Genomic DNA, 115,343 nt, shown 5'->3' with positions numbered 1-115,343 from the left:
AAGCGTCATTGCAGCAGGGGGCTCTTCTCCAGTGTATATCCATGTGTAATCGCCCATTGCAGGGAGTATCTGCTGAAGTGAAATACCGTTTCTGCCTGCTTTTGAGGGAGCTGTTTCGAATGTACCCTGCATATCGGCAAGATAATCAGGGGTTTCCCCCTCAGCATACTGTTCGAAATCTTCAGAATAGGGGAAAGGGAAATCTTCATATTCAGGTATTGGATTTGACGGAGAGCCTTTAGTTTGTCCTGATGTAGTGGAAATCGTATAAATTGAATCAGGCTCGCAGGCAATCGAGAAGTTCCCTGAAGATACAGCAATATCATTCATACGAACAAATGAATTTCGTTTTTGCGTTCTCCAAACGCTGAGCTTATCGGCGCTGAATCCGGATATATCAAAATCAAGCTGCTCTGAGTTTTCTGAATAAACTACAACTGTAAAATCTTCCGCATCCGGCGATTTCAAAGCCGCATAATTGCCTTCACCGGAGAGCTTGCCGCACGCATCATTCATATATTCCCAGCCCAGTTCTGTAAACTGGGTGTAATGTGCTATTGCCCATATTGATGGTGAAATCTCATAATAGCCGCACCACGGGGTTTGGGTTTTTATCAAACCTGTATTAGTGCAGTGAACTCCCTCGTAAGCCCCATCCAGAGGCGGCCATATTAGCATCTGAGTAATCCGCCCATCGATGTAAATCTGATTCATTCTGCTCACTATGCCTCTGGCGCCGTGCCATGTGCCGTTGCCGGCGGAATCCTCGCTGTCCCAGAGGGTTTTGCCGGAATTTATTATAGATTCGCTCGGCATTCTGTCCTTCTGTATCGGCCGGTGAACGCCCACATAATCTATAACTTCATCGTAAGCTGGGTCGTCATCCAAATGGTTAAAAACATCCAGAGCGTGGTAACCTCCGTCAGGAGCGATAATCGGTAAGTCGTAACCGGCCTCAACCAAAGTTGGCTTAAGGGTGTTGGCAATCCAGTCCAGGTCTTTGGGGTATTCCATATTTTTTTCATTCTGAGGCGCACCTACAAAATCAAAGCTCAGTCCCCATTCATCTGCGGCAAGGTCTAAAAACGAGACATAATAGTCAGCGGTGTCCTGAGTTGGGCAGCAAAAGCAGCTTATACATTCCTCGCCATCGAGCCAGTATGGATATGCCCACGGCAGACAGCCGAGCATTATCTCAGGATTTCTGTTTCTAGCCTGCCTCATAAGCCACAGCTCATAGCCTCTGGATACTGGTGAATCAAGCTCATCTCGGGTAATTGCATGAGAAGGCTCTGCGCCTGATGTTGAGCTTGTGCTCCCGCCGATTTCGGCTTTGAATACCTGCAGAGATGCGCCGAATTTTGGCTTAAAGAGCAGATCAAGGACATCACTCTTATACGGCTCTTGGTAATCGTCAAAAAGCCTTGCGTTTCCGCCTGCTGATACAACCCCGATTCCGTCGTATCTCCTGCCGGCATCTGAAGAATCAAGAGTAATCTGAGTAGAAGCTGAGACAGAACCGATTAGAGCTGTAAGCAAAAGAGCGCAAATGAAGAAACTTGCAACAGAAGATTTAGTGAACACAAAATATTTCATTTATATAAAGCCTTAATTTATTTTAACCGATGAATACGTTTTCTTTACCTGGGCGGCCGTCGTCGTAATTCTCATTTTTGAGCGGCCTTTTTGCATCTACTTCAATAATCCACCTCTCGATCCGCAGCTCGAAATCTAACACCTTTTCCGGATATAGTCCAGCGCAGTTGTTAGTTTCAGAAAGATCAGCGTCAAGATTATAAAGCTCGCTGGGCTTGTGGGAATCATACCACCTGATCATCTTCCACTTTCCGCTGCGGATAACAGCAAACGGAGCAATTTCGCCTGTGTAGTCAGAGATGTAATGCGGGAAATACCAGAACAAATCTCTTTGCGGCAGTTGCTGCTGCTGTTTGAGCAGCGGGGTGATGTTTACCCCGTCAATATCAACTCCCGAAGGCAGATCAGCGCCCGCTAAATCGCATAATGTAGGCAGCACATCTATGCTGCATATTGGATATTCGCAAACCGAGCCGCGCTGTATAACGCCGTCCCATTTGAATATCCAAGGCTCCCGTATCCCTCCCTCATAGGGCCATCTTTTGCCTTCTCTCAATGGGGTATTGTCTGATACGGGCTGGTGGCCGCCGTTGTCTGATGTAAACACCACAAAAGTATTCTCTGAAATCCCCAGTTCATCAATTTTAGAGATAATATCACCAACCGAATCATCAACGCTTTTAATCATAGCAGCATATACATGGTCAAGGTGTTCCCAGCCTGAGGGCTTGGGCTTTGCCTTGAAATAATCTATATAGTCCTGTCTTGCCCGTATGGGGGTATGAACAGCGTGATGAGCTAAATGGAGAAAGAATGGTTTGCCTTTATCTCTGGAAGTACGCATCAGGGCTTCGGCTTCGTCTGTGAGCCTGTCTGTCAGGTACTCCCCTTCCTTCCTGTCAGGCAGAGAGTCGCAATCGTATGGATCAAAATAATCCCTGTGGCATTCGCCCATCATTTGAACTTCAAAGCCCTGCTTATCAGGAGTGTAAGGCTCTGAAGTACCTAAATGCCATTTGCCGAGGTGGTAAGTATCATAACCAGCCGGTGCGAGAATTTCAGCAATAGTTACCTCTTCCAGCTCAAGAAACTGGTATCTTTTAGGCGTTTTATACTCCATCGAAGCAGAGCTGATGTAGCCCTCGGGGTTTTCGGTAACATTCGGCCTGCTGATGAAATTTGTTACTCCCGTCCTCGCCGGATACCTGCCTGTCATAAGAGCCGCTCTTGTAGGAGAGCATAAAGCAGCTGCGGCATAGCCGTTATTGAATTCCATCCCAGATTGTTTTAACGCATCTATGTTGGGAGTTTCATAATAATCATGGGGGGCTTTATAGTCTACATCCGCCCAGCCAAGGTCGTCAATATGCATTAATACGATATTGGGCTTTGAAAGACCTTCCGCAGCGATTTCACTCAATGAAAGCTGGGGAGAAAGACATACTGCACCGAAAGCACCGATACACTTAAAGAACTCTCTTCGTTTCATTAATTTTCCTTTATTTCAAAAAGCGTTTGTTGAAGGCGAAAACAGAATAATCTAAAATATCAACCCTATTATCCCAGTTATAATCACTTGCATAGCAGCAAAGATCTGAATATAAATTCAAATCTCCAGAAGGAATGGCTTGGTCGTGAGAAAGCTCACTGAGCCACTCGGAGGCGAAAATACTTAATATGTTTCTGTCCGGAGTAAAATTTGAGCTGATCTCGGTATTCCCTGCAAGAATTTCCAACTCCTGCTCGATTTTAGAATCCGTTATTGCACCTGCGAAAATTTTGAATTCATCAACAGCCCCTTGAAACTGTGTAAACTGAGAATAATATGGCAGAAAATCATAATCCTCATTTTTCAGGTTTTCATAAGGCTCATCAGATTCTAATCTGCCGTTGATATACAGCTTTATTTTTTCTCCGTCTTTAATCAAAGTGAGCATATACCATCTCTCAGGCACCAATCTTGAACTGGTCTTTACGATATAATCCATATCATATATAAAACCCAGTTTGTAATCTTCAAGGATGTAAAGTCCGTGCTGGGTCTGTGTGCCGAGGCCAACCATCCTTGTCCATGAATCATTTTCAGAATCGATTTTCAGGAACATATTTAATGACCAGTTTTCGCCTTTGGCAAAAGATTTCTGGCCAAGGCTGCAAGAAAGCTCGTTTCTGTTGTCCTTTGTAAAGCTAAAGGCCTTCCCGCTTACTCCATCCTCAAGCTGTGGGGCTTGGGGAATATAAACTTCATTATTCAAAACCGAACTGTCCTGAGTGCTGTACAGTTCGCCGGACTGAGAGAAGCTGTTTAATCCTAAATTGAGCAGTTCAAGACTGCTGCTGAATGTTACGAAACTTCTCAAACTGCCCTGATGGACGCTGTCATTATCATCAATAATATCAATCCGCCAGTAATAACGATTCCCGGCGGAGAGAGGGTAATCCAAAGACTTGCTTTCATAACTGCCTCGAATCTTCTCAAGAGACTGTGCAGTCTGCCCGAAGTAAATATCGAATTTCGGTTCAAACAGATAACAGCCGGCAGTGTCCCATGTGAGATTTGCACCAGAAGGAAAGCCAACCTCTCCATCTTCGGGGCGGATGTTATATACAGCAGGCTCAGGCGAAACTACTTCTCCGGGATTTGCATAGATGTAATGTATTTCGCTGTTGCTGAGTTTCCTGTCATACACCTGCACATCATCAATATAACCATTGAAAAATCTGCTGCCGTTCCTGTTTACACCTATAGCTATTTGGTTGAAAATATTATCGCTCAGGGTCTTTGAACCGGCAAAAGTTCCGTTATAGTAAACTTTTGTTTCGCTCTCAGTTCCTGATACGGCAAGGTGTACCCATTGCTTTTGAGCTGAGCCCATTATTATTTCGCCGCTGCCGCTGATATAGCGGTAGTTCCCCGGGCTGCTTCCATCTACATCTATCTGAAAACCGTTAGAGGAAGCCCCGTAAGTGTTAAGCGGAGCACAGTATTGCTTTTGGGATAAGCTTGCGGCTTTCACCCAGAAACAAATTGTATATTCCTCAAACTCGGATGAAGAAAAATGATAAGAAGCAGACTCTGAACTCCCATCGAAAAGAAGGGAAGAACCCACGATACCTTCCGAAGAATTATCCTTGAAGGTTTGTCCGTAGAGATTTGCTTCTCGGCGGTTTCCGCTGGAATCAAAAGCTGCTTTCCCTGAATTCTGGTCGAGTTTCCAGTGGAGCCAAGGGGTTGAAGCCTGCGAAACGGCAAAAAATGAAACTGCAAATATGCCAATAAAAAGAAGAAGTTTTTTCAACATAGTCAATTCTTTCAGTGAAGATGTGCATAAATCTATATAAACATTGCGTGCAGAATTTCGGGGAAAATGGCCCCGCATAAAGCGGGGCCTTAAATAAACTGAAAACTAATCTACCTGAGGATATGTGTTATCCTCAAGCCAGTTTATGAGGAGTACATATAAATCGTTTTGGTCAACTAAGCAGTCCGGCTCACCTTCGGGCCCGGTAACATCGTACTGCTGAGCATAATCTAAAATGCAGAGCGTCTTTGGCGAAGCTGCATACTCATTGTAGAGATCGAGGGCGCCTTCAGCACCTATATCATAGTTATAAACCTTGATCTCATCAAGATATCCGCCCAGTTCGTTTTCTTTACCGCTTTCATTACGCTGGCCAATCATCACATTTGTGATGTTATCTGTAACTTCCAAATCACCAGTATTTTCGAGGTCGAGCTCTCCGTCAACATAGAGCCTCACGGTGTCCTCGCCGTCAAATGTACCTACGACGTGGTGCCACTGACCGTCCGCAATATCTATTTCAGAGTTAAGCGCGCCCGTTGCCCTGAACCCGAATAGAGGAGCGTGGTAATCTTTATGGGTTGCAAATTCCCAGCCGTTTGAATTTCCAGTGCTCTTTGAAATAACCGTTTCCCAATCAGTGTTTGGGCTGTCATATTTTTGCCAGAAACTGACAGTTAGCCCTAAATTATAGTTATTGAAAGCATCGCTGCTTCCCGGGATTTCGATAGATTCATTAAGGTCGTTGGTAAACTGGCAGCAGTCTCCGTCAATGCCTCCGCCTGAAACGAAATTAGTAGTTGCGGCGGTGCCGTCCCATCCGTTTGGACTTGAATCCTCAAGATTGCTGTCGAGCTTCCAGTTAGCCATAAGCCTTGGAACTTCAAGCATAGCCGTATCAGAGGTGATTGAAAAATCGCTGCCGCTCACTACGCAGTAGTAGTATTCTCCGGCATCTGAGATCTGAACATTTGATAAGGTAAGCTCTGAGCTTCCAGACTCTATGAATACGTCATTATCGCCCACAGTTTTATCAGGGGATGAGTACCATTCATAAGTAACCGGGCTTACAGGCTCGTTGAGCGAAACTGAAAATACAGCATCTCCGCCCTCTTCTGCCAGCACATCCTGAGGCTGCTGAGCAATCCATACTGCTTCGCCTTCAAAGAGCTTAACGTAATCTACCATCTGCCAGTTATTACCGCCATGGTTTCTTACAGCAGGAGCCAATTTATGCCCTGCGGTATGCATATAATCTACATCTGCAGCATCAAAAGACAGCTCATATATAACCCAGTCAGTTCCAGTGTTGAAGAAGTCTTGCTCAACAATTACAGAGTTTTCATCCTGATCCCTAAGCTGCAGTCCAACTCCGGCATCGGAAGAATCCTCATCCATCTTTACTCTGGCTATCATAGTGTAAACTTTGTCCGGCTGAATTGTAGGAAGAGTTACGCCTGAAACAGTTTCATTCTGGGTTATGCCGCATCCATCATTCCAGCCGTACATCAAATTGCTTACAACTGTTTCATACCCCGGCTTCCATGTATTTCCGTTCGGACAATAATGAACCCTATTAACTGAGTTAAAGCCTGTCCAACCGTCAGGAAAAATCAGCTCTCCGCGTATTTCTTCCCCTTGGTCAAAATTATTATTAACTAAATCCAATTCCACTGCAGGAACAGGAGCTGTTAAAACTGTTATAGCTATGATTATTGTTATAAGAGATTTCATAATCTTACACCTCAATATTATTTTTATATTCTAACTTCACAAACTCAGTCAACCGGATACAGTCCTGAAGACATCCAATCTGCGCTTAATGCTGCAAAATCAAGTATATCAACCTTGCAGTCCGGCTGGCCGTCTGGACCGGTTGTATCGAGAGCAGGTATATCATCTTCAATGCAGAATATCCTGTCTGGCTCGGTAACATCATTATAGATATCAACCACTTCATACGGTCCTTTGGCATAGTTGTATATTCTTACATCGTCCATTAACCCATAAAACGGAAGCCTCGGGCCATCGGAATACATATTCTCTGCACCAATAACTACAGGCACTTCGCCCTGAGGATTTTTAGCTGGAGCATCTTCAAGAACCACTGTTTCAGCGTCTTGAAGTCCGTCAACGTAAAGTTTCTGTTCCATCGTTTCAGGGTTGTATGCCGCTGTTACCATATGCCACTGCCCATCTGCTAAATCCGTGCTTCCTGTTGAAGCACTATTTCCTCTGAAGGAGAAAGTTGCCTGCTGAGAATCATTGATGCCCAGATACCAGCCGCTCCAGTCAATGTCTCTATCATCCTTCGCTGCTATTATCTGCCAATCGTCAGTATAGGAAGTATTTACCCATGCGCTTACTGTTAGGCCGCCCTGATAGTTGTTGAAATCGTCTTCGCTTCCCTCAATCACTACTCTGTTGGGCTCGGTCTGGGTGAATTCAATTGCGCTGCCGTCTAATCCGTTAGATGTAAATGCAGGAGAGTAAGGGGCGTATAAAGTTCCGTCGTATCCGTTGGGTGTATCATCATTAAGATTGTCTTCAAATTTCCAGTGGGCCATCTTTGTTTTCACGCCCAGAAGGGCCATCTCGGAAGTATCAGAAGCCGCAGTTTCTTCATTAGTTACTGTACAGTAAACTTTTTTCCCCGCATCACTCGAGGGAACATCAGTTAGAACAAGCGTTTCTGAGTCTGTACCTACGGGAGTATCATCTCCGACGATATCATCATCAGAAATATACCATTGATAATGGACTTGTGAATAGCTCGCTACACCAACACTGAATTCAGCGTCCGGCGCAGCTATATCATCAAGCGGCTGAACCATAACCTTCGGCTTATCGGGAACAACGCTCACATAATCCAGAGCGAGCCAGCACCACTGCCCCCACGGGTCTTCATAATCGCTCAAGGTAATAACTGTGAGCATAGAATTGCCTACGATCTCAGGATGATTTGAAGTATCAAGCTCTGTGCCAAAATCTTCCCAAGGATATACAGCATTAGGGTCCGGCCATTTGTTATCACCGCCATACTCAAACCACTTTTCGTCATCAACCACCATTATGCCGGTTGTCTGGTCTTTGAACCCAAGCTTCAATGCCTCGCATTTGCCGTCCCAGTTCTTGGCTCTTACCCTCATGCGGTAGATCGTGTCTTCCTCAAAAGTTCCCATATTCTGCCAGATTTTGAGGCCATTTGTCCAGCCAAATCGAAAATAATTCAGATCGCCTTCTGTTTCAAGATGATGATGCCATCTGTTATTGGAAGTATGCTCCCAGTCTTCGAGGCCATCATCAAATTGCCAGTTCTCCAGCAAATCTGCCCCTTTAGCCGCATAGATGCAGCCAAAACACATTAACACAATTAACATTTTTTTCATTGTAACACCTCTTTTAAAAGAATAAAAAACACTTAATTGAACACCAATTAAACAAAGCTCCTGCTTTTAAACACCAAAGCAAATATACATCAAAAGCACAAAAAGCCTAAGAGCCTTTAAATCAGCTTCCGTCTTACTATATATATACTATAAGTTACACAAAAACCAACGCAGATTCGTATAAAAATTCCGCAAATTTGCGCAATTTGTAGAATCATCCCTTTGATCCTGTCTAATATATTACATCTTCTCAGTTTTGGATTAGAAATTAAAAATTCAACTTCTCTGCCAGCAGGGATACTTACTAAATATCTGTTTAAGCCTTTCCTTTTTTGCATAATTGCTTTGCACCGCCCTTTTTGTTTATCCAGTAATCTCCCTTTCAATCTGCTCAAGGGTCTTCCCTTTAGTCTCAGGTACACACAGCTTTATAAAAACTGCTCCCAGAAAACAAATTGATGCATAAAGCCAGAAGGTTTTGTCAAAATCAAGGCTTGAAATCAAGCTTGGGAATGTCAGAGCAAGCAGGAAATTAGCTATCCACATAGCAAAAACTGCAATTGAAGTTGCAAGCCCTCGAATTTTGTTTGGAAATATTTCTGAAAGAAGAACCCAAGTTACTGGGCCGATACTTGAGGCGAAAAATGCTATTGAAAGCAGCACTAGACCAAGCACATGGATCCCTTGGCTGCCGATATTAAAACAAACCCCAAGGAGTGTATAGGATACTCCGAGAGTTACTGCACCTGCAAGTATAAGCTTCTTTCTTCCAAGCTTGTCTATCGAAACCATCGCTACAATTGTAAACAGGAAATTCGTTATACCTACAATAAGCAGATTAAAGAGCACGCCGCTGACATTATAGCCGGCTGCTTTGAAAATATCATGGGCATAGTTGAAAATTACATTAATCCCGCACCACTGTGAAAAAATCGCAATAAAAATCCCCACAACAACAATCTTTGCTACTTTAGGTTTAAGGATTTCGGCAAACTCATTTATATGATGCCCGCCTTTAAGTGAATCTTTGATATCAGCGAGATACATTTTGGAATAATCCTCACCCCCGATTCGCCTGAGAACATTTCCTGCTTCCTCTTCTCTCTCAACCTTACAAAGCCACCTTGGACTGTGGGGCACAAAGAGCATGCAAAAGAAAAACAGGAGCGCCCAGAACCCTTCAGCAAGAAACATCAAACGCCAGCCGGTTTGCCCGTTCCATGTGTCAAGCAAAGCCGCCCCGCTTACGTCTTCCGGGATTGGATGTGATTTCAGAATGAGATAATTTACCAGCTGGGCAAGAAGAATGCCAATAACGATGTTGAGCTGCTGCAGGGAAACAAACCTACCTCGTATAGATTCAGGCGAGAGCTCAGAGATATACATTGGAGAGATTGTGGAAGCCATCCCCATGCCAATACCTCCGATTATTCGGTATATTATAAATTGTAAGAATGAAGGTGCATATCCAGAACCAACTGCTGAAATCAAGAAAAGGATTGCAGCGATGGAAAGCATCATCTTTCTGCCGAACAAATCAGCAGGCTTGCCGACAAAAAACGCACCAACTATGCAGCCTACTATGCAGCTGCTAACTGCCCAGCCCTTAATAACCGGACTGCTGAGACCGAAGGTTAATTCGTAAAATTCCTTAGCTCCCCCGATTACAACAAGATCGTAACCGAAAAGCAGCCCGCCCAGAGCCGCTGCAAGCGATATGCCCAGAAGATAACTCTTACTGAGATTAGAATTTTTCTCTTCGCCCATTTTTTCTCCTTATTTCATTTTTTAGTAATGCAAGGCCCGGGAAGCACCCTGAATACATTTTTCTGTACCAGCCAGCAGCATTTTATTTAATAAATTTGAACCATAATTATATGGACGTGTTATCAATCGCTTTTGAACAGCCCATCGATCTGCTGCTTACCGACCTTGGTCTGCGGGTCGAATTCACTGCTTTTCATGTAATTCAGCAAACTATACCTGAACTGCCTTGCGACAATCCTGTTCTCAAGGTCATTTTCAATATCCATCGAACAGATAACAAGCTTGCCGTTACCGATTTTACACTCAGAAAGCACAGATAACTTCTTGTTCGTATTCCAGTCATTAACCAACTGAACTAGAGGACGATAATCTTTAGGCCAGTTATTTTCCATGCCCCACTGGTCAAGGATCATGGGCCTTGCGTCAATCAGCAGCTCATACCACTGCCAATTTGAATGAGAGTCTGTAGGAAAACTCTCGAAGAGCTTATGCTCTGGATTACACAATATTCCCATAGTCTGGGATTCACCCCCGCCTGTCCAAGGGCAGTTCCAGTAAATACTTGAGAAACACTGAGGCATCCCGCCGGCTACTTTGTTCCGTTCAGGAAGCAGAAGCACTTTTTTCCCTGCTTCAAGATGGTTAATTGTATTTTCATCAAAGTCTTTTGTTATCATTATATCACCAGCTGATGGCATATTCACATCATCAGGATAAACCCAGAAATCCCATGTATTTTTGTAATCGGTATTAGCCAGCTGCACTTCAAGGACATATTTGCCCGGGGTATAATCCGCCAAGCTCACTTCAAAATCACCTGCATTAAAGCCGTTTCCAATCGGTATATCCATCTTTGCAAGCCTTTCAGCTTGCAATTCTTTTCCTTCATCTGATTTGACCTTGCAAATAATGCTCATATTTTCATATTTTTCTCTTGCGAAGTTAGCTATCTCAATTCCGGCTTTGAAAGTTTCGCTCCTTTCCCATACCCTTTTTTCCATGCGTGCAAGCGGAACAGTAACATCACAGAACTGACGGAAGTCTTTTTCACTTACATATCCCTTGTTGTCCCAGAAGGCATCAATAACGCCAACTAATGCCGCTCCCTGCCCGGGAAAATCCTGAATGCCTAAAAGCTGAAATCCTGCAACCCCTTTTGTCCTCAGTGCCGCTTCAATTTCTTCCTTGAACTGCTTTACCTGCCACTTACCTGAAGCAGCGACAAAATCATCTGCCTGCTTAAGCATCCCCCTTTCTTTGAGCTGATCTCTGGCGATATCCAGATAAGCAGCATCAAACGAACCAGTGTATTTGTCAGCATCATCCAAGTCTGGATAACTGCACCGCTGGACAACTTCGTAGGTGATCAAAGGTTTGCTTCCAAAAGCCTGTACTGCCTTCTCATAGTCAACAACGGTCTGAGGAGGCATTGATGTGAAATATGTGCCGTCTGGTGTTGGGGGCCAACCGGCCTGATAACGAGTCCTATGGCCGTCATAATGTCGGGCAGCATAGTATTGATATTCTTCTTTTATCCGAGGCTTTATCAGCCAATTAGAATTCCCCGGCCCGCTGTAAAGCCTTCTGTCATCTCTTTTCCAATCTCTGAACATCTCCAGCATATCCTTGCCCGCCATCCAGCATTCCTGGCCGGGCGATAGAAGTATGAAGGAGGGATGATTGCCATACTGACTCATAGCACGGCGGGCTTCCCTTCGAAGGAAACGGTAAACCGATTCATCTTCGAATCTTGTCCAGAAAAACGAAACCTCAACATAAACCCCTTCAAGATCAGCTGCCTGAAATGCCGCATCAGGCGGGCACCACGAATGAAAACGGAGATGATTCATGCCCCATTTTTTGCTGATTTTCATAATCCTTCGCCAGGATTCAACATCTGTCGGCGGATAACCTGTTTTTGGGAAAATGCAACATTCTTCAATTCCCCGCAAAAATATTTTCCGGCCGTTGATCTCGATTCTTGTGCCCTCTGTTCCTACTTGACGCATCCCGAATGAAACTTCTTTTCTGCAGCTTCTTATCCTGTCATCGGAAGGAACAGCTTCAATGCTTAGTTTGTAAAGAGCGGGGTTAAATTCATTCCACAATTGAACTTCACCAGACATCGGATAAACCATATTAACGATAGTCTCACCTTCTCTTGCATTTATATTTGTTGTAACAGGTTCAGGTTTGTGCATTTTATCAGAATTGAAGCTTCGTGCATTTATCGTAACAGCCATTTCAACATCGTTGTAAGTCTCATTGTTCATTTTGAATTGCACTCTGGCAGTCTTATTTTTGACATTGGGATACACCTGCACATCTTCCAGCCATACCAGCGGCTCTGCTTTGAGAAAAATATTTCCGATAATACCGTTCCATGCGCTTTGTGTATGATCAGAAACGATGTGAGAATTATATCCAACTTTGTAAATCATTGAATTATCGATTCTGATGGTGAGCTTATGTTTTCCGGGGGAGACAAAATCTTTCAGATCATAAACATGAGAGCTTACCAAAGAATCATTTGTTCCTACTTTTACACCATCAATCCAGACATCACTTTTCCAGTGGCATCTTTCCAATGTCAATGTAACTCTCCTGCCTTGCCACTGCTCTGGAATGTTAATCTCTTTCTGATACCAAGCCGGCCCTACATAATGTTTTTCAGGCTGAAGCCAGTAAGGATACCTCAGGTTATCAGTCTGACGATATTCAGCATACATAGGGTGAGTAAACCAGCTTGGATATTTTGATTTAGCTTCCACTTGATCATAGCCCATCTCAGCATCAGTCATCGGCCCAACGCCGCTTGAATCAGCGATCCATCCAGTCTTCGCAGTTACATTATTGCCGTAGCCCTGCTCCTGCATACTGCCCGGCAAATTGATTTCATCAGGCAAATCATTTTTGAACCATTTTTCACTAACACCCACGTTTTCGCGGTCTATTTTAAAAGACCATTCGCCGCTGAGGTCAATTTGTTTTTTTTCTGCCCCAAAACTCACCTGAAGCAAAATTAAGAAAGTAAACGTAAAAAAAAGGCACGACTTGAAATTATTTGGCGACTTATTGAGTATCATAGAACAAATCCTTAATAGAGAAATTATTTTATACCTTTTACCCCTCTGCACTGATAAGCCATTTTAACAGGCAGAGTAATTACACCATAGACATCTAACTGTATCCCTTACCGTTGAAATATGTAGGGATTCAGCTTTACCATTTTTCCAGCTTTTTGATAATTGATTTCTGAACTTCCGGCTCACTTTCTCCAATACACAAGAAGATGCCTTTCGGAGACATTTTTTCAATAAATTCATCCAGTTCGTGAAGTTTGAGATCTACCATAACACCCTTGCCTGCGGCCTGAATTTTTTTGATAAAATCTAACCATTGCATTATGGGTTCATCTTCTCCGACTCCCTGTACCCATTGAATCCCGTTAATTTCAGGCATATCCAGTATCTTATCAATATGCCTTGCCACTCCGCTTCCATCAACATGAAATACATTATGGTCCATGTGTTTTATCTGCTCCAGAAGATAAGGCATCACAAATTTATCAAACTGTGCCGGCGACATCATAGTTGCAAAATCACAGCTGGGTACATGGAATTTGCCATAACTCGGGAGGCCAAGCCAAGTAACAGAAATATGTCCTTGGGATTTAAGCATTTTATCAAAATGATCGAAGATGTCGTAGAAGTCTCTAGATGCAATCTCCAAAAGCTCACTTACTTTATCTGGAGTATCAATCATATCGTAACACAACTGCTCCATGCCCCTCCATGCCAACACACAATCCATAGAAGGATGAAGATCAGTGTATCCCACAAGATACCTCCCGTGGCACTTTTCGACAGCACACTGAGTCATTTCTTCAATTTTCTTAAAATACTTATTGCTCTTGTCCAGTTTGAGCCCTATTATCTCGCTCCAATCCTCAACTATGGGATGGGACCAGGAAGTAACTTCGCCGTATGTCAGCTCGCCGCCATAAAATGCCGCATAGATATCTGGCCCGAGGTTAGGCCAGTAAATCGGAAATGTTTCACCGAGAAATTGGCTGCCCTCTATAGAATCAATAAAAGAATCAACCACTCTTTCGGTGTCAAACCAAATCTCTTTCCACTCCTGCGGAGTGTGGTTATCTTTTGATTCAACATTGTACTGAGCATTTGCTGCTGAAAACTGAACAGGCACTCGGTCTATAATTTCATTGTTATACCAAGCGTAAACCCTTTCCATCGCCTTTTCAAAATCATTTTTTGTGGTCAAAGTGATTTTATTACTATAATTTTCCATTGCAGTTCTTTTCTTGCTAACCTATGTTATTATTAGTCTAAACCTAAATTCGGCTAAAAGAGCCTTACTCATTTTCCAAAATGTAGAGCTTTGTCTCAGCCTGATCCAGTACTACCCTCAGCTTATTATCGCCTATCACGTACTTTGAATCCTGCCAAAACTCCTGAGCAGTAAATACATCCGGTAATTCAAAACTTTCGGGGATATTGAGAGTATTGTGCACCCATTTGTCAGATTTATGGTTTATCCCCTCTTCAAGATTGCCGGCTAAGATGCGATAGTGCCCGTCTTTGGTCTTCCAGCAGGACAGCTGCATTGGTCTGTATGGTTTTATCTGATCAACATAACACAGATCTGCTTCTTTGCTCATTTTATTTATTGCCCTTGCAGTGAGGCAATATGGTATAGGGCTTCCAAGGTCCTGGTCCAGTGAGCCGGCGTTACCGTATGGAATATTTGTTGCAAACTCCGGAGGATCCCAGAAAAGCAGGCTCTTTCCCTTTAAATTGTTGAGCACCAGTGCTGGGTTTTCCTGCTTAACCCAGTACAGAGTCTGAATCGGTTTGGTAAGTTTGTTCTTTGTAAAATAATGATACAGCGGAAAAGTATTGGGAAGGCCTTCAAAGATTCCTTTTACCTGCCCGTTTAAAGTAGCGATAAATTCAAGCTTGCCGGTAGTATTATAGTTGGTTTTGATACCTATAATTTCTGCGACATCTTTATCAAGACCGCCTGCAGGGCTTCCAAAAATCGCTGTGGGCTTGCCAGATTTGATAAGCTCAATTAGGTTTTCCTTCTCGGTGTCTTCCATGTGAACAGGGGTTTGGACGATAAACATATCACTTTCGACATCCTTGAGATATTCGAGCCTAGTGATTGACATAATTGGCACCGACCATTTCATAACAGCGCCGGCCTGTTCGTCGATCCATTCTTTTATCTTTATATTCGGTGAATTTTCATTCTGCCATTCCATGGCGCTTCTGTTGTAAACCAGAGTAGGCCCGTAAACTTCTTTCGTATTTCGAGCATCAATCAAAGCTGCATTTGTATGTTTTACAATGAAATCAACATCTTCCTCCGAGAGAAGCCTTTTCCCCTGATTGCACCAAGAGATATAACTTCCAGCGGGCATTTTCAAACCGCTTGGTGTTTTTACTGCAGCGTGAGAATACGCCCAGATGCCCCATCGAAGCCTGTCAGCGGCGGTGTGTATAATATCCCAAGACTCCCATGCATCAAACGTTTCTGTGAGGAAATAATGACGAACATCACTTTCAGCTAAAACGGCTGCGTGGCCGAGAATGTATCCAAGCTGATAAGTCCAGCCAAGGCGCTGCGCGTTCCACAAACTTGCCCACTCCGGAGGTCTTTGCCCTACCTCATTCCATGCACCTGCCCAGCTCTGGTCTATCCATGCATCAAGGTAACCTTCTTTCGCTATAGTTTCCAAGTCAAAACAGTTTACCCGCCAGTCTCCTACAGCGCTTGCGGCAGAAGAGTATCCGATGACAAGGGCCTCAGGGTTAGACTGTTTTGTGTGTCTTACCAGATCAGCTGTTGCCTGGCTCCACTGAGACACTTTTTTTGGCTCTTCTGGCGGGGTTCGGCCATAAGGGCCGTTTCTTACATAAATGCCGACACCCATGATGCTGTCACGAAGCACAATTGCATCGAGTCCTACTGTTTTTGAGAGGTCTCCCCACTGTTTGCCGAAAAATTCAACTAAAGGAGTACCCTCGGGAATTCCGTCAGGATAAGCTCCATATTCCCTCGGATCTTCTTTTAGTTTCGCTATAAGATTGGGGACTCCCCACTTAATACCGCGTTTCAGATAAGCATTTTCATGTGTCTTAGAGAAAGCAGATAACTCCCCATGATAAATGCTGCGCCAGCCAAGGGCAAGCATTCCAATCCTTATATCTTCAAGACCATATTTGTCTCGGCCAACCTTTTTCAGTATAGTTACAAGTTTTTTCAAGTCGCCGTAGGTCCAAGGAGCATAATTTACAACATTATAACCGTCCAGTGTCTCAAAACGATGTTTCCAAAGTTCCTTGCGCTGCTCAGTATTGCCGGTGAGCTGTCCTTCATCCTTAATAAACGGCCAGTGCTCCATATCTTTGGGCAAGGCGATTTTTTTATTGAGGCTGCCCTGCCACTCATATACAGTATCCATAAGCCAGCCGACATTAAGAATCACGCCCTTCCAGTTTTCAATATTTTCGAACATTGGGTAGTAACGGTCCCAGAACTGTTCAGCGCTGGCTTCCATATCATCGTAGTCAAACCAGTAAAGATCTATTTCAATCCAGCGGTCCGCAGCAATATCCTGGTCTAAGTCGGCTTTATAAACACCCGTGTTTCCACCAATAGCTGAATGAGAAAGAATAAATAAAATAATAACTAAACATAAAAATTTTATTTTTTGGATAAGCATCGTGCGGAGTCCTTTCATAAAAAAGATAAATATCAAATGATTATTTTATTGCAGACAGCTTTAAATCACTTGAATATTATACAAACCCTTTTTTGGGATAGATATCTACATATAAAATAAATTAACCTTGAATCAGCTTTCGTCTTACTATGTAAATACTATAAAACACACCAAAACCAACGCATATTTGTATAAAAATTCCGCAAATTTGTGCAAAAGAAGGAACAAAGAGCGTAAAATTAAGTGTTCTTTTATGAAAGACGGGATTTGAAGTCCTCGAAAGTGAACCTGCGCAGGAGATTTGGTTTGCCGTTTCGCAAGAGAACAATATATGCAGGAGTAGAGACCGCTTGTGCTAATTCTCTGATTTTTTCGGCCATAAAGGCCTTTCAGCAAATCTAATAAGTTTCGCCTGTATTACAAGCTTTTCCGGCGTTATATTTTCTCAAGCATACAGTTTTTGCTTCTCCGAATTCCATTCCCATGTTCGCTCTGCCTGCGTTTACGTGGATTTCATCCAAAAACTTGAACCATATTCCCTGCTGAAATACAAGCGTTTAGTTGCAAAAACAGTGGCTGAGTGTAAGATAGATTTATTGTTCTTAAACAGCAAAATGCACACAAAGCAGGTATTTTAATGACCGAATGGACGACCACTAAACTCTTGGACTGGGTAACCGATTATCTCGGCAAGGCTGGAGCTGATAATCCGCGCCTCAAATCAGAGATGCTTATTTCTGAAGTGCTGGGCAGAGAGAGGATAGAGCTTTATATAACACGTCCTGTGGCTCAAGACAAACTCTCAGAGCTTAGAGCCAAGATACGAAAGGCCGCTGAGGGGATGCCGGTGGAATACATCATAGGCAAAACCACTTTCTACAGCCTTGAAATAACCCTAAACGGCAAATGCCTCATCCCGAGGCCTGAAACAGAAGACCTCACAGAACGTGGGATCGAGTTTCTAAGGCAGCGCGGCGAAGGTGCGAGATTTCTTGATCTTGGCTGCGGGAGCGGGTGCATCACAGCGGCAATCCTCAAAAACTGCGATAAATGCAGCGGTGTGTGCGCTGATAAAAGCGATGGAGCTCTCAGCTGCGCTGGAGATAATTTGCAACGCCTCAAACTCGCTGAAAGGGCAAAGATAAAACAGTCTGATATGTTTGCAGGGCTGGAAGAGGGAGAAAAATACGATCTAATCATCTCCAATCCGCCTTACGTGTCTGAAAGTGAATATCAGCAGCTCAGCAGGTCTATAAGAGATTTTGAGCCGTCGGAGGCTCTGCTCGCAGGCGAAGAGGGACTGGACTACTACAGAATAATCTCGGAGGAAGCAGAAAAATTCATACTTCCCGATTCGCTTATTCTGCTTGAGATAGGCGGCACTCAGGGAGAAAAGATAAAGCCGATTTTTGAGCAGAAGGGCTATAATATCAGCATAGAAAACGACTTTGCGGGAAATCCCCGCATTGCCAGGATATATAAACAGTAATGCCATTTTACTGCGGAGCATAAAAATGCGGGTACTTGTAACTGCGGGAGGAACGAGGGAGTATATAGACCCTGTGAGGTATATAACAAACGCCAGCACAGGGAAGATGGGCTATGCAGCAGCTGCTGCAGCTGTAGAACGCGGACACAGCGTAAAGCTGATATCCGCCCCTACATCCATAGCTCACCCCAAAGGAGCAGAGCTTATCAGCATTGTAAGCGCTGAAGAGATGTTCGAAGCGGTTAAGAATGAGTTTGCCTCTTGCGACTGCCTTATAATGGCGGCGGCAGTATCAGACTACCGTCCCGAGAGGTATGCTGAAAAGAAAATCAAAAAGTCCAGCGAAGAAATTGAACTGACTTTCCATAAAACGCCCGATATCCTGCAGTGGGCAGGGGATAACAAAAACGGACAGATAATTGTGGGATTTGCCCTTGAAGACGAGAGCCTGCTGGAAAAGGCAGATGAAAAGATGCAGCGGAAAAAAATGGATATAATCGTTGCAAATTCACCCTCTGCAATATCGCAGGAATGCTCGCATATTTACATAAAACAGTCCGGCGGGGAATGGCTCAACAGGCCTGAGAGACACAAAAGCGAAACTGCTGTTGAAATAATTCGAATGGCGGATAGAATTCACTCTGAAAAAACTGGTGAAAGCACTTAAATTTTTAGACTCGGAGAATCAAAATGAAGAAAACCGTATTCTTAGCATTTCTGCTTACTTATTCAGCCGTTTTCGGCTTTGAGATAACAAGCTTTCAGCCTGATGAGAGGTTCAGGCTCTTCAACGACGGCTGGAAATTCAAAGAGAACGACAGCAGCCGGTATTATCAGAATAATTTAGACGATTCAGACTGGCGGGACGTTCAACTTCCGCACGATATGGGCGTTGAAAAGGAATTCAGCAAAGAAAATCCGAGCTGCCAGGCTTATCTGCCGGGCGGGGTCTGCTGGTATCGCAAGAGCTTTGAGCTTTCGCGCCAATGGCAGAACGAGAGCTTTAAGATACTTTTCAACGGTGCTTACTGCAACAGCAAGGTCTGGTGCAACGGAAAACTGCTGGGCGAAAGACCGAACGGCTTTATTTCGTTCGCATACGACATCACAGACTACCTCCAATTCGGGCGGGAGAATACGAATGTAATCGCCGTCAGAATAGACCACAGCGACTACGCAGACTGCCGGTGGTACACGGGAACAGGGATAAACCGAGATGTTTACCTCGTTAAGACAGACAAGGTGCATACCAAGCTCTGGGGGACTTATGTAACAACACCTGAGATAACTGATAAATATGCAGATGTTAAGGCGGAGGTGAAGCTGGTAAACAGCTCAGAGGAAACGCAGAAGGTTGGTGTTGAAAACCAGATTATAGATAAACGGGACGACGTACGCGCTAGAGAAAAACGTTTTGTTGATTTTGAGCCGGGCGAGAAAACATTAAATCTGAATTTGAGGCTGAAATCCCCCGAGCTCTGGAACACTAAATATCCGAAGATGTATGCCTTAAAAACAATCGTAACCCGCGGAGAAGAGGTGGTGGATGAATATTACACGCCCTTCGGTGTTAGAGATTTCCGCTTCGACAGCAATGAAGGCTTCTTTCTCAACGGCGAACCGATGCTTATAAAAGGCGTCTGCCTGCACGACGGAGCAGGAGCTTTGGGCACAGCGGTTCCCAAGCCGGTTTGGCGAAGGAGGCTTCAAAAGCTCAAAGACGGCGGCTGCAACGCTATTCGGATGAGCCACAACCCCCACGACCCGCACCTCTACGACCTGTGCGATGAGATGGGGTTTCTCGTGATGAACGAGGCCTTTGATGAGTGGTATGAAGGCAAGCGCAAATGGGTTGACGGCTGGAATCAGACCAAATACGAACGCGAGGGCTACCACGAACATTACGAAGAATGGGCAGAGAAAGACCTTACCGATATGCTCCTTAGAGACAGAAACCACCCTTCAATAATCCTCTGGAGCATAGGAAATGAAATCGACTACCCCAACGACCCCTTCCCTCCGGGAGAGATGGATTTAATCCCTGAAGCCATAAAGCTCAGAGAAATAGTTAAAGACCACGACCTTACCCGCCCTGTTACAGCGGCCTGCGCAGGGCCGGAGGCGAACGTGTTTATGGATTATCTTGATGTTATCGGCTTCAACTATAAGGAAAAGCTTTACGAAGACGTGCATAAGAGGTATCCGTATAAGATCTTCACTGGCAGCGAGAACGGCAAAGGGCTTCAGCCTTGGCTGGCTGTTAAAAATAACGAATATATCTCCTCTCAATTCCTCTGGACAGGGATTGACTACCTCGGCGAGGCAGGAAAATGGTATAACGAGAACAACGGAACTCATTCACGAGGAGCCCGCTGCGGCCTGCTCGACCTTGCAGGCTTTGCAAAACCTGCCTACTACAGACAAAAGGCGTATTGGGAAGAAGATCCGTTTGTTCACCTTTACCAAAACGACGAAGGGCATATCGTGAGCTATTCGAACTGCGAGAATGTTGAGCTTTTCCAAGGGGAAAAGAGCCTCGGGAATTTTGAAGTGCCCGAATCAAAACGGATAATGATAAGAAATCCTGAAGGCGAAGATTTCCGGGCTATAGGAAAAAGGGCTAGGGTTGATGTGGCTCAGGCTGTTTACAATATCCCCGGAGAGCCTGCAAGGATAGTTCCCAATATAGTAGAGAAAAAGCTTGTCCTTGATGGAAGAAACGTGGTACACGTGGAAATATACGTTGTTGACGAGGATGGTTATCCTGTAGAAGATGCTGAGATTGAAATCGAGGCCTCAATTGAAGGCCCCGCTGAGATTATAGGCATTGAAAACGGGAATCAGGGCGATATAAGCCGCTACGGTAAAATGACCAAGAAGACGTTTAACGGCAAAATGCTGTACTACATCCGCGGCGGGGAAAGGCCGGGAGATGTTGAGCTTAATCTGAGTCCTGAGGGGATGGAAAGCATTTCTGTGCTGATAAATTCAGGTATGCCCGTTGACTCTGCGTACTGGTAATCAAAGCGTAGCGCTCAGCAAATATAAGGCTTCGCAGAGAAAAACTGCCTAAACACTTTATACTATATCACTGAGTAAGATGGGATCAATATCTTCAGCTGTACTTGTTTTGCTGTGAATCATTTTGCCGGTGAGTTCCGGGGGAGCGGGCGGCGATTCGGAATTCGCCAGGTGTTTGGCTGAGATATTTATGGAACACCTTGCACATCCTATCCGCCCCTGAAAAGCCGGCAGCCAGAGCAATATGAGATACAGGAAGTGTGGTGCTTCTGAGCATTTTCTTTGCACGCTCCACACGGCAGTAATTGATCTGTTTGCCTATAGAAGTTCCCAGCAGGGAATCGAATTTTCTTTCAAGAGTCCTGCGTGTTACGGGAAGATTAGCTGCCACATCATCCACGGACATATTCCTGTGGCTATGGCTCCAGATGTAGTGCATTGCTTCTGAGAGGAGCCGGTCTTTGAACACATTCTTATCCCCTCCAACTGTCCTGATGAATTCATCCGCCGGTGAAAACTCATCCTTATGGTCTATGCTGAAAGACAGTATCTCCATGGCCATGGCGGATAATCTGTAGGAATTCTGCATCTGCTGGCCGGCGAGAACTTCCCACATCCTCTCATAGATTTTCACAATCTCATCAGAGGTTTCTAAATGCAGAACGGAATTCCCCGGGGAGATATAATTGCGGTTTGCAAGCTTGTATAGGTATTCACCGTTGATGCTGATCCAGTTCTCCTTCCAGCCTGTGTCTCTCAGCGGCCTGTACCTATGCCACACCTCCGGAAACAAAATCAGCATTGTCCCGGGCACCACCTCGGCTTGACCTGCAGCTGAAGACTCAAAAACTCCCCTGCCCTGAGAGATAAAGACAATCTGATACTCAGGAAGTACCCTGCCAGACTCCCAATTGAAATTATAGAGGTCTGGATGGCCGCAGGGAGGATACGCCGAGCCAGCCGATATAGTTGCCTCACCTATGCCGGTAAGATAAATATCCCAGCTTATGGACTTATCATTAATAGGGAGGTAATGATACTGATTCTCTATCGAACCCATCTAACTGTGCTCCTTGCTTATTGTTCAGGTTAAATGCACATGTCTTATATACCCAAAAACAGATTATGGTCAAGCATACAATAGGCTTTAGCAAGGCGCAATCAGGCACGAACAACCTGTTCAGCAGCTCAGCATATCAACAGCAGCAGACTCAGGGCTTCTATCTAATCCTCTTTCCACATCCAAGGTGAAGCAGTTAAAAACCAAAGCACTGTTGCAATGAACATAACCGTTTTCATCTGCTCAAGTTCGATCCTCCCGGCAAAGAACATAACAGCCGGAACAATCAGCATAAAAAGCGAGCTGAAAGATATAATCTTTAGTATTACAGTCATTACTCAGCCTCCTTTGAGGTTGAAGGGATATATGCGTTTCTTTGATACACTTTGCTTAATAGGATATACAATCCCGCAGCAATAAACCAGCCCGGGAGGCCAACGAAGAATATCTGAATATTTGCAAATTTCACCAGAACAAGGCAGATTGCAACTGCGGCAAACCACGTTATGCCGGCGGCCATATTGAAGCTTTTCCTGCACAGCTGGGCAAAATTCCTCTTCAGCCCGAGCTTTTTCATCCACCAGAAATCAACAAATATAACCGCGCCCATAGGCATCAGTATCAAGCCGTAGAGAGCAACGAAATCAAGCAGTTTCATAGCGATTGCAGGAAACAAACCTGCTGCTGTTGCGAGCAGGCCTGTGGCAAAAGTAACCTTGAAACGCGAAGCCTTCGGCATTACAGCCTGAAAAGCAAGGCCTGCGCGATAGATTGTGGGATTTGCTGTTGTCCAGCCTGCTATAATCACGCATATAATGCCCGCAAGCCCTGCTGCCCTGTATGCCATCGGGCCCGGGAGAACATCAGTATTTGAAGGGTCGAGGTGGAGCTGATATGCGTAGAGGGCGGAGGCGGATATCCATGCCATAAAGTGCCCGATATACATACCCGAAGCTGAGGCCGCTGCGTACCATGGCTTTTTGGCGTATCTGAGTACGGACAAATCGCTCATACCAATGTGCATAGCCATATTGCAGAACCATGCGAAAAATGTTACATGCCAGAATGTAAACTTAACCTGTCCGGGCAGAGGCTCACCGCCCTTCCAGATACGGGTTTCAGCAAGTTGCCAGAAATCAGCAAAGGAGCTTATTTCTGCCCCGGTTACATTGATGAACTGCTTTATGCCGATAATCCCGAATGCAGCAAACACCAGCACCATCCAAGGGGCTGAGATGTTTGCAAATTTGGCAACCTGCTTATATCCGAAAGCAGCCACGAGGGAGATCAAAATCCCAACTGCAAGCACAGCAGCCACCCAGCCGGCACTGTTTGGATATATATCGTTTAGCCCGGGCATTGGAAACTTGAACCACACACCAATAGCTGTGGCTGATACTGTAATCATTGCACCAGCGAGAAAGCAGAACATTATTCCGTTAGCGAGATTGTAAATCGTAACGAGCTTTCTGCCGCATATCTTCTCGAGCTGGTAGTACAGGGTTAGCCTGGATCTTGTGGCGATAAGAGCGCACAGGAAGATCCAGCTCAAAACTGCGAGCAAATTCCCCACAATCAGCCCCAAAACAAGATCGCCCGCACTCACACCCGCCGCTACAAAAAGCGGCCCGAGCATAATCTCGGTGCCTGCGCAATGCTCGCCTGCGTACATCCCGATAAAATCCCTGAATTTGAGCAGGGAACTTTTGGGCACAGGTTCTCTTTCGTATTCGTTGGATGGAACCGGCGTTTGAGCAGCCTCGGTTACATTATCTAAATCTTTCTGTTCCACTTATCTTCTCCTAAACGCTTTATATTCAGTTTGCATTTGCAATTATCAGCTTTGGGTTTTATCAACAGCACCGGCTGTCCTGCCGAAGACGGGGAATAACAAGCTTATGCTTCCATCATTATTCAGCTCCCCCCTGCTGGGAATTTTCCAAAAGCCTGAGATATTTCTGCAGGTAGCCTTCCAGATAAAGCTTATCATCCTGCGGCACTCTCCTCGTTTGGAAATTGATATTGATGTCAAGCTCGTCTGGAGCTATGCCTTCAATAGCTGCAAGGGCAAGTATCGCTGCGCCTGTTGATGAGGCCTGCGGCATCGAGGTAGTGTAAACCTCACTGCTGGGCAAAAGCCTTTGGAGCAAAGTGAGGTACGAAATGTTTTCAGCAAAACCGCCTTCCACATATATCTTATCGCCTTCTGCAAAGCCGGTATGCCTGATTGCAATGGAAGACTGAATCGCTATAGACAACGCTAAGACTGCTTCCGCTGTTTTGCGGTCTTTGAAGAAGTCCGGACAGTTGTCTGCTGCAAGGTTTTCATAGTTTATCGCCCTTCCGGCCTCTACAACGCTCCCCTTGCTTTCTCCGAAAATTCCCGTACCCGGCACGATTGAGGGCAGGATGAATTTATCACCGTCTTCAAGCACCTTCAAATAAACGTCATCATCAGGCTGTGAGCCGCTGTTTTGATTGCTAAACTTTTCGAAGAGCATTTCGTATGATTGATATTCCTTCCCGCCCATAAATATGCTCGTTTTGACAGGATTGCTGAACACGTCAAAGTTGTAAAAAATCATTTTTCCGATCTGGTCTTCGCTAAGTTCCACCTTGTGCGAGGGACGCATCGCAACACACCATGTGCCGGTTGAATTGAGCACAAAATCATCTTCACTGCTGGAGATGTAGGGCAGCAGGCTCGAGTTGGAATCGTGAATGCCAGAAGTTACAACGCAGCTTTCGGGCAATGAATATTCACGGGAGATCCCCTCAAGCAGCTTGCCCGGAGAATCCCATGATTTTGAAATTTTTTCCGGGAGCATTTCCCGAATGCCCAGCCCATCAACCACTGAAGAATATCCTCTTGTTTGAGCGTCGAGCAGATACGTATGGCATCCGAGCATAGTGGGCTCTGCAACCGCCTTTCCTGTGAGCTTGTAAACAAAGTATTGGGGGTATGGCAGGATGCGTTTGGTTCTTTTGAACTGCTCGGGGAATTTCTGCTGAGCGAAATGCACCAGTTTGCCCAAATTTACCATATCCCCCACTTCGGGGGTTGCAGTGGAAATATGAAGCTGTTCACGTGAGCCGAATCTCTGGTAAAAGTTTTCGATAATGCCCGGGCTCGAGGAGTTGGTGTAGCTTAGAGGTGGAACGGTGAAATCCCCGTTTTCATCCAGAAACGCAGCCTCTGCTCCGTGAGCTGCTATGGAAATTGCTGCAATATGGTATTTCTGTGAATACAGCTTTAAGGAATCAAGCAGCCAACTCAAAACCTGATCGGGAGTTTCAATAAGCAGGCCGTTTTGCTCAACAGCGGGAAACGCCTTTTTGGTTACCGATAAAGTATTAAGGCGCTTATCAAATAAAACGATTTTTTTATTCGTCTTGCCGACATCCAGCACCGCTATTACTTCCTGCATAACAACCTCTAATCAAAAAGGGAGCTTAGTTTTCATTATCTCAGGGTCTATCCGGCAATCAAACTGCGAACGCAGCTTTTCAAGCTGTTCATCGCTTAGATAGTTCAGCTTTGCTGAACATAAACGCGCCTTAAAGAATATATCAACCGTCTTCTCGGCTACGTGTATCCTGCCGAAGGTCTCATCAAGGCTGCTTCCAATCACAAGCAGGCCGTGATACTCCCATAGAAGAACCGGCCGCTTTTTGAGCAGTTTCGCAGATTCCTCGCCTATTTGATTAGTGCCCGGTACGTGCCACGGCAGGAAAGATACGCCCTCGGGAAACACAACAAGACATTCAGTCTGCATTACCCACAGCAGCTTGCTGAGAATGTTTGAATCGAGCTTGATTGCATAAGAAAGGGCGATGAGATTAGGTGTATGGCAGTGAATCAGAACTCGGGGACTGCCGGGCTGGTCTGTTGTAACCTCATTATGTGTAAAGAGATGAGACGGCAGCTCTGAGGTGGGCTTTGAGCCGCCCTGAAATCCCCACAAAGTACGATATGCGCCTCCATCAGGCGAAATTTCTATGAAGCCGCCGTTGGCTGAAGGGGAAAGCTCAACATTGCGGAGGTGTTTGCCTGTACCTGTGGCGTAGAAAATTTCACCTGCAATCTTAGGGCACTTTTTGGGAAGCTCCACCCACTGACCTGCGGCAGGGTCTATCTCTTCGAGCACGGCTTTATCAACGCGGACACTGATATTCCCGCCGTTGGCTTCAGTCCATCCTTTATGCCACAAATCGGCAGTTGTTTTCTTGATCTCAGTGAGAAAGTTTTCAAGAATCATATTGGCCTCATCGATCTATCTGTTGGCGAGAACATCTTTTTCGTATTTCCTTACTTCATCAAGCCAGTCTATGCCGGCAGGAACACCCATCTGCTCGCAGTAATACTTCCATACAGTATTGAACGGCATTGTCTTGAGCTCTTCCTTGTATGCAAGCCTTGAGGTGAAATCAAATTCATACTCCATCTGCTGGAGCTGTTTTGTCGGCTCAAGAAGCGCAAAGAGAAGCGCCTTGAGCATATTCCGCGTGCCTATCACCCACGCCGCTATGCGGTTTATGCTTGCATCGAAAAAATCGAGCCCGATATGTATATCGCTGAGTCTTTTGCTGCGCACAAGCTCATGAGCGATTTCAACCAGCTCTTCGTTCAACACTACAACATGGTCGCTGTCCCAGCGTACCGGCCTGCTTACATGCAGAAGCATTTTATCATAAAACATCAAAATTGCTGAGATCTTTTCGGATATCATCTCGGTTGGGTGATAGTGCCCTGAATCAAGGCATATCATCTTCCCCCGGCTCATAGCATAGCCCATATAGAACTCATGCGAGCCGACAGTGCAGCTCTCAGCACCGATGCCGAACAGCTTAGATTCAACGGAATCGAGAATCAGCTCTTTACGCAAATCCTTTTCGAAGACGGCATCCAGCGAGCGGATAAGCCTTTCTCTCGGGGCTGTTCTGTCAACGGGTATATCCTTGAAACCGTCCGGAATCCAGAAGTTGTTCACTGAGGGGGAGCTAAACCTTTTTCCAAAATATGCGGCAATCTCGCGGCATCTTCTTCCGTGTTCAATCCAGAAGTCTCTGATTGCCTTATCCGGATGACTGAGAGTGAGCCCGCCGGTAAACATCTTGTGAGCGAAAAAAGTGGGGTTGAAATCAATGCCGCCAATCCTGCCTTCGCCCCAGTCTGCCCAGCTCTCAAAATGCTTCACTTCAATCTCATCTCTGTCCACCTTGGTGCCGAGATTGTCAAGGTAGAAGGCGTGTAGGTTCAGCCTGTGTTTGCCCGGGATCAAAGACATTGCGAATTCTATATCACTGCGCAGCTGGTCGATTGTTTTTGCGCGTCCCGGGTAGTTGCCGGTGGTCTGAATGCCTCCGGAAAGCTCTGAACCGGTATGCTCAAAACCGCCTACATCATCCCCCTGCCAGCAATGCATCGAAACAGGTATGGTTTTTAATGTCTCAATTGCGGCTTCGGTGTCAACTCCTAAATGAGCATACTGCTCTTTGGCGATTCTGTATTCAGTCTCGATATTACTGCTCATAATAACCTTTATTTTATACTGTAAATACCATTATTGAAAATATTGATTTTAATTTTAGCGTTTCAACGAGAGGAGCGTAACCCATTGCTGCGACATAATTTTGTCTTTTTGCGACACAAGATTCGGTATGCAAGAGGAAGGAACACGATGCATTGTCGCAAAAGAACAAACTATTGTCGCAACTATGGGTTGTTTTACGTCTTTTGTTGCGTATTACTCTAAATTGGTAAACTTTTAGAATTCTCTGCGAGGAAAATTGAGAGCTAACATAATTTAATTGTGCCGGCAAGTGAAGGAATAATGATGAATACTCACGCAAACACAGGAATATTTAAGGTAATTACTTTTCTATTAGCTTTATGCTTGATAAATTCCCTTTCCGCTAAGAGCAGCGAGAGGATTTCGCTGAGCGGAACATGGGATTTTGCCTTAGATCGAAAAGATGCAGGAATCAAACAAAAATGGTTCAGCAAGGAGCTTAAGGAGGAAATAAGGCTTCCCGGGATACTTCAGAATCAGGGATACGGCAACGACATAAGCAAAGACACGCCGTGGGTTATCTCGCTCTATGACAGATACTGGTATGAGCGGGAAAAATTCAGGCAGTTTGCCCGCGGGGATGTGAAGGTGCCGTTTCTTGCTCAACCGCGGAAACATTATCTGGGTCCTGCGTGGTATCAAAAAATGATCACAATCCCTGAAAGCTGGGACGGGAAAAGAGGCGAGCTTGTGCTGGAGAGAACAAGATGGCAGACTACTGTTTGGCTCGGCAGCGAAAAAATCGGCTCGCAAGACAGCCTCGTAGCTCCGCACCGCTTCGAGCTGGGAATGCTCAAGCCCGGGTCATACAAGCTGACGATTCGTATAGACAACAGAATGAAGATGGACTACCGCCCCGATGCTCACAGTGTATCGGATTCGCTGGGCACCACTTGGAACGGGATTGCCGGCGATATTGCAATTACAAGCACGCCGCCGGTTTGGATTGACCATATTGCAGCTATGCCAGATATAAATAACAAATCCGTTAAGCTCAAGATTGACATAGGGAATATAACTGGAGCTTCCGGGCAAGGGGATGTAAAAATTAAAGGGTACGGTATTTCAGAACCGGTTTCGTGGTCTGCCGAATCGGGAAGGGCTGAGATCGATGTGCCTTTAGGGGAAAATGCTGAGCTGTGGAGCGAATTCAATCCCCAGCTCTATGATATCAAAGCTGTTCTTGAAGGCCAGTCTTTCAGCCATTCATATACGGTTAACTTCGGGCTTCGAGAAATAAGAGCCGGGGAAGACAATCTTCTTGTAAACGGAAGGAAGGCTCATTTCCGCGGCACTCACTCGGGAGGGGATTTCCCGCTCACCGGCTGTGCTGCAACTGATGTGGAATACTGGGAGAACCTGTTTGCTAAATGCAAAAAATGGGGGCTGAATCATATGCGTTTTCATTCGTTCTGCCCTCCGGAAGCAGCTTTTACTGCTGCTGATCGAGCCGGCTTCTACCTTCAGCCCGAATGCGGAATGTGGAATGTGATAAATCCGGGCTCAGAGATGGAAAAGCGAATGTACGAAGAAACAGAAAGAATGCTGCGTGAATACGGCAACCATCCTTCTTTCGTTTTGTTCTCTCCATCAAACGAGCCCAAAGGACACTGGAAAGAATCGCTCCCTGAATGGACTGCCCACTACGGCAAAAAGGATCCAAGGCGTTTGTACACTACCGGCACAGGCTGGCCTCTGATTGATAATCCAGGACCTGTGGAGGGGACGGATTTTCTCGCCGTACACAGAATAGGCCACAGGCGTGTTCGCGGGAGCGATGCTTGGTTCGGCAGAGATTATCTAAGCTCTATTGAAGGAGTGGATGTTCCGGTTGTTGTGCATGAGCTAGGGCAGTGGTGCGCGTATCCGGATTTTGATGTTATTGACAAATTTAATGGATACCTCCAGCCTGGGAACTACCAGATTTTCAGAGAATTGATGAAAGAGGCAGGCCTTCTTCATCTCAACGATGAATTTGCCCGCGCCTCGGGTAAGTTTCAGGCGGCCTGCTACAAGCAGGAAGTTGAGGCTAATTTGAGAACCCCCGGGCTATCGGGATTTCAGCTTTTAGACCTGCACGATTTTCTCGGGCAGGGAACGGCAATTGTAGGCCTGCTGGATCCTTTCTGGGAGGAAAAGGGTTATATCAATGCCGAGAATTGGCGGCGTTTCTGCAATACCACAGTGCCTCTGGCTGTTATGAAAAAGCGGGTTTTCAAAACCAGCCAGAATTTAAGAGCCGATATGCAATTGTCTCATTACGGAAATAAGCCGCTGGAAGACGCTGAGATTTACTGGCAGATAGAAAACGAGGCGGGGGATATCGTCAAAAACGGGAAATGGCAGAGAAATGCCATTGGAAACCAAAGCGCAATTCAAATAGGCAAAATAAATGTATCGCTGCATAATTTCACTGCCCCTGAGCACTATAAACTCACGGCAGGAGTGAGAGGTACAGATTTCGAGAATGACTGGGATTTCTGGGTTTATCCCAAAGACCAAAAGGCTTCGCCGGACGGGGAGGTTTTAATTAAACGCCGCTTCGAAGATGCCAGAGAGGCACTTGCAAACGGGAAAAAGGTTTTGTATATGCCGCTGACAACAGAGCTCGCTTGGGACTGCCCTCCAATCGGACGAAAGCCTATATTCTGGAATCGTTTGATGGGGCCGAACTGGGAGCGTTTTCTTGGAATATTAAGCAGGCCTGAACATCCGGCTTTGAAAGATTTCCCGTCTGATGAATATTACGACTGGCATTGGCAGGGAGTTTTCCGGCCATACTGCAGAGCTGTTAACATCTCAGCAATGCCTGAGATAGAGCCTGTTGTCCGTGTGATAGACGACTGGAACCGTAACTACCCGCTGGCCGCCATTTTTGAGTGCAGAGCAGGAAAGGGAAGGCTGCTTGTATGCTCTGCCGATCTGGAAGAAAATATCTCAGAAAGACCAGCTGCCGCACAGCTAAGAAAGAGCCTGATTGATTATATGAAAAGCGAATCTTTCAATCCTTCGGCGGAGGTAAGTATGTCCCAGCTTGAAACCACCTATCTCGACAATAACCTAATGCGCAAACTCAAAGCTAAGGTGCGCTGCCCGCTCTCTTCAGGCATGACAAGCGCCCATAAAGCAATCGACGGAAACCCGAGTACATACTGGACTACAGCAAAGAGAAGAGGCGGAAAGAAACACCCTCACCCGCTGAGCATCTCATTTGCCAAACCTGTGAAGATGGAGGGGCTTGTAATACTGAACCGCCAGGACCACAGAGAGCGTATCGGGGATATCAGGGATTATCAAATCCATACAAGTTCAAACGGGAAAGACTGGTCTCTGCTGAAGAGCGGCTCGCTTGAATCAACATTCGATCCTCAGAAGATCAAATTCTCTGAGCCGATAAAAACGCAGCACCTGAAAATAACCGCCCTGTCCGGATTCGGCAGAGATATATCCGCTTCAATAGCCGAGATCAGTATTATTTATACAGGAGAGCCGCTGAGCGGCGGGGAATTCGAAGAGAACGGGCAATACCTCAATGCCGGCTCTGCCACTGAAGAGATGTTCGAATCAATTGATCTGCTACAGTACTCAACAAACCCTACGGCACTGAAGACATCAGAGGTTACAGCGGACAGCGAATCAGAAACAGATCCCGCAGAATATGCTCTCGACGGCAGCGGCGGGACATTCTGGCATTCACAGTGGCGTGATGAAAAGCCAGCACAGCCGCACTGGATTGAGCTGGAATTCAAAGAAACGCTGAATATCTCAGCTATCGAGTATCTGCCGAGGCAAGACCATCCAAACGGAAGAATTAAGGATTATTTGATTGAGGTGAGCAGAGACGGCGATAAATGGCTCAAGGCGGCCTCCGGCAGCTTTGAAAACAGCACCAGCTTGCAGAAGGTTATCCTTCCCGAGCCGGCCAAGGCAGACTTTATGAGAATAACAGCAAAATCGGAAGTGCAGAATCAGCCATACTCTTCGATTGCTGAGATTCGTGTTATAGAAAAAGAATGAAACGGTAATTTTTTTATTAAAAAGGAGTTATGTTATTATGAAATTAAGAGAGCTAATTGTAATCTCAGCTTTGAGCGTAATGTGTTCTGAAGCATTCGCTGAGGAATTTAACGCAGCCTCATACGAAGCCGACCCGACAGGGGACAGCGTATGCACAGAGCAGATTCAGAAGACTATTGACGCCTGCGCCGAATCAGGCGGCGGGACAGTGGTGTTTGAGCCCGGGACATACCTTACAGGCTCGATCTTTCTAAAGGACAACGTCGATCTCAGGATCGACAAAGACGTGCTGATTAAAGGCGTGCAGGACGAATCGGAATATCCGGACGTCTACGCCCGCGTGGCAGGGATTGAGATGGACTGGCCTGCTGCTTTAATCAACGCCAACAATGTGAGCGGTATCCGCATCTACGGAGAAGGGACTGTTGACGGGTCGGGTTCGATTTGGTGGGATAAGTATTGGAATATGCGAAGGAAATATGAAGAGAAAGGGCTCAGATGGGTTGTTGATTACGACTGCAAACGCCCTCGTTTGATGCTCATAAACGAATCGTCAAACGTTTCATTGGAAGGCCTCACGCTCAAGGAGCCGGGCTTCTGGACGGTGCACATTTGCTACAGCAGTAATGTGATTGTGGAAAATCTCACAATCCGGGCTAATCTCCACAACAAAGTAGGACCGAGTTCTGACGGGATAGATATAGACTCTTCAAACAATATTCTCGTTCAAAACTGCGATATAGACTGTAATGATGATAATTTCTGCCTCAAGGCGGGCAGGGATTCAGACGGCCTGCGGGTGAACCGCCCCACCTATAACGTAGTGATACGAGACTGCATAGCCCGCAGAGGAGCAGGCCTTATCACCTGCGGGAGCGAGACATCCGGCGGGATCTATAATATCGAAGTTTACAATCTTAAAGCTTACGGAACTCACAACGGGATCCGCTTCAAATCTGCGCAGGGACGCGGGGGAACAGTTCGGGATTTGTATATACATGATATTCAAATGCAAAACGTAAAACACGCCATCAAACTCGACTACAACTGGAACCCTGCTTACAATACAGTGCCCGAAGAAGTGCGAAAAGAAATCGAACAGAAGGGTGAAAAACTGCCGGCTCATTGGGAGAAACTTATGAAAAAGGTACCTGAAAAACAAGGTACGCCGCACATCAAAAACATCAGAATTTCAAATGTTAACGGAATTGACTGCCAGCGGGCAATATCTATGAGAGGCAGCGAAAAAGCCCCTGCCAAAAAATTTATACTCGAAAACATCGACATCTCAGCCACAAAGGCGGGCAAGATAGTAAACGCTTCAGACTGGAAATTCAAAGATGTAGAAATCAAAGCAGACGATGAGTCTCAGATAGTCTTTGAGAAATGCGAATCAATGAGCGGTATGTAAACAGGAAGGGAAATTATGAAAATTATCAGTGCCGCTTTATTGTTATTATCTGCCTGCACCGTTTCGATCTTTGCAGAGGTCAGGCCGGCAGGGATATTCTGCGATCACAAAGCCAACCAGCGGGATAACACCGCCCAGCCCTGGGCGAGATGGTGGTGGCTGGGAAGCGCTGTTGATGAAGATAACATTTCAGATCTCTTGAAAGAGTACAGCGATTCAGGAATAGGCGGGGTTGAGATATGCCCTATTTACGGAGCGAAAGGCTGGGAAGATAAGTTCGTTGAATTCCTTTCTCCAAGATGGGTGGAACTGCTGGAATACACCCTGCAGAAGGGTGAGCAGTACGGCATAGAAGTTGACCTCACAACGGGCACAGGTTGGCCTTTCGGCGGTGAGATGGTAACAAAAGACACAGCCTCCAGCGGCGTGATTCTCAAAAGATATACTCCCAAAGACGGCAAGATCTCAGAAAAGCTTCCCAGCGAAGAGCTCATTTATATTTCAGCTGTTTCTGCAAAAGGGAAAAGGCTGGATATAAACGGCAATGCAGATAAGGGGTTTTTGGAATGGCAGACCCCTGAAGGCAGTTGGGAAGTGTATGCAGTTTTTATGAAGAGGCCTGTTCAGAGGGTAAAGCGTGCAGCACCTGGCGGCGAGGGATACGTGTTGGATCCTTATTCAACCGATGCAATCAAGGACTACCTGAAAGCATTCGACAAGGCCTTCAGCGAATTAGACACTTATCCAAATTCCTTTTTTCACGATTCATTTGAGTATTACGGGGCAGACTGGACAGAAGATTTCTTCGAAGAATTCACACGCCGCAGAGGATACGACCTACGTGAGCACATTGAGGCTTTATACGGCGAGGCCGGCAGCGACATCCAAAACAGGGTAAAATACGATTACCGCAAGACACTCTCAGAGCTGCATATAGAAGTTATAGAGGAATGGACGAGGTGGTGTAATTCAAAGGGCAGCCTTTCGAGGAATCAGGCTCACGGGGCTCCGGCAAATCTGATCGATCTTTATGCCGCTTCGGACATACCTGAAACTGAGATTTTCAGAGAAGTTGACTTCAAACAGTATCCTATGATTAAGCTCTGCTCCTCTGCCGCACATCTAAAGGGCGGGAATCTTGCTTCTTCAGAAACATTCACTTGGCTCAATGAGCATTTCCAAACAAGCCTGAACGACTTAAAGCCCGCTTCAGATTTTCTTTTTCTATCGGGCATAAATCATATTTTCTTCCATGGAATCCCCTACTCGCCCAAGGAAGCAAAATGGCCCGGGTGGCAGTTTTATGCATCTGTTAATCTCGGACCTCAAGGAGGGCTATGGCGCAATCTTCCCGCATACAACAGTTATGCCGCCCGCTGCCAAGCTGCGCTTCAGGAAGGCCGGCCGGACAGCGACATACTGCTTTATTTCCCCGTACACGATCTTTGGAATACCGGCGGGAAGGCATACAAAACTTTCGGAGTTCACAATCAGGATGAATGGCTGAGGCACTCATCCTTTTATCGCTTATCTATGAAGCTCTGGGAAAAGGGCTGGACTTATGATGCAGTGTCAGACAGGTTCTTACAGAAGGCCGCCTGCGAAAACGGGAAAATAATAATAAACAGCAGACAATACGACGCTGTAATCATCCCGGAATGTTTATATATAAATCTCTCAACTATGCAAAAGCTCTTTGAGCTCGCGGAGCAAGGGGCAGAAGTGATGTTTCAAAAGCATCTGCCTCCGAGAGTCCCCGGGCTGGCGGATAAAGATAAACGTGAGGCTGAGCTTAGAAAAATCCTCAAGGAGGCAATCCCAAGCCTCAAACCTTATTCCTATCTTCCGCCGGCAAATCTTCCGCCGGCAAATCTTCCGCCGGCAAATATGGTTCATAAAACGGGCAAAGGCGAAATTCGAGCGGCCATTATCGATAGCCTGCTGAGTGAATCAAATCTCACAAGAGAATCTTTTGCCGATAAGGGGATTAGATTTGTAAGACGCTCGCGGGATGAGGGCTTCAATTATTTTTTAGTGAATCTAAGCGATAATAATATAGATGGCTGGATTGAATTATCCAAGCAGGCCGAATCCGTCCTTTTGATTGATCCGCTTTATGAAGAAAAGTTCGGCAGAGCTGCAATCAAGAAAGCAAACGGCAAAACAAATGTTTATATTCAGATAAGGCCTGACCAATCGATAATTTTGAAAACTTTCAACAGTCAAAAATGCGGGGCGGGACAATGGGAATATTGCGAGAAAACCTGCAAACCCTTTGAGATTGAAGGCAGATGGGATGTTGAGTTTGTAAGCGGAGGGCCTGTGCTGCCGGAAGGAGAAAAGATTAAAGCTTTAATGTCCTGGACGAATTTCAAAGATAAACAATGCAGACGATTCCACGGAACAGCAAGATACTCGATCAGATTCGACAAGCCCGATATTCAAGCGGATAAATGGAAGCTGGGGCTTGGCGAAGTTTGCAGCAGCGCAAGGATTTATCTCAACGGCAAGCTGCTCGGCGTGGTTTGGGCGAAGCCTTTCGTGATTGATGTAAATGAGCTCAAATCAGAAGATAATTTACTGCAAGTGGAGGTTACAAATCTCCCGGCCAACAGGATCAGGGATCTTGACAAGAGGGATGTTGATTGGAAATACTTCTACAATATTAACGTTGTTGATATAGATTACGAGCCATTTGATGCCTCAGACTGGCCGATTAAAAAATCAGGACTCCTCGGCCATGTTGTTCTAACTCCGCAGAAAATAATTGATATAACCAGATAAGCCGACAGCGAATAGCGGCAGAGAGCAAGCTGCCCGCTAAGGGAGCGACACATTAAGAGCCGGTGTGAAGCGGAATATCTTCTCACTACTAATGCTTAGCGGATTCGCCCCTGCGGATTCCGCTGTAATGCGGGAAATCTTTTTTTGCTTGGAGCAGAGGCGAACGCACAGGTTCGCCCCTGCAATAATCTTTTACTTCACTGAAAAAACCTACGGATATTTTCTTTCTTTTTCTCTGGTGTCAACTTCCATACGATGTTTGAGGATTTGATTGCGTTCCCATTTCTTGCCTTCACGCCATTTGGGCTCTTGCAGCTGTTTTTCCCAGTTTTTGTATTCCTTCAGCAGCTCCTTGACCTTTTCAGGGTGTTTTTTGGCAAGGTTTTTAGTCTCAGATTCGTCTTCAGCGAGATTGAAAAGCAGAAGAGGATTATCGCCTGCTTTAATAAGCTTCCAGTCGCCTTTTCTCACAGCACCTGCAACCGCCCTTCTCCAGAAAAGAGTCTCATGCGGCCTGTTTTTGTTTTTGCCCTGCAAATATGGAAGCAGATTAACGCCGTCGAGGGGCTTGCCTGAATTGATTTGTTTCTTATCCGCTCCTGCGGCTGCCAGAGATGTGGGCATTATATCAAGCGTGCTTACAGGGTAGTTATAGTCTTTGCCGGCAGGTATCTCGCCTGGCCATTTCACGATAAACGGCACTCTTATACCGCCCTCCCACTTCGAGCCTTTCATTCCGCGCAGCTTTCCGTTTCGCGATCCGTTGTTGGTTGCCCCTCCGTTATCGTTTACGAAAAACAGCAGGGTGTTATCATCAAGGCCGAGCTTATTTAGCTTATCCTGAAGCCTGCCTACGTTGGTGTCGAGAGACTCTGTCATGGCGTTGTGGATTCTTCTGCGTTTCGGGTCTATCTTACGGTATTTGTCTATGAGGTGGTCTGGGGCTTCCATGGGCGTATGAACTGCATTGTAGCAGAGGTAAATGAAGAACGGCTGGTCTTTATTTTTCTCTATGAATTTCATCGAAGCATCGGTGAGGTCTCTTGTCATGTAGCGGATTTTCTCTTCATCGATTTTTTCATCGCATGTTCTAAGGGCGTGGGTTTCGTCAACGTCTTTGTTTGTGAAGTAGTGCCGGGCGCCTGAGAGAAAGCCGTAGAACTCATCAAAGCCCCTATTGCAAGGATGGAACTGCTCCTGATAGCCAAGATGCCATTTACCCACAGCGAGTGTTTTGTAGCCCTGAGACTGCATACGCGCGCCGATTGTTTTCTCTGCGGGGTCGAGCCCCATATCATCCATCGAATACCCTTCTACGGGCGCATTAGGCCCGTTGCATTCGTGGCCGAAGCGCTGCTGATACCTGCCCGTTATCAGTCCGGCGCGGGAAGGGGCGCATACGGAAGCGGTAACGTAGCCCTGCCTGCAGGTTGTCCCCTGGCGGGAGAGGGAGTCGAGATTGGGTGTTGGGGTGTCTTGGCAGCCGGTAAAGCCGAAATCTGCGTATCCGGCATCATCGGACAAGACAACAATTACGTTTGGTTTTCTCTTAGAAGCCGCCGCAAAACCTGCCGGTGCAAACGCAGCGAACCCCATCATTTTAAGAGCCTGTCTTCTTGAGAGCATACATAAGCCTTTCAACAAAAATATTCTTATAAATTGTTATGTTTTAGGATGGCTTATTTTTTCAGAAATTGCAAAGAAAAATTGCAAGGACGCACCAAATTGCCACAGAAACTGTAAATGGTACATCCTTGAGCACAATATCTACAGGCCCTTCATACTCGCCTCGCATGGATACAAGTGCAAATCTGAATGTTCCGTAAACGATTAACGGAAATGTGTAAACCAGCTTCTCAGAGCCGATTCTCGCAATCGTTTCCGGGCTTGTTGACCATGCCAGAAACGCCATAAGAGCGAGAGAGCCGCTGAGAGTGATAAGGTGGGTAAGCAGGTTTGGGGTGTAATGCTGCATTGTGCTTCTGTGGTTATTTCTCTTTTCGCTGTCTTCAATTGCCACCATCTCGCTGTATCTTTTGCAGAAGCCCATAAACAGGCAAAGGGTAAACATACATACAAAAAGCCAAGGGCTAATCGCCACGCTTATAGCCTCAGCACCAGCGCTCGCCCTGAGCACGAAACCCAATGCTATAATAATTACATCCAGCAGAACAATGCTTTTCAGTTTTGCGCTGTATAGAAGCTGCATAAAGAAATATCCTGCTGAGAAAATCAGAAATGACATTCCCAGCAAAATGCTCAAGGCCAAACCGGAAACAGCGAGTATCCCGCCGGCAAGCAGGCCGGCTTTGGGGGTAATCTGGCCGCTTGCTACAGGCCTGAGCCGCTTTTTGGGATGATGGCGGTCTTCCTCAGCATCAAACACATCATTTATCGAATAAACCGCAGAAGAAAGCATACAGAAAAGAACAAAGCCTGCGGCCGCAGAAACTATTGCTCCAGCATCAAAAACCCTGCCCGCAAATATTACCGGCAGAATAACAGCACCGTTTTTCACCCAGTGGGCAGGTCTTAGAAGGCGGACTAATGCAGGCAGCTTCATTAAACTTATTTACCTCTAATGCCTTTTTCCGCAGCGTCTTCGTTCATCCTTCTAACCTTCTCCCGCAGGTCATCGAGCTGTTCAGGACTCGCCCCTGGTGGCAGCCCGCCCATTTCTTTAAGAGGGTCTTCAGCTTGCGGAACAAACTGCTCTGTATTCTGCTGGCTCTGTGTCTGCGGTTTTTCAAGCGGAGCCTGCGATGAGGAAGAAGAAACCTGTTTCTCAGCAGGGGCCACAGATTCCAGGATATTCTTGATTGAGGATTTATGTTCCTTAATTTCAAGCTCAGAAACAGAGCCATTATTGTCCAGATAAATAGAGTCCTCGTTGATCTTGCGAATCCTCAAATGGCCGACTGTCTGTCCCTGATAAACCCATTTCTTACCTTCTCCCGGGAGGTCAACAAAGGCCATCGAAAGCTCCGGACGGTCTTCATTAACGCACGTTCCCTCAAGCGTAAAACGCACCTTTATCGGCGAAGGGGGCTTAGGCTCCTGCTGTTTTTTCGGCTGGGGATCGGGAGTATTGTTCTTCGGCCTCGGATTTGTATTCGAGCGGCTGATGTTTCTGTTGGGCTGAGGTTCTTCAGGCTCTTTTGTGTACTGCCTTGCCGCCTTAACCAGAGCAGATTCAGAATTTTGATCTGAATTAGAGGTATCCGCTTTCGCCTTGAACTCTTCAGCTACAGAGGCGTTTGCAAGAAATTCCTGCACTTTCTCGCTCTCAGGTGCGGGCTTTTTGATAAGCATCACAGCCATCACCACCGAACTTATCAGAACGAGAAAAGAAAATATTTGAAATAATCTAAGCATAATTCTACCCGGTATATACCAGTCCCATTTTTCTCTGTATATTACAATGATATTCGACAGTTAAGTCAATATTTTGTTTCGAACAAAACACTTGCTCCATCGATTCTTCTATTTCTTCTTTTCTATCTTGGGCATTGATTCAAATTGTTTAATTTTATCCCGCAGCTTGGCGGCCTTCTCGAAATCCAGCTCTTCTGCCGCTTTCATCATTTCTTTTTCCAGCATAGCCACCATCTCGGTCTTATCATACTCTTTTTCGTCCATAGAAACAGCCTGTCTTGCGGTTTTTCTCGCCTTCAGTGAATCTGAGAGGGCTGATCTGATGGCTTTTTTGATTGTCTCAGGTGTGATGTTGTGCTTTTTGTTGTACTCCATCTGAATCTTGCGTCTTCTCTCGGTTTCATCCATAGCACGTTTCATAGACGGGGTAACCTTATCGCCATAGAGTATAACCCTTGAATCAACATTTCTTGCCGCTCTGCCTATTGTCTGGATAAGGGATGTTTCGCTCCTGAGGAAGCCTTCTTTATCTGCATCCAGAATTGCCACCATTGCAACCTCCGGAAGATCCAGCCCTTCTCTAAGCAGGTTAATGCCTATCAGCACATCAAACTCGCCTTTCCTTAGATCACGCAGGATATCAACACGTTCTATCGCATCAATTTCGCTGTGCAGATAGCGGCATTTAATTTTTTCCTTCTGGAAGAAATCTGTTAGGTCTTCAGCGAGCCTCTTTGTCAGCACTGTAACCAGAACTCTCTGCCCCGCTTCCACTCTTTCATAAATCTCAGACTTAACATCACTAACCTGATTGCTTGCAGGACGCACCTCTACCTTCGGGTCGAGAAGGCCTGTGGGACGTATAATCTGTTCTACAATTTCCCCGCCGGTGAGGTTGAGCTCATAATCGCCCGGCGTTGCGGAAACGTAAACGGTTCTGCCAGGACGCTGCTCAAATTCATCAAAGCGAAGAGGCCTGTTGTCCATTGCGCTTGGAAGGCGGAAGCCATGGTCAACGAGGACCTGCTTTCTGTTTCTGTCGCCTGCATACATAGCACGTACCTGAGGGAGGGTAACGTGGGATTCATCGATAAACATAATGAAATCTTTGGGGAAATAATCGAGAAGTGTGTAGGGCTTGGCTCCTGGCTCAAGGCCGGCAAGATGTCTTGCATAATTCTCTATCCCGCTGCAGAAACCAACTTCTGCAATCATTTCCATATCGTACTTCGTACGTGCTTCAAGTCTCTGGGCTTCAAGGAGTTTGCCTTCTTCTCGGAATTCTGCGAGCCTCTGATCAAGCTCCTGCTGGATAGACTCAAGGGCATTCTGCACTCTGTCCTGTGCCATTATGTAATGCGCTGCCGGATAGATAAAAACCTGCTGTTCTTCCGCTAGGGCTTCGCCTGAAACGGGGTTTATGTATTTTATGCTCTCAATCTCATCGCCGAAAAACTCCACTCGAACAGCGTATGACTCGTAGGAAGGCCAAACCTCAACAACATCTCCCCGAACCCTGTAAGTGCCTCGGGTGAAATCAATATCGTTTCGTTCATAGAGTACATCGGCGAACCGTCCAAGCAAATCATCGCGTTCGATAATATCGCCCTTAATCACAGGCACCACGTTCTTTTTGTATTCCTCCGGCGAGCCTAAGCCGTATATGCACGAAACGCTGGATACCACAATCACATCGTCTCGGGTTAGAAGGCTCGTTGTAGCAGCAAGGCGTAGTCGGTCGAGATCGTCGTTTCTGCTTGCATCCTTTTCGATATATATATCCCGCTGGGGGATATACGCCTCAGGCTGGTAGTAGTCGTAGTAGCTAACGAAATACTCAACTGCATTATCAGGAAACAGCTCCTTCATTTCTTCATATAGCTGTGCTGCGAGGGTTTTGTTGTGCGAGATAATAAGCGCAGGCTTCCTCACTGTTTCAATCACGTTTGCCATCGTGAAGGTTTTGCCCGTTCCCGTAGCGCCAAGAAGCACCTGATGACGCCGGCCGGAGCTTATCCCTTCGACAAGCTTTTTGATTGCCTCGGGCTGGTCTCCTGAAGGGTTATATTGGCTTTTTAAGTTGAACTGATCCATATTATCTTTACAGGCTCAAAAACTATTTGACAGTGTAGGTGAAGCGAAGAGTAGCCTTCCAGTCGTCCTCGGCATCATTAGAACGCAAATCCAGAGTGTCTATCTCGAGCCCTGGCCATGTTTCGAGAAACTCATTGATAAATGAAGTGAGACTCATCATATCAACTGTCTTTATCACCATAGTTGCTCCCTGCGTCTGCCGGTTGCTGCGTTTTATAACTGCCTCAGTTCGGATATCGTAATCAGAAGGTCCTATTCCATGGGTTCTTGCGAGCTTATCGACAACCGTTGTGTACTGGAACTTGCCCACCTCTTTGCGCGCCTCTGAAAATTTCAGGCGTGCAGGATCAAGATCGTAAATCTTTTCGCAGTTTGCAAGCACCTTGCTGCCTGTTTTTATGCTGTTGTTAAGGGACATTTCATTTTTCGGCACAAGAAAAAACTGCGCAGCAGCATACCATACAGCTACAGCTGCGAGAATACCAAAAGAAATAAAATGTATTTTAATCTTTCTGTCTTCCATATCATCCCATCACTTTCTCGTATTCAGGCTAACAGTAAAGCTGTCTTCGGAACCCACCTGCTTTAATGATTCCTGAGAACGCTGCAGGTTTTCATGACTGTCGATTTTCTTCAGGAAATTCTGCGTATCTCTTCTGCTGGAGGTGCTTCCGTCGAGGCGGAGAGCCCTGCTTGTTATGCTTACAGAATCAAGCTTCACAGATTCCTTATTCGGCATTGAGTTGAGAATCTCAAGGGCAAACTGGAGCCTCGTTGGCACGGATTCCACATCTGCTGTCTCTCCAGCCTTTATCCGCCTGAGACGGTTTATCTCGCTTTCCATGCTGAGTTCGGCCTTGCCCAGATTATCCATATCCCTGCCTTTCATTGCAACAGAATACTCCTCTGCCACCTTTTCATAAACCTGATTTTCCCACTGGGATAGATGGTTCGCGTGGAGAGTTGCCTTCCACGCGAAAACTGCAACAATTACAGCCGCTGCAAGATACAAAGCACTCAGCGATGTTCTGATGATTCTTTTTCTGCCCTGATACGGCATAAAATCGATTCTTAAATCGCTCTGAGCATCCTCCCTGGACATCATTGATGCGCCCATTAGAACATACTCAAATCCGCTGAGGTGCTCATCCGGGGCTTCAATCTTTTCCGCATCTATCCCCGAAATAGACTGAATCGAATATGGATTTATATTGCTGCCGGCTATGCAGATTTTCTCCACAGGCTCTGCGGGGCTGCAAGCGGCGATTGTTGCAGCTATCCTTCTTGCGATGTCGGAATCTGAGCGGGACGAGCCTGTCTTGAAAGAACGGATGTATTCAATGCCCCTTGAAGCGCTTATTATACCGATATATCCGTAGCTCTCGCTTCTTCCTGCCAGCAGCACTGAGCCCTGCTTTGGGGTTTCAATCTGTCCTGCCGCTGCCCTTAGGAAACAAATAGAATCTGGCTGAATAACTTCAGGGTCGATTTTATTTTTCTGTAAATCTTTCAGAAGCGATATCAGCTCCGCTTTCTTGGAGGTAAAAACTGTGCAGTTTGTTCCGCCGGTGGGTGCCTCACCGTGAGTGATAAACGAAGCGGTGAGAGTGGAAACATCCACGCCTACTTCGTCTTCTACGTCATATTTTATTGTCCTGGCAATTCGGCGGCGGTCGGTGAATCCGCTTGTAACATAATGCTGCACAAATTTTCCGCTTCCAAGCGCAAGACCTACATAATCATAGCTTATCTCCAGCTCTGATATCTTTTCTGCAAGAAGCCTTCCGAGGCTTTTGGAGGAATCTTCCTCCTGACCAGCCAAAGAAACGCTGAAGCTCTGCAAAAGCTTTTTCTGCCCGGCTTTGGCAGAGAACAAGCCTGCGTAGGCTGTTTCGCCGGATATGAATATTCCTAAATGTTTTCCGTGTTCCAATTTTCAGCTCCAAATAAAAATAGCAGCTTATTATTCATAAACTGTTGCAATCTTAACATATCTTTTTTTATCCCTCATAAAGGCAGTTGTAGAGCGGGCTGAGGCATTGCCCGAAACAGCCTCAATATGGACAGACCAGCATATACTTCTGCACAGAACTCTGTCTTCAACTTTATCAAGCGAATCGGCATAGCTGTAGAGCCGATCTCTTAAGTCGTCAAAGCTCCTGAAAGGCTCCTGATACCTCTCCGCTATCACGGCATCGGCCAAATCTACCTCATCGCCGCCATAAACAAAGAGGGCCTCAAGCACCTGCCTTGGGGCAGTGTTTACATTCACTCTTTTAGTGCCCCAGAGGCCGAGGTATTTTGCAATATTTTCGTTTCTGTATTCGTCGGAGATGTAATTTTGTTTGAGCCTCTGGATATCCAGATGACCCTTGAGAACATACATAAAATCCATATACAGGGAATTCTGTCCCCTTGGAACCCTTCGCGTGCGATATCTTGTTTTAAACACGGATTTCCGCTTCCCGTCTTTATCACGCACTACCGAACGGGTCTTGAATTTTTCCTTTTTCGTAACGTATCCCGGGTCCATATCAATCTGGAAGGGCTTAACCTCCCGCGCCTGTTCGAGAGACTCAAAAAAACTTTTCCTCGTTTGCTCGTCCATACCCATCCATTCGGTGAAGATCTGTGTGGAAGCTTCTGTTTCCCTTGTATTGCCCTTTTTGTTGCTCAAAGCCCATACAACCGGATATTTTGCGTTTTCATCTTCAATGGTAATCTTAATCTCTGCCTCGGAAAGCTCCATCTCTACGGGCTCAATAATATTAGGCCATTTCGGGCCGTAAGGCCCTGGGACAGAAAGCTTTGACGGGTCAACAGCAGAAGCGAGAGTCCTTGCCTTGGCTGCGTTGGTTGAAAGCGAAGAATCTCCGCTGCTCTCGGCAAACTCCCCTGAACTGCCCTTGCCTTCGTTTATCAGCTCATCAATCAAGAGCTCTGTTTCTCCGCGGGCGGTTTCAATTTCGAATTCGCCTGTCTGAACGTAATGCTCATAGCGTTCTGATTTTCGCTGAGCGAGCGATTCGGCGAATTGAGAAAGCATAAACTGATACTGCTCAGTATCCTGCATAAACAAATCAGAAAAATCGGGGAGGTATCTTCTGCTTTTGAGATCCAAATCAACGCTGTTGTTGAACCGGTTCTCGGCGTATCTGGTTGCAGAATCGCAGGCATAGTTTGCCTTCATATAGTTTACAATGTAGTTGTGGCGCCTTTCACGCGAAAGAAGCTTGGATACAGTAACATAGCTCATCGAAACAAGAACGGCCATTGCCATCATTGTAATGATAAGCGCTGCTGCTTTTCTGTTTCCTGAGCCGCGTCTTTTCATTCGCCCCTCTCTAATGCTTCAGATTCACCACCTGCACTGTCAGATCCGGAAGCAGGGATTTCCGGATTGTCTTCTCTGCCCGCTTTTTCCTGAGCCTCAGGGTCCTGCTCGCTTTCAGATTCTTCTTCATCTTCTTCGAGAAGCTCCTCATACTCCGCTTCCAGATCTTTCTCCACAAACTTGAAGTCGTAGTTTCTGGATCTGCTCACAGATACTGTTCTGTATGAGCGGTCTTCCTCTGGCACAACCACCTCGCCTGTTATAAGCTCCACGGGCGGAGCGAAGGATATGCCAATAAACATAGCGCCCGGCATATTATCATCTTTCCACTCATCAAGCAGGTTGTCATTATCGTAGGCCTGAATGCTGAAGTATGTGGCGCCGGTAGTTACGGGCACGTATATTTCTCTTTCCGGGTTCTGCTGCTGTTCAGTGCTTACGACGCTGTCTTCAAGCTTCATCCCGCTTCTGCTTCTGTAGATAACGAATGTGCCGAGCATAACATCAAAATCACTCTGCCAAACTACCTTTTTGAAAACATCCTTCTGATTAGAACTGGTGTTGAAATAGTTGATCATTTCGAATCTGTAGAGCAATCCTTCCGGCGTATTTTTTGATTCAAGCTTGAACGTTACATTCTCCCCTTCAGCGGCAAATTCGTTTATATCCTCTGCAATTTTCTGCAAAACTTCCTGCGACCTTGTGCTTTCGTCCAGCTCTGTGTTAATCGTTTTCAGCGTATTCTGAGAGGCATACAAAAGCGTTACCATCGTGATTAGAATAATTGAGGTAACAGCGAGAGCTGCAAGAAGTTCAAGAAGAGTAAGGCCTTTTCTCATTCCTGCCCTCCGAACATATTCATTACTTCATCCTTGAGATTCTCAAAATCGCTTTGAGGCTGTCGCTGCCCAGATTCTGAGTCCTGCTGGGAGCTGGGGGAGTCTGAGTCTTCGTCGCTGTCGTTTCGAGCATCTCGGTCTTCACCTTGAGCTTGAGATTCTTCCTGCGAGCTCTGTCCATCTTTCTGCTCATCTGAATACTCGGAATCGTCTTCTGCAAGCTGATCGAGATACTCCTGCTCTAACTGGCGCTGCTCTTCAAGCTGCTGAGACTCTCTCATACTCAGCTTTGCAAGCCAGTTTTCCAGCTCCACACTGTCAAGCTCATTATCGCTGTTGTAGAATTCGACCATAGAAAAAGCCTTAATCCACTGCTGATCTGTTTCGGGAAAGGTTTTCACCTCATAGCCCATCTCCCAGCTGAGATTCGGATTGTATTCATCCACCCCGCTTTCGACATACTCGCGCACATCCTTCTCTGCAAGGAGATATTCCATATTCTCTCTTGCGAGCTTCACAGCCTCCTGCTCTAGACGCATATCTGTCATTGAATCGATGCAGTTTGAGATAGTAACCATAACCCCCGTGGTTACGATTCCCATTACAAACAATGCTGCCATAGATTCAAGGAGCGTAAAGGCTTTTCTGTTTTGGCTCAAAGTTTTCATCAAAAGCTCAAATCATACGCCGGCTCTAAAAGCTGAACGTCTCCCTCGAGAAGCTCAGGATTGTTTCCGAGCCTGTTTACTACAATAGAATGAAGATTCCCTTCAATATCGGAAAGAACTACCTTCCCGCCGTAGTCCCAGCCCCCTTTGCCAACAAGGAACAGGGCCTTGCCCTGCTCAGAGGTGCTGTCTATGTATTCGCCGTCGTCGAACTGAACATACAGAAGCTCGCAGTAATCATTGAAGCTGCGTGATTCAAGTATGTCCTCTTCTCTAAGGGTTTCGAAGCCCTTGCTGTAGGGCTGGTCTGTATTTATTTCGTAAAGAACGTATTCAAAATTGATAAAATCAAACATCACGCCGTAGCGGCGGTCTGACTGAGAAGCAGCGATTGATGCTTCCCTGAAAGTTTCAAGTATGTGATACGCCTGTCTCTGAAATCTTGCGCTTGTTGAAAGTGTGTTTGAGGCGTATATAACAATCCCCGTTATGAGCCCCACTACCACAAGGCACATCATCATTTCAACAAGAGAAAAACCAAGAATGTTTTTCGGGGATCCTTTCATAATCTCACCATTCACCGGCTGCCCGAAAAACGTTTCCCGCAGATATTACCTGCCGGCATTGTGATTTCGGGAAGCAGGCGTTATCTGCCCTAATTCAGTTTGCATCTGTGGAATAAAGGTCTGCATCGTAGCCCTCTCCGCCGGCCTCGCCGTCGGCTCCAAAGCTGATAATCACAAACGGCTTGCCGCTCTCGGGGTATTCCTGATAGAAGAATTCATTCCCCCATGCATCGGTAGGCAGGTCAGTGGTCTGGAGGTATCCGCTGGGATTCCAGCCCTGCACATCTGCAGGCTCTTCCACGAGCACGCTCAGGCCTTCATCTGCAGAAGGATATCTTCCAGTATCAAGCTTGAACTGCGAAACAGCATTATGAAGCATCTTTAGATTGGCTTTGGTCTGCTTAACTCTCGCCTTGTCTGTCTGGGCGAGGAAGTTCTGAGCAACAATCGCTGTAAGCAGGCCGATGATAATCAGAGCCGCCATAACCTCAACAAGCGAGAAGCCTTTATTCATCTTACGTTTTTTCATTTTATATACTCCTTTTTTGTTAATTTTAATACAAATCAAACTGCCTCAGATCTGCCCAGTTGTAAACCGGACAATCGGTAAAATCATCGCAAGGGCAAGTGTAGCAATGCCGGCAGCTATAAAAATAATAATCACCGGCTCTATTATTGCATTCAGTCTTTCAATAAATGTGTCTGTAGAGGCCTCAAGCTTCTGCCCCACATTCTGGAGCATCAGTTCCAGCTCACCGCTTTTCTCGCCTACCTCCACCATATGGGCGGTAGTTCTGTCGAGTATTCCGCTGTCTTTCAGCGGAGCGGCAATGCTTGAGCCCGTCATAATTCTGTCTCTTGATTCGCCAATGGCCTTCACCATCACCATATTTCTTGTAACATCTGAGACCACCTTGAGCGATTCTGCCACAGGCAGCCCGGAACGAAGCAGCTCCGAGAGGGTCATTGCAAAGCGGGCTGCAATGCTCTCACGCATCAGTTTTCCCGTAACAGGCATATTGACAACGAGCCTGTCGAAAAGCAGCTTCCCCCTGCTTGTTCTCAAAATATACTTGAACAAAAGCCCAATAAGCACCAGCACCACCACAATAGCAAGAACAGCTTTGAGATTAGTGATCACCTCACTGACAGCAATCACCCCTTTGGTAACAGCGGGCAGCTCCTGATTCATTTTCTGGAGCTGAGTGGCCATTTTTGGAATAACAAAGCTTGTGAAGAAGATCATCAGCCCTATGCCGAATGTGATCAGTATTGCAGGGTATATCATAGCCGTAGCAAGGCGGGACTGCATCTTCTGGCGCTTTTCCATAAAATTTGCAACCGAAGCAAGATTTTCCGCAAAACGGCCAGTATATTCACCCACCCTCGCCATATTAACATAAATCACATCAAAATACTGCGGATAATCTTTAACCGCCTCTGCAAAAGATTCTCCGCTCACCACACGCTCTCTTATATCGGAAAGTGCGTTCTTGAAGCCCGAATGAGACTGCTGCTCGGAGAGAACCCCTATCCCGTCTGTTAGCTTGATGCCGGATTTCAGCAGAAGGGAAAGCTCCTTAGAGAATTCTCCTACAAGCTTGGAAGGGTTTGTGGGCTTGAGGCTGAATCCCTCGCTGCCGCCCTCGCCTCTAACTTCCTCCACCTTGAGCGGATGAAGACCGCGGTTTCTAAGCTGCTTGCGGGCATCATAGGAATTCTCCGCAGAAACTGTTCCTTTCTGTTTCTTGCTGTTCTGGTTGTATGCAGTATAACTGTAGCGAGGCATAAGATTCTCCGGTATTAAAGCAGGTCTGTTTGTGTTACCCTGAGAACTTCTGATATGGTCGTATCGCCGGCCATCACCTTCATAGCTCCGTCCATACGAAGCGTTTTGAGTCCCTGCTCAACGGCCTTCTTCTTCAGCACCCCTGCAGGCAGATTATCCGATACCATACTGCGGAGCTCCTCGTTTACCACCAGAAGCTCATACAGCCCTATACGGCCGCGGTAGCCGGTGTTGAAGCATTTCTCGCATCCCTCGCCCATATAGAAATGGGTGTCTGTGGATTCACTGAGGCCGAGCTCGCGGAGCTCGTGGGACTTCGGGCGATATTCCACCCTGCAGCTCGGGCAGATTCTCCTTGCAAGCCTCTGGGCCATTATTGCTATAATCGAAGAGCTCACCAGATACGGCTCCACGCCCAAATCGATGAGCCTGCTCATAGAGCTTGCTGAATCGTTTGTATGGAGCGTACTGAAAACAAGGTGTCCTGTGAGCGAAGACTGAATTGCCATTCTTGCAGTCTGCTCATCACGAACCTCACCCACCATAATCACATCAGGATCCTGCCTGAGTATATGGCGAAGGGCGTTTGCGAAAGTCATACCCTTTTTCTCAGACACCTGCATCTGGCTTATGCCCTCGAGCTGATACTCGATTGGATTTTCAACTGTCATAATGTTCTTCTCGGAGGAATTAATCCTCTGAAGAGCTGCATATAGGCTCGTGCTCTTACCGCTTCCCGTGGGGCCGGTAACAAATATTACTCCGTGAGATTTCTTTAGGAGCTGATCGAATGTTTTGAGGTCTTCTCCGATAAAGCCGAGGTCTTCAAGCTGAAGAACACCTTTGGACTTATCGAGAATACGAAGCACGCACCGCTCGCCGTAGGCGGTGGGCACAGTGCTTACACGAAGGTCTATCTCACGCTGGCCGAGACGTACGGCTGTTCGCCCGTCTTGGGGCAGGCGGCGCTCAGCGATATCCATCCCCGCCATAACCTTGATACGCGAGATAATCAAGGGAAGTACGTTGCGGTTGAGGCTGAGGCTGTCGTAGAGTATGCCGTCAATGCGGTATCGGATCTGGATTTTGTTCTCGAACGGATGAATGTGTATATCGCTTGCCCGCATCTGAAGAGCACGGAAGAATATATCATTCACGAGCCTTATCACCGGCGGGCGGTTTACAACATCCAGAAGGTCGTCGGAGCTGGATACCTCGTTTACCAAATTGTCCAGATTCTGAGAATCAAGCTCCTCGGCCACCTCCTCTGCAACACTTGTTTTCTGCTCGTAGGCTTCATCGATCGCTGCTGTTATGTTGGTTTTTGTGGAAATTGCCGGCTCCACTTCCATGCCCGTCATACGGGAGACGTTGTCGTAAACCTCGAAGTTCAGCGGCTGGAAGCTTATCACACGAAGCATTCCTTCCCCGCCGCCCGAATCAGCTACCACATAATGATTCTGAGCATAAACCGCAGGGACATTATCGATGAATTCTGCCGGCACATCCGTTGGGCGTATCTCTTCAACAAAAGGCATATCAAGGGCCTCTGCAAAAAGCTTGAGAACCGATTCCTCTGTGAAGTTATGGCAGCCCAGAACAAGATCATCTATGCGGCGGGGATCGCCGGAATTCTCCCCGAGATAACGCTCAAGGAGCTCACCGTCAACTATTCCCGTTTCTCTAGCTTTGTTTACTAATAATTCTTTCATATTTTTTTCTGTTAGGAATAAGGCAATAGGCACGAGGCACGAGGCAATAGGGAGCTGAATGCTTTGCCCACTTCACTTAGCCGATACTTGCCTTTATTTTTTTGCCAATGTTACTAACATCTTTTCTAATTCATTTGCTGTACTAAATATTTCTTCTTTATCTTCACTCTGAATATAATTCTGCATTTCGGCGATAAACTGATGCAAATTATTCATCAGCCGAAAAATTGACTGCGTCCAAGATATCCTGAATCCTTACTTTAAAATTCCTCGGCATATTCAACCTCACTGTCTATTTTGCAGCGCAGACGCGGCTTAACTGTACCTTCCATTACAAGGTCAACTTTTCTGCCGAATTCTTTTTCAAAATGATGCTTTAAGCCCATATAATTTCGGAATGTCGGTTTGTCAAGCCGAACGAGCAGATCAATATCGCTGTCCTCGCCTGCCTGATTGTGTGCAAACGAGCCGAATAAACCTAAGCTCGAAACCGAAAATTGCTTTTTCAGGTTTTTCGATTCCTCGTTAAGTCTCTCAAATATCTGCTGTTTGGTTAATTTGCTCATCAATATCTTTTACTCTAAAATAGACCTTAAACTGCTAACGGAACCTATTCCATTTCTAACACTTTATCAGGCTCCATTTTTTTGCTTTCAAGGCCGGGGAAATCCTGATATTTGTGGAAATTCTGTTCAGCCTCTTCAAACGATTCACGCTGAAGCTCAGATTGTTCTAAAAGATCATCCAAGCCGGTCTTTGTGCCGCTCGTAGGCCTCAATATGTTGGCTTTAACAAAAACATAGAGTTTGGATTGGTCATCACTGTTACTAACAGTTTTGAAAAGTCCCCCTACTAATGGAATATCTCCCAGTATAGGCACTTTGCTTCCGCCTTTGCCCTGATTGATCGAAATCAAGCCGCCAAGGATAATAGTGCTGCTGTCAGGAACAGTAACTACTGTCTTAACATCGCTTTTTATCTCATCATAAGGGCGCTCACTGGTCGAGCTTGATGTTGAATAATCAAAATCGGTTCGATTCACCTTAATTTCAAGTCTCAAAAGATCGCCCTCGCTGATATGTGGAGTGATTGTGAGATTAACACCTGCGTTATAGGCCTCCCAAGTTTGGGATTCTACAGCAGTGGGATTTTCATCGCCCACATAATCAGTTTGGGTCTGCGGCTTGTAGGTAGTCGTAGTAGTTTCAATCGTACCTTCCTGATTATCGTTTACAAGCAGTTTGGGCTTTGCCATAATACGGCCGTAATTCTTTTTCTTCATTACGGTAAGGAGAGATTGGATATCAGAATCTGAATAGAACCCTTTAAATTTATCGTTTTCTGTATCCCATCTTCCTTCAAGGAAATTGCCCAAAGCAACATTCCCTGCGTTTATAGGGGCAGATATTGCTCCGCTCGTATCGTCAAGCCCATTCTTGCTTGTAGCAACATCAAGATCGTATTCAAATTCATCCTTCTGGCTCACCTCCACAAGTGTAACATCAATCAGCACCTGCGGGCGTTTTTTGTCGAGCTCAGTGATAAGCTTTTCGATCCAGTCCTGATCCTTTTTGTTTGCATAAACGATAATAGAGTTCGTACCTTCATCGCCTGTGATTGTAACCTCGGTATTGCCGGCTCCCTTGGAGCTGAGCGAAGTTTTCTGGATTTTACCCCTTGAAGATGAACTGCCGCCGGCAGAGCTCTGGCCGGAAAGGCCGGCCTTTTCCGCCTTATCCTTTGCAATCCTCTCCACCACTTCCACGAGCGTTTCCTCGATATCCTGCACAGACTGATTCTCAAGCGGATACACCTTCACCGGCGCCGCATCTTCCTCCGGCTCCACATCAATATATCCTATAATCGAATGTATCTTTTCGTGCTGCTCGTCTGTAGCATTAACCAGCAGAGAATTGCTTGTTTCCAGCAGAACCACCTGCGGCTCGTCCTCCAGCACCTCCTTGGCATCTTCTATCACTGCGTTTGAAGGGCTGTTGGATTTCTGCTGCGTGCTGCCCCTGGGTCTTCTCGCCGTGGCAAGCCTGCTTGCTGAAGACTGCTCGCCAGCAACAATTCCGAGCTGCTCAAGGGCATCAATCACTACCTCCGCTCCTACGAACTCAATATCATACTGCTGTATTTTGCGAAGGTCCTGCTTTGGAACATCAAAGGCCTCAATAAGCCCTTCTACTTCTTTAATTTCCTCTTCTGTGCCGATCATAAGAATGCGGTTTGTCCTGTCATCAACGTCGAGATAAACGCCTTCAGTTTTTCCCTGCCCCACTGTGGACGATGAGCTTCCGTTTTTCTTATTGGGAATTATTCTTCCTTTTGAATCACGCCTTACAGGCTGCCGCTGCGAGGAAGAAGAGGAGGAGACAGTTACATCAACTGTTCCGAGGTTTTGAGCAAGCGCTTCAACCTTATCCACCAGAGATGATGCGAGCGTGTATTCGAGCCTACGGTATTCAAAAACTCGCTTCTCACCTGCAACATCCACAAGAGAAAGCATCTTCTGGATTCGAGGCATTCGGTATGAATAGCCGGTAACGATTAAGCTCCTAGTTTCAGGCAGATCAACAATGCTTATCCCCAGCTTCATACTCATCAGCATCTTCTTTGCCGAATCGGTGTTTATGTGGTCGAGCTTGAAAACTCTTGTAATTATAACATCACCGGGCTTTACGTCTTGATCGCCTTCCACTATTGCAGGGTCGAGCTCTGATGCCTCGTTCTTGGTTACAATAGTTACCAGATTCCCGCGGCGTGTCATTATAAATCCGCGGAACTTCAAAACAGACTCAAGCAGGCCGTACAGGTCTTTCACCTTGATCTTGCCGTTGTGAACCTTGAGCATCACCTCGCCGCGCACTTTGTTTTGGTCGTAGATGTAGTTTAGCCCGAGCTGCTTTCCAACAAGCTCTATAAGAGATGTAATTTCCACCTTTTCAGGGAGCTTAACGCTCAAATTAAGCTTCTTATTGGCATCTCCTATTTCCGGTACGTCAAAATCGCCTTCAGCCGCTTCTTTTGCGGCCGGAAGTTCTGCTGCCTGAACAGTATCGCCCTGCTTTATCGGCTTGAGTGTCTGGCCGTCTTGTCTGGCTGTATTTTTTGTCTGAGTTTGTTTTGATGGCTGAGGCTGGTTTTTCTGCTCAAATTTCTCAGGATATTTCTCTTTCGCTTCTTCCCGCTGCTGTCTGGCTTTTTTGAGAAATTCCATAGCCTTTTCCATGGCCTGTCTGTTTCTCTCCATCGCCTCCTGCTGTTCGGGAGTTAGCTCCTGCTGGGAGGCCTGTGCGTTCTGCCCCTGCTGGTCAGAACCATTCTGCTCAGTCTGCTGGGTCTGTGCGGCCTGCTGGTCAGAGCCTTGCTGCCCCGCTGCCTTATTTTGTATCGCCCTTGCACCGGCCTTCTGCGAAGACCTTTCCTGCCTTGCCCGCATCATGGCTTCGTCGAAAGTTTCTCCTTCCTGCAGCTCGATATCGAGCCTCTCAAGAATACTCTTCTGACGCTCCGAAACTTCCTCATTCTGCTGCGCAAAAAGCAGATGCTGAGACATTACCAGCAATGCTGCAAGGAAAGCTATAGACCAAAATTTGGCTTTCAATGACCTGTATTTTTTTACCATTAATCACTCCAGATAGCTATAATAGCACGTTTTACAAAATTTATACTTAGGGTTTGACAAATCGAATTTATAAAAGTTCCCTATTAGAAGTGTAATTTGGGAATTTTTCGTTTTAGCGGGTGAATCAACTTGTTTGAATCTCTATCTTTTCGAGAATCTGCCTCTCTGCCTCTTCAAAGCCGCAAAAGAAAGAAACCCCTGCTGCAAGGTCGTGGCCGCCTCCGCCCAGAGCCTCTGCCACTTCCCTGACAATTACATCGCCTTTGCTTCTCATAGAGCATTTTATCTCATTAGGGCTTCTTTCAATCAGGAGAAATGTAGTTTGAATGCCTTCAAGGGCTTGGAGCTTGTTTATCAGCCCTTCGGTATCGCTTTCAACAGCTCCGCTTTCCCTGAAATCCTGCTGAGTAATCCTGCCGGATACCACGGCACCGCCGTGCAGCTTGAGCGAATCGAGCATACGGGATGTAAGCCGCATCTTTGCAAGCGATTCCCGCTCGTAGATAACGCTGAAAAGCTCTTCCGTATCAACTCCCGCTGCGAGCAGCTCACCAGCGGCCTTATAAGCAGATTGGAGGTTTTTGCCGTATCTGAACCAGCCTGTGTCTGTGGCCATTGCTGCGAAAAGAGAGAGGGCAAACTGCTTATCCGCCTTATAGCCGAGAAACTTTGCAAACCTGAATACTATCTCACCCGCAGCGGGAGAACTCGAATCAACTACTTTCACATCGCCGAAACTGTCGTCGCCAAGGTGATGATCAAACACTATCGAGGGGATCCTGCCGTCTGAAAGCTCCTCTATACCGGGTGCCCTGTCCGGATGGAGGGCATCAGTAAGTATGATAAGATCAGCGTCTTTCCAAGGGAGCTTTTTCCAAAGCTCATTATCAACGCTCGAATTGATTACAGTTGGCCGGTGTTCGCCGAAAAGCATATTTATCCACTCAGGAAAATCATCCACGAGGAGCGGAAAAACCTGCTTGCCCATATCCGCTATAATCTTTGACAACGCGCTCACGCTCCCGCAGGCATCGCCGTCGGGTCTTTGGTGAGCAGTTATTATCACCTTTTCTGATTTTTCAATCAGCTCTTTGGCTTCGGAAAATTGTTTTGTAAGATCTTTCAAATTTTGCCCTCTCATTAATTCCCCGAAGAATATATTAAAATACTGCTGAAATTACAAATATTTTTAGCAATTCCAGCAGTAAAAAGGGCAATGTTTTCAGAAAAACTGTTACATTATTTCAACTCGCCCATCTTCAAGCCAAGATTCGGCAAATTGAAGGAAATTAAACATCTCAGATGCAATGCTGAACTCCTCCGCCTCAGTCTGTTCAGCGCCGAGATAAGAAGGCGTTAATCCGCCAAAATCAATTTCTATCTTATCGATATTTATCGATGGGTCTGTGCCCCAAATCCTGAGTTTGTGAAGGCCTGGATCGATATCTAAAATCTCAGAGGCCTTTATCGCCCCTGAAGCCACATTCTCCTGCCAGAGCATAGAGCCGTCTTTGCCCATCTCAAATTCCACCCAGAAGGGTTTCTTATCATCAATTGAAACTGCGCAGCGAAGCTCTTTGCCTTTTTCGAGGGAGAAAGAAGGCACAGCATAAACATTTATTAAAGCTGCCCCGCCAGAGGAAACTTTTATATCGTATTCCAGATACGGGCTTGATTTGCGAACATTGCCAACATTCTCTACATACCATCCAGTAAGCGGCTCAAGTACCATACTTGCGCCGGTTCTGCCGAGCCCTTCAAGAACTTCCCAGCTTCTTGAACCACGAGGACGTTTGGCGGAGTAGTTTTCAGCATTAAAAGCAATAAAACCACTGTCTTCTACAAAAGAATTTTCCACAACCGCTGAATCTTTATTGAACGCCGAAATGTTTACAGTATAAGCCTTTACTGCTGAGGTAATTTCTATGCTCCCCCGTAAATCTTCGTTTTTCGGCGCTTTCCCATAATCAATGCTCACCCATATCCGCTGGTCTTTCTTAGAGACAGTACCAGATGATTTGCTGAGATTTATCCATGAACTGCTTGCTGAAGCCTGCCATGATACCGGATTCTGGCCTTTGTTAAATATATCAATAAAATGTTGTTTATCGGTGCAGAAATTAAATTCGGGGAGGTAATTAAACGACGGCGGGAAAAGCATCACTCTTCTAAGCTTGGCTCCGTCTTCTCTTGCGTAGAAGCTTAGGGTGTGCTGCCCTTCGGCCAATTCAAAATCTGTTATGCGGTATTTGCCGCTGCCTACATTATCATTCCAAAGGATATGAGGCTTATCAGCCATTTTTATAAACCACGAATCGCCGTTATCGTTGGGATGTTCAACAACTGCACACAGCTCATAAATTCCGTCTGAACCAGCAGGGATTTCAAATGAGAAATCTGCCCTGTTCTCAGTTGGGAAACTAAGATCCCTGCCCCTGCCTTCTGGAACGGATATATAACTGCCGGCAGAATCTGAGCCTATTTCAATATCTTCGCCGAAAAGCTCCGCATCCGAGCAGCCAAAGCTGAGAATAGAGGGAACATTTTCGGGATAATCTGACTCGGAATCGAGCTGGGTGCTTGAACCTTCAATCGCAACCCCTATCCCGCCATCCTGAGGCAGATCAGCGGATGCCGTATGCGGGGAGAAGAAAACCTTTGAACCGCCTTGCCAGCCCGGATGCCAACTTGTTACATTATTCCACTTTCCACCTGCGATTTCCTCGTTGTAAATCCTCGTATATTCTTTAATTCTCTCAAATGCAGATTCCGCCTCAGCGGCATAATAATCAGCGCTCGCCCTTCCCTGACTCGCATACTCCCTGCTCTTGTATGAATAAAGCAGTTTCTCGTTCATACTTGCCGCTGCTGCCGCAGGATAATGAACAAGCTGGAAGAATGCATCTTTTGCTGCTTCAGGCAGATTATCGTAAAGCTGCTGAGAATCCTGTCTGAGGGCTTTATAGTTTTCAATTCTCTGAGCTGCCCGGTCTGAATGGGCGAAAAGTGTAAAAGCAGGATCTTCCGGTTCGTTCATCCCCCACCAGTGATTGGCAAAGCCCATCAGCTCAGGCTTTCTCTGATTAGCCAAAACTGTATAACGCCTCATAATATCAGCGATCTGATCGGCATATTCCTGCCCAATATCTCGTGCTGCAACTTCATCGAAATAATCAGATACATTATCCCTATTCCATTTATCGATATCCCAGGCAGTTTGAAGGAAGAATTCCATCTGCCATTCTCGTCTCTTCAAATCGCCCACATTCACAATCCACACATCACGCATATTCATCTGCCACGCACGGTTCATCTCCCGCCATACAAGTGAGGGGCTTGTGGAACAGAGCCAGATATATGGATGCGGAACACCGAGGTAAGACAAGTGGTAATAAACGCCTCCGCCGCCGCTTCTCTGCTGTTCTGCGCTGTCTGAGAATCGTTTTATATATCCAAAATTATCCTCCGCCCACATAATGGTTATATCTTCAGGCAAATCGAGGCCGGCATCATAATAGTCCAGCACTTCTTTATAGGGCACGAAGACCTGCGGTATCTCATTTACCGGCTTGTCAATATGGCGGCTTAATATTTCCCGCTCATCATCTATAACCTGCTCAAGAATCCTCGCACCATCCTCAGGGGAATCGGCCCCGCTCATACCCGAATCATGCATACCTCTAATTCCTACAGTATAAATATTTTCGTTTGAGGAAGCCGTTTGAACACGCTGGTCTAAAACCTCTTTTATCCTCTCGCTGTTTTGGGTGTAATCCCAAGGGCCGTCAACTGATGTATCCCACTCGGCAAAGTTATTGTAGAGAAGAGGCTCGCAGTGACTCGACCCAATAACTATGCCGTACTTGTCTGCAACTGCCTTATTCTCCATATTCTGATAAAAAGGCACTGAACAATCGTGCATAGCCGGCCAGATATGGTTGGCCTTTAGCCTGAGCAGAAGTTCAAAAACTTTAGAATATGTTTTTGGGCCGATATGGCCGTATTCAGGCTCAAAAGTATTTGCTGCCCAAGTGTGCAGTCCCCAGCCTTCATCATTAATAAATATTCCTCTGTATTTAACGTCGGGTTTGTCTGTCTTGTAAAAAATATCGCTGAGCTGAAACTCGTTTCTCTGCTCTGCAGGCACATCCGCCCACCAAATCCAAGGAGATACCCCCATCATCTGCGAAAGCTCAAACACTCCGAAAGCCGTGCCCCTCGGATCGCTGCCCGCTATAACCAGAGCTTTAGAAACCCCTTCGAACGGTTCTTGGACAACAGTAAGCACGAAACTCTCCCACTGCTGCTGGTCGATAGCGGAGGAATCGAATTTTTCCTCGCTTATAAGCTGATCAATAAAGCTGCTTTTACCAGCAGAGCCGATCAGCACAACATTTTCAGCCATTTCAGGCATTGAGGAGCGGATATCGACCTCTCTTCCGCTAACCGCCTTTAAATCTTTGATAAAACACTCTCCGGCAGTATGAACCACCTTTGAATCTTCTGAATCAACAATTATTTCAGCAGTGTCAGAATCGCTGAAAAGCGTGAAATTGCCTTCAGGGGGTATTTGCAGTGAATCGCTGGGGAAACCTGATGAGACAAACAAAAGCATAATCGAAAGAAAAGAAGCTGTATTATTAAGCATAGTAAACCTTATTTGAGTATCAGAAAGAATATTTTAATTGCGATTAGAATATAATTTATCGAAAACTTCTGATCAGCCGCGACCGAATGTATTGTAGTACGTTATTTAATAATAGCAGGTTTTCTCAGGCATAAAAAAACTATATACACCAAGAGTATTTCAGCTGACCTTTAATGAAAGATATATATTACGTTATAAAAGCCGGACAGCTTACAAAACTGCCCGGCATAAGAACATTAAAAAAAAGGTTTTAGATTACATTTCCGGGACGTATCTGTTATCTAACAGCCACTCTGAAGCGAATTCTGCGAAGTCATAGAGATTGACAACACAATCTGGAGTTCCTTCTGGGCCAGCAATGTCAAACTCTGGGTAACCGTAGATACATTGTCTCACGCCGGTTTCATCGTAATATAGAGCTGCGATTTCCTCATTAGTAAGCGGATAGTTGAATATTCGCATATCATCAATCTGTCCTGAGAATCTATCGCTTACACTTCCCCTTAGATTTCTTCCGAAAAGCGTAACCGGCTGTTCCCATTCTGAGAAGTTAGCAAGCTCAGATCCATTGTCAACTTCCTCTCTTAAAATACCATCTACATAAAGCTTTGCTGCATAACCGTCGAAGCAAGCTGTAAGAAGGTGCCACTCTCCTTCAGGGATATATTCAGAGGAGACAGTGGCCTGTATATAGTCTGTTGAGCTGTTGTTCCCATTCTGCCTTATGAGAAGACGCAAGTCTGCTCCGCTCAAAAAGCCAAACTGAATTGCTGTATTCGGCCCTTCGTTGAAATTGCCGATGAAATACTGCTCCGAATCATCTAATCGTTTAATCCAGGCGGTTATAGTGAAATTCTCGAGGCCGTTTCCGAAGCCGGCTTTTGGATATGCATCCTCGGGCAGTTCAGCATAAGTTGTGCCGTTAGGGTCTGCTGCATACTGCTGAGCGTCTGATTCAGCAAAACCGGCGGTATATGCGAGGGGATCGCTGACTAAGCTCCCGTCATTCAGGCCTAAAGTGTCTTCAACATTCTGCTCAAACTGATAACCTGCAAGCATTCTCTTTATTGAAAGCTTTGCTGTCTCAGATGTTGAGCTTCCGCCGCTGTTTGTAACAACGGCATAGTAAGAGCCCTCATCTGCCTGATCTGCATTAGCGATTTCAAGCGTTGTTGATGTGTTGTCGGTTAGAATTGTAACATCAGGATCGGCATCGCTTATAAGCATATCAGGTTCTCCTGCCCTGTACCACTCTACAGAAGTTAGCTCGCTGATTGTCGTAATGCCAACCTGAATAGACGCAGTTTCAGAGGGGAAAACCTTCTTATTATCAGGCCCTTGCAGCACTGGCACAGATTTGAGAGTTTCAAAGCTCCAAACCTCGCTCATCGGGTTGTTCGGGTCTCCGTCCGGATAGACGCCGCCCTGTCCGTCTGCCATCACTTCCTCTACAGCCCAATAGTATTTACTGTCCATAGATAAAGACGGAGAATAAACTCCATCGGCAGCAGGATCTGTATAATCAGTAATATCAACAGAGCCAACAAGGCTGAGCTCGCTGTCTTGCGGGTCTCCACTGCTCATCCATACGTTATGCTTTTCAATATCTGGGTTTACCGCAGTCATATCTGATGGGTTTAACCCAGCGTTCCAAGTGAGGCTCGCATCAAGAGCCACATTAATCTCGTCGTCGGGGCTTCCGTCGAAGGCTGCGTTCTTGAAAACACCGTCGATTACAGGATATTTATTTGCAAGGTAAACACCGATCTTGTCATACTCCTGCTCGCTTAAAACTCGATCGTAAACTATTACCTCTGCTACATTCCCATTAAAGAAACCACTCGTTCCGCGTATAGCTCCAATATTCAGTCCTGCCGGATTGGAGGTCGAAGAGTTGGATGATGTTCCGAGATACTCCCCGTCGGTGTAGAAATCAACACCTGAATCTACTGCGAAAACGTGCGGCTGTGAATCTGCATCAGGTGCCCATCCAGGCCTGTCCCCTGAATTACCAACACGGACATTCAAGATACGTGCATCTTGATCCGACCAGAGAAATGAAAGACAAATACGCAAACGGGAATCACTTACACTGTCATCCCAACCTGCAAGCATATACTGATCAGTATCTTCAAGATTTACGAACTGCCCTACAACTATAACAGTAAGGCTGTCAACCGTTACGCTTGAAGCTGCATCAGTTAACCACATAACATCATCGCTGCCGTCGAAATACAGAGCAGGCTGCGCTCCAAATACACTGTCTTGCAATACAGGCTGCCTTGAAGCTTCCAACTGTGTTCCGTGGTTTCCGTTGCCGGACAAGTCCGGCCAAACTCCTACAGGGTTACCCGACGATACTTCGGGTATCTCGTCGGCGGAAAGATGCATCACAAGCCCGTTGCTTACAGGCATTGAGGCCAGAGCAAATCCGCATAATCCAGCAATAGCCATTAACATAAACAATTTTTTCATAGTAAAACTCCCTTAAAAATAATAATATTTACCGCCTGCCTTTTTAAGGCAAAACTTTAGTCTAAATCATAAACACACAAAAAACATAAAATCTTCAGCGAGCTGATGGATAAGCCAAAGCTTGACAATGAATCTTGCGTATCTAACTTATATTAATTCAAATTGACAATTATTAAATGTACTATCCCAACTTTTTATTGTATGATAGTGACATATGAAGAATTTCGTAAACACCGCTAACACTGTGAAAAGATCGCAGGTTTTATCATTATTTCACAACGAAAACCAGTACAGGCCGCTGTTTCTGCACGGAGCGATTCATCAGGACAGGCCGGTAGGCCCGAAGAGAACTTTCAGTGAACATTCACATCCGTTTTACCATATAGTGCTGTACACCGACGGGCACGGTGAATACCTCAAAGAAGGACTTTTTCACAAGGCTCGCCCGGGAACATGCGTTCTGCTCTCTCCCGGCCAGAAACACGACTTTGTTTCTCACTGGCAAAAAACGGTTTACTCTGAGATAACATTTGCCTTCAAATCTGAAAATGGCCTGCTTCTGGAGCTTCCTTTTGAAAAGCTAATTTTTTTGCTTACCGGGGTTGAAGCCGCATTCGATACTGACCTAATATTCTCTAATGAACAGACAAACACACTGAACAATATGTTTTCTGATTTGATAGAATACCTGAACAGCTCAAGCATTATATCACAATATCAGGCCAATTTTGGTTTGCTTGGAATTTTCAATTTCATCGTAAAACACCATATTCTAACAGCAGTGGATTCAAGCTCTATCTCTCCAATGGATAAGGTGAAAGCGTATATTGAGGAAAATTACACAAACCAAATACCTATTGAAAAACTCACATCTATGGTGCACCTGTCAAAGGGATATTTCTTCAGAGCTTTCAAGAAAAAGTTTGGAGTGTCTCCAATAACTTACCAGCAAATCATCCGGATAAATGCATCAAAAACGCTTCTTAAAACCACCTCCCTTAGATGCAATGAAATCGCTGACCGCGTGGGCTTTTCCGATGTTTATTTCTTCCACAGGACTTTCAAAAAACATACGGGTAAAACACCTTCCAGCTATCGGGCAGGAAAAGAAAACCTGTAGCAAAAAAAATACTCCGCCGGCATTAACAGACAGCGGAGCATTAATCAACTTTATTAAGCTGCAAATTTTCAGCTTATCTTTGCGATTCGATCCATCGCCTCTTTAACAGTATCAAGCTCGTTGAACGCGCTCAATCTGAAGTATCCCTCGCCTGCTGCGCCGAAGCCGGCACCGGGCGTACCCACTAAATGCGCCTTTTCGAGAAGGAGGTCGAAGAATTCCCACGAGCTCATTCCGTCTTTTGTGGAGAGCCATACGTACGGGGCGTTTTCGCCGCCGTAAACGCTGTAGCCAAGGCTGCTGAGAGCATCCCTGATTACCGAAGCGTTGTTCATATAATACTGAATCACTTCCTTGATCTGCTTCTGCCCTTCCGGCGAATATGCAGCTTCAGCGCCTTTCTGCGTAACGTATGAAACGCCGTTGAACTTCGTGCAGTGTCTTCTGTTCCAGATTGGATTAACCTCTACCGCCTCGCCGCTGGACTTTTTGTATGCCTTGAGCTTGTGCGGAACAACAGTAAACGCGCAGCGAACGCCGGTAAAACCGGCTGACTTCGAGAAGCTCCTGAACTCAATCGCCACTTCATCCGCACCTTCAATTTCGTATATCGAATGCGGGATTGAATCATCCTGTATGAACGCCTCATATGCGGCATCGTAAAGAATGAGTGCTTTGTTTTCTTTTGCAAAATCGACCCACTTCTTTAGCGTAGCCTTTTCTGCAACGCTGCCTGTGGGATTGTTCGGGTAGCAGAGGTATATCATATCCACCTGCTCCGAGGGAAGCTCTGGTGCGAAGCCGTTCTCCGCTGTGCAAGGCATATAAACGATGCCTTCATACTTTCCGTCTTTGGAAGCCTGACCTGTTCTGCCTGCCATCACATTAGTATCAACATACACCGGATAAACAGGGTCCTGCACGGCTACCACATTATCAATCCCGAAGATTTCCTGCAGGTTTCCGGTGTCGCATTTGGAGCCGTCGCTGATGAATATCTCGCTCTTATCCAGCGATACGCCTCGAGGCTTGTAGTCGCATTCAAGGATTTTTTCAACGAGAAAACCGTATCCCTGTTCCGGACCGTATCCGTGAAAGCCCTGGGCAGTTCCCATATCGTCCACCGCACTTTTCATCGCTTTTACGATTGCCGGCACGAGCGGCTTGGTTACATCACCGATACCAAGTTTTATTACATCGGCCTGCGGGTTCTGGTCTTTGAACGTATTAACTCTGCGGGCGATTTCCGGAAAGAGATAACCCGCCTGGAGCTTGAGAAAATTTTCATTAATCTTAATCATAATAATCCTTCGCTATTTGTGTTAGTGGAGGTTAAAAAGAAAACTCAAGACAGAACAGTCTAATAATTCGGGCTGAATAGTCAAATTATGCCTTGCAGTCAAGAGAACTATTTCAGCTCGTAGAGCCTCGGGAAGCTGCGAATCTTTTGCCACTCCCGATGCTCAGGAGAAGACTTTATTTGAGTTACTGAGAAATACGCTTCCTCCCTGTCGAATTTCTCAGGCGCCCCGTGGATTACAGTTATATCTTTCCCGCTTCTTTCCCGAGCAAAAAACAGAGCATATCTTGAAGAGTTATCCGCAATGAGAACGCTGCCCTGCGGAACGAGCTCCACAACCGCCTCTGACCATAGCTGAGCAGATCTTTCATTATTTTTCCAAGGCTTTATCCAGTATCTGGCCTCGTTTCTTCTATCGATCGTCCGCTCTCTTTTTGCAAGTTCATGCCTTTGAGCGAAACTGCAAACTCCGGAAAATACCAGCGGCTGAAGCACAGCGAAAGCGAGAAGGAGATAGCAAAGTCTATCCTGAATCTTTCGAGGAACTTTGAAAAATTCGAATGCATTTGCCGAACACAGACCAATCAGAACAAGCGAGGGAAGAATAAACATAAACTGATCAGGGACTGAGTACCTAATATAGAACAGAAAATGAACAGTGGTAAGAAAGACAAGCGTTTTTCTGAGCAAGCCTGCTCTGCGGAAATTTTTTAATAAAGCAACAATTCCAGCTAACGCAAAAATCGCAAGCAGATTGGCAAAGTTGAGAGAAGAGAAAAATGCGTTCGGCAGGGCAAATTTTGTAACACCAGCCACATTAAACACCTCATCTCCGTAACCGCCCACTAAGATATCCATTACCAGCTCTCCAAAGCCCATAGGCTCCCCGCTAAGCTTGAATGCAGAAGCGGCAATCAAAGGCGAGAGCCCCGCAGCCCAGAAAAGCCCTGCAGAAAATATGTGCCTGAAATTGGTTTGCCTCTTTGACAGCATATATATCACAACACCCGCATACACTGGAATTGATAGCAGGGCAAGGTTGTGCACGGAGATCCCGAGCCCGTTAAAAAGGGCAAGCCAATACAAATTTGAAGGCCTGCCGGTCTTGATGTATCTGAAAAGAAACAGCAGCTCGAAAGTGAATATCGCAAGATGGGTTGTGTATGTTTCGGTTATTGTTGAGAGCCACCAAAGCGTATGGGAAAGGCCGAGGCAAAATGTAAGGCCGAGGATCAAAAAGCTTTTTTTAGTGAAAAATCTTGAAAGCATTGAAAAATTTGCCACTGCAACAGCCCCCATAACTGCGCTGAATATATTAAGGCTCATCGGGAAAGGTAAAGGCAGTTTGGAAATTCCGTATCCAATCGTCATATAGAGCGGGTGGCTGCGGCAGAGCCCGTATTCCTGCGAAACTATCTGCCCGTTCCAGCTTCGCCACTGATATTCGCCGTTATCCTGCCAGCTTACGCCTCTCTGGGCAGTGAAACCGTAAAGCAGAGCAAAAAACACAAACACATACAACCACTGATTCTTCAAACTCTCATCCTGAACGTCTCGCTGCATTGGATCATCCATAAATTTTCCTCGTTTTTGAAGATTTCAAGAGAAGATACACAAAAACCGGGGCTCCCGCGAAGGCGGTTATAATCCCTGCCGGAAGCTGCTGGGGAGCTATAACGGTTCTTGCAAGCGTATCGGAGACCACCAGAAAACTTGCCCCGCAAAGAGCACTGAGCGGGAGGAGCTGGCGGTGGTCAGGGCCGAATATCAGCCGCACTGTATGCGGAACAATAAGCCCTGCAAAGCCTACAAGTCCGCTGAGGCTTACGGCAGCGGCTGTTACGAACGCAGCACAGGCAAAGCAGATGCCCCGCAGGCCGGCAGTGTTTATCCCCAGAGCCTTCGCATCAGTTTCGCCGAATGTGATTACGTTCAGCTTCGGGGCAAATCCCTGCAACACAGCTGCCGAGAGAATAAGCGGAATAAGTCCCGCAGAAAGGTTCCCCGGACGAACATCCCGCACATTGCCCATCAGCCAGAGCAGAGTGGCATGGAGATCTTCGCTTTTAACTGCGGTAATCATAAACATTATAACAGCCGAGAAAAACGAATTCACTACAACACCGGCAAGAAGGAGACCTGTCATATTGTTTTTGCCCGTACGTTTGCCTATCGTCCAAACTATCCATATCGTTATAAGAGCAAAGGCGAAGGCCATTATCCCCTTTCCGCTAATTCCAGCCCACGTAAACGTAAAGCCAGTTATAGCTGCGGTTACCGCTCCGAGCCCAGCACCGCTGGATATCCCGAGGATGTATGGGTCTGCGAGGGGATTCTTGAGAAGTGCCTGAAACACAACCCCAGCTATAGATAAAGACGCCCCCACAATCGCCGCAAGAAGACAGCGAGGGAGTCTTATTTCGAAAAGTATGAGCCAGTCAACATTTTCGGAAGTTTCTCCGGAAACTATGCCGCCAATAATATTTGCTGCGCTGAGGTTTTTAGAGCCGATAAGGCTGCATAAAAGGATCAATCCTGCAAGAAGAGCAGAAAAGATTATAATCCTCAGTAGGAGCTTCTTTTTTGAAAGGTGTTCAATCTCCAGCAAACTTTTTTCCCTTTTCGCTTTGCTTTACAATACTGCGCAGCAGTTTTGCGGCTTTGGTAATTCTCGGGCCGAGCCTTGAAACCACATCCGCATTAACCTGATAAACATTGCCCTCTTCAGCAGCATTTGTTTTCCACCTGCTGTAATAATTCTGTTTCTCCAGTTTCTTAATCCCATCGGTTTTTGCATCAGATTCGATAATTATATCCGGATTCATCACTACCAGCGATTCTGCATTATATTTCGGATACCCGCTTTGCTCGGCAGCGTTTTCTGCGCCGGCTATTTCCAGCAGACTGTCGATATATGTACCTTTACCAGCTGCCATAATCGGCTCACGCTGAACTACAACAAGCACCTTAGGGGCAGCCCCGCCGGAGCTTAGGCTTCTAATTTCGGAAAGTTTTTTTCTTATTTGAGCCTTGAGCGCCGATCCTCTCTGCTGCACGCCGCAAATGCGGGAAATCTTATCAATTGCCGAATAGATATCGTCAATATTTTTCGTTTCCACAATCACAGTTTCCGCACCTATGCCCTCAAGCCTGCTGCCGATACGCCTGTGAATTTCGGTGTTTGAGATGAATACAGTATCAGGCGAAAGTGAGATCACAGTTTCAATATCGGGTTCCATTATCGAACCAACACTCTGTTTTTCTCTGCACTGGGCAGGGTAGTCGCAGTATGAGGTTACCCCTGCCACCTTCTCGCCGAGACCGAGTGCAAACAGGAGCTCGGTAATATTGGGCGATAATGACACTAACCTTTCCTGAGTACCGCCCTTCTCCGGCGAGCTCCCGCACGAGGATAGAGAGATAAAAGAAGCGAGCAAAACTGTAATTAAAAATAATTTCTTCATAAATCCCTTTAATACAAAACTCTGCACTGATTAGCCCATGATTATATTGCATTTGCACTTGAAAGCAATTTGAGAAAAGGCTATAATTGAAGTTTAATATATTATAGAATTGTGAAAATGAACAAATTTATCTAAGGGCTGTAAAAAATATTAAATTATGTTATCATTACCCGCCTCAAAATAAAGAAAGAGGTGAAATTATGAATATAAAGACAATACAGCAGGGAAGCTACCAAACAAACAGCTATGTGGTTACAAGCAGGGACTACCCGGGCAAATGCGCGGTTATTGATACCGGCCTTGAGAACCATAATCTTCTGGCCTATCTGAGCCTGAACAACCTCTCACCGGCGATGCTTATCCTCACCCACGGGCACTTAGACCATATCCTTGGCATACCTGCCCTGAAGAAGGATTATCCCGATATGAAGGTTTGCATACACAGGGATGATGAGCAGATGCTGAAAGACCCTCAGCTCAATATGAGCGGGGTGAGCGCTGTTTACGATGATTTCACCTTCGAATCAGTTGACAGAGTCGTAGATGAGGGCGATATAATCGAAGTAATCGGGCTGTCGTTCAAGGTTATACACGTTCCCGGACATACCAAAGGGGGGATGTGCTTGGAGGCTCTCGATAAGGGCGTGGTTTTCACTGGAGACTGCATTTTCGCAGGGTCTATCGGGAGAACAGACCTGCCCGGCTGCGTAAACGGAGACTGCATGAAACAGCTGATTAACGGCCTGCTGGAAAAGGTGTTAGTGCTGGATGAAAACACAAAACTCCTGCCAGGACACGGGCCTTCAACTACAGTGGGACTCGAAAAAAAGCATAATCCATTCTTCAGCCAAGGCAGCTTTACTCTCGCAGACTAAACTCGGGAAATAACTGAAACCATATTCATGGCGAATATAAATTGAGCGATTACGCAAATTTCGCTATTTTTTTTCATAACGTAATCCTCAAAACCCGAGTGTAATTTTTGGATTTTTTTCGCACAAAAATATTTAAGAGCGAACCTATGTGTTCGCCTGTGAGGACTTCTCGCGTCTGGCCGGCAGAGAGCTTGCTAAATTTTCGTGAAACATTATCATTCACTGCTCGAAAAATAAGACAGCAGTTTCAGGTTTTATCAGGAGCTTAAAAAATGAGATACAGCCAGACATTGATCCCCACAACAAGGGAAGTGCCCTCTGATGCGGAGATTCCAAGCCATCAGCTTATGATACGCGCAGGCCTTATTCGGAAGATAGCCAGCGGTATGTATGCCTACCTGCCTGCGGGGATGAAATCCCTTCGCAAAATAGAAGAGATTGTTCGTGAGGAGATGAACCGTGCCGGCGGCTGCGAAACTCTTATGCCCAGCGTACACCCAAGAGAGCTCTGGGTTCAGACCGGCCGCGATGAGGATTACGGCGACACAATGGCACGTTTTCAGGACAGACACGGCAGATGGAATGTCCTCAGCCCCACAGCAGAAGAGGTTTACGCCTACATCGGCTCTAATGAGATAAGCTCATACAAGCAGCTCCCGATAAATATGTACCAGATAAGCTTTAAGTTCCGCGATGAATTCCGCCCGAGGTTCGGCGTATTGCGTTCCCGTGAATTTCTAATGAAAGACGGCTACAGCTACCACGCCAGTCCCGAATGCCTGCACAAAACCTATATGCAGATGTACGAAGCTTACAAGCAGATTTTTGAGAGGTGCGGGGTTCCGTACGTTATTCTTGAAGCCGAAGCCGGCGAGATGGGCGGCAGCGGTTCGCATCAGTTTACAGTACCCTGCGAGAGCGGCGAGGATGTAATTGTTTACACAGAAGACGGGAGCTATGCTGCGAATATTGAGAAGGCCGCAATCGATCCGGCTGAGGCAGTTGACGAAAAAATTACCGACGCCCCTGAGGAGGTTCATACACCTAATGCAGGCAGCATTGAGGCAGTTTGCGAAATGCTGGGCACTAAGCCTGAGCAGATGATCAAAACCCTGATACATTCAGACAGGGAAGGAAGGATTATAATTGCAGTTGTGCGCGGGGATCATGAGCTTAATGAAGAAAAGCTCTCTCAGCTTCTTGGAGGGGAGAAAACCGAAATGGCCTCAGAAGAGCAGATTAAAGAATTTACAGGGGCTTCAGTAGGCTTTGCAGGTCCTCAGGGGCTCTGCGAAAAGGCGCATCAGGTTTTCATAGACTACAGCGCGGCTGCAATGTCAGGCGGGGCTGCAGGTGCAAATAAGGACGATTTCCACGTAAAAAATATAGTTCCGGGCAGGGATTTCCCGCTTGAAAGCGAAAATGTTCAAACTGCTGATATCAGAAATGCCGTCGAGGGTGATACCCACAATGGCAAGAAGCTGCTCTTTAGGAAGGGAATTGAAGTTGGGCAGGTGTTCAAGCTGGGCACAAAATACAGCACGAAGCTTGAATGCGAATTCCTCGATGAAAACGGCAAACGCAAACCCTGCCTTATGGGCTGCTACGGCATCGGGCTCAACAGGATTATGGCCTCCGCAATCGAAACAAACTACGATGAGAGCGGCATAAAATGGCCAATCAGTATTGCTCCATTCGAGGCGGTTATTGTGCCGATTGGCAAGAAAGATGAGGCCGAGGCCGGCGAGAGACTCTACAGCGAGCTCAAAGATATGGGGGTCGATGTGCTTCTGGACGATCGCAATGCACGGCCCGGGGTAAAGCTCAACGACGCAGACCTGCTGGGGGTACCGGTGAGGATAACTGTAGGGCGCAAGAGCCTTGCTGAGGGGAATGTGGAAATGAAGCTCAGAAGCGAGAGCGAAAACAGTTTGATAAAACTCGAAGAAGCCGCCGGAAAAACAGCAGAAATCGTGAAGAAGCTGAAAGACGGGACTCAGTGATATTGCTTCATATTACTCTTTCTTGATTCAGAAAAGAGCGAGTTAATTATCACAAATTCTGCCTGCGCGGCTCTCTGCTTGTTCGGCAATCATTCTGGCTTCCAAGAATGAGGCTCGGGCGTAATATTGCGAATCACTTCATTAAAAGGAAGTTCTGGGGGCAAAAGAAAAGCCGGATGAGAGTCTCAACCGGCCTTCGCAGTATATGTTTTGGAGGTACGTTATGAAAAAGCTTTGTTCTTCGTTTTATCTTTTATGTTGTTCTTAGAATCCATTACAAAATTACAGCTCAATAGTTCGAAAAATTTTTTTTATTTTTAAAAAATTCGGCCTTTTTTTTAATTTGATCAATTTTGAGCGATATAATTCCCATTTTGGTAAATTGACTCACCCTTTTTAGAGGTATTGCTAAAATATTTTTAAGTTTTTTCTTTTCCAATATTGCAACCAGCAGGCGATATTGCTAAAATACATAAAAAGCCGGGGGTGGCCTGAAGAGGCCTGAGAAATACCCTTCGAACCTGATCAGACCCGTAAGCGGCAACTGCGTAGGAATGGCGGAGAGATATTTGAAATTATTGAACGTTTCTCCCGGTGTAATCGGGGGAAACGTTTTTTTATTTTGAGCCGGATTATTCGGCGAAGAAAGGAGAAATAGTATGCTTACACAGCTCGAAGCAGCAAAAAATGGCGAAATAACAAGCGTTGTTGAAAACGCAGCAGAATATGAAGGGCTTGCACCGGAACTGCTCAGAGATGAGATAGCCGCCGGCAGGCTCGTAGTCCCTGCCAACGTGATGCATCTTTCATGGAATCTCACTCCCCGTGCCATCGGCAGGAAGGTGAGCACGAAGGTAAACGCCAATATCGGCATGAGCGATGTACGCTCAGGTATTGATGCTGAGAAGGCTAAAATGGCGGTGGCTGTTGAGGCCGGAGCAGACGCCGTGATGGATCTGAGCACGGGCGGGGATCTGGATTATGTACGAAGTGAGCTGATAAGTGCCTGCCCCCTGCCCTTCGGCACTGTCCCGATATATGAGGCGATAACGGGAAGGAGTGTAGAAGATATAACCCCGGAGCTGGTCCTTGAGATAGCGGAAAAGCAGGCCAAACAGGGCGTTGACTTTTTCACAATCCACGCAGGGCTTCTCCGCGAGCATCTGCCTCTGCTGAAATCCCGTGTTTGCGGGATAGTATCTCGGGGCGGAGCGTTGACAGCAAAATGGATGCTCCATCACAACCGCCAGAATCTGATGTATGAGCTCTTCGACGAGCTCTGCGATATAATGCACGAATACGACGTATGCTTCTCCCTCGGCGACGGGCTCCGCCCGGGCTGCGGGGCAGACGCGACAGATGATGCGCAGATTGCCGAGCTTCGCACTCTCGGCGAGCTCACCCAGCGTGCTTGGGAGAAAGGCTGTCAGGTGATGGTGGAGGGGCCAGGCCACGTACCATTCAACCAGATAGAGGAGAATATGCGGCTCCAGCAGGAGATCTGCAATAACGCCCCGTTTTATGTTCTCGGGCCTCTTGTTACAGATATAGCCCCTGGCTACGACCACATCACAAGCGCAATAGGCGGAACAGCCGCTGCTTACTACGGAGCAAGCTTTCTTTGCTATGTAACGCCGCGCGAGCATCTCGGGCTGCCGGACAATGAAGACGTAAGGCAGGGTGTTGTGGCATCGAAAATAGCTGCCCACTCCGCCGACGTTGCAAGAGGGCATAATGATTCCGCTCAGCGGGACAGAAGGCTCTCCAAGGCGAGGGCAGATTTAGACTGGGACACCCAGATAAGGCTCTCTCTCGATCCGAAAACAGCTAAGAGGATGAAAGACGACGCCTCTAAAAACAGCGCTATGAGCCCCGAGCAGGCCGACTACTGCACAATGTGCGGGAGAGACTGGTGCAGTGTGAGGATCAACCGGGAAATCAGAGATAATCTTTAGCTAATCAAAAAGGGCAGGAATCAAAGCCTGCCCTGTATTTTTTATTCTGATAATCAGCCGTTAAAGTTTTGAGCACTGCTAACCGCTGTTTTTATTCTCTTTGCCTTCTTTTTCGCAGTTCTCAGGCCTTTTCGGTATTGAATTAAACACTTCTTTGAGCTCTTCAGGTATTTTCTCGCCGGAGAGCTCATAGAACCTTTTCACCTGCCATAAGCAGGAATATCTTGCTTTCCCCTTGGGCATAGAGTTTGAGAAGGCTTCGTGATATGTTTTAGCCAACAAAGGAAGTGCTGCTGATTTGCGTTCGAGCACCTTTCGGCTTTTCCCCTTATGAAGTTCTATCGCATCAGTAGCTATTTCAGTGAGCGAACTGCTGTAGAATGGAGCAATAGATATGCTCTTGAATTGATAACTCGAACAAATTGCCCCGCATATCCACCCGCCGGCAAATACAACAGCCGCAAAAATCCAATATCTAACTTTTTTCATAGCTCAAACTCCTCATTCCCGCCAATAAAGCCCCTGTTTTAAAGCCGAAACGGGAAACACTAATTACAAAATTTATTTTATATCGTGCAGCTTCTCCGATATGTAATCCGGCAGATTAGATAAGCTGAGCTGCCTTTTTGTCTCACTGATATGCTTCAAGTCAATTTTTATCGGATTTGTATCTGCGATGCATCCGGCCACCTTATCTGCCCATTCTATCAATACTACAGAATCCTCACTTATCATATCGTCGAAACCGAGATTTTCAAATTCTTTTTCAGATTCCAACCTGTAGGCATCGATATGATAAATGAGCAGGCGGCCTTCGTACTCATTAACCAGAACAAACGTTGGGCTTGTAGTTTTTTCCGTCGCTGCTTCTTGGCAGCAGCCGCTGGCAATCCCCTTTATAAAGTGGGTCTTCCCTGCTCCCAGATCGCCAGTAACAGCGAATATCTCTCCTCCCTTGAGCAGCTTGCCGATTTTTCTGCCTATATCGATAGTTTCCGCAACGCTTGATGTTATCATAATTTAACCTAAGTGATCAAAGCCCTCTGGTTTTAGCTCAGTTGTTTGTCCGCTAGCGTTTTTAATAAACAGCCCGTTGGAAGAAGCGATTTTTCCTATTACTGATATCTTGAAGTCTGCGTTTTTTATTAAATTCTTGTTCTTTTCCGGAATTGTAAATAGAAGTTCGAAATCCTCTCCGTCATTCAGCGCTGCACGTAGAGGCTCCTTTTTGTCCTTTGCAGCCTTCGATACAGGAATAAGCTCTGATTCCAGTATCGCACCTGCCCCGCTGGCTTTCAGAATTCGGTGCAGATCGGTACTTAAGCCGTCTGTTATGTCCATCATTGAAGTGGGCGAAAGTTTTTCCGCTATCCAGAGCGCCTCATTCACTTTAGGCGTAAAATTGATATGTTTGCCCTCGAGCGAGCCTCCCAGCTCACCTGTAACGCAAATCAAATCTTCCTGCTTTGCCCCGCCCCTTTCCAGAGGCTTTGTTACGCCCGGGCGAGATATTACAGTAGAGCAGACTGCAAGCTTTCCTTCTGCCCGCCAGCTTGTTATATCGCCTCCTATGAGCGAACACTGGAACAAACTGCATGCCCTTAGAAGCCCCGAATGGAGCTCTTTGAGCTTTTCAGCGCCCCACCAGTCTGGAATCCCCACGCTTGCAACCATTGCAAAAGGTACTGTCGCCATAGCAGCTGCATCGCTTAGGCTGACAGCCGCAGCTTTGTATCCTATGTTTTCAGGGCTGTGAATATCTGTATCAAAATGGCTTCCGTCCAGCAGCATATCTGTGGAAATAAGGGCGTTACTATTTTCTAGCTGCATCTGCGCCATATCATCTCCAATCCCTATTGGGAATCTGTCTGAGTTCAAATTTTTCGCCTGAGCAAAGTATGCAGTTATAGAATCTTCAGTGTAATCCATAATATTCCCTGCGGCCTGATTATCAAAAACCGGATTATCCCGGCTTCTGCTCATTTTCTTCAAGCTCTTCAATTCGCCGAGCAGCGTTTCGTGAGATGTCTGCAAGGCCTGTAACTTCATCTGCCATATCAACTAGCCTCTGATAATCGGCCTTTGCTGAGTCTGTTCGGTTTAGATCTTCATTAAGCTCAGCACGATGTATAATCGCCTTCACGATAATAGGCAAAGGGGTTTTATCGGAGTTTATCAGCTCACCAAGCTTTCCGCAAGCCTTGTCAAAATCCTCAAGGCAGCAGTAGAATTCGGCCTGTTTAAACTTCATTTCTGCTTCGGTCTGTTCGCTGCAGCCGTTTTCAACGGAAAGTATTTTCTCGATGTCTTTAAGAGCCTTGTCGTATTCACCGAGCTGGGCATATTCTTTGAGCCTCTCATTTAGAGCCTCAACTGCCATTTCCTCAGGGAGATTATCAATCTTCATCACTGCATTCAGGTCTTCAACCGCAAGCCTGATGCCTTCAGTTTCCTCTTCGCTCAGCTCGGGAGCAGCCTCTTCGGGGGACAGCTCATTTGGATCGAAATCCGGATCGATTTCATCTCCGCAGTGAGTGGCGAGCCATTTTCTGCAGTGTGCTCTCATAAGAAGGGCCCGCCCTTTTATTTCCGCTGAGGCGTCTTGAGAATCTATCACCTCGCTTAGAGTCTCCACGGCCTTCCCGTACTCATCGCATTCCATAAGCTCCTGAGCCTTTGAAAGCCTTTTTTCGTTTTTATCCTTGTTCCAGAACATAAATCAAATCCCGTTTTTAAGTTTCCGCTCCTATATTAAAAAAAACAGCCCGAATTACAACAAAATAGACTGCTTATTTACCTTCACAGCTATTTTAGTAAAATGTTTCTACTGCGAAAGCCTGCATTGAATGGGGCAGGCAGGTTTTAATCTTAAATTTAGTGAAAGCTTGATGATGGAAAAATATACTTCCCCGCTTGTAGAGCGAAATGCCTCCGAAGAGATGTCGAGGCTGTTTGGGGCGGATAAAAAATTCGGAACTTGGCGAAGGCTTTGGCTTGAACTGGCAAAGGCAGAGAAAGAGCTTGGTCTCGATATTACCGATGAACAAATCTCTGAGATGAAGTCGAATCTGGATAATATAGACTATGACAAGGCGAAGGAGTATGAAAAGAGATTCCGGCACGACGTTATGGCACACGTGCATACCTTTGCAGACGCAGCACCTTCAGCAGCTGGAATCATCCATCTTGGAGCAACGAGCTGCTATGTGGGAGATAATGCCGATTTAATAATCCTCCGCGAGGCGATGGAGCTTGTAAAGGCCAAGCTCGCCTCCGTGATAGACCTGCTCGGGAAGTTCGCAAAGCAATATAGATCTATGCCCACCCTCGGCTTCACTCATTACCAGCCCGCACAGATTACAACTGTAGGCAAGAGAGCTGCTCTTTGGTGTTATGAATTTGTGATGGATTATCAGGAACTTGAGCACCGTATTTACAAGCTGCCCTTCAGAGGAGTTAAGGGCACAACGGGAACTCAGGCCTCATTTCTATCTCTTTTTGAAGGCGACCACGAAAAGGTTAAAGCCTTAAACGAAAAAGTTACCAGAGCCTTCGGATTCGATAAAAGCTGCATAGTTACCGGTCAGACGTACCAGCGAAAGCTCGATACGATGGCAGTTAATACTCTCGCTCTTATCGCTCAATCTGCCCATAAGATGTGCAGCGATATACGTCTTCTTGCAAATCTCAAGGAGATGGAAGAGCCTTTCGGCAAGAATCAGATCGGCTCCTCTGCAATGGCATACAAGAGGAATCCGATGCGAAGCGAGAGGGCTACATCGCTTAGCAGATTTGTTCTGAGCCTTTCATCCAGCCCTGCGATGACTGCGGGCGAGCAGTGGTTTGAACGCACGCTTGACGATTCTGCAAACCGGCGACTGGTACTTCCGGAAGCGTTCCTCGCTGTTGACGGGATCCTTGAGATACTTATCAATATTGCCGGCGGCCTTGTTGTGTATCCTAAGGTGATAGAGGCAAGGCTCAATTCGGAGCTTCCATTTATGGCCTCAGAAAATATCCTTATGGCGGGAGTGAAGGCGGGCGGAAACCGACAGCAGCTGCATGAAAAGATAAGGGTGTATTCCCAGCAGGCAGCTGAAAGGGTGAAAAATGAAGGCGGAAACAACGATTTACTCGAAAGGCTCAAAGCAGACGAAGATTTCAAAGATATAAATCTAAATGAAGTTCTCGAGCCTTCTCTTTATATCGGCAGGTGCCCGGAGCAGGTTGATGAATTAATTGAAAAGGCAGTAGAGCCTGTTAGAAAAGCCAATAAAGACAGCTTAAAGGGTTCGGCAGAGCTGAAAGTATAAACGAAACTAAGGAATAAAAAACAGGAAGCAAAATATGAATAAACAAGACCTCACAGCAAGGATCAAACAAGAGGCATATCTTGAGGGCGATTTTACCCTCAGAAGCGGAAAGAAAAGCCATTATTATCTCGATAAATATCTCTTCGAGGCCTGTCCTGACATTTTGAAGGCTCTCGGGGAGGAGTTTGCCAAATATGCAGATGAAGATGTTACTATGATTGCGGGCCCCGAACTCGGCGGCGTTGCGCTGGCGGCATCTGCATCTATCGCCAGCGGGAAGAAGTGGGTAATAATCCGCAACAGCAAAAAGGGCTATGGAACAGGAAATGTCGTAGAAGGCGGAGAGATAACCAAGAACGACGTGGTGCTGCTCGTGGAGGACATTGCTACTACTGGCGGGCAGGTGATCGAAGCTGCGAAGGTGATAAGAGAGGCCGGAGCGAAGGTGAAGAAGATTGTGGCAGTGATAGATCGCAAACAGGGAGCTGAGGAGAACATAAAGGATGCCGGCTTTGAATTTGCGAGCATTATAACTAAAGAAGACCTCGGCATTAAAGACTGAATCAGCCCGAAAGGCGGCAAATGAAAGAGATTATTTCCTGCAAAAATATCTGCAAAAGCTACTCTCTAGGGCAGTCTCAGATTGATGTGCTAAAAGGGGCACAGATAAGCGTTAAGGAGGGCGAGTTTGTAGTAATTGTGGGGGCGAGCGGCTCGGGCAAGAGCACCCTGCTTCATATCCTCGGGGCTTTGGATAAGCCCGATTCAGGCAAGGTTTATTTTTCTCAGGATCAGATAAGCCGATTCTCGGGCAGGAAGCTCGATTCATACAGAAATCAGAATATCGGTTTTGTTTTTCAGTTCTACCACCTCATTGAAGAGCTGAATGTAATGGAGAATATTCTGGTTCCCGCGATGGCAGGCTGTTCTGCACTTGCTTGGGCGGCAAAGAGCTCATCTGCAAAGAAAAGAGGCAGGGAGCTTTCCGAAAGGCTCGGGCTGAGCGAAAGGCTCAAACACCGGCCTTCCCAGCTATCCGGAGGTGAAAGGCAGAGAGCCGCTATCGGCAGAGCTCTTATAAACAATCCCAGCGTCCTTCTTGCCGATGAGCCCACAGGAAATCTCGACTGGCATACGGGAACGGAAATACTCGATATTCTCAAAGACTTCCACAAAACCGGACAAACCATCTTGCTCGTTACCCACGATGAAAGGATTGCTTCGATGGCTGACAGGGTAGTAACGATTCAGGACGGGGTGATTGTTTGAAGGTGCTTGGAATAGACCCCGGGCTGCGCATCTGCGGTTATGCCGCCGTGCAGGGCGGGATTCTTAACACTAACCTGATAGAGGCAGGCGCAATAAGGATAAAAACCGACCAGCCCCTTGAAAAACGCCTTGCCCAGATATCTGAAGACATCTCAAACCTCATAGAATCAATTGTGCCGGATGTTTTAGCTGTGGAAAAGCTTTACGCCCATTACAAGCATCCAAGAACCTCAATCCTTATGGGGCATGCAAGAGGAGTAATCCTTCTGGAGGCTGGGAAGAGAGATATCCGCGTGCTTGAGTATGCAGCAACGAGGATCAAAAAATCGCTTACCGGCAACGGCAGAGCCACAAAAGACCAGATGCAGAAGGCTCTGCAGTCTGTGCTGGGGCTTGCAGAGCCGCCCAAACCTGCGGATGTGGCGGATGCTTCGGCAATTGCCCTTTGCTGCGCAGGAGAGATGGAAGCAAGATACTAATCAGGCAGGATGCTATTGATTATCCGAATAGCCTTGTGCTTTCACGCCTACAAGTTATTGAAAATTCAGGTCATACCAAAAAGAACGCTGCCTATTAAAGCAGCGTTCTCAATTGAAAAGGAATCTCTTATATCAGAGAATTAAACTTTTTTGAAAAGGAATATGCCCCATGCAAGATGGCCGCTGTTTCCGCCTTCCACCCAATGACGAAGGCCTTTTTTCATATTAGCAGCGTACTGCTCACTTACGATACCTTTGAGCTCATCTTCTCTTTTCTCAAATTCCTTGAGGACATTGCCGTAATGTGTAGGCAGCTGTGATGTATGGTCTTCGAAATCCACAAACTTGAATCCAACCTTCTCGCCTGCTTCTTTATAGAAACCTGGGCTTCCAAGCGAGCTGAGGTGAATTCTGTCGTAGATAGGCTGAAGCACATCCGGCGGACAGTTGTCGTCCTGCATAGGATCGGTGAATACGAATTCGCCGCCCTTCTTGAGCACTCTGCAAGCTTCCTTCAGCACCTTTTCACGGTCGCTGCTGTGCAGGATAGCATCCTGAGACCAGATTATATCAAATTCGCTGTCCTTGAAAGGCAGGTCTTCAAAAGCGCCGTCAACAACATCAATAAGATGATCAAGCCCCTGCTCTTTATTCATAGCTCTGTCTCTTTCGTTCTCAACTTCAGAGAGGTTCAGGCACGTAACCTGACATCCGTATTCGGCTGCGAGGAAACGGGCTGCTCCGCCGTAGCCGGCTCCAATGTCTAAAATCTTCACATCCGAATCGAGCTTTGAAAGTTTGGCGGCCATCGCCTTCACAGTTTCTCTGCTTGCCTCACGAATAGAATTTTTCCCGTCATAAAGGCCGATGTGAATATCCTCACCGCCCCAAACGTGAAAATAAAAATTGTCTGCGTCTTCGCTGTTGTAGTAATCCCGTGCAACCTGGATTGGTTTGGAATAAGTTGTACTCATTTTACTTCTCCTTTAACTCTGGATTATATTTCTTCTCAGCAACGTGAACATAGAAATCCGGCTCAGACTCTTCGAAACTCGTCTGGAAATCGCCGTATGTAGTAACTGTTTGGAAACCAACTTCGCCGAGCAGATTTCTCATATAATCTTTCCTTATAGGGAACATATTGAGATGGAAGCTGTCTTTGCCGGGGAATTTATATTCAAAACGTGTAAGCCCTTCATCAACGTGCACCGGCTGAACGCTCACCTTATCGCCGCAGTAGTAGAATTTATGCTTGCTGGAATAGCCGTCATCGAGGATAGAGTCGTAGTTTCTCTGGTCGATGATAAGAACGCCGTCGTGCTTTAGGGCAGCATAATATTCAGCGAGAGCCTTGCGGCGGTCGTGCTCATTGAAAAGATGAGTAAATGAATTGCCGAGGCAGATTACTGCATCGTATTCACCATGCACATCTCTATTGAGCCATCTCCAGTCTGCGCAAACTGTACGCAGGACATGACCTCTTGCCTTTGCATTTTCAAATGCCTTAGCGAGCATAGATGGTGCGCCGTCTGCACTTGTAACGCTGAAGCCCGATTCAATGAGCCTTACACTGTGAAAGCCAGTACCTGCAGCCACATCGAGAACGTATTTTGCCCCGTATTCACGCAGCTTATCGATGAAGAAACTGCCCTCACCTTTTACTCTGCTGTCCCAGTCTATGATATCGTCCCATTTTTCAGCCAGTGAATCAGCATATTCGCTGGTGAAATGATCGCTGTCTCTTACTTCTGTTGGTTTTGTTCCAAATGATTGTTCTTTTTTAAATGCCATTAGTAGTTCTCCGTAAACTCACTTTAAGAAACTCTGAAGGATATTAAGGCGCAGTACTTGCGCACCCTGCCTTCGGAGAGTTATAAAAACGAAAGTTAAAACCGGAGGGCACAAACCCTCCGGTACAGTTACTTAGTAACGATAGTGTTCCGGCTTGTAAGGTCCTTCGACCGGTACACCGAGATAATCAGACTGATGCTTTGTCATCTTGGTAAGGTGTGCATCAAGCTTACCGAGGTGCAGCCTTGCAACCTCTTCATCAAGCTCTTTGTCGAGGTGATAAACATCAACCTTCTTATCCTTCTGCCAGTTGTCTATAGCAGCGAGGGTCTGGTTCGAGAAGCTGTTAGACATAACAAAGCTCGGGTGGCCTGTTGCGCAGCCGAGATTAACGAGCCTGCCTTCAGCGAGAAGGTAGATTGAGCGGCCGTCTTCGAATGTGTACTGATGAGTACCGGGCTTAATTTCTGTTTTCGTTACGCCCGGCCAGTTGTTGAGCTGGTCAACCTGAATCTCATTGTCAAAGTGGCCGATGTTGCAAACGATAGCCTGATCCTTCATCTTGCTCATATGCTCCGCTGTGATAACATCACAGTTGCCTGAGGCTGTAACGTAGATATCTGCCTCTGGCAGAGCTTCTTCCACGGTACGCACAGTGTAGCCGGCCATACAGGCCTGAAGAGCACAGATTGGATCTATCTCGCTGATAAGAACTTTCGCCCTGTGAGCTGAAAGCGCCTGAGCAGAACCTTTGCCCACATCTCCGAAACCGCATACCATAGCGGTTTTACCGGCAACCATAACATCCGTAGCACGCTTGATAGCATCAACGCAGGATTCACGGCAACCATAGATATTGTCAAACTTAGACTTTGTTACAGAATCATTTACGTTAATTGCTGGGAACAGAAGCTCGCCTTTGTCTCTCATCTGATAGAGACGGTGAACGCCTGTTGTTGTTTCTTCTGCAACGCCGCGGCAGTTCTTTGCCAGCTTATGCCAGAACTTATTATCTTCCTTCTGGATTTCCTTGAGAAGCTCGTTCTGAATCTTCACTTCTTTGTTGTCTGTAGGCTCATCAAGCATTGAAGGATTATCTTCGCCAAAGTAGCCGCGGTGAATCATAAGTGTAGCGTCGCCGCCGTCATCAACGATGATATCCGGGCCGCTGCCGTCCGGCCATGTAAGAGCTCTCTTAGTGTACTGCCAGTACTCTTCGAGAGTCTCGCCTTTGTAGGCAAATACCGGAACGCCGCTGTCAACGATAGCTGCGGCAGCGTGGTCCTGGGTAGAGAAAATATTGCACGATGCCCAGCGAACATCCGCACCCAGAGCAATAAGTGTTTCGATTAGAACAGCGGTCTGGATAGTCATATGCAGACTTCCCATAACCTTTGCTCCCTTGAGAGGCTGATCTGGGCCATACTTCTCACGCATGGCAATCAGCCCTGGCATCTCTTTTTCTGCAATTTCAATTTCTCTGCGTCCGAACTCTGCAAGCTCGATATCCGCAATTGCGTAATCACTGATTTTTTTGTTAATAGACTTTGTTTGAGTCATATATAATTCTCCTGTTATTCAAAAATAGATTATTCTACTAAAACACGGCTCTTGAACTGCTCAAGCACATTCTGCCAACGCTCAGAAGGCAGATCTGCTCCAAGATGCTGAACTACTTCTGCACCTATCAGAGAACCGAGCTCTCCGCATTCTTTAATGGGCAAACCGTTTAGATATCCGTATAGGAATCCGGCTGCCCAGTAATCTCCGGCTCCTGTAGTATCAATCACTGTTTCTGCCTTGCCGGCTTCTACTACAGCCTTGCCCGTTTCATCACGAAGCATTGCACCTTTTGCCCCAAGCTTAACGACTGCAACATCGCAAAGCTCAGAGAGGTCGCTAAGAGCAGTTTCGAGATTGGAATCTCCGGTGAAAGCCTCTGCCTCATCTTCATTTGCAAAGACAATATCCACATATTCCCGCAATAAATCGCGGAGCCCATCGCCGGCAGCCTTTACCACCTCGAAAGAACCAAGATCCAAACTCACCGAGCAGCCTGCTTTTTTAGCAGCCTTTAATGCCGCAACTGCCATCTCCTTGTTGAAGAGGAGATAGCCCTCAAAGTGGGCATGATCGAAGCCTCTGAAATCTTCCACGTCTATATCACCCTCGGCCATATTAGCCGCTGCTCCAAGACATGTCCGCATTGTTCTTTCGCCGTCATCAGTAACAAGGCTGAGGCATTTGGCTGTAGCGGATTCATCACAGTATTTAAACTTCGAAAGATCGCCCTTGAGCTTCTCGAACTGGTCGAGATATTCCTTGGCGGTCTCATCTCTGCCAACCTTTCCGAGGAAAGCAGCTGCAACTTCAAGCTTTGCAAGAGCAAAAATTGTATTAGCCGCAGACCCGCCGGCAGCAATGGCAGGCTCTGATTTGAGGTTTTGCACGATTGTTTGAATCTGCATATCCTCAACGAGCTCCATTCCGCCCTTAGACCCTGCGTGTGTTGAGACAAACTCATCATCCACCTGGGCAAGCAGATCCATTACAGGCGAGCCGACACCAATAATTTTTTTCTCTTCTAAACGAGCCATATTAAAGCGCCTTTTTAAGCTGTTCTACTTTATCAGTCTTTTCCCATGGGAACATATCACGGCCGAAGTGTCCGTATTTTGCAGAATCTATATAGCTCCATCCGGACGGTTTGAGAAGATTTAGATCTTCAAGTATTGCTGCCGGACGGAAATCAAAGATCTGGCCGGACTCAAGAATCTTCTGAATCTTAACGTTATCAACCTTGCCGGTTTCGTATGTCTCCACGTTAATGCTCAAAGGCCTAGCCATACCGATAGCATAAGATACCTGAATCTCACACTTCTCAGCAAGCCCTGCTGCAACAATATTCTTCGCAGCATAGCGAGAATAGTAAGCAGCTGAACGGTCAACCTTTGACGGGTCTTTACCAGAGAAAGCACCTCCGCCATGGCTTCCTACACCACCGTATGTATCCACGATAATCTTACGCCCTGTAAGACCGGCATCTGCGTAAGGCCCGCCGAGAACGAATTTTCCAGTCGGGTTTATGTAGTATTCAGTATCATCCCGCAGAAGACCTGTAGGCTCAAGGACATCCTTGGCAATTTTTACAAGATCTTCACGAATCTTATCCAGCGGCACATCATTAGTCTGGTGGCTGATAAGCACAGTTGTAATATACTGAGGCTTACCTCCAACATACTTCACTGAAACCTGAGACTTTGAATCAGGCCTGAGATAGTCGATCTTCCCAGACTTGCGTATCTTATCAAGCTCCATCAGCAAACGATGGCTCAAAGCAATTGGGGTTGGTATAAGCTCAGGTGTTTCATTGCAGGCATAGCCAAACATCATACCCTGATCGCCAGCACCCTGCTCATCGAAGAGGCCTTCGCCTTCGGTAACCCCCTGAGAGATATCAGGGCTCTGTCCGTGTATGCGTGAGATGTACTCAAACGAATCGTGCCAGAATTTGAGTTCTTTCCTGTCGTAGCCGATTTCTTTAACAACATCTCTGGCTATTTTTTCGGTATTGATTGAATCAATGCCGCTGCATGTGATTTCACCAGCATTAACAACAAGATTGTGCCCTACAAGGGTTTCGCAAGCCACACGACTTTTTGGGTCTTTCGCCAGACAGGAATCCAGTACTGCATCAGAAATCTGATCGCAAACTTTGTCCGGATGTCCAGGACTAACCGATTCTGAAGTAAACACGTGTTCGTCAAGAATCTTACTCATAGTTTCTCCTAAAATAATATCATTTTTTCTTTAACTTAAGCCGGGCAAAACCGCGCTCACTTTATGCGCATATTTCAACCGGCGCATTTCTGCCGTTCTTCGTTCGTCCGCTTATCGGGCGTGAACACGCCCATGGCACGGGGAAACGTTCGGATATACCGAAACGTCCACTTTAGTCTTAAAGACCAAATCAAGATCAAACCGCTTTCAGCGGGGCTAATCATTCTCGGGAAAATTTTTCCCGGTCGCAACGCTGCCATCAAACGGCAACGTGAAATTATACATCTGCAGACTGCACCAATCCAGCAAGATACTGCGAATCGGCACTGCAATTGAATCTGCACTTTCTCTCAACTCCCCTATACCCTTAGGGGAAAACGGCGGAAATGTCAAGTAAGGTTTATAAAAAATATTTTATTTTTTTTCGAAGTCATCAATAAAAACACAAAAAACAAGCTTAAAAAACAGCCTAACAGCCTAATAAACAAGCTAACCGACAATAATGGACAGGCCTTGTCAGGTCAGTAAAAATTTTCAATTTTTTTCGAAAAATAACGCCCAACGCGAAATTTCAGCTTTGTGTTTTTGGTATTTTCATTCAAAAACCTTCGGCTTAAAACTGAAATACAGGGAGCTTTCAGCCTTCAGATTCTTCAATCTCTTCAGCCTTTTCTCTGGTCTCTTGAAGCTTTTCTTTGGTCTCTTCAAGCTTTTTCATATATTTTAAATATTTATCCAGAGGCCAGCCGTGTTCAATCTCCGGTTCATGGCTGATATTTAATAAGGAGCTGTTATTTTTAAACTTATTATTGCGTGTGATGCTGGTTGTTTTTTCACAAAACTCATCCACGCTTTTAGAAACCAAAACGGGTATGCCATAATTATCTATAAATTCATTCCCATCTATAGGGTCATATTGAGGGCAGCTTGTCAGATATAATGCTGGACCGTTTGTACGGGTAAAGATATTGCCTTTCAAACTAACCCCGACCGAAGAAGCATGCATCGCAAACTTTACGTTCTCGTCAAACAAATTATTATCCACGATAAGCTGCTTTGAAAATCTTGATTCAATGTCTAATCCCGCAAATCCATTTTTTCTGAATATATTGCTTTTTAAATTAAGACTTTCTACATCTCCTCGTATCCTGCAGCCTTGCATATGATTCAAATAAAACAAGTTTCTTTCAGTTTTTGAATTTTCCGCAAAATTAATTCTAAACCCAAAAGAGTTTCCAACAAACTGCACATCAGAAACCACAAAGTTATTGCAGCCTTGAACTATGCAGCCTGTATCATTTGATACAATAAAGGTGTCGCTAATATTCATTTTGCTGCTTTTTTGGGAACTTATCCCATATCTGTTATTTTCAATAAAACAATCAGCAACGTACAAATCTGCTGAAAAATTTGCTATACCTGCCCCTTTGCCCGCTATATATGTATCTGATACTGTAAGCTCGCTGCTTTTATTTTTGATGCCGATTTTTGAACTTCCTGACAGCAGGCAGCCTTTGATTTCAGCCTTTTTACACCGAAGATAAATGCATAATTGTTTTGTATCCACCTCGCAATTTATAATCTTAACTTTATCCCCCCTTGAATATATCCCATACAAACTTTTACCTTCAACTTTGAGGTTTTCGACTGCACAACTGCTCTTGCCTAAGCCAAGAAGGGAGGAAGTATTTTCCTTATCAAAATTGAATGCAGTCTGCTTTACAGTAAAGTTGCAAAGCTTAACATCCATCGCATCTTTGAGCTTTATTACTTGAGAATTTGTTTTAATTACCGACAAAACAACCTCATCCCGAGACTGCCCAATAAGACTGACTCCCGTTTTAAAAACAAGAGGCTCCTGAAAATAATAAGTGCCCTTTTCTGCGTATATGCAATCCCCTGCCTGCGCCCTTTCCATAGCTTTCTCTATCGTTTTGCAGTCTGAGGGTACTGAGATTACATTCTCGAACTGTTCTTTAATATCTGAAAGCTGAATGCTTTTTGAAAGCTCGAAATTCATTTCAACAGGTTCTGTTTCAATATCAGCTTGCTGCCCGGGAGCAAACATCTTTTCCTTCGAGAGCTTCAAGTTCCAGTCAAGATTAAATGCAGAACTGTCTTTGACCTTCTTAAGCCTTCTTATTTCATTATTAAAGCGGGCATTTCTCTCCAGAGAGCTGCTGAAAGACCAGAAATTTCTTCCTATAATATAGTTATCAAAAAGCTCATCCCAAGAATCAAAAGTTCTCTGAAGTATGACAGAAGCTTCATAGATATATTCCCAAGCCAGCTGTTCAGAGATATAACCAAGCTTGCTGCAGTTTCGCGATAAATATATAACTCTTGTAAAATCCCAGCCTGTAATGCTCTTGTCCTTCAGCTGAGGCCCAAACTCTTTGGCAATGTACAACGGATATGCCTCGCCCGGCTTATCAACAGAGCCGGCGAATATGTCGTCGAAATATTTTTCATTGATCTTGCCTGCATAATTACTCACCCTTTTGAAGCCGGCTCTATGTCCGGCGCTGAACAAGCTTCGCATAGTACTCAAATAATCCTCCCTGCAGGTTATCCCCCAAGACGACTCCAAAAGAGCCTTATCTTCAGCCATACTCCATTTATTATCAACGCAGGAGGTTTCGAAGGAATCAAGGAAGAAGTGATTATGATAGGCAAGGACCGCTCCGGCCATAAGCCCCCATCGCTGAACGTCATTGTACTCTTTAGGTGCCAGTTCAGCAGGCGGATTACGCTTCATAGTGTATGAGATGTTTCCGTTCTCTATTGATTTTTTCCAGTCTTCAGGGATTTCAGCCAAGCATAATGCAGATATGCAAACAGCAGCGAGGACATATAAATACTTCATTTAAAGATCTTCCAATAAATCAAATTACAAGAGTATAATACATAGAAGTTATTTATATCTATATAACGTTATTTTGCAAGAAAAAAGCCTGAACGCAATCTTACGTTCAGGCCTTTAAAGATGATTTACTGAAATTAGATATTCATCCGCAGCTCAGAATTCTGAGCACGTTATTCAACTTTCCATTCAAGTATTCCGCCGGAGAAACCCTGCTTAAGCTGCACAACTAAACGCAGAGATTTGGTTTTAACCTGTTCAAAGGAAACTGTATTCCACTTATCGAGCTTAGTTCCGAATTTCCGGCCTGTTTTTACAGGCTTCCATTGGCCGCCATCCTTGTAGAGCAGTTTCCAGGACTTCGGCACGCGGCATCGCCCCCTGCCTGTATCATCAAACCAATAGACGCTTGTCTTGGATACAGTTTTCGGCTCATCAAAATCGTACTGCACCCATTCCTGCGTGCCTCTATGGTCCCACCACGTAAAGCGCTGGATTGAATGGTCGCCGGAGTGTTCAGGGTGCACCTGATCGTACATTGCCTCCAAGGTGTCATTTTCAAACGAAGCGCTTGCGGAGTAAGGCAGGAGCTCTGGGATTTTCGGTGCCTGCCACTGGGCTGCATTTTCGCCCTGCCCTGCTGTGGGGAAAGCCGAAATGCGGAGGCGGGCTGCGCCCATCGGGATGAGCGTTATATCCTCAACCGGCTCATCAGTTTTCACAGGGCTGTCCTGCAGCTCTTGGCATAGCTTGAATCTATCCACCTGCCACTGCGGAATCTTTCTGCCTTTGGCCTTGAGCATAATCGGAGCGCCTTCGTGCGTCCAGGGCATTTGATCCGAAGGCCAAACCCTCTCAACCAGCTCGAAGGTCTCCTCAGGGCTGTCTGCCAGCTCAAGGGCATAGTTCCAGTCTGAAGCTGGGTGGATTTCGTACGCAGGCCATTTATCTGTGCCGCCGGAACGGAATTTATTCTCTTTTATCTTCAGCGAGAATGTTATCGGGCCTCGATTAACAGAAACGCTGCCGTGGTTCTTCGTCCATTTCCTAACGGTTATCTTCATCGGCAGATTTATCTGGAAGCTGTCTCCCTTTTGCCATTTTCTGCTGATTTTAACGAATCCGCCGTCATCTTGGCCTGAGAATGCATATTCCTCGCCGTTTACCATAACCTCCGGATTGCTGCACCAACCGGGGATCCTGAGATAAACGGGGAATTCAGTTGGTTTGCCGGAGGCAATCTTGAAGTACACCTTTTCATCAAATGGGTATTTCGTGGTCTGCTTGATTACAAACTCCTCGCCGGTCTTTCCAACTTTTGCAGTTACTTTGCTGTCAGTATAGAAAACAGCGGCAATGCCGTTATCCGGAGAGGCATACCAGAGGTGCTGGGCGAAATAAGGCCAGCCGTGGCCGAAATTATGCTGGCAGCAGCGGTGCCTGTGCGGATTCATATGGAACATAGGCCCGCCGTTTTGTATGCCCGGGTTATGCTCCTCATCATCGCTTATCACGTGATTTACCGCTGTGAGATAGCGGATTCCGTCCATCTCAGCAGTTAGAGCGGCAGGGAGAGAATTAAACGCCACATCCTCGCAGCGGTCTGCCCATACGGTATCGCCTGTTATTGCCATAAGCGTTTCATCCGAAAGCATCTCTTCGACCATCCCGCATGTCTCAACGCACTGCCTCGGGTCGTCATGTCCTTCGCGGCAGTTCTCATCGGAAGCAAACATACCGCCGGGCATCTGTCCGTAAATATCACGAACCTTCTGCCAGTTGTTGTATGCGCTCAACAGGTCGGATTTATCGTGAGACTGAAGCCAGTATGTAGCCCCTTCCCCGAAGGCCTGAGCTATATTCACGTTATGCCAGTTTACAACATCTTCATCCCAGCGGGCTGTTCGCCTGTGGTTTTTCTCTGCAAGGTCAAGCAGCCACTTCTCGCCGGTGCGGTTGTAGAGCCAGTAGATGCTGTAGAGCATGTCTCCGCCTCGCATCTTAGGCCAGTATCCAAGGAGATACCTATCATCAGGCACCTTTGCGAGGTATTTGAAGTAATTTCTCATCAGCTCAATCACCCGCTCATCGCCAGAAACATCGTAATAGTCCTGCAGGCAGAAGAGCATTATTGCATTCGGCCAGAGGTCGTCTCTGCCGCTGAGCCTTGTGGCAACGCCGGAGCGTTTCTTGTCCGGCCCGAACCAGCCGTCTTCCTTCTGGCTGTTCAATGCCCCTTCAATCCACACCATCGCCTCATCTATCATCTCCTTGTCGTCCAGCACGTAAGCGCAGTTGAGATAGCCCTTGAGCCAATACGGCACCTCTTCCCAGCCGCGTTTGCCCTTTCCTTCGGGGCTGAGCCAAGAATTTTGCTCTTTTTTGAGGAATCTGCTTATCTCCATAAGATGGCCGTGAAAGCCTTCGGCCTGAAGCTCGAGCTTTCTTTTGAGCCAGCCTTCCGGCTCGATTGAACCGATTGGGAGCTTGATAAGGGCAGATTCCTTCAGAGGCTCTCTGTTTGAAACGTAATTTGAATTGTTCACTGAATCATCCGGCTTTTCCACCAATTCTACCTCACCTGCCTTCAAGCTTGCTGAAATTGCAATAAAAATTGCCAGAGACAATGATAATCCCCGTAAGATCCGATGAGTCATAAAAAACCTCGCACAAAAAACATTATTAGTATTCAATAAAAGTTCTGCCCAGCAGAATCTAATACTCTAAACTTGAGCTTTCAGTTATAAATGTTTGCTGAGCTTTAAATTTACAATAATTTCCTCTGAGAAAACAAAAAATCCGCTTTCTGCTAAAATAATGTGCCGTTTGGGCTTATTTGCAACGAAAAAAACTCAAATTCTAATTGGCAGCTTACTGCGGCGAAGCAATTATATTGCTCTCAAGCCAGTGCGAGGATATCGGGATAAAATCATACATATTTACAAAGCAGTCTCTATGCTCCTCGCCTATTCCGCCTTCGCCGGCAAAATCATATTGCGGATATGTTGTGCAGCCGGGCTGATTTTCACCGGTAAGCCAGCTTTGAGCAACGGCAGACAGGTCGTAGAAATCTACAATGCAGTCTCGGTACTGCTCGCCTGCCCCGTCGGGGCCTGCGATATCGTATTGCGGGTATGAAAGGCAAATTTCCGCCTCTGGAACAAAATCGAGATAGAGATTTGCTGCATCAATCGGGGCTAAGGGATATGTCCAAACCCGAACATCATCAATCCGGCCGTTAAAGGCATCATTTGAGAAAAGCCCTGATGCACCTATCACGAATTCAGCAGGAGAGCCTTGCGGAGCGCCAAGGGAATTGATAGTTTTGGCAAGCTCGCCGTCGATATAGATACGTCCTTCGCTGCTTACAGGGTCGTAAGCCGCCGTTAGAAGATGCCAGCTCTCATCGCATACATTTTCCCCTGAGTTCATATAATACCAGCCTCCGTGAAGGATGCTCACAGCATTGCCCAAATAGTTTGCCCCAACTGAGAAACCCTTTGAGCCTGATTGCGAGATCTTCCCTGCAAGGCCGGCGGCCTCTGATGCGCCGCTCTCGCTTTTCACCCACAGACTGACAGTATATCCGCGCGTATAGAAATTGAAGAAATCCTCGCTTCCCTGAATAACGGCGGCGGAGCTGATTGTGCCATCCAAATTCAGGCACGCCCCATCTATGCCGGCAGAGGAAAACGCCGGCGAATCCGCTGCGCCGTTGTGAGAGCCGGCAGAGGGATGAGCCTGATTAACCGAATCGGATAGGTCGCTGTCAAATTTCCACCAGCCCGCAAGCCTTTCGGTTATCACTTGGGCAGGCTCGGATTCTGCAACAGCCCCGTCCTGATTATTCACAACGCAGGAATATTCTCCCTCATCTTCCGGCTGAACGTTCAATACCACGAGGCTCGGGCCGTCTTCACCGAAATGCTCGGTGTTGGTTGGGTCGTCAGGAATGGGGACGCCGTCTTTATGCCACCGATATTCGGATATATCTGAGCCGTTTATTGTAAGCTGAATGCTCTGGCCTGCGGGCACAGTTTCGCTCTCGGGCTGAGATGTAATCTCCGGCGGGCTTACTGTAATCGTATCGTCAAAATCGCACATAAGAGCCGCAGGCTCATTGAGCCCTGCAAGGAGCAAAGAGATGCGGATTCTGCGAACGCCTCCATCTGCCTCTGCCCAGCCGGCAGGCTGCCAAGAGCTTACAGGCAGGATAAATTCTCTCTGATTCCAAATTTCCGAGGTGCTGGAATAAACAGCATTGCTCGGGGCGAACCAGCCGATGTCGTCAAAGCTGAGGGGGTTAGCGGCAGAGGAATCTCCAACAATATGCGATTCCATTACCTCTTCGCCGTTTAGATAATCGAGGCGGAGCATAAGCGAGCTGCCCTGCGGGAGGGGCGAAGGCAGACCGACGCCTGAGAAATCTGCTTTTACGAAATAATTGTGCTCGGGCACTTCTCTCAGATTCACGCTCGCGCAGCCCACGCCGCTTTCGTTCTTCACGCCGAGAATCATCCTGCCCTGCTGCTGGTCGAAGTATCCCATGCCCTCCGGTTCGGGCGGGGTGAGGTATCCCCATTGGCTGGGAGTCATATCGTTTATACGAGGAACATACATATCATGGCAGGAGTAAACCCCGCGCTGAATCCTGCTGTGCCTGAGCGATAATTTGCTCTCGGGGCTGAGCTGATAGTAGTTCTGCCCTGGATTAATCTCAGGATTGCCGTTTACCGCCATAAACATAATCTCGCCGGCTTGATAAGACGCTTGCCATGTATTTTCATCAACTCTTACAACATCATTTTTCTGAACCCAGAATGAAGGGGCATACATATCAGAGCTGTTGTAATCGAGCGTCCAGAAAGCGGCCTCATCATTTAGCGAAAGCCCAGCACCCTCAACGCTTACCTCTGCATTCCCGCTTGAGTCGGTTTCATTATAGAAGAAGCCGTAGAAGCCGTCTCCGGGCTGGTAGGAGCCTATGCAGCCAAGCTGGGATGAATTCTGAGCGGCCAATCTGCCTTCAGGCATCGCGCTGTACACCTCAAGGAAACGCACACGCGGCTCCTGATTGTAATCACGAAGCATAACGTTTAATGAGGCGTAAGCAAGCTCGGGGATATCGGCGAGGTCTAAGAGCCACTTAATCTCAGCAATGGAGCTCTCCGGCGGCGTTGTTTTGTAATACTTTGCCTCATTGATGAAAACGGATGTTCTGTTGAAGCGGTCGATCTTTTCCGGATGCAGCTCTGCCATAAGATTTTTGAGCGCAAAGCGGCTGTTTGGTATATGGTGAGAGGGGATATTAGTTCCGCGGTAGGATTGAATTGTGAGATAATCAAAGGGATACTCCCGTGCGTTCTGCTCTTCCATCTCAGCCCAGAAGTGGGCGGCATTGCCGAGGCCGGAGCCGCCGATCGTGCCGTAGTCTGAAATAAGATTGAAACTGCTCCACTCAGACATCGCAGAATTCTGCTGAATGCCGGCAATCTTGTAATCGGGGTCAACATCCTTGATAAGAGGCACTAAATTGCCGTAAAAATCATTGATAAACATCTCGAGGTTGTTCATCTTATCTTCAGCGGTAAGATTGTTATCCCAAGGGGTAGGGTCGCCGAGGCAATGCTCCACCTCCTGCCAGAAAGACCAGATAGTGGGCACAAAATCGGGTTCATTATCGTGCATTTTTTCAATAAGCTCGCCCATTTTTTGAGCAAAAAGCGGGCGGTCGGCCTGTGCGCAAGGCGGGTTGTAGTCGCCGGGTTTTGGATCGCCTGCGGGAATTCCTCGGAATGGATCAAGGGTGAAATAATCGTCTGCGGGGTTGTCGTTTGCAAGATATGGAACGCCGTCCCAGCGGATGTAGTTCAGCAGGCCTGCGGAGAGGCATTCCGAACGCCTCTCAATCCAGTTCAAATCGCAGTTCGCCTGCACCTCGCCCTGCTGGTCGATATAGAAAAGCCCGTTGGGATTGCTGGAATTGAGAGGGTCATTGCCGATCATTGTATCAGAGCCGTCTTTATAATTCCTGCGTGATTCCCTGATATTCGAATCAATCATCAGGCATTTCATCTCATCCATTCGGGCTATCATCTCGTTATGGTCGCGGCGTTCAGTGTTATCGAAGAAAACGCCGTCGCTGAATTTGTTTACAGCAGGCGGATAATGAGCCTGAGATGCATCAAAAACAACCTCGCCCTGCCCCGCTGCAAATGAGCAGAAAAGAATAATAAATAGAAATATAATTGCCATATTTTGCCCTTAAAACAGAGGTTAGTTAGTGTTATGTGCCGATACAGGAAAAGACCCGCTGATTTTACGCCAACGGGTCTCATTTGTTTATAGATTGATTTTACTCTATGTTTTTAGAAATCGCAAGCTGATGAAGGGAGCAGGTTACATTCTCCCCAGTCAGCGGCGAACATAGCAAAATCAGCAAGGGTTACTTCGCAATCGCCGTTGATATCGAACTGCAAATCAGGTGAATACGGGTCTGCACAGACAGTTTCACCTGTGATATCGTAGTATTCGGCAGCAATTTCTTCGCCGGTAAGGGCATAGTTGTACATCTTAATCTCATCGAATACACCTACAGTTGGCCTGTCGAGCGTACCATCTGCGAGCATTCCCTCGCACATCAGATATACAGGGTTCTCAGCCTTTGAAACCTGATAAGTCTCGTCAACGGCAACAAGCGCCCCGTTTATGTACATCTTGCCGACTTCTCCTGCTTCATTAACAAGAGCAACGTGTGCCCATTCGCCTGGAGTGAGGTTGTCTGCTTCAATATTACCCCAAGGGTTGTAGCCCGGTGCGTTTGCGTGAAGCTGCCCGTTGGCAGAAAGCTCGAAGAACCAGTTATTGCCGTTATCGCCATTACTTGAAACAAGGCCTGACCAGAATCCGCCCGGAGACTCATCGCCGCTCCATTTCACCCACAGAGAAATAGTCATTTCGTTGGTGTAAGCAGCTGGTGCGAAAGCCTCAGTTGCTGCTGCAGCGTACGGCTCTGGTACGGTATCAAGCGCTTGGCCTGTCTTGGCAGGGTCAACACCGTCAACCCACTGCTCGGGCTGAGGAACTACGTTCGGGTCTGCATCATGGCCTTCGCCTGAGGCGTCTGTATAATCGCCGTCCAGCGGCCAGTAGCCAATCGTGCGTTTAACGCCGAGCTTGGCAGAAGCAGTATCCACGCTGCCATCCGCATTTGTAACTCTGCATACATACTCGCCCTGATCAGCTATTTCAATATTGGCCACTTCAAGCGTTGAAACATAACTGTCGCCATGCTGGGAGCCGGAAAAGGTGATATCAGGGTCGGATTCGTCAAGGATGATTTCCGGATCGCCCGCCTTAACCCAGAATACATTAGCAGGGCTTTTGCTTGTAAACTCGCAGGTCATACTGAGAGTTTCTCCGGCAAAGCCGGCAGCATCAGCAGGGGCTGAATCGATAACCGGAATTGCGGGCAGCGCCTCGAAACTCCAGACAGGGCCGGGAATATTGGCAGAATCGCCTTTAGATGCTCCGCTGATCTGCTCTTCCACCTGCCAGTAAATAACATCACCGAGCTGGAAGGTGTAAGGCACTGTAACCGGATCGCTGCCTGCGGGCACGAAAGTTTCATAATCAACAGTACTTGCCTGATTTGGATCCGGCGAATAGCTGCTGTAAACAGTAACGAAATGGCCTGTAATATTCGGATTCACAGAACCCGGATTTGCAGGGTCTTCTGCGGCATCAAACTGGAGCTGAGTAACAGCATCAGGATCCACATCTATCTCGCCGTTTGCAGGGCTCGGGTCGTTAGGAAGCACATCAAAGTTTACATCGTAAAATATCTGCGCCCTAATATTGCCTATCTCAGGATCGGTAAATGTACGGATAGAATCAACGTGGTAGATATTCGGGGCTTCGGTATTGCCTGTCATTGCGCCGAGATTGCCAGGGCCTCCAGCAATACCGCCCTCGTGGGTACCGAGGAAGGTAACAGTCTGGCTGCCGCTGAGATCTATCTCGCCATCGAAACCTGTTACTGAATAGCTCACGGCCTGACCGTCCACTGCGCCATAGCCTTGGCCTGCGGGGGCGTCGTAAGAAAAATACACGGTCTGCTCGGTATCAGCAACGGCAGCTCCGATAGGAAGGCTAATGCTGTTATCGCTTAGGTCTGTATCGTACATACCTGATGGATATGCACCAGCGCTGCTGTCATCTTTGGCATAGAAGACATACATCCCGTTGGTGATGTAAATCCCGGAACCGTTACCTGTCCCGCCGTTCTCAAGCACTACAACAGAGCCGCTGTAGGAATTTGAGATATCATCAGCACTGGGCGTGCAGACAACAGCGAATGTTGTTTTGTAGGTTGTATTCACGACAATAGCGTTTGCGTTGTCGGTAGGTGTAGTATAGTCGAATTCAGCAGTCGAATCATCAAGGCCCGGGACAATATCTCCCGCCGCCGCAAATCCTGCAATAAAGCAGGTGAAAAGAACTGTAAGTAGTTTTATTTTTGCATTCATTTTATTATCTCCTAATAGGTCTTAAAAATCTCTCAACAATTACAACGAACCGTCCGACGGATAAAGCTTGGAATTCAGCCAGCCGCCAGCAGCAGTCTGAAGATCGCTCAGGCTAACCTGACAGTCTCCGTCGAAATCGTACTGGAGATTTTCTGCATTGAAATCTGAGCATACAGATTCGCCTGTAACATCATAGTAAAGCTGAGCTACCTCATCATCACTGAGTATGTAGTTGTACACCCTTGCATCGTCGATGTAGCCATAAGCCGGCTTGTTAGTACTGCTTCCCTCGCAACCAACATAAATGTTCGTTTCGTTAGTTGCTATTGAAAAGCCAGAATCTTCAAGCACAAGCTGCCCGTTCATATACAGCTTTCCGCTTACAGTATTTGCAGTTGCAGTTACCAGAACCCATTCATCCTGAATAAGATTTTCAATTGAACCGGGGAGGAAGTTGTCAAACAATGGATCCATAACTCCGTTAGGGCTGTTTATATGCAACCTTCCGCCTCCCCTGTTTGCCTGAATAGCAAAATTAAAGCCGCCGGCTCCATCATTTCCAAACCAGTGAGACCAGAATCCGCCTGCGGGGTTAGGCCCGCTCCACTGGATCCAGGCTGATAATGTCATCATACCTGTTCCTTCGCCCGGATACAGCAAATCTGCTGTGTTTCCGCCTGAGCTTGTAGGGGTCGCGTTTTCATCAGCAAAATCTTTCAGGTTAAGGGCCTGCCCTATAACACCTTCTGTCCACTGGCCGGTGAGCTCAGTATCGTAAGGGGTTATATCATAACCGCTGGCAGAATCTGTATAATCGCCATCAAACTGATAATGGGCTACGAGCCTTTTGAGCTTGAGCGAAGCGCTGTCTGATGTATTTGTACCGTTTATGTTTTCTGCCTGACAATAATACTGGCCTTCGTCTGCCATTTCGAGGTTTGTGATTGTGAGCGTTGAAGTATAGTCTTCACCGTCCTGAACGGTTGTGATTGTGATGTCCGGATCGGAATCATCAACTACAACGTCAGGTTCGCCAACCTTATACCAGTTCAGGGTTGAAATCGGCTCGCCGGAATTGATCCCGCATACAAACTCTGCATCCTCATCTTCAAACACGAGCTGATCTTCGGGCTGGTCTAAAAACGAGGGAATCGTTTTAAGAGCCTTGAAAGACCAAACTGGGCCTTTGATGTTTTCTTCGCTGCCCTTGGCCGCCCCGTTAATCTGCTCTTCAATCTGCCAGAACACCTCATCGCCTCTCTGGAATGAATACGGGAAGCTGATGGGATCTGCGCCGGCTGCGATTGTGTCTTCAGAGATAATCTGATCCATATTCGGCTCGCCGTCTGCGCCTTCATAGAAGGTAACAAAATGTGCAGTTACATCAGGATTCTGAGCGCCCGGGTTTGCGAGGTCTTCTGCTGTGTAGAAAGAAAGGCTTGTTGTTGAGCTTGGGTCAACATTTACCGCACCTGAGGCAGGATTCGGGTCGTGCGGGATGTAGGAATCATCGAATACATCATTAAATATCTGCCCGCGGATATCAGCCCCTTCAACACCCTGCATACTGAAGATATGGTCGGCATTGAGAAGATCCATTTGGCCGTTGTCTCCTCCTGTTAATCCGCCCATATGTCCGGAATTTAAGCCGCCAGCACCGAGGAATGCAACGGAATTGTTGCCTGTCAGATTGGTCTGGCCGGGGTGGTTGATGAATTTCTTAACTGCATAATCACCGTTGATGCTGTATGCAACTTTCCCTGTTGAAAGGTCGAGAGAGAGGAACACCTCCACCTGCTCCTCGGCTTGAAGCTCGCCGAGAATAACAGATGCGGCACTGTCTCCCAAATCAAGGTCTTCAAGCCCTGTCTGGGGAGTGCCTCCTGCGCCTGTCTTTAGTGCGTAAACGAGGGTTCCGTTGCAGATGTAGAACCCGCTTCCGAACGTTGTACCGCCTACTTCAAGAACAACTACTGGGTTAGCAGGGTCGCTAACATCAATAGCTGCTGGTGTGAAGCGTGCTGCAAAGGTAATCTGACTGCCCGGGTCGATATTTACGGGGTCGCTTGTCTGACCATCTCTGGCAGCAGTGTAGTCGCAAAGAGCGTCGGCATCATCAAAGCCCGGGACAATATCCCCAGCCCAGACGCCCGCCGCAGCGAGAACTGAACACAAAAAGATTAACGATTTCATTTTTTTCAGCATTTTCATTGCCTCCGAAATAAGATTAAAACATTACTTCTAAGCGTCGAACGACGACGCCTTCAACGAAACAAAGACTGCCGCAGGTCTGCGGCTGCGAACCGAAAGATTTGCGGCAACTTTTTATCAACCAATTTTGAGAACTAATCAAAATATTTTTCCCGTTAACTGCTCAGCCAACTCGGCTTAACCTATTAACAAACTTAATTTTTTTGGAAGCCTGTTTCCGCCGGCCTCTTAATAGCTTCTATCCGAAGGTGCTTAATTTTTACGAAAAAAAAATAAAAAAAAATCGAACAAACAATTGCCTATAAAAAATACCTTAACTCATTGTATGGACAGGCATAAAAAACCTAAGCAATCGGTGAGCTGGTAAGAAAGTCATCTTTTAAGGATTTAGGGTAATAAAAAAAGCCGTCGGCTTTTTGCCGGCGGCTATTGCTGGATATACAGCTATGAAAAAAGGCTTTATTTGAAATTTTTAGTTTCTCTTGTGATGTTTACCCCTCTGTCTTTTCTTCTTTTCATCAGAATCATCCCATTTTTTGTCGTCGCAATCATCTTTATCACGATAACGCTTGGCCTTCATCTTGTGGTCATCAGCTTTATCGCAATCTTTTTTCATCTCGCCCTTGCGGGCTTTGCGTGCTTGGTGGTCGCTGCCGTAATTTTTCTTTTGCTTCCAGCCTTGATTATGAGCCTCTCTGCGATTTTCCATAATCATCTCTTTTGTGATCATCCTTCCGCAGTGGGGACATTTGAATTTTACAGGCCTATCCATCATTCTGCCCTTCATCATAGCACGGGCACGGTCTTTTCCGGCATAAGGCATCGGGGTTTGCATACGTCTTTCATCGCCGCCCTGCCTTGGAGCGAAATTCTTTTGTTTCCTGAAGCCTCTTTCGCCGCGGAATTGCTGCCCCTGCATTGGCTCATATCTGCGGGGCCGGAAACCCTGCTTTCCTTCAAATCTTCCCTGCTGCTTTTTGCTTCTCTTTCCCCATCTTTCATCCTGAGGGCATTTGCCTTCTTCCTTTAAGCACTTCTCATCAGAGCTGTCCGCGTGCCAAGCCTTGCTCATCAGTTTTTTACGAAGTTTTTTGCGGAATTCCGGGTTCTGAACTGCCCTTCTCTTTACAGCTTCAAAGAAACGCTGCTTATTGAATCGTTCAGCAGGCTGTGGGCCTTGGAAATATTGTCTGGGCTGGCGATATTGATAAGCCCTTGGAGACGGCATTCTCTGCTGCTGATAACGACGGTACTGAGGCGCCTGCCTGCGCCAGTTCTGCTGGGCTTGAGGCTGAAAACGGTGCATTTTTCTTTGCTGCTGCATCCTCTGCTGGATATATGGCCCGGCTTGGCCTCTCTCGGGCTCCCAGTGCTTCTTCTTGCCCCAATCCTGTTGCGGATTGGCAAATAAAGCCGCTGAAAACAGCAAAATAAAGATTGTTAAAAGTTTTGCTTTCATGGTAAATCTCCTTTCAAAAATATTAAATTGTAGAACTGGCATAACAGACGAACCTATCAAGGGGTTTATTTCAAAAAATATTTTTAATTGCCTGCGGGTTGTCAGAAACATCTAAAATTATATACTTTCTGCGGCTGCAGCGATAAATTGCTGTAGCTGAATAGAGAATCTAATAATTGTTTAGGTCTTGCGATGGTTAATGAGGACTATCTTCTTCTTTTATTTATTATACCGCTGCTTGTGATACCGCTGATTATTTTCAGTGCATCACGAAAAGCAGCCCTGCTCAGACGCGCAGCAGACAAAAATCTTACTAAATACCTCAATAAAGATGCAGCACCGTCAAAACGGTTTACGAAATGGCTGCTGGTGATATTTGCCCTTGCGCTGATAATAACCGCACTTGCCCGGCCGCGCTGGAATGCGAGCGTTAAACCGGTTCAAAATCGCGGGAGGGATGTAGTTGTTCTGCTGGATATATCCAGATCAATGCTTGCTGAAGACCTCAAGCCAAACAGACTGGAACGTGCAAAACTGGCGGTAAAAGACCTAATCGAAAAGATTAAAGGAGACAGAATCGGGCTTGTGGCATTTGCAGGGGATGCGGAAGTTAAATGCCCGTTAACTCAGGATTACGGATTTCTCAGGCTCGTTCTCGATGAGATTACCACGAAAACCTCAAAAAGGGGAGGCACAAATTTAGGGGATGCGATAAGAATGGCCTCGGAGGAAGTGTTCGACCAGAGCGGAAAGGATTTCAAGGACATAATACTAATAACCGACGGAGGAGACTTGGAATCAAGTATGCCTGTTAAGGCAGCTGCTGCTGCCGGAGAACAGGGAATAAGGATTATCGCAGCAGGCCTTGGAGACAAGCAGCAGGGTGCGAGGATACCTATTTATGATGAGGATACTGGCGAAAAGAAATTTTTAGAATACAATGGAAATCAGGTTTGGTCTAAACTTCACGACGAAACGCTCAGGAAAACGGCGATGGCAAGCTCAAAAGGTAAATATATACCCGTTGAAACTGGAACATTCAATTTGGGCGAAATTTATGAGGGAATAATCGCCTCAAGCAGGAAAAGAAATCTTGAGGAAAGCGAACGTATTGAATACGAGGAAAAGTTTCAGATATTCCTGCTTGGCGCATTTGCGTTTCTGGGCATTGAAGCTGTAATATCGGATAAACGCAGGAAGAAGCTATGACCGTTTATATAAAAACAATAATCTCTGCTTTATTACTGACTGCCTCCATCTCGGCCGGCGGTGAAAGAGGGGAAATCAGCAAGGCAAATGAGCTTTATAAAAGCGGAAAAATCAGCGAGGCAGAGAAAATTTATTCTCAGGTTCTGGAGAATAACCCCGAATCTGAATACGCCAAATATAATCTTGCAGCCGCAAAACTCAAGAGCGGCAGCACTGAAGAGGGGTTTAATCTGCTAAGGGAAATTCTCAGCGAATCAAAAAACAGAGAACTGATAGAAAAGGCAAACACCCAGCTTGGCTTTCAGCAGCTCAAAGAGGGGGTTAAGGGGGTTAGCCCCGATTCAAATCTCAATCAGCAGCAGGTTGAAGAAAAGCTTGAGATGCTGAAAAGGAGCAAAAGCAGACTGAAAAAATTAAGCGGGAAGCAGAAAAACAAGGGCCTTGAGATAGCTAAAAGATACCAGAAGATATTGGAAGATATCAAGAAACAACAGCAAAAAAAGCAGCAGAAGAAGAAACAAAATTCCGACAAGAACGAAGATAAGGAAAAAGAATCCGAAAAAAACAAAGAACAGCAGCAGGACAAACAGAGCGAAAAACAGAACAAACAATCTGAAAATAATGATTCGCAAGATCAGCAGCAAACCAAGAAGCAGGATTCTCAAGATAAGCAGAAATCCGAGCAGCAAAAGCAGCAGAACTCAGCTGAGCAGAAGAATAAAGAAAACCAGCAGAACAGTGATGAGCAAAAGCAGGCTGAGAAAATGAATAAGCAAAAAAAGAAACTGGCAAAAGAAAAGGCGGAGAAAATCGCCAGAGAGATTCTTCAAAGAGAGAAGAAATTGAAAAAAGAGAGAATTAAAGCCCGAAGAGAACGAATACAAGTTGAAAAGGATTGGTAGCAAATGTTTGGCCGTCCAGAAATTTGGTCTTTAAAAATTCTTATATGCACTTTTTTTGTTTGCCTTGGGGCATTTTGTTCCCCTGTCGCCGGTGAGGTGGAGGTAAACGCAGAGATAAGCAGTGAAAGCGTGTACACCGGTCAGGATTTTATCTATCAGATAACTGTAGAGGGAGCAGCAGGCGGAGAAGTTATAGACAGCTCCAGTCTGCAGGAATTCTCGCCGGAGGGGCCTTCAATGTCTGATGAATCGAGAAGGTCTATTACGATTATAAACGGGAAGAGACGTGAGAGGGTGAGCAAAAAATTCACCATCTCCTATCGGCTTACTGCCCAGAAGGCAGGCAGACATACTGTTTCGCCGGTAAAAATTGAGGTTGAAGGGAAGAAATACGAAACCCAAAGCCTTAGCTTCACCGCCAAGGAGCCCCAAAAAGACGAAAGGATGGATATTGAGGCGGTTGTTTCCAAAGAGGAATGCTTTGTAGGGGAGCCTGTGGAGCTTACTTGCAGCTGGTATATAAAGAAGCAGCTCCTGCAGAGAAATTTAGTGAGAGACCTGAATTTCTCCGTGCCGGCATTCGACCATCCTCTCGTTACTGTAGAGCAGAGCAACATAGACAAGAACGCAAAGGAAGAAATGGAAATAAACGGCCTTACTACCGGCATACTCCAAACTTCAGCAGAGCATAACGGTCTTTCAAGCGTTAAGGTTACTTTTTCGAAAATCCTAATCCCAAATTCTGCAGGGAAAATCAATCTGGGCAAGCCTGGAATCACCTGCAAAATAGCGGTATCGGTGAACAGGAACGGAGGTTCATTCTTCGGACGCAGATACAACTATGGCGTATTTGCGGCTGAGGCAGAGAATATTTCCATTAATGTAAAGCCGCTCCCAGAAAAGGGCAGACCTGCTAATTTCAGCGGTCTGGTAGGAGAATACAAGATCACAACACAGGCCAGTCCAGTGGAGATGAAAGAAGGCGACCCCATTACCCTGAAAATAAAGGTGCAGGGCAAATATCTGAAACCCGTTGAATGGCCTGAACTTTCAAAGATTCCCGAATTCAGCGATAATTTCATTATCCCTTCAGAAAAATCCAGCCCGAAAATTTCTGCTGATTCCAAAACCTTCACCCAGACAATCAGAACCAAAACAGATAAGGTAAGCGAGATTCCGCCGGTTGAGATTAGTTTTTTCAATACAGAAACAGGCGAGTATAAAACTACAAAAAGCAAGCCAATCCCTATAGACGTTAAGCCGACTAAAAACATAACCCTGAAGGATATTGAAGGTATGGAAGATGAGCCGGTGGGCAGTGAAGTTAAGAGCGTAAAGGGGGGAATCAGCGAAAACTTTCCCGCTGATGAAATTGTATATAACGAAAAATTCAATCTCACAAGAGAACTTCTCAGCCCAGCATCTTTGGTCATATGGGGATTTCCAGCTGTGCTTCTCACAGGTTCAGCAGCTTTCCGTATTTTCTTCGGTCAGAGCGAGGAAAAGAAAAAACAAAGGCTCAAACGAAATGCCCTGAAGATTGCCTCAAGACGAATTAAAAAGGCTCAGTCTTTGCCGGATGAAGAGGCAAGGCAGGAGCTTTCAAGCGGAATATGCGAATATTTTTCTCTCAAATTTGATGTGCCGGCAGGCTCTATAACGCCTGAAGACTGCAAAGAAAAGGCTGAAATTTCCGCAGGCGAGGAAGACAGTCAGAGGCTCAGCGAAATCCTCAACAATGCTCAGGCCTGCCTTTACAGCCCTTCAGGCGGGGCTTTTGACAAAAACTGGTGCAGAGATGCTCTGAGAATACTGAGGAGGTTAGAAAAGTGAAAGCGTTGAAATTTTTAATTGCAGCGATTTTTCTTTCTCTTTTAGTCCCTGCTTTTGGCAATGAGATTTCAGCTTCGACGGAAAAGCTTGCAGAAAAAGCGGAAACCGCATTCGAACAGGCCAATTCAGCGGAGAATTCTCAAAAGCTTTATTTGAAAGCAGCTAAACTATACGAAAAAGCGGCAGAAGCGGGAGCGAAAAATCACAAGCTGTATTTGAACATTGGCAACTGCTACTTCCTTGCAGGAGACATCGGAAGAGCGATCCTAAACTACCGCAAGGCAGAAAGGCTTAATCCCCGCAGCCGGGCGGTGCAGAAAAATCTTTCAGCTGCTAGAAATCTCAGGCTTGACAAGATAGACCCAAATCCAGAAAATATTATCGCTTCCAATATATTTTTCTGGCATAAAGACTTCTCATTAAAGACACGTTTTTATGCGGCTCTCTTACTTGTTTCTGTGCTTATCATTCTAATTTCGATCAGGCTGAGCTGTCCTGCATTTCCAGGATTTTGGCCTTCATTATGTGTATTGATTTTTCTGCTGGTCTGCTTTGGGGTATCAGCAGGATTAGGCATATCACAGCAGGATAACAGCGAAGGCGTGATCACAGCAGATAAGACTGTAGCACGAAAGGGTAATGGAGAGGTTTACAAAAAGGCGTTTGAGACCCCTCTTCACAGCGGGACAGAATTTGATGTGCTTGAGGTTAGGGAAGACTGGATTAAAGCCGGCTTCCCGGACGACAGCATTGCCTGGGTGAAAAGGAAAGACTGTGAGCTCTTCTAAAAAATCACAAACACCAGTAATCGGGCTTCTTGGAGGAATAGGGGCAGGCAAGAGCTTTGCTGCCCAAATCTTCAGCAGGCTTGGCTGCGTGGTGATAAATGCTGATGAGATAGTTGCTAAGCTGTACAGAGATTCAGAAAGACTGAAACTGGAAATAGAGAAAAACTTCGGCAGTGAAGCAGCGGCCGGTGGCACGATTAACAGAAAATATCTCGCTGAGCAGGTTTTTGCAGATGACGAAAAGCTGGAAAAACTTAATTCAATAACACATAAGGCAGTTTTGGAAGAGATTGAAACTCAGAAAGAAAAACTGAAGGATTCTGCCTCATGCAGAGCGATAATTTATGATATCCCGCTTCTTCTGGAGAAGGGGCTTGAAAAGGACTGTGATTACCTCATTTATATAGAGGCTAATAAGGCTGTGAGGCGGAAAAGGGTAAAACATCGCAGCGGGCTCAGCGAAAAAGAACTCGAAATGAGAGAAAAAAATCAAATTTTACTGGACAAAAAGAAAAATATTGCTAATTATAAGATTGTGAACAATTCATTAGGGGAAGAGAAGTTGGTCCCTCAAATTGAACAAATCCTCACAGAAATAATGAGCGGGAAAAAGTAATGAGCTTTTAATCGCCGACTGAAATTTAGCTTATAAGTCAATTTTAAGTTTTAGGAACAAAAAATAACATACCATTCATATTCAAAGGTTATGTCTATCGCCTAAGGAGCAAGTATGACAGACGAAAATTTTAACGATTCGCAAATGGAACAGAACAACCCGGAAACTCCCTCTGAACAAACAGAAGGGACAACCAAAAAAACCACCAAGAAACGTACAACCAAGAAAACTACTAAAAAGGCTACGAAAAAAGCCACTAAAGCCGCATCAAAGAAAAAGGCTGCGAAAAAGAAAACTGCTGAAAAACAGCCTGAGGAAAAAGATGTGAGCCCGGAGAATAATGAGCAGGCTGAGGATTACTCCGCGCCGGAAACCTTCTCCTCTGATCAGGTTGACCTTGAAGAAACGCTTACACCCGCAAAGCCGGAAAGCGAAAAGACAGAAGAAAAGGGCAGCGAAGAGAGCTCAGATGAGCAGCAGAAGACAGAACGCACCCGCATTGCCAGAAGCAGCAGGAGCTCAGAGGACGGCAAGGCGCAGCGTGGTTACAGCCGGGGATACACACCGAAGAGCCGGAACGGGCGGTCTAACGGCTCACGCAACGGCAAGCGCAAAGAATCCGCCCACGACAAATATGAACGGATCAAGAAGGGTAAGCTCTTCTTAACCGAACTGCAGAACCTTACAGTAAAAGAGCTTCAGGAACTTGCCCGCGAAGAGGGGCTTGAGGATTATATTGGCCTTCCAAAGCAGAATCTGGTTTTCAAGATTCTGCGTCAGCGTATTTCTGAAAGCGGGCTCTACTACGGCGAAGGCGTTCTTGAAATCCTCCCGGACAACTTCGGCTTTTTGAGAAATCCTAAATACAACTACCTTTCCAGCCCGGATGACATCTACGTATCTCCATCTCAGATAAGGCGTTTCGGGCTTCGCAGCGGGAACATTGTGCAGGGGCAGATAAGGCCGCCGAAAGACAATGAAAAATACTTTGCCCTGCTCAAGGTTGAGGCAATTAACTTCTACGACCCAGACCAGCTCAAAGACAGGGTGGTTTTCAGGGATCTTACGCCTCTTCACCCTGAAGAGCGTTTCATTCTCGAAACAGACCCTCAAGAGCTCAGCACTCGTATAATTGACCTTGTTACGCCTATAGGCAAGGGGCAGAGAGGCTTGCTTGTGGCTCCGCCTCGTACTGGTAAAACCGTGCTTATGCAGAAGATGTGTAATGCAGTGAGTACGAACTACCCTAATGTACGGATAATAGTGCTTCTGATTGACGAGCGGCCTGAAGAGGTAACAGACTTCAAACGCAAAGTTAAGGATGATGTGGAAGTTATCAGCTCAACGTTTGACGAGCCGCCTTCAAGGCATTGTCAGGTAGCTGAGATGGTAATAGAGAAGGCCAAGAGGCGTGTTGAGTTCGGTGAGGATGTAGTAATCCTTCTCGACTCAATCACAAGGCTGGCAAGGGCTTACAATACGGAAATGCCTCACAGCGGCAAGATCCTCACAGGCGGCGTTGATGCCAACGCCATGCAGATGCCGAAGCGATTCTTCGGAGCAGCGAGGAACGTTGAGGAAGGCGGGTCTCTATCGATATTTGCCACTGCGCTTGTGGATACAGGCTCGAAGATGGATGAAGTAATCTTTGAGGAATTCAAGGCTACAGGCAATATGGAAATCCATCTAAACCGCAGGCTTATTGAGAAGAGGATATTCCCCGCTATCGACATTGGACGAAGCGGAACAAGGCGGGAAGAACTGCTTATAGGCAGCGACGAGCTTGAGCTTGTTTACCGTCTGCGCAAGGTTCTCAGCGAGATGACGCCCGTAGAGGCGGTAGAACTGCTGAAGACGCGCCTTGCAAAAACCAACAGCAACGCAGAATTCCTCATGAGTATGTCTCGAGGCCTTTAGTCTGAGATAATCAACAATGTAGTTTAATCGATAAATCAATTTACTTGGTGGAGCATATGCTTAAAAGAACTCTGAAGTGCGGTGATGTACGCCTTGATAACGTAGGAGAAGAGATTACGGTGTGCGGGTGGGTAAATTCCTACCGCGACCATGGGAATCTTGTTTTTGTAGATCTCAGAGATGTTTCTGGGCTCGTGCAGATTGTTTTTAACCCGGACATTAACCCTGAAGTGCATAAACTCGGTAGAGAGCTCAGATGCGAATGGGTGATTGGGGCAAAGGGAACTGTGAGTAAACGAGGCGAAGGCCTTGAAAATCCTAAACTGCCCACAGGCCACATAGAAATAATCATCAATGAACTTGAGGTCTTCAGCAAAGCGGACACCCCGCCCTTCGAGCTGGATTCAGCGAATTCAGTTGGCGAGGACACGAGACTCATAAACCGCTTCATTGATCTGAGAAGAAACGAGATGAAGGATAAGCTTATCACAAGGCATAATATTGCTTATGAGGTGAGGAATTATCTTTCAGAAAACAGCTTCTATGAAATCGAAACGCCTATGCTCGGGAAGAGCACGCCGGAAGGAGCGAGAGATTTTCTCGTGCCGAGCAGGCTCTATCAGGGCTCTTTCTATGCACTTCCGCAGTCTCCGCAGCTCTTTAAGCAGATCCTTATGGTGAGCGGGATGGACAGGTATTTCCAGATTGTCCGCTGTTTCAGGGATGAAGACCCAAGGGCAGACAGGCAGGCAGAATTCACTCAGATCGACCTCGAAATGAGCTTCGTTGACAGCGATGATGTGATAAGCATCAATGAAAATATGATTGCCAGAATCTGGAAAAAAATATTAGGGGAGGATATCGAGCTTCCCGTAAAGCAAATGACTTACGCTGATGCTATTGAACATTACGGTACAGACCGCCCTGACCTTCGCTTTGACATGCAGCTCAAGGATATAACGGAGATCGCAGGCGAATCGAGCTTTAAGGTATTCACCTCTACAGTTCAAAAAGGCGGGATCGTTAAAGGGCTCTGCGCAAAAGGTGCAGGGACATACTCCAGAAGCGATATAGAGAAAACACTCACAGGCTTTGTGGGTGATTATGGAGCAAAAGGGCTCGCTTGGTTTAAGGCAGCGAAAAACGAAGAGACAGGCAAACTGGACATCAAAAGCAACATAGCGAAATTCTTCACCGATGAGCAAAGACAAAATATATTGGACACTTTCGGGGCAGAAGAAGGCGATCTTCTGCTGTTTGTGGCAGATAAGAAGAATACCGTAAACAGGGCTCTTGCCGCACTCAGAATCAAGCTCGGCAAAGACCTCAAGCTCTATAAGCATGGCGAATATAAATTCGTCTGGATCACAGACTTCCCGCTTATGGAATGGGATGAGGACGCTAAAAGATGGGACTCACTGCACCACCCATTCACCTCGCCGGTCGATGAGGATTTAGACAAGCTTGAAAGTGATCCAGGCAGCGTCCGCTCAAAGGCATACGACCTTGTGTGCAACGGCTCGGAAATAGGCGGTGGAAGCATACGTATTCATGATCCCGAAATTCAGCGCAAGATCTTCTCGCTTCTGAACATTACAGCCCAGATGGCAGAGGAACGTTTCGGATTCTTCCTGAATGCCTTAAAATACGGGACGCCTCCGCACGGCGGAATCGCATTCGGGCTCGACAGGCTCACAATGATCCTCACAGGAACTGATAACATAAGGGACGTAATAGCGTTCCCGAAAACTCAGAGAGGCCAGTGCCTTATGTCTGAGGCCCCGGGCGAGGTTGACCAGCAGCAGCTCGATGAGCTGAATATACATGTGCAGAAACATTTGCACGAAGATGCTGAAAAACTCGAATAGTTCTGCATAACGAAACAGTAACTCTAAAGCCTGCCAAGTGCAGGCTTTTTAAATTTAAATCAGCAGAGAAAGCCTGAGGTGAAATTTGAACAAGAGGGTTCTGAAAATTTTATGCACTCCCGAACCGGCGTTCCTGCTTCCGGGCATCCCGCCTGTGGCAATCGGAACCGCCCTTGGGGTAAAAGCTGCGGGTGAACTCAATCTTCTGCTTTCCTGCCTCGCTGTTTTGAGCATTATCTGTATAAATGCCGGCTCGAATATGCTCAACGACTACTTCGACCACCTCTCCGGAAACGACTGGCTCAATACCAACAGGACGGTTTTCGGCGGAGGAAGCGGTTATATACAAGACGGAATCATCAGCCCAGAACAAATGAGGACAGCAGGAATGCTGGCTCTTGGAGCGGGAGCTGCAATCGGGCTTTTAATTGTGATTATTTCAGCAAGCCCATTTATCCTTATCCTGGGAATTATCGGCGTGCTTGCAGGCATACTCTGGACTCTGCCTCCTTTCAGCTTCTGCTACCGCTGCCCGGGAGAAGGTTATATATTCACTGTTTTCGGGATACTGCCCACTGCCGGGGCATACTACCTTCAAACAGGCAGACTTGCTTGGGAGATCGCCCCGCCTGCTGTAATCACGGGACTGCTTATAGCAGGCACCGCCCTTCTCAATTCAATACCAGACACTGAAGCAGACATGGCGGCAGGCAAAAAAACATTTCCCGCTGTCTTCGGAATTAAGAAAGCTGTGATGCTTTACAGAGCTTTGGTTATCTTGTCCTATATTACCGCGCTGCTAAGCCTTCTTATCGCCGAAAGTTTTGAAAACGGTGCAGTATTTTATCTGTTCGTATCTCCGCTCGGGGCTGCGTGCATAATTTCAGCAAGCCAGAAGAGATTGAGCGAAAAGGGCGTCAATCTTCCAAACGCCCTGAATATCTCCCATTACGTCTGTATGGCAGCAGCGGTTACCGTTGGAATCGCTGTTAGCTGAGCGTTCAGCCTGACGATCTTTTATTCCAGCGTAAATTCTTTCTTTAGACCGCCCGCTCTTATAATAAACTTACCCGGCTCAATAACCCTTCTGCATTCTGCATTTATAAAAGAGAAGGCCTCTGCGGGCAAATCGAAATTAACCGTCTGATTTTCGCCCGGATTGAGGTATATCTTTTTGAATTCTTTTAGGCGTTTATTTGCAGGCGTAACGCTCGCCACTTTATCTGAAACGTAAACCTGAGCGATATAGCCGCCCTTCATTTTGCCCTTGTTTTTCACATCAAACGAGACCTTAAGCCCATCGAAACCTTTTTTAGAAGCAGAATTTTTGGAGAGCTTCAAGCCGCTGCACTCAAAATCAGTGTATGAAAGGCCAGCGCCAAACGGCCACTGGAACTCTACTTTGCAGCTGCTCCAATTTGCAGATTTTTTGTAATCGTACCATTCAAATCCGCCGGCATATTTCGGATACGAGAACGGCAGCCTGCCGCTGGGATTAACATCGCCTGAGACCACATCAGCTATTGCATCCGCTCCCTTAACGCCCGGCAGATAAGCCATAACTACGGCATCGGAAACCTTTTCGATCTCCCGAACCACTCTCGGCCTGCCCTGGGTAAGTATGGTTATTATCGGCTTACCTGTTTCACTCAGCCGTGCGGCAAGCTTTCGCTGAGAAAGGGATATATTGTAGTCCCTGATATTGCCTGAATGTTCTGTATATGTGTTCTCGCCTGCGCAGAGCAGTATTACATCGCAATTTTCGGCCTTCTCAGCGGCCTTATCTGCATCGAGGAGCTTATCGAAATCTGCCCCCTTTTCAAAACTCACATTCCCCCTGCCGAACTCAGCCTTAACTGCTTCGAGGATTGTATTCTGCGAATCAGGGTATAGGTGCTCCTCCCTGCCCTGCCAAGTGCGGGACCAGCCGCCGTTTAATACGCTTTTGAGGTTTGAGCATGGGCCGGTAACGAGGATTTTTTCTTCTTTCTTGAGCGGCAGGATCTCTGATTCATTTTTCAGAAGGGTAATACATTCTTCTGCGCAGCGTTCATTGAGCTTTTTAGCTTCTTTTGAGGCTATCTTCTCAGAAAGCTTATCATCCTCAAACGGATCATTAAACAACCCGGCTTGGAACTTGACTTTGATTATGTTCTTAACTGCCTCATCCACCCTTTGAACAGGCACTTCGCCTGCCTCAACGAGAGAAACCAAATGCTTCTTGAAATCAATCTTAAAGGGCGTCATACTCATATCTATGCCCGCATTAACTCCAATCTTCACAGCCTCTCTTTGATTCTCAGCCACCATCTCACGGGTGTAGAGATTGTCGATATCTGCCCAGTCGCTAACGACAAATCCGCTGAAGCCTATATCTTTCCGCAGAAGCTTTTTTAGGTAAAACGGGCTTGCATGCACCGGCCGGCCGTTAATCTCTGAGGAATTTATCATTGCTGTAACAGCACCAGCCTGCACTGCTGCCCTGAATGGAGGAACGAACAGCTCTCTGAGCTGGATCTCGGGGATCCAAGCGGGGGTTCGGTCTCGTCCGGAACGCGGATAGCTGTATCCAAGGAAATGCTTCATACAAGCGAGCACTTTATCCTCGGCCAATGGCAGCTTATCGCCCTGAAGACCCGTGATGTATGCCTCTGCGAATTCAGAAGCGATGAATGGGTCTTCGCCGAATGTTTCGTAATGGCGGGGCCAGAAGGGATGCCTTGCCACACCGAGAACCGGAGCAAAATTCCATCTTATCCCTGCTGCTCTGGTTTCAAGTGCGGTTACTTCTGCCATTTGCTGAACCAACTGCCGGCTGCCCGCTGCTGCCATAGCTATGTTGTGCGGGAAAAGCGTAGAGCCGGCAACATAGCCCGCCCCGTGTATTGAATCAAGCCCGTAGATAACAGGGATTTGAAGACGGGTCTTCTTTGCAAACTTCTGCACCAGACTGGTTATTTCAAGCCACTTCTCCGGCGAGAGAGCCCTGCCGCCGCAATTTAGAACTGAGCCGATCTTCTCTTGGACAATGTATTTTTCGAGCTTATTTTCATCAAGCTTCAATTTATCGCCTGATTTGCCGTTTGTGAATGCCTTAAGAGTTAACTGGGTCATCTGACCAGCCTTCTCGTCGAGAGTCATTTTAGAAAGCAGAGCATCAACTTTTTTCTCAACTTTCTCTTCGGCATTCACCAGAGAAACTGTAAAAATCAAAAGAAGCGAAAATAATTTCAGAACATTCCTATTAGCACCCATAAAAGCTCCTTAAATTAAGAATTATTGCGATACAAAGAATTATTGTACCGTAATTGAAAATTCTTTAAAGCTTCGATTGGTAAGCTGCTTGTCTATTCAGCCTGAATAACAAATGTTACAACGCTTTTTGCAGGAATTTTGAAGGTGTCTTCCAGAGAGCCGGCTTTGCAAGGGGCAAGATCGCTTGCTGCATCGGTTATATACGGTACTACCCTCGCATCTTCCGGCAAACCTTTCTTTTCGAAACGAACTGATTCGGTATTTCCGGAATAATTAACGAATACTGCCGCTGATGTTTTATCTTTACTGCTGGTGTAAGCAGAAGCCATCAGGCCATGGAAAGCCTTGCCGTTTTCAACGCCGTCGTCTCTTTTGAGCTCTGCACGATACATCCCGGGCCTTATGAAGCGGCTGAAATTGCCCATAGCCCATAGCATCTTAGAATCATTGTATCTTCCGTCTTTGATGGTTTTGGTGCTGTAAACGAGACCGTCTTTGTAGTCGTAGGGTGAGATTCCGAGCCACCAGTCCCAGCCTGAGGCTTCAACAATGGTGAGGTCGTAATGTATAACTCTGGCTATAAACAGTGCTGCGGTTATGCCGAGATCTCTTCCGCCGCCCCCGAAACCGTGTTCAGTGCCGCCAAGAATGCAGTATTCAGTATGGCGGTACTCAAGCTCGGGATATTCATCCAGAGCCTTTCTGAATTTCACTCGGGCATCAACAAGCCCTTCAGAGGGGTCATCGAGAAAATAGCTGTGTCCGCAAAGCAGGCCGGAAAGGGCCTTGCCGGCATAATTATCGCTTGATTCATCAAAAAACTGCTCTACATATTTGCCTTTGGATTTCTTTGAGCTCTTCTGCCAGTCGTAGAAAGACTTGAGATGCCCTGATTCGGGCATAAGCACCCTGGCATTTACAGAATCTTCATTTTCTATCTTGCTGTAAAGCGTTTTGGCGATCTCAGCCATCTGGGAATTGTTGTACCGGCAGCCCTCCTGTTTCGGGCCGTTCCAATCCCATTCAGGTTCATTTATTGGGCTTATGTAATCAAATTCAACACCATCTGCTTTTTGCAGCGCTTTAACCGATTCAACTATATAATCGCAGAATTCGCCGGTTTTGCCGTCTTTCAAATTTGTTGCACCAACATCTTTACTGCAAAATCCCCTCCCGTTTTTGGTCATATTTATTGGCGGGCTTATTGTAAAGGCAGTAAATTCTTCCACCCCCCTATCACGGGCTGACCTGAGAAACGTTCTCTGCCCTTTAATTCGAGAGCGGGTTTCCTTTTCGAATTCCGGCAAATAGATCTCATTTCCGCTTTCGTCGAAAAGCCAGGAAGACTGCCGCCAAGGGTCTCTTATTTTATCATTAGCAGCGGTTCCCGCACCAATGTTGAACCTCCAAGAAGAAAGGCCTATCCCGACAGGATCGCCGCTGTCTTTGAGCTCAGAGGAAAAGAGCAAATCGGCTATTGCATCTGTCTTTTCTTCAGGCCACTGCCCCACCATCTGGGCTGTCCAGCAGTCTGAGGCACCGAAAGAGCTGATTTTCTGATGTTTTTTTGAAATATCAATTGAGATCTGAACGGGGTTGTCCGTTTGGGTAATAAGATTTCTGCTTCCCGGCCGAACTTCCACATAACTAAAGGCCCCGGCTGAGAACATTAACAATACTGCTGATGATAAAACCTTTTTGAACTTTAAATCCATAGTTTCCCTTTATTGCTTATTTTCATAAATCATACTTGTATTAATATGGTTATATCCCGAAAAACATATTTTTTGCATTATAAGCTGAAAAAAAAAATAATTATTTATCAGTTTCGAGCAAGATTGAAGAGAAGGCAATTTCTCTATAAGCTCTGTGCTCATTAGATTTATCCTGCTTTATAGTCGAACCGGCCGGCTGCATCTGCATTTATATCGGGCAATGGGCGGCGGGTTTAATGAATGCGTTGATTGAAACCGCCGAAAGGATATAATCTATTGGTCTGATAAATCAATATATAATGCGGGATACAGCAGAAGGGTTAATTATTTGGCTACTGCAATTTTACTAACTTTACCAATTTTTTCTTACCTGCTCGGCTCAGTTCCTTTCGGTTTTTTAATAGCAAAATCGAGAGGCATTGATCTTCGGACAGTGGGCTCGGGGAATATAGGAGCAACCAACCTCGGCCGTGCGCTGGGTGGCAAATGGGCGAAGATATGCTTCCTTCTCGATTTGCTCAAGGGGGCATTACCGATGATTGCAGCGGGTTTGGTGGTTTCAGGGGAACCCGAACAATCCGAGCTTTGGCTTTGGCTTTTATGCGGCGCGGCTGCGATTGCCGGGCATATTTTCCCGATTTACCTCAAATTCAAAGGCGGCAAAGGGGTTGCAACGGGGCTTGGAGTAGTTCTTGGTTTATGGCCATACTACACCATCTGCGGAATTATCTGCTTTATCATCTGGATTATCTGCCTGTACACTTGGAAATATGTTTCGCTGGGATCGATTATAGGCGCAGCTATGTTTCCGGTAATACTCTCTTTAGAGATTGCCATCGTGGAGAGCTGGAGCTTTTCTGATCTTTGGCCTCTAATCGCAGCGGCCGGGGTTTTGGCGATTCTGGTAATATACAGGCATAAGAAAAACATAACAAAACTAATCAACGGAACTGAGCAAAAGGCTCTTTAATTCATTGCAGGGATTCTATGAGTAATCATAAAAAAAGTTTACAGGAGCATTTCGGCGCAAACCACATATACCGAGTCAAATTTTCTTCGCTCAGGAAAAACTCTGCCGAGATCCTCTCCGCAATCAATACAGAGCAAACCAGCATCTCATCTCTCAATACGCTTGAAGGCGACGGGGAATCAGCAACTCTTGAACTGAATCTATTTGCCAACTCAAGACAGGCCGCTCTGGCTGCCTTAGAAACGCTCAAATCAGGCGGGGCTGAGATACAGGAATTTACTGACCTCGTAGAAGAATCTCGCCTTGGCGGAATAATTGAAGTTAAAAGCAAGAAGAAGATAGAAAGCCTTACCGATCTGCGTATGGTTTACACTCCCGGGGTTGCGGCGGCCTGCAAGGCAATCGTTGAGAGCCCTGAGGCGGTTTCGCGGGTAACGGGAATATGCTCGCGCGTGGCAATAGTATCAGACGGAACGGCAGTTCTCGGGCTGGGCGATATTGGGGCACAGGCCTCAATGCCAGTGATGGAGGGCAAGGCTGCCATATTCTCGGAATTTGTGGGTATAAGCGGAGTGCCGATTGTTTTAGATACAAAGAAACCTGATGAGATTATTGAAACTGTAAAACATATCAGCCCAAGCTTCGGAGCAATACAGCTCGAGGATATTGCAGCACCGGCCTGTTTTGAAATAGAGCAGGAACTCGACGGTATGCTGGATATACCAGTATTTCACGACGACCAGCACGCAACAGCAACCGTTGTTCTCGCGGCACTTATCAATGCAGTTAAGATCACAGAGAAAAAACCGGCAGACTGCTCAGCAATCATTATCGGCGCAGGCGCCGCGGGCTACGCAATCACCAAGATCCTGCTGGAATACGGCATTAATAATATCGTGGTTTACGATGCAGGCGGAGCGATATACAGGGGAAGAGAAGAGCAGATGAACCCATACACTCAGGAAATTGCTGAGCTTACCAACCCGAACAACATATCAGGCGGGCTTGAAGAAGGTTTCAAAGGCAGAGACATCTTCATTGGCGTTGCAAGGCCGGATATAGTAAGTGAAGATATGGTCTCATCAATGGCTGATAAGCCAATAGTATTCCCGCTGAGCAACCCGAAGGGTGAAATTTCCGTTGAGAAGGCATTGGAGGCGGGCGCTGCTGTTTGCGCAGACGGGAGGACGATAAACAATGCCCTCGCATTTCCGGGGATTTTCAGAGGAGCACTTGATTCGGGCATAAAAAGCATAAACGCTGGGATGAAGCTCGCTGCTGCCCAGTCGCTTGCCTCGCAGTCCGAGGGGAATATGCTCCTGCCGGATATGATAGACAGAAACGTACATAAAAAGGTGGCGAAAGCAGTATTTGATGCGGCAGCTAAAAGCTGAAACTTAGGAAAGCTGAATTCCTGTATGAATTTTGGTAGCAAAGGGAAGACACACGAACTGGACTTGTATCTGCACAGGACATCCCGTCCTATATATTCGCTGATACTCGTGTCTATCCTTATCGTTGTTTACGAAGCAGGACTTTCGTCGCTCAGCCCCGATTTCTTCGCAACAA

General features: G+C 46.4%; 79 protein-coding genes (2 of these 79 only partly in view). 25 read left to right on the top strand and 54 right to left on the bottom strand.

Annotated elements, in window-relative coordinates; translation table 11 throughout:
* The 9 genes from STSP1_RS11540 to STSP1_RS11500 form a co-directional block, all read right to left on the bottom strand.
* Positions 1 to 1,596: the 5' portion of a discoidin domain-containing protein gene (locus STSP1_RS11540; RefSeq protein WP_085756478.1), read on the bottom strand. Its footprint begins 1,344 nt before the window's first position; 1,596 of the gene's 2,940 nt are visible here — the first part of the coding sequence; the start codon lies at positions 1,594 to 1,596; its stop codon lies beyond the left edge, outside the window.
* A 22-nt stretch (positions 1,597 to 1,618) separates the two neighbouring features.
* Complete coding sequence (locus STSP1_RS11535; protein ID WP_085756477.1) at positions 1,619 to 3,085, bottom strand: sulfatase; 1,467 nt, start codon at positions 3,083 to 3,085, stop codon at positions 1,619 to 1,621.
* A gap of 10 nt (positions 3,086 to 3,095) precedes the next feature.
* Positions 3,096 to 4,898, bottom strand: a complete 1,803-nt coding sequence (locus STSP1_RS11530) for a LamG domain-containing protein (protein WP_161491723.1) — start codon at positions 4,896 to 4,898, stop codon at positions 3,096 to 3,098.
* 105 nt (positions 4,899 to 5,003) lie between these two features.
* Entirely contained in the window at positions 5,004 to 6,632 is a 1,629-nt protein-coding gene (locus STSP1_RS11525) for a LamG-like jellyroll fold domain-containing protein (protein ID WP_085756475.1), read from the bottom strand.
* A 44-nt stretch (positions 6,633 to 6,676) separates the two neighbouring features.
* On the bottom strand, positions 6,677 to 8,287 hold the full coding sequence (locus STSP1_RS11520) for a LamG domain-containing protein (protein ID WP_085756474.1): 1,611 nt from the start codon (positions 8,285 to 8,287) through the stop codon (positions 6,677 to 6,679).
* 363 nt (positions 8,288 to 8,650) lie between these two features.
* Positions 8,651 to 10,054, bottom strand: coding sequence for a sugar porter family MFS transporter (locus tag STSP1_RS11515; RefSeq protein WP_085756473.1), 1,404 nt, complete (start codon positions 10,052 to 10,054; stop codon positions 8,651 to 8,653).
* Between the two features lie 122 nt (positions 10,055 to 10,176).
* Positions 10,177 to 13,140: a sugar-binding domain-containing protein gene (locus STSP1_RS11510; RefSeq protein ID WP_085756472.1), complete on the bottom strand. Its 2,964-nt coding sequence runs from the start codon at positions 13,138 to 13,140 to the stop codon at positions 10,177 to 10,179.
* A 136-nt stretch (positions 13,141 to 13,276) separates the two neighbouring features.
* Positions 13,277 to 14,365 carry a uroporphyrinogen decarboxylase/cobalamine-independent methonine synthase family protein gene (locus tag STSP1_RS11505; protein ID WP_085756471.1) on the bottom strand — a complete coding sequence of 363 codons (1,089 nt, stop codon included), beginning with the start codon at positions 14,363 to 14,365 and terminating at the stop codon, positions 13,277 to 13,279.
* Positions 14,366 to 14,429: 64 nt separating this feature from the next.
* Positions 14,430 to 16,805: a hypothetical protein gene (locus STSP1_RS11500; protein WP_085756470.1), complete on the bottom strand. Its 2,376-nt coding sequence runs from the start codon at positions 16,803 to 16,805 to the stop codon at positions 14,430 to 14,432.
* A 637-nt stretch (positions 16,806 to 17,442) separates the two neighbouring features.
* Here STSP1_RS11500 and prmC point away from each other — a divergent pair.
* The 3 genes from prmC to STSP1_RS11485 are packed head-to-tail and all read left to right on the top strand — an operon-like array spanning position 17,443 to position 21,315.
* The gene (gene prmC, locus STSP1_RS11495) at positions 17,443 to 18,294 is read left to right on the top strand and encodes a peptide chain release factor N(5)-glutamine methyltransferase (RefSeq protein WP_085756469.1); all 852 of its coding nucleotides are present in this window, start codon (positions 17,443 to 17,445) and stop codon (positions 18,292 to 18,294) included.
* A 25-nt stretch (positions 18,295 to 18,319) separates the two neighbouring features.
* Positions 18,320 to 18,961, top strand: coding sequence for a phosphopantothenoylcysteine decarboxylase (locus STSP1_RS11490; RefSeq protein ID WP_085756468.1), 642 nt, complete (start codon positions 18,320 to 18,322; stop codon positions 18,959 to 18,961).
* Positions 18,962 to 18,984: 23 nt separating this feature from the next.
* On the top strand, positions 18,985 to 21,315 hold the full coding sequence (locus STSP1_RS11485) for a glycoside hydrolase family 2 TIM barrel-domain containing protein (protein ID WP_085756467.1): 2,331 nt from the start codon (positions 18,985 to 18,987) through the stop codon (positions 21,313 to 21,315).
* 94 nt (positions 21,316 to 21,409) lie between these two features.
* Here the strand turns inward: STSP1_RS11485 and STSP1_RS11480 are convergent, their stop codons facing one another.
* The 6 genes from STSP1_RS11480 to STSP1_RS11460 form a co-directional block, all read right to left on the bottom strand.
* Positions 21,410 to 22,375, bottom strand: a complete 966-nt coding sequence (locus STSP1_RS11480; protein ID WP_085756466.1) for a helix-turn-helix domain-containing protein — start codon at positions 22,373 to 22,375, stop codon at positions 21,410 to 21,412.
* A 164-nt stretch (positions 22,376 to 22,539) separates the two neighbouring features.
* Complete coding sequence (locus STSP1_RS12600) at positions 22,540 to 22,710, bottom strand: hypothetical protein (protein WP_162841540.1); 171 nt, start codon at positions 22,708 to 22,710, stop codon at positions 22,540 to 22,542.
* The gene (locus tag STSP1_RS11475; RefSeq protein ID WP_085756465.1) at positions 22,710 to 24,167 is read right to left on the bottom strand and encodes a purine-cytosine permease family protein; all 1,458 of its coding nucleotides are present in this window, start codon (positions 24,165 to 24,167) and stop codon (positions 22,710 to 22,712) included. The genes STSP1_RS12600 and STSP1_RS11475 overlap by 1 nt, the downstream gene beginning before the upstream one ends.
* A 118-nt stretch (positions 24,168 to 24,285) precedes the next feature.
* Positions 24,286 to 25,803, bottom strand: coding sequence for an FGGY-family carbohydrate kinase (locus STSP1_RS11470; RefSeq protein WP_085756464.1), 1,518 nt, complete (start codon positions 25,801 to 25,803; stop codon positions 24,286 to 24,288).
* 12 nt (positions 25,804 to 25,815) lie between these two features.
* Positions 25,816 to 26,634 (bottom strand): rhamnulose-1-phosphate aldolase, encoded by an 819-nt coding sequence (gene rhaD / locus STSP1_RS11465; RefSeq protein ID WP_085756463.1) that lies wholly within the window; start codon positions 26,632 to 26,634, stop codon positions 25,816 to 25,818.
* Positions 26,635 to 26,649: 15 nt separating this feature from the next.
* On the bottom strand, positions 26,650 to 27,909 hold the full coding sequence (locus tag STSP1_RS11460) for an L-rhamnose isomerase (protein ID WP_085756462.1): 1,260 nt from the start codon (positions 27,907 to 27,909) through the stop codon (positions 26,650 to 26,652).
* A gap of 300 nt (positions 27,910 to 28,209) precedes the next feature.
* Between STSP1_RS11460 and STSP1_RS11455 the strand changes: the two genes are divergently transcribed.
* From STSP1_RS11455 to STSP1_RS11445, 3 genes are read left to right on the top strand one after another with little or no spacing between them, the layout of a single operon-like run.
* Positions 28,210 to 31,965: a discoidin domain-containing protein gene (locus tag STSP1_RS11455; protein WP_085756461.1), complete on the top strand. Its 3,756-nt coding sequence runs from the start codon at positions 28,210 to 28,212 to the stop codon at positions 31,963 to 31,965.
* 37 nt (positions 31,966 to 32,002) lie between these two features.
* Positions 32,003 to 33,376, top strand: coding sequence for a glycoside hydrolase family 28 protein (locus STSP1_RS11450; RefSeq protein ID WP_085756460.1), 1,374 nt, complete (start codon positions 32,003 to 32,005; stop codon positions 33,374 to 33,376).
* Between the two features lie 15 nt (positions 33,377 to 33,391).
* Positions 33,392 to 36,160, top strand: a complete 2,769-nt coding sequence (locus STSP1_RS11445) for a glycosyl hydrolase (protein WP_085756459.1) — start codon at positions 33,392 to 33,394, stop codon at positions 36,158 to 36,160.
* Positions 36,161 to 36,370: 210 nt separating this feature from the next.
* Here the strand turns inward: STSP1_RS11445 and STSP1_RS11440 are convergent, their stop codons facing one another.
* The 18 genes from STSP1_RS11440 to STSP1_RS11355 all read right to left on the bottom strand — a co-directional run bounded on the left by STSP1_RS11440 (position 36,371) and on the right by STSP1_RS11355 (position 61,291).
* Positions 36,371 to 37,786 (bottom strand): sulfatase, encoded by a 1,416-nt coding sequence (locus STSP1_RS11440; RefSeq protein ID WP_085756458.1) that lies wholly within the window; start codon positions 37,784 to 37,786, stop codon positions 36,371 to 36,373.
* A gap of 61 nt (positions 37,787 to 37,847) precedes the next feature.
* Positions 37,848 to 38,723 carry a decaprenyl-phosphate phosphoribosyltransferase gene (locus STSP1_RS11435; RefSeq protein ID WP_085756457.1) on the bottom strand — a complete coding sequence of 292 codons (876 nt, stop codon included), beginning with the start codon at positions 38,721 to 38,723 and terminating at the stop codon, positions 37,848 to 37,850.
* Between the two features lie 5 nt (positions 38,724 to 38,728).
* On the bottom strand, positions 38,729 to 39,535 hold the full coding sequence (locus tag STSP1_RS11430) for a hypothetical protein (RefSeq protein WP_085756456.1): 807 nt from the start codon (positions 39,533 to 39,535) through the stop codon (positions 38,729 to 38,731).
* A 108-nt stretch (positions 39,536 to 39,643) separates the two neighbouring features.
* Positions 39,644 to 41,629 carry an excinuclease ABC subunit UvrB gene (uvrB, locus tag STSP1_RS11425; RefSeq protein WP_085756455.1) on the bottom strand — a complete coding sequence of 662 codons (1,986 nt, stop codon included), beginning with the start codon at positions 41,627 to 41,629 and terminating at the stop codon, positions 39,644 to 39,646.
* A gap of 22 nt (positions 41,630 to 41,651) precedes the next feature.
* Positions 41,652 to 42,152: a hypothetical protein gene (locus STSP1_RS11420; protein ID WP_085756454.1), complete on the bottom strand. Its 501-nt coding sequence runs from the start codon at positions 42,150 to 42,152 to the stop codon at positions 41,652 to 41,654.
* Positions 42,153 to 42,161: 9 nt separating this feature from the next.
* Positions 42,162 to 43,562 carry a hypothetical protein gene (locus STSP1_RS11415; protein WP_085756453.1) on the bottom strand — a complete coding sequence of 467 codons (1,401 nt, stop codon included), beginning with the start codon at positions 43,560 to 43,562 and terminating at the stop codon, positions 42,162 to 42,164.
* 30 nt (positions 43,563 to 43,592) lie between these two features.
* Positions 43,593 to 44,963: a type II secretion system protein GspK gene (locus STSP1_RS11410; RefSeq protein WP_085756452.1), complete on the bottom strand. Its 1,371-nt coding sequence runs from the start codon at positions 44,961 to 44,963 to the stop codon at positions 43,593 to 43,595.
* Positions 44,960 to 45,802: a prepilin-type N-terminal cleavage/methylation domain-containing protein gene (locus STSP1_RS11405; protein ID WP_085756451.1), complete on the bottom strand. Its 843-nt coding sequence runs from the start codon at positions 45,800 to 45,802 to the stop codon at positions 44,960 to 44,962. The genes STSP1_RS11410 and STSP1_RS11405 overlap by 4 nt, the downstream gene beginning before the upstream one ends.
* Entirely contained in the window at positions 45,799 to 46,470 is a 672-nt protein-coding gene (locus STSP1_RS11400; protein ID WP_085756450.1) for a type II secretion system protein, read from the bottom strand. The genes STSP1_RS11405 and STSP1_RS11400 overlap by 4 nt, the downstream gene beginning before the upstream one ends.
* Positions 46,470 to 47,036 (bottom strand): pilus assembly FimT family protein, encoded by a 567-nt coding sequence (locus STSP1_RS11395; RefSeq protein ID WP_085756449.1) that lies wholly within the window; start codon positions 47,034 to 47,036, stop codon positions 46,470 to 46,472. Before STSP1_RS11395 ends, STSP1_RS11400 begins: the two co-directional genes overlap by 1 nt.
* A gap of 94 nt (positions 47,037 to 47,130) precedes the next feature.
* The gene (gene gspG / locus STSP1_RS11390) at positions 47,131 to 47,565 is read right to left on the bottom strand and encodes a type II secretion system major pseudopilin GspG (protein WP_085756448.1); all 435 of its coding nucleotides are present in this window, start codon (positions 47,563 to 47,565) and stop codon (positions 47,131 to 47,133) included.
* A gap of 45 nt (positions 47,566 to 47,610) precedes the next feature.
* A complete protein-coding gene (locus STSP1_RS11385; RefSeq protein WP_085756447.1) occupies positions 47,611 to 48,825 on the bottom strand; it encodes a type II secretion system F family protein in 1,215 nt (404 codons plus the stop codon).
* 14 nt (positions 48,826 to 48,839) lie between these two features.
* A complete protein-coding gene (gspE, locus tag STSP1_RS11380; RefSeq protein WP_085756446.1) occupies positions 48,840 to 50,537 on the bottom strand; it encodes a type II secretion system ATPase GspE in 1,698 nt (565 codons plus the stop codon).
* A gap of 260 nt (positions 50,538 to 50,797) precedes the next feature.
* Positions 50,798 to 51,103 carry a nucleotidyltransferase family protein gene (locus STSP1_RS11375; protein WP_085756445.1) on the bottom strand — a complete coding sequence of 102 codons (306 nt, stop codon included), beginning with the start codon at positions 51,101 to 51,103 and terminating at the stop codon, positions 50,798 to 50,800.
* 44 nt (positions 51,104 to 51,147) lie between these two features.
* Complete coding sequence (locus STSP1_RS11370) at positions 51,148 to 54,168, bottom strand: secretin N-terminal domain-containing protein (RefSeq protein ID WP_085756444.1); 3,021 nt, start codon at positions 54,166 to 54,168, stop codon at positions 51,148 to 51,150.
* Positions 54,169 to 54,292: 124 nt separating this feature from the next.
* The gene (locus STSP1_RS11365) at positions 54,293 to 55,294 is read right to left on the bottom strand and encodes a DHH family phosphoesterase (RefSeq protein WP_161491722.1); all 1,002 of its coding nucleotides are present in this window, start codon (positions 55,292 to 55,294) and stop codon (positions 54,293 to 54,295) included.
* 108 nt (positions 55,295 to 55,402) lie between these two features.
* Positions 55,403 to 58,816 carry a glycosyl hydrolase 115 family protein gene (locus STSP1_RS11360; protein WP_085756442.1) on the bottom strand — a complete coding sequence of 1,138 codons (3,414 nt, stop codon included), beginning with the start codon at positions 58,814 to 58,816 and terminating at the stop codon, positions 55,403 to 55,405.
* 255 nt (positions 58,817 to 59,071) lie between these two features.
* Positions 59,072 to 61,291 carry a LamG-like jellyroll fold domain-containing protein gene (locus tag STSP1_RS11355; protein ID WP_085756441.1) on the bottom strand — a complete coding sequence of 740 codons (2,220 nt, stop codon included), beginning with the start codon at positions 61,289 to 61,291 and terminating at the stop codon, positions 59,072 to 59,074.
* A gap of 214 nt (positions 61,292 to 61,505) precedes the next feature.
* Here STSP1_RS11355 and STSP1_RS11350 point away from each other — a divergent pair, with 214 nt between their 5' ends.
* A complete protein-coding gene (locus tag STSP1_RS11350; RefSeq protein WP_085756440.1) occupies positions 61,506 to 62,411 on the top strand; it encodes an AraC family transcriptional regulator in 906 nt (301 codons plus the stop codon).
* A gap of 68 nt (positions 62,412 to 62,479) precedes the next feature.
* Here STSP1_RS11350 and STSP1_RS11345 read toward each other — a convergent pair whose 3' ends face one another.
* From STSP1_RS11345 to STSP1_RS11330, 4 genes are all read right to left on the bottom strand, one after another.
* Positions 62,480 to 63,712, bottom strand: coding sequence for an LL-diaminopimelate aminotransferase (locus STSP1_RS11345; protein WP_085756439.1), 1,233 nt, complete (start codon positions 63,710 to 63,712; stop codon positions 62,480 to 62,482).
* A 107-nt stretch (positions 63,713 to 63,819) separates the two neighbouring features.
* On the bottom strand, positions 63,820 to 65,286 hold the full coding sequence (locus tag STSP1_RS11340) for a glycosyltransferase family protein (protein ID WP_085756438.1): 1,467 nt from the start codon (positions 65,284 to 65,286) through the stop codon (positions 63,820 to 63,822).
* Entirely contained in the window at positions 65,279 to 66,319 is a 1,041-nt protein-coding gene (locus STSP1_RS11335; protein WP_085756437.1) for a FecCD family ABC transporter permease, read from the bottom strand. Before STSP1_RS11335 ends, STSP1_RS11340 begins: the two co-directional genes overlap by 8 nt.
* Entirely contained in the window at positions 66,306 to 67,175 is an 870-nt protein-coding gene (locus STSP1_RS11330) for a heme/hemin ABC transporter substrate-binding protein (RefSeq protein WP_085756436.1), read from the bottom strand. The genes STSP1_RS11335 and STSP1_RS11330 overlap by 14 nt, the downstream gene beginning before the upstream one ends.
* A 200-nt stretch (positions 67,176 to 67,375) precedes the next feature.
* Between STSP1_RS11330 and STSP1_RS11325 the strand changes: the two genes are divergently transcribed.
* From STSP1_RS11325 to thiC, 3 genes are all read left to right on the top strand, one after another.
* Positions 67,376 to 68,050, top strand: coding sequence for an MBL fold metallo-hydrolase (locus STSP1_RS11325; protein WP_085756435.1), 675 nt, complete (start codon positions 67,376 to 67,378; stop codon positions 68,048 to 68,050).
* Positions 68,051 to 68,322: 272 nt separating this feature from the next.
* Positions 68,323 to 70,053 (top strand): proline--tRNA ligase, encoded by a 1,731-nt coding sequence (locus STSP1_RS11320; protein WP_085756434.1) that lies wholly within the window; start codon positions 68,323 to 68,325, stop codon positions 70,051 to 70,053.
* Positions 70,054 to 70,712: 659 nt separating this feature from the next.
* Positions 70,713 to 72,008: a phosphomethylpyrimidine synthase ThiC gene (gene thiC, locus STSP1_RS11315; RefSeq protein WP_085756433.1), complete on the top strand. Its 1,296-nt coding sequence runs from the start codon at positions 70,713 to 70,715 to the stop codon at positions 72,006 to 72,008.
* A 78-nt stretch (positions 72,009 to 72,086) separates the two neighbouring features.
* On the opposite strand, the gene STSP1_RS11310 is transcribed toward thiC, so the two are convergent.
* The 4 genes from STSP1_RS11310 to STSP1_RS11295 form a co-directional block, all read right to left on the bottom strand.
* Positions 72,087 to 72,497, bottom strand: coding sequence for a hypothetical protein (locus STSP1_RS11310; RefSeq protein WP_085756432.1), 411 nt, complete (start codon positions 72,495 to 72,497; stop codon positions 72,087 to 72,089).
* Positions 72,498 to 72,569: 72 nt separating this feature from the next.
* Positions 72,570 to 73,025: a tRNA (adenosine(37)-N6)-threonylcarbamoyltransferase complex ATPase subunit type 1 TsaE gene (gene tsaE / locus STSP1_RS11305; protein WP_085756431.1), complete on the bottom strand. Its 456-nt coding sequence runs from the start codon at positions 73,023 to 73,025 to the stop codon at positions 72,570 to 72,572.
* A gap of 3 nt (positions 73,026 to 73,028) precedes the next feature.
* On the bottom strand, positions 73,029 to 73,991 hold the full coding sequence (locus STSP1_RS11300) for a thiamine-phosphate kinase (protein ID WP_161491721.1): 963 nt from the start codon (positions 73,989 to 73,991) through the stop codon (positions 73,029 to 73,031).
* Complete coding sequence (locus STSP1_RS11295; protein ID WP_085756429.1) at positions 73,972 to 74,724, bottom strand: tetratricopeptide repeat protein; 753 nt, start codon at positions 74,722 to 74,724, stop codon at positions 73,972 to 73,974. The genes STSP1_RS11300 and STSP1_RS11295 overlap by 20 nt, the downstream gene beginning before the upstream one ends.
* A gap of 172 nt (positions 74,725 to 74,896) precedes the next feature.
* Here STSP1_RS11295 and purB point away from each other — a divergent pair, with 172 nt between their 5' ends.
* The 4 genes from purB to ruvC are packed head-to-tail and all read left to right on the top strand — an operon-like array spanning position 74,897 to position 78,069.
* A complete protein-coding gene (purB, locus tag STSP1_RS11290) occupies positions 74,897 to 76,321 on the top strand; it encodes an adenylosuccinate lyase (protein ID WP_085756717.1) in 1,425 nt (474 codons plus the stop codon).
* A 34-nt stretch (positions 76,322 to 76,355) separates the two neighbouring features.
* Complete coding sequence (gene pyrE, locus STSP1_RS11285; RefSeq protein WP_085756428.1) at positions 76,356 to 76,883, top strand: orotate phosphoribosyltransferase; 528 nt, start codon at positions 76,356 to 76,358, stop codon at positions 76,881 to 76,883.
* A gap of 20 nt (positions 76,884 to 76,903) precedes the next feature.
* On the top strand, positions 76,904 to 77,590 hold the full coding sequence (locus STSP1_RS11280) for an ABC transporter ATP-binding protein (RefSeq protein WP_085756427.1): 687 nt from the start codon (positions 76,904 to 76,906) through the stop codon (positions 77,588 to 77,590).
* A 2-nt stretch (positions 77,591 to 77,592) separates the two neighbouring features.
* Positions 77,593 to 78,069: a crossover junction endodeoxyribonuclease RuvC gene (gene ruvC, locus STSP1_RS11275; RefSeq protein ID WP_226997534.1), complete on the top strand. Its 477-nt coding sequence runs from the start codon at positions 77,593 to 77,595 to the stop codon at positions 78,067 to 78,069.
* 140 nt (positions 78,070 to 78,209) lie between these two features.
* On the opposite strand, the gene STSP1_RS11270 is transcribed toward ruvC, so the two are convergent.
* The 11 genes from STSP1_RS11270 to STSP1_RS11220 form a co-directional block, all read right to left on the bottom strand.
* The gene (locus tag STSP1_RS11270) at positions 78,210 to 79,043 is read right to left on the bottom strand and encodes an SAM-dependent methyltransferase (protein WP_085756425.1); all 834 of its coding nucleotides are present in this window, start codon (positions 79,041 to 79,043) and stop codon (positions 78,210 to 78,212) included.
* 1 nt (position 79,044) lies between these two features.
* A complete protein-coding gene (locus STSP1_RS11265; RefSeq protein ID WP_085756424.1) occupies positions 79,045 to 79,860 on the bottom strand; it encodes a glycine/sarcosine N-methyltransferase in 816 nt (271 codons plus the stop codon).
* Positions 79,861 to 79,992: 132 nt separating this feature from the next.
* Positions 79,993 to 81,420 (bottom strand): adenosylhomocysteinase, encoded by a 1,428-nt coding sequence (gene ahcY, locus STSP1_RS11260; RefSeq protein WP_085756423.1) that lies wholly within the window; start codon positions 81,418 to 81,420, stop codon positions 79,993 to 79,995.
* A gap of 29 nt (positions 81,421 to 81,449) precedes the next feature.
* The gene (locus tag STSP1_RS11255; protein WP_085756422.1) at positions 81,450 to 82,457 is read right to left on the bottom strand and encodes an adenosine kinase; all 1,008 of its coding nucleotides are present in this window, start codon (positions 82,455 to 82,457) and stop codon (positions 81,450 to 81,452) included.
* A gap of 1 nt (position 82,458) precedes the next feature.
* Positions 82,459 to 83,640 carry a methionine adenosyltransferase gene (metK, locus tag STSP1_RS11250; protein ID WP_085756421.1) on the bottom strand — a complete coding sequence of 394 codons (1,182 nt, stop codon included), beginning with the start codon at positions 83,638 to 83,640 and terminating at the stop codon, positions 82,459 to 82,461.
* 637 nt (positions 83,641 to 84,277) lie between these two features.
* On the bottom strand, positions 84,278 to 86,506 hold the full coding sequence (locus STSP1_RS11245) for a DUF1266 domain-containing protein (protein ID WP_085756420.1): 2,229 nt from the start codon (positions 86,504 to 86,506) through the stop codon (positions 84,278 to 84,280).
* 170 nt (positions 86,507 to 86,676) lie between these two features.
* Positions 86,677 to 89,160 (bottom strand): beta-L-arabinofuranosidase domain-containing protein, encoded by a 2,484-nt coding sequence (locus STSP1_RS11240; protein WP_085756419.1) that lies wholly within the window; start codon positions 89,158 to 89,160, stop codon positions 86,677 to 86,679.
* A gap of 214 nt (positions 89,161 to 89,374) precedes the next feature.
* A complete protein-coding gene (locus STSP1_RS11235; RefSeq protein ID WP_085756418.1) occupies positions 89,375 to 92,758 on the bottom strand; it encodes a LamG-like jellyroll fold domain-containing protein in 3,384 nt (1,127 codons plus the stop codon).
* 113 nt (positions 92,759 to 92,871) lie between these two features.
* Complete coding sequence (locus STSP1_RS11230; RefSeq protein ID WP_085756417.1) at positions 92,872 to 95,031, bottom strand: LamG-like jellyroll fold domain-containing protein; 2,160 nt, start codon at positions 95,029 to 95,031, stop codon at positions 92,872 to 92,874.
* A gap of 39 nt (positions 95,032 to 95,070) precedes the next feature.
* Entirely contained in the window at positions 95,071 to 97,224 is a 2,154-nt protein-coding gene (locus STSP1_RS11225) for a LamG-like jellyroll fold domain-containing protein (RefSeq protein ID WP_161491720.1), read from the bottom strand.
* Between the two features lie 490 nt (positions 97,225 to 97,714).
* The gene (locus tag STSP1_RS11220; protein WP_085756415.1) at positions 97,715 to 98,701 is read right to left on the bottom strand and encodes a hypothetical protein; all 987 of its coding nucleotides are present in this window, start codon (positions 98,699 to 98,701) and stop codon (positions 97,715 to 97,717) included.
* 192 nt (positions 98,702 to 98,893) lie between these two features.
* Here STSP1_RS11220 and STSP1_RS11215 point away from each other — a divergent pair, with 192 nt between their 5' ends.
* The 8 genes from STSP1_RS11215 to STSP1_RS11180 all read left to right on the top strand — a co-directional run bounded on the left by STSP1_RS11215 (position 98,894) and on the right by STSP1_RS11180 (position 108,831).
* Complete coding sequence (locus STSP1_RS11215; protein ID WP_085756414.1) at positions 98,894 to 99,910, top strand: VWA domain-containing protein; 1,017 nt, start codon at positions 98,894 to 98,896, stop codon at positions 99,908 to 99,910.
* The gene (locus tag STSP1_RS11210; protein ID WP_085756413.1) at positions 99,907 to 100,812 is read left to right on the top strand and encodes a tetratricopeptide repeat protein; all 906 of its coding nucleotides are present in this window, start codon (positions 99,907 to 99,909) and stop codon (positions 100,810 to 100,812) included. Before STSP1_RS11215 ends, STSP1_RS11210 begins: the two co-directional genes overlap by 4 nt.
* 3 nt (positions 100,813 to 100,815) lie before the next feature.
* Positions 100,816 to 102,645 (top strand): BatD family protein, encoded by a 1,830-nt coding sequence (locus tag STSP1_RS11205; RefSeq protein WP_085756412.1) that lies wholly within the window; start codon positions 100,816 to 100,818, stop codon positions 102,643 to 102,645.
* Entirely contained in the window at positions 102,642 to 103,433 is a 792-nt protein-coding gene (locus STSP1_RS11200) for a tetratricopeptide repeat protein (RefSeq protein WP_085756411.1), read from the top strand. The genes STSP1_RS11205 and STSP1_RS11200 overlap by 4 nt, the downstream gene beginning before the upstream one ends.
* Positions 103,420 to 104,049 carry a dephospho-CoA kinase gene (gene coaE / locus STSP1_RS11195; RefSeq protein WP_085756410.1) on the top strand — a complete coding sequence of 210 codons (630 nt, stop codon included), beginning with the start codon at positions 103,420 to 103,422 and terminating at the stop codon, positions 104,047 to 104,049. The genes STSP1_RS11200 and coaE overlap by 14 nt, the downstream gene beginning before the upstream one ends.
* A gap of 114 nt (positions 104,050 to 104,163) precedes the next feature.
* Positions 104,164 to 105,966 carry a transcription termination factor Rho gene (gene rho, locus STSP1_RS11190; RefSeq protein WP_085756409.1) on the top strand — a complete coding sequence of 601 codons (1,803 nt, stop codon included), beginning with the start codon at positions 104,164 to 104,166 and terminating at the stop codon, positions 105,964 to 105,966.
* 56 nt (positions 105,967 to 106,022) lie between these two features.
* Entirely contained in the window at positions 106,023 to 107,834 is a 1,812-nt protein-coding gene (aspS, locus tag STSP1_RS11185; protein ID WP_085756408.1) for an aspartate--tRNA ligase, read from the top strand.
* 85 nt (positions 107,835 to 107,919) lie between these two features.
* The gene (locus STSP1_RS11180; RefSeq protein WP_085756407.1) at positions 107,920 to 108,831 is read left to right on the top strand and encodes a prenyltransferase; all 912 of its coding nucleotides are present in this window, start codon (positions 107,920 to 107,922) and stop codon (positions 108,829 to 108,831) included.
* Positions 108,832 to 108,851: 20 nt separating this feature from the next.
* Here the strand turns inward: STSP1_RS11180 and STSP1_RS11175 are convergent, their stop codons facing one another.
* A complete protein-coding gene (locus tag STSP1_RS11175; RefSeq protein ID WP_085756406.1) occupies positions 108,852 to 111,089 on the bottom strand; it encodes a glycoside hydrolase family 3 N-terminal domain-containing protein in 2,238 nt (745 codons plus the stop codon).
* Between the two features lie 92 nt (positions 111,090 to 111,181).
* Entirely contained in the window at positions 111,182 to 112,804 is a 1,623-nt protein-coding gene (locus STSP1_RS11170; RefSeq protein ID WP_085756405.1) for a glycoside hydrolase, read from the bottom strand.
* A gap of 328 nt (positions 112,805 to 113,132) precedes the next feature.
* Here STSP1_RS11170 and plsY point away from each other — a divergent pair, with 328 nt between their 5' ends.
* The 3 genes in view from plsY to STSP1_RS11155 are tightly spaced (at most 24 nt apart) and all read left to right on the top strand, a layout consistent with a single transcriptional unit that may run on beyond the window.
* Positions 113,133 to 113,774 (top strand): glycerol-3-phosphate 1-O-acyltransferase PlsY, encoded by a 642-nt coding sequence (plsY, locus tag STSP1_RS11165; protein WP_161491719.1) that lies wholly within the window; start codon positions 113,133 to 113,135, stop codon positions 113,772 to 113,774.
* Positions 113,775 to 113,791: 17 nt separating this feature from the next.
* A complete protein-coding gene (locus STSP1_RS11160) occupies positions 113,792 to 115,168 on the top strand; it encodes an NAD(P)-dependent malic enzyme (RefSeq protein ID WP_085756403.1) in 1,377 nt (458 codons plus the stop codon).
* Positions 115,169 to 115,192: 24 nt separating this feature from the next.
* Positions 115,193 to 115,343, top strand: partial view of a CPBP family intramembrane glutamic endopeptidase gene (locus STSP1_RS11155; protein ID WP_085756402.1) — the 5' end (the start) only. Its footprint extends 683 nt past the window's final position; only the first 151 of its 834 coding nucleotides appear in the window; the start codon lies at positions 115,193 to 115,195; its stop codon lies off the right edge, out of view.

It is taken from the genome of Sedimentisphaera salicampi (assembly GCF_002117005.1).
GTDB classification, from domain to species: domain Bacteria; phylum Planctomycetota; class Phycisphaerae; order Sedimentisphaerales; family Sedimentisphaeraceae; genus Sedimentisphaera; species Sedimentisphaera salicampi.
Note: the sequence above shows the minus strand (reverse complement) of the source record. Positions and strands in the feature narration are given on the sequence as shown.

Excerpts from the sequence above, each read along its gene's own strand:
- STSP1_RS11535 (WP_085756477.1), bottom strand. The coding sequence starts at position 3,085 with ATGAAACGAAGAGAGTTCTTTAAGTGTATCGGTGCTTTCGGTGCAGTA.
- STSP1_RS11530 (WP_161491723.1), bottom strand. The coding sequence starts at position 4,898 with ATGTTGAAAAAACTTCTTCTTTTTATTGGCATATTTGCAGTTTCATTT.
- STSP1_RS11525 (WP_085756475.1), bottom strand. The coding sequence starts at position 6,632 with ATGAAATCTCTTATAACAATAATCATAGCTATAACAGTTTTAACAGCT.
- STSP1_RS11520 (WP_085756474.1), bottom strand. The coding sequence starts at position 8,287 with ATGAAAAAAATGTTAATTGTGTTAATGTGTTTTGGCTGCATCTATGCG.
- STSP1_RS11515 (WP_085756473.1), bottom strand. The coding sequence starts at position 10,054 with ATGGGCGAAGAGAAAAATTCTAATCTCAGTAAGAGTTATCTTCTGGGC.
- STSP1_RS11510 (WP_085756472.1), bottom strand. The coding sequence starts at position 13,140 with ATGATACTCAATAAGTCGCCAAATAATTTCAAGTCGTGCCTTTTTTTT.
- STSP1_RS11505 (WP_085756471.1), bottom strand. The coding sequence starts at position 14,365 with ATGGAAAATTATAGTAATAAAATCACTTTGACCACAAAAAATGATTTT.
- STSP1_RS11500 (WP_085756470.1), bottom strand. The coding sequence starts at position 16,805 with ATGCTTATCCAAAAAATAAAATTTTTATGTTTAGTTATTATTTTATTT.
- prmC (WP_085756469.1), top strand. The coding sequence starts at position 17,443 with ATGACCGAATGGACGACCACTAAACTCTTGGACTGGGTAACCGATTAT.
- STSP1_RS11490 (WP_085756468.1), top strand. The coding sequence starts at position 18,320 with ATGCGGGTACTTGTAACTGCGGGAGGAACGAGGGAGTATATAGACCCT.
- STSP1_RS11485 (WP_085756467.1), top strand. The coding sequence starts at position 18,985 with ATGAAGAAAACCGTATTCTTAGCATTTCTGCTTACTTATTCAGCCGTT.
- STSP1_RS11480 (WP_085756466.1), bottom strand. The coding sequence starts at position 22,375 with ATGGGTTCGATAGAGAATCAGTATCATTACCTCCCTATTAATGATAAG.
- STSP1_RS12600 (WP_162841540.1), bottom strand. The coding sequence starts at position 22,710 with ATGACTGTAATACTAAAGATTATATCTTTCAGCTCGCTTTTTATGCTG.
- STSP1_RS11470 (WP_085756464.1), bottom strand. The coding sequence starts at position 25,803 with ATGCAGGAAGTAATAGCGGTGCTGGATGTCGGCAAGACGAATAAAAAA.
- rhaD (WP_085756463.1), bottom strand. The coding sequence starts at position 26,634 with ATGATTCTTGAAAACTTTCTCACTGAGATCAAGAAAACAACTGCCGAT.
- STSP1_RS11460 (WP_085756462.1), bottom strand. The coding sequence starts at position 27,909 with ATGAGCAGTAATATCGAGACTGAATACAGAATCGCCAAAGAGCAGTAT.
- STSP1_RS11455 (WP_085756461.1), top strand. The coding sequence starts at position 28,210 with ATGATGAATACTCACGCAAACACAGGAATATTTAAGGTAATTACTTTT.
- STSP1_RS11450 (WP_085756460.1), top strand. The coding sequence starts at position 32,003 with ATGAAATTAAGAGAGCTAATTGTAATCTCAGCTTTGAGCGTAATGTGT.
- STSP1_RS11445 (WP_085756459.1), top strand. The coding sequence starts at position 33,392 with ATGAAAATTATCAGTGCCGCTTTATTGTTATTATCTGCCTGCACCGTT.
- STSP1_RS11440 (WP_085756458.1), bottom strand. The coding sequence starts at position 37,786 with ATGCTCTCAAGAAGACAGGCTCTTAAAATGATGGGGTTCGCTGCGTTT.
- STSP1_RS11435 (WP_085756457.1), bottom strand. The coding sequence starts at position 38,723 with ATGAAGCTGCCTGCATTAGTCCGCCTTCTAAGACCTGCCCACTGGGTG.
- STSP1_RS11430 (WP_085756456.1), bottom strand. The coding sequence starts at position 39,535 with ATGCTTAGATTATTTCAAATATTTTCTTTTCTCGTTCTGATAAGTTCG.
- uvrB (WP_085756455.1), bottom strand. The coding sequence starts at position 41,629 with ATGGATCAGTTCAACTTAAAAAGCCAATATAACCCTTCAGGAGACCAG.
- STSP1_RS11420 (WP_085756454.1), bottom strand. The coding sequence starts at position 42,152 with ATGGAAGACAGAAAGATTAAAATACATTTTATTTCTTTTGGTATTCTC.
- STSP1_RS11410 (WP_085756452.1), bottom strand. The coding sequence starts at position 44,963 with ATGAAAAGACGCGGCTCAGGAAACAGAAAAGCAGCAGCGCTTATCATT.
- STSP1_RS11405 (WP_085756451.1), bottom strand. The coding sequence starts at position 45,802 with ATGAGAAAAGGCCTTACTCTTCTTGAACTTCTTGCAGCTCTCGCTGTT.
- STSP1_RS11400 (WP_085756450.1), bottom strand. The coding sequence starts at position 46,470 with ATGAAAACTTTGAGCCAAAACAGAAAAGCCTTTACGCTCCTTGAATCT.
- STSP1_RS11395 (WP_085756449.1), bottom strand. The coding sequence starts at position 47,036 with ATGAAAGGATCCCCGAAAAACATTCTTGGTTTTTCTCTTGTTGAAATG.
- gspG (WP_085756448.1), bottom strand. The coding sequence starts at position 47,565 with ATGAAAAAACGTAAGATGAATAAAGGCTTCTCGCTTGTTGAGGTTATG.
- STSP1_RS11385 (WP_085756447.1), bottom strand. The coding sequence starts at position 48,825 with ATGCCTCGCTACAGTTATACTGCATACAACCAGAACAGCAAGAAACAG.
- gspE (WP_085756446.1), bottom strand. The coding sequence starts at position 50,537 with ATGAAAGAATTATTAGTAAACAAAGCTAGAGAAACGGGAATAGTTGAC.
- STSP1_RS11375 (WP_085756445.1), bottom strand. The coding sequence starts at position 51,103 with ATGAGCAAATTAACCAAACAGCAGATATTTGAGAGACTTAACGAGGAA.
- STSP1_RS11370 (WP_085756444.1), bottom strand. The coding sequence starts at position 54,168 with ATGGTAAAAAAATACAGGTCATTGAAAGCCAAATTTTGGTCTATAGCT.
- STSP1_RS11360 (WP_085756442.1), bottom strand. The coding sequence starts at position 58,816 with ATGCTTAATAATACAGCTTCTTTTCTTTCGATTATGCTTTTGTTTGTC.
- STSP1_RS11355 (WP_085756441.1), bottom strand. The coding sequence starts at position 61,291 with ATGAAAAAATTGTTTATGTTAATGGCTATTGCTGGATTATGCGGATTT.
- STSP1_RS11350 (WP_085756440.1), top strand. The coding sequence starts at position 61,506 with ATGAAGAATTTCGTAAACACCGCTAACACTGTGAAAAGATCGCAGGTT.
- STSP1_RS11345 (WP_085756439.1), bottom strand. The coding sequence starts at position 63,712 with ATGATTAAGATTAATGAAAATTTTCTCAAGCTCCAGGCGGGTTATCTC.
- STSP1_RS11340 (WP_085756438.1), bottom strand. The coding sequence starts at position 65,286 with ATGGATGATCCAATGCAGCGAGACGTTCAGGATGAGAGTTTGAAGAAT.
- STSP1_RS11330 (WP_085756436.1), bottom strand. The coding sequence starts at position 67,175 with ATGAAGAAATTATTTTTAATTACAGTTTTGCTCGCTTCTTTTATCTCT.
- STSP1_RS11325 (WP_085756435.1), top strand. The coding sequence starts at position 67,376 with ATGAATATAAAGACAATACAGCAGGGAAGCTACCAAACAAACAGCTAT.
- STSP1_RS11320 (WP_085756434.1), top strand. The coding sequence starts at position 68,323 with ATGAGATACAGCCAGACATTGATCCCCACAACAAGGGAAGTGCCCTCT.
- thiC (WP_085756433.1), top strand. The coding sequence starts at position 70,713 with ATGCTTACACAGCTCGAAGCAGCAAAAAATGGCGAAATAACAAGCGTT.
- STSP1_RS11310 (WP_085756432.1), bottom strand. The coding sequence starts at position 72,497 with ATGAAAAAAGTTAGATATTGGATTTTTGCGGCTGTTGTATTTGCCGGC.
- tsaE (WP_085756431.1), bottom strand. The coding sequence starts at position 73,025 with ATGATAACATCAAGCGTTGCGGAAACTATCGATATAGGCAGAAAAATC.
- STSP1_RS11300 (WP_161491721.1), bottom strand. The coding sequence starts at position 73,991 with ATGAGCAGAAGCCGGGATAATCCGGTTTTTGATAATCAGGCCGCAGGG.
- STSP1_RS11295 (WP_085756429.1), bottom strand. The coding sequence starts at position 74,724 with ATGTTCTGGAACAAGGATAAAAACGAAAAAAGGCTTTCAAAGGCTCAG.
- purB (WP_085756717.1), top strand. The coding sequence starts at position 74,897 with ATGATGGAAAAATATACTTCCCCGCTTGTAGAGCGAAATGCCTCCGAA.
- pyrE (WP_085756428.1), top strand. The coding sequence starts at position 76,356 with ATGAATAAACAAGACCTCACAGCAAGGATCAAACAAGAGGCATATCTT.
- STSP1_RS11280 (WP_085756427.1), top strand. The coding sequence starts at position 76,904 with ATGAAAGAGATTATTTCCTGCAAAAATATCTGCAAAAGCTACTCTCTA.
- STSP1_RS11270 (WP_085756425.1), bottom strand. The coding sequence starts at position 79,043 with ATGAGTACAACTTATTCCAAACCAATCCAGGTTGCACGGGATTACTAC.
- STSP1_RS11265 (WP_085756424.1), bottom strand. The coding sequence starts at position 79,860 with ATGGCATTTAAAAAAGAACAATCATTTGGAACAAAACCAACAGAAGTA.
- ahcY (WP_085756423.1), bottom strand. The coding sequence starts at position 81,420 with ATGACTCAAACAAAGTCTATTAACAAAAAAATCAGTGATTACGCAATT.
- STSP1_RS11255 (WP_085756422.1), bottom strand. The coding sequence starts at position 82,457 with ATGGCTCGTTTAGAAGAGAAAAAAATTATTGGTGTCGGCTCGCCTGTA.
- metK (WP_085756421.1), bottom strand. The coding sequence starts at position 83,640 with ATGAGTAAGATTCTTGACGAACACGTGTTTACTTCAGAATCGGTTAGT.
- STSP1_RS11245 (WP_085756420.1), bottom strand. The coding sequence starts at position 86,506 with ATGAAGTATTTATATGTCCTCGCTGCTGTTTGCATATCTGCATTATGC.
- STSP1_RS11240 (WP_085756419.1), bottom strand. The coding sequence starts at position 89,160 with ATGACTCATCGGATCTTACGGGGATTATCATTGTCTCTGGCAATTTTT.
- STSP1_RS11235 (WP_085756418.1), bottom strand. The coding sequence starts at position 92,758 with ATGGCAATTATATTTCTATTTATTATTCTTTTCTGCTCATTTGCAGCG.
- STSP1_RS11230 (WP_085756417.1), bottom strand. The coding sequence starts at position 95,031 with ATGAATGCAAAAATAAAACTACTTACAGTTCTTTTCACCTGCTTTATT.
- STSP1_RS11225 (WP_161491720.1), bottom strand. The coding sequence starts at position 97,224 with ATGAAATCGTTAATCTTTTTGTGTTCAGTTCTCGCTGCGGCGGGCGTC.
- STSP1_RS11220 (WP_085756415.1), bottom strand. The coding sequence starts at position 98,701 with ATGAAAGCAAAACTTTTAACAATCTTTATTTTGCTGTTTTCAGCGGCT.
- STSP1_RS11215 (WP_085756414.1), top strand. The coding sequence starts at position 98,894 with ATGGTTAATGAGGACTATCTTCTTCTTTTATTTATTATACCGCTGCTT.
- STSP1_RS11210 (WP_085756413.1), top strand. The coding sequence starts at position 99,907 with ATGACCGTTTATATAAAAACAATAATCTCTGCTTTATTACTGACTGCC.
- STSP1_RS11205 (WP_085756412.1), top strand. The coding sequence starts at position 100,816 with ATGTTTGGCCGTCCAGAAATTTGGTCTTTAAAAATTCTTATATGCACT.
- rho (WP_085756409.1), top strand. The coding sequence starts at position 104,164 with ATGACAGACGAAAATTTTAACGATTCGCAAATGGAACAGAACAACCCG.
- aspS (WP_085756408.1), top strand. The coding sequence starts at position 106,023 with ATGCTTAAAAGAACTCTGAAGTGCGGTGATGTACGCCTTGATAACGTA.
- STSP1_RS11175 (WP_085756406.1), bottom strand. The coding sequence starts at position 111,089 with ATGGGTGCTAATAGGAATGTTCTGAAATTATTTTCGCTTCTTTTGATT.
- STSP1_RS11170 (WP_085756405.1), bottom strand. The coding sequence starts at position 112,804 with ATGGATTTAAAGTTCAAAAAGGTTTTATCATCAGCAGTATTGTTAATG.
- STSP1_RS11160 (WP_085756403.1), top strand. The coding sequence starts at position 113,792 with ATGAGTAATCATAAAAAAAGTTTACAGGAGCATTTCGGCGCAAACCAC.